Source organism: Pseudomonas sp. LBUM1660, assembly GCF_059695935.1.
Genome location: NZ_CP166795.1, coordinates 2,181,424 through 2,296,766, shown reverse-complemented (window position 1 = coordinate 2,296,766; position 115,343 = coordinate 2,181,424). Strand labels below are relative to the sequence as shown.

At 58.7% G+C, this 115,343-nt stretch carries 99 protein-coding genes and 1 other RNA gene (2 of these 100 only partly in view); 44 read left to right on the top strand and 56 right to left on the bottom strand.

Annotated features, from left to right (window positions below; all coding sequences use genetic code 11):
* Positions 1–213 carry the end of an undecaprenyl-phosphate glucose phosphotransferase gene (locus ACA068_RS10725; protein WP_497309649.1) on the top strand. It extends 1,182 nt beyond the left edge of the window, so only the last 213 of its 1,395 coding nucleotides appear in the window; its start codon lies off the left edge, out of view; the stop codon is at positions 211–213.
* A gap of 298 nt (positions 214–511) precedes the next feature.
* Here the strand turns inward: ACA068_RS10725 and ACA068_RS10720 are convergent, their stop codons facing one another.
* The 6 genes from ACA068_RS10720 to galE all read right to left on the bottom strand — a co-directional run bounded on the left by ACA068_RS10720 (position 512) and on the right by galE (position 6,631).
* Positions 512–2,602 (bottom strand): YjbH domain-containing protein, encoded by a 2,091-nt coding sequence (locus ACA068_RS10720; protein ID WP_497309648.1) that lies wholly within the window; start codon positions 2,600–2,602, stop codon positions 512–514.
* Positions 2,599–3,345 (bottom strand): capsule biosynthesis GfcC family protein, encoded by a 747-nt coding sequence (locus tag ACA068_RS10715; protein ID WP_497309646.1) that lies wholly within the window; start codon positions 3,343–3,345, stop codon positions 2,599–2,601. The genes ACA068_RS10720 and ACA068_RS10715 overlap by 4 nt, the downstream gene beginning before the upstream one ends.
* Positions 3,346–3,356: 11 nt before the next feature.
* Positions 3,357–4,022: a YjbF family lipoprotein gene (locus ACA068_RS10710; RefSeq protein WP_094471565.1), complete on the bottom strand. Its 666-nt coding sequence runs from the start codon at positions 4,020–4,022 to the stop codon at positions 3,357–3,359.
* Between the two features lie 14 nt (positions 4,023–4,036).
* The gene (locus ACA068_RS10705) at positions 4,037–5,146 is read right to left on the bottom strand and encodes a polysaccharide biosynthesis/export family protein (RefSeq protein ID WP_497309644.1); all 1,110 of its coding nucleotides are present in this window, start codon (positions 5,144–5,146) and stop codon (positions 4,037–4,039) included.
* An 86-nt stretch (positions 5,147–5,232) separates the two neighbouring features.
* Entirely contained in the window at positions 5,233–5,475 is a 243-nt protein-coding gene (locus ACA068_RS10700; protein WP_497309643.1) for a hypothetical protein, read from the bottom strand.
* Positions 5,476–5,614: 139 nt separating this feature from the next.
* Complete coding sequence (gene galE, locus ACA068_RS10695; RefSeq protein WP_497309642.1) at positions 5,615–6,631, bottom strand: UDP-glucose 4-epimerase GalE; 1,017 nt, start codon at positions 6,629–6,631, stop codon at positions 5,615–5,617.
* A 310-nt stretch (positions 6,632–6,941) separates the two neighbouring features.
* Here galE and galU point away from each other — a divergent pair, with 310 nt between their 5' ends.
* Entirely contained in the window at positions 6,942–7,775 is an 834-nt protein-coding gene (gene galU, locus ACA068_RS10690) for a UTP--glucose-1-phosphate uridylyltransferase GalU (RefSeq protein ID WP_497309641.1), read from the top strand.
* A gap of 27 nt (positions 7,776–7,802) precedes the next feature.
* On the top strand, positions 7,803–8,210 hold the full coding sequence (locus tag ACA068_RS10685) for a mannose-1-phosphate guanylyltransferase (RefSeq protein WP_497309639.1): 408 nt from the start codon (positions 7,803–7,805) through the stop codon (positions 8,208–8,210).
* Between the two features lie 4 nt (positions 8,211–8,214).
* Here ACA068_RS10685 and ACA068_RS10680 read toward each other — a convergent pair whose 3' ends face one another.
* From ACA068_RS10680 to ACA068_RS10645, 8 genes are all read right to left on the bottom strand, one after another.
* Complete coding sequence (locus ACA068_RS10680; RefSeq protein ID WP_497309637.1) at positions 8,215–9,366, bottom strand: SGNH/GDSL hydrolase family protein; 1,152 nt, start codon at positions 9,364–9,366, stop codon at positions 8,215–8,217.
* Positions 9,367–9,403: 37 nt separating this feature from the next.
* Complete coding sequence (locus ACA068_RS10675; protein ID WP_497309635.1) at positions 9,404–10,441, bottom strand: acyltransferase family protein; 1,038 nt, start codon at positions 10,439–10,441, stop codon at positions 9,404–9,406.
* A gap of 12 nt (positions 10,442–10,453) precedes the next feature.
* Complete coding sequence (locus ACA068_RS10670; protein ID WP_497310568.1) at positions 10,454–11,557, bottom strand: hypothetical protein; 1,104 nt, start codon at positions 11,555–11,557, stop codon at positions 10,454–10,456.
* A complete protein-coding gene (locus ACA068_RS10665; protein ID WP_497309633.1) occupies positions 11,557–12,777 on the bottom strand; it encodes an MATE family efflux transporter in 1,221 nt (406 codons plus the stop codon). The genes ACA068_RS10670 and ACA068_RS10665 overlap by 1 nt, the downstream gene beginning before the upstream one ends.
* Positions 12,774–13,886 (bottom strand): polysaccharide pyruvyl transferase family protein, encoded by a 1,113-nt coding sequence (locus ACA068_RS10660; protein WP_042932696.1) that lies wholly within the window; start codon positions 13,884–13,886, stop codon positions 12,774–12,776. The genes ACA068_RS10665 and ACA068_RS10660 overlap by 4 nt, the downstream gene beginning before the upstream one ends.
* 14 nt (positions 13,887–13,900) lie before the next feature.
* Positions 13,901–14,983 (bottom strand): glycosyltransferase, encoded by a 1,083-nt coding sequence (locus ACA068_RS10655; protein WP_497309631.1) that lies wholly within the window; start codon positions 14,981–14,983, stop codon positions 13,901–13,903.
* Positions 14,984–15,078: 95 nt separating this feature from the next.
* Positions 15,079–17,307 (bottom strand): polysaccharide biosynthesis tyrosine autokinase, encoded by a 2,229-nt coding sequence (locus tag ACA068_RS10650; protein ID WP_497310567.1) that lies wholly within the window; start codon positions 17,305–17,307, stop codon positions 15,079–15,081.
* A gap of 44 nt (positions 17,308–17,351) precedes the next feature.
* Entirely contained in the window at positions 17,352–17,792 is a 441-nt protein-coding gene (locus ACA068_RS10645) for a low molecular weight protein-tyrosine-phosphatase (RefSeq protein ID WP_042932693.1), read from the bottom strand.
* Positions 17,793–18,098: 306 nt separating this feature from the next.
* Here ACA068_RS10645 and ACA068_RS10640 point away from each other — a divergent pair, with 306 nt between their 5' ends.
* Entirely contained in the window at positions 18,099–19,064 is a 966-nt protein-coding gene (locus tag ACA068_RS10640) for a glycosyl hydrolase family 5 (RefSeq protein WP_497309629.1), read from the top strand.
* A 24-nt stretch (positions 19,065–19,088) separates the two neighbouring features.
* On the opposite strand, the gene ACA068_RS10635 is transcribed toward ACA068_RS10640, so the two are convergent.
* Positions 19,089–19,472: a hypothetical protein gene (locus tag ACA068_RS10635; protein WP_497309627.1), complete on the bottom strand. Its 384-nt coding sequence runs from the start codon at positions 19,470–19,472 to the stop codon at positions 19,089–19,091.
* Between the two features lie 340 nt (positions 19,473–19,812).
* On the opposite strand from ACA068_RS10635, the gene tal reads away from it, so the two are divergent.
* Positions 19,813–20,739, top strand: a complete 927-nt coding sequence (gene tal / locus ACA068_RS10630) for a transaldolase (protein WP_497309625.1) — start codon at positions 19,813–19,815, stop codon at positions 20,737–20,739.
* Between the two features lie 70 nt (positions 20,740–20,809).
* On the opposite strand, the gene rssC is transcribed toward tal, so the two are convergent.
* Together rssC and rssB are read right to left on the bottom strand one after the other, a co-directional pair.
* A complete protein-coding gene (gene rssC, locus ACA068_RS10625; RefSeq protein WP_007935262.1) occupies positions 20,810–21,292 on the bottom strand; it encodes an anti-sigma factor antagonist RssC in 483 nt (160 codons plus the stop codon).
* Entirely contained in the window at positions 21,292–22,473 is a 1,182-nt protein-coding gene (gene rssB / locus ACA068_RS10620) for a two-component system response regulator RssB (RefSeq protein ID WP_010456296.1), read from the bottom strand. The genes rssC and rssB overlap by 1 nt, the downstream gene beginning before the upstream one ends.
* A 276-nt stretch (positions 22,474–22,749) precedes the next feature.
* Between rssB and ACA068_RS10615 the strand changes: the two genes are divergently transcribed.
* On the top strand, positions 22,750–23,049 hold the full coding sequence (locus ACA068_RS10615; RefSeq protein WP_497309624.1) for a PilZ domain-containing protein: 300 nt from the start codon (positions 22,750–22,752) through the stop codon (positions 23,047–23,049).
* Between the two features lie 61 nt (positions 23,050–23,110).
* Here ACA068_RS10615 and ACA068_RS10610 read toward each other — a convergent pair whose 3' ends face one another.
* Entirely contained in the window at positions 23,111–23,800 is a 690-nt protein-coding gene (locus tag ACA068_RS10610; protein WP_497309622.1) for an MlaA family lipoprotein, read from the bottom strand.
* 200 nt (positions 23,801–24,000) lie between these two features.
* On the opposite strand from ACA068_RS10610, the gene pcrP reads away from it, so the two are divergent.
* Positions 24,001–24,621, top strand: a complete 621-nt coding sequence (gene pcrP / locus ACA068_RS10605; protein WP_497309620.1) for an HAD superfamily inactivated hydrolase PcrP — start codon at positions 24,001–24,003, stop codon at positions 24,619–24,621.
* A 109-nt stretch (positions 24,622–24,730) separates the two neighbouring features.
* A complete protein-coding gene (locus tag ACA068_RS10600; protein ID WP_497309618.1) occupies positions 24,731–24,994 on the top strand; it encodes a DUF4404 family protein in 264 nt (87 codons plus the stop codon).
* Between the two features lie 174 nt (positions 24,995–25,168).
* Here the strand turns inward: ACA068_RS10600 and queF are convergent, their stop codons facing one another.
* The gene (queF, locus tag ACA068_RS10595; protein ID WP_497309616.1) at positions 25,169–25,999 is read right to left on the bottom strand and encodes an NADPH-dependent 7-cyano-7-deazaguanine reductase QueF; all 831 of its coding nucleotides are present in this window, start codon (positions 25,997–25,999) and stop codon (positions 25,169–25,171) included.
* A 61-nt stretch (positions 26,000–26,060) separates the two neighbouring features.
* Positions 26,061–26,585, bottom strand: coding sequence for a copper-resistant cuproprotein CopI (gene copI / locus ACA068_RS10590; RefSeq protein ID WP_497309614.1), 525 nt, complete (start codon positions 26,583–26,585; stop codon positions 26,061–26,063).
* A 155-nt stretch (positions 26,586–26,740) separates the two neighbouring features.
* On the opposite strand from copI, the gene ACA068_RS10585 reads away from it, so the two are divergent.
* Both ACA068_RS10585 and ACA068_RS10580 read left to right on the top strand, forming a co-directional pair.
* On the top strand, positions 26,741–27,421 hold the full coding sequence (locus ACA068_RS10585) for a heavy metal response regulator transcription factor (RefSeq protein ID WP_497309613.1): 681 nt from the start codon (positions 26,741–26,743) through the stop codon (positions 27,419–27,421).
* On the top strand, positions 27,421–28,770 hold the full coding sequence (locus ACA068_RS10580) for a heavy metal sensor histidine kinase (protein WP_497309611.1): 1,350 nt from the start codon (positions 27,421–27,423) through the stop codon (positions 28,768–28,770). Before ACA068_RS10585 ends, ACA068_RS10580 begins: the two co-directional genes overlap by 1 nt.
* Positions 28,771–28,876: 106 nt before the next feature.
* On the opposite strand, the gene ACA068_RS10575 is transcribed toward ACA068_RS10580, so the two are convergent.
* From ACA068_RS10575 to ACA068_RS10565, 3 genes are all read right to left on the bottom strand, one after another.
* A complete protein-coding gene (locus ACA068_RS10575; RefSeq protein ID WP_497309609.1) occupies positions 28,877–30,121 on the bottom strand; it encodes a lipoprotein-releasing ABC transporter permease subunit in 1,245 nt (414 codons plus the stop codon).
* 65 nt (positions 30,122–30,186) lie between these two features.
* On the bottom strand, positions 30,187–30,870 hold the full coding sequence (gene lolD / locus ACA068_RS10570; RefSeq protein WP_167362278.1) for a lipoprotein-releasing ABC transporter ATP-binding protein LolD: 684 nt from the start codon (positions 30,868–30,870) through the stop codon (positions 30,187–30,189).
* Between the two features lie 7 nt (positions 30,871–30,877).
* Complete coding sequence (locus ACA068_RS10565; protein ID WP_497309607.1) at positions 30,878–32,128, bottom strand: lipoprotein-releasing ABC transporter permease subunit; 1,251 nt, start codon at positions 32,126–32,128, stop codon at positions 30,878–30,880.
* 94 nt (positions 32,129–32,222) lie between these two features.
* Between ACA068_RS10565 and ACA068_RS10560 the strand changes: the two genes are divergently transcribed.
* Both ACA068_RS10560 and ACA068_RS10555 read left to right on the top strand, forming a co-directional pair.
* Positions 32,223–32,801, top strand: a complete 579-nt coding sequence (locus tag ACA068_RS10560) for a PilZ domain-containing protein (RefSeq protein ID WP_497309605.1) — start codon at positions 32,223–32,225, stop codon at positions 32,799–32,801.
* Positions 32,802–32,815: 14 nt separating this feature from the next.
* Positions 32,816–33,538, top strand: a complete 723-nt coding sequence (locus tag ACA068_RS10555; protein ID WP_497309603.1) for a glycerophosphodiester phosphodiesterase — start codon at positions 32,816–32,818, stop codon at positions 33,536–33,538.
* Positions 33,539–33,580: 42 nt separating this feature from the next.
* Here the strand turns inward: ACA068_RS10555 and sthA are convergent, their stop codons facing one another.
* Together sthA and ACA068_RS10545 are read right to left on the bottom strand one after the other, a co-directional pair.
* Positions 33,581–34,975 carry a Si-specific NAD(P)(+) transhydrogenase gene (sthA, locus tag ACA068_RS10550; protein ID WP_497309601.1) on the bottom strand — a complete coding sequence of 465 codons (1,395 nt, stop codon included), beginning with the start codon at positions 34,973–34,975 and terminating at the stop codon, positions 33,581–33,583.
* A 207-nt stretch (positions 34,976–35,182) separates the two neighbouring features.
* On the bottom strand, positions 35,183–36,127 hold the full coding sequence (locus ACA068_RS10545; RefSeq protein ID WP_497310566.1) for an FAD:protein FMN transferase: 945 nt from the start codon (positions 36,125–36,127) through the stop codon (positions 35,183–35,185).
* Positions 36,128–36,575: 448 nt separating this feature from the next.
* Here ACA068_RS10545 and ACA068_RS10540 point away from each other — a divergent pair, with 448 nt between their 5' ends.
* Positions 36,576–37,874 (top strand): MFS transporter, encoded by a 1,299-nt coding sequence (locus tag ACA068_RS10540; RefSeq protein WP_497309599.1) that lies wholly within the window; start codon positions 36,576–36,578, stop codon positions 37,872–37,874.
* A gap of 182 nt (positions 37,875–38,056) precedes the next feature.
* Here the strand turns inward: ACA068_RS10540 and ACA068_RS10535 are convergent, their stop codons facing one another.
* Positions 38,057–39,520 (bottom strand): glyceraldehyde-3-phosphate dehydrogenase, encoded by a 1,464-nt coding sequence (locus tag ACA068_RS10535; RefSeq protein WP_219096444.1) that lies wholly within the window; start codon positions 39,518–39,520, stop codon positions 38,057–38,059.
* 363 nt (positions 39,521–39,883) lie between these two features.
* Here ACA068_RS10535 and mfd point away from each other — a divergent pair, with 363 nt between their 5' ends.
* Genes mfd through ACA068_RS10520 form a run of 3 tightly spaced genes read left to right on the top strand, consistent with a single transcriptional unit; the run spans position 39,884 to position 46,614 of the window.
* Positions 39,884–43,333, top strand: coding sequence for a transcription-repair coupling factor (gene mfd / locus ACA068_RS10530; RefSeq protein ID WP_497309597.1), 3,450 nt, complete (start codon positions 39,884–39,886; stop codon positions 43,331–43,333).
* Positions 43,334–43,343: 10 nt separating this feature from the next.
* A complete protein-coding gene (locus ACA068_RS10525; protein WP_497309595.1) occupies positions 43,344–43,910 on the top strand; it encodes a CsiV family protein in 567 nt (188 codons plus the stop codon).
* A gap of 10 nt (positions 43,911–43,920) precedes the next feature.
* The gene (locus ACA068_RS10520; RefSeq protein ID WP_497309594.1) at positions 43,921–46,614 is read left to right on the top strand and encodes a DEAD/DEAH box helicase; all 2,694 of its coding nucleotides are present in this window, start codon (positions 43,921–43,923) and stop codon (positions 46,612–46,614) included.
* 125 nt (positions 46,615–46,739) lie between these two features.
* Here ACA068_RS10520 and ACA068_RS10515 read toward each other — a convergent pair whose 3' ends face one another.
* Positions 46,740–49,796 (bottom strand): DEAD/DEAH box helicase, encoded by a 3,057-nt coding sequence (locus tag ACA068_RS10515; protein WP_497309592.1) that lies wholly within the window; start codon positions 49,794–49,796, stop codon positions 46,740–46,742.
* Between the two features lie 21 nt (positions 49,797–49,817).
* On the opposite strand from ACA068_RS10515, the gene ACA068_RS10510 reads away from it, so the two are divergent.
* Positions 49,818–50,006, top strand: a complete 189-nt coding sequence (locus tag ACA068_RS10510) for a hypothetical protein (protein WP_497309590.1) — start codon at positions 49,818–49,820, stop codon at positions 50,004–50,006.
* Positions 50,007–50,103: 97 nt separating this feature from the next.
* On the opposite strand, the gene ACA068_RS10505 is transcribed toward ACA068_RS10510, so the two are convergent.
* From ACA068_RS10505 to ACA068_RS10495, 3 genes are all read right to left on the bottom strand, one after another.
* Positions 50,104–50,841 carry an S-methyl-5'-thioinosine phosphorylase gene (locus ACA068_RS10505; protein WP_497309588.1) on the bottom strand — a complete coding sequence of 246 codons (738 nt, stop codon included), beginning with the start codon at positions 50,839–50,841 and terminating at the stop codon, positions 50,104–50,106.
* A 12-nt stretch (positions 50,842–50,853) separates the two neighbouring features.
* Positions 50,854–51,852, bottom strand: coding sequence for a beta-N-acetylhexosaminidase (gene nagZ, locus ACA068_RS10500; RefSeq protein ID WP_497310565.1), 999 nt, complete (start codon positions 51,850–51,852; stop codon positions 50,854–50,856).
* Between the two features lie 170 nt (positions 51,853–52,022).
* Entirely contained in the window at positions 52,023–52,730 is a 708-nt protein-coding gene (locus ACA068_RS10495; RefSeq protein WP_131059947.1) for a TetR/AcrR family transcriptional regulator, read from the bottom strand.
* Positions 52,731–52,959: 229 nt separating this feature from the next.
* Here ACA068_RS10495 and lexA point away from each other — a divergent pair, with 229 nt between their 5' ends.
* Positions 52,960–53,568, top strand: coding sequence for a transcriptional repressor LexA (gene lexA, locus ACA068_RS10490; protein ID WP_046026989.1), 609 nt, complete (start codon positions 52,960–52,962; stop codon positions 53,566–53,568).
* A gap of 10 nt (positions 53,569–53,578) precedes the next feature.
* Positions 53,579–54,052 (top strand): SOS-induced cell division inhibitor SulA, encoded by a 474-nt coding sequence (gene sulA / locus ACA068_RS10485; protein ID WP_083376186.1) that lies wholly within the window; start codon positions 53,579–53,581, stop codon positions 54,050–54,052.
* Positions 54,053–54,147: 95 nt separating this feature from the next.
* Here sulA and ACA068_RS10480 read toward each other — a convergent pair whose 3' ends face one another.
* The 7 genes from ACA068_RS10480 to ACA068_RS10450 form a co-directional block, all read right to left on the bottom strand.
* On the bottom strand, positions 54,148–54,381 hold the full coding sequence (locus ACA068_RS10480) for a hypothetical protein (protein ID WP_010456352.1): 234 nt from the start codon (positions 54,379–54,381) through the stop codon (positions 54,148–54,150).
* Between the two features lie 106 nt (positions 54,382–54,487).
* Positions 54,488–55,012 carry a DUF6586 family protein gene (locus ACA068_RS10475; protein WP_497309586.1) on the bottom strand — a complete coding sequence of 175 codons (525 nt, stop codon included), beginning with the start codon at positions 55,010–55,012 and terminating at the stop codon, positions 54,488–54,490.
* Between the two features lie 140 nt (positions 55,013–55,152).
* Positions 55,153–57,780 (bottom strand): type I DNA topoisomerase, encoded by a 2,628-nt coding sequence (gene topA / locus ACA068_RS10470; protein ID WP_497309584.1) that lies wholly within the window; start codon positions 57,778–57,780, stop codon positions 55,153–55,155.
* 114 nt (positions 57,781–57,894) lie between these two features.
* On the bottom strand, positions 57,895–58,131 hold the full coding sequence (locus tag ACA068_RS10465; protein WP_046047845.1) for a DUF1653 domain-containing protein: 237 nt from the start codon (positions 58,129–58,131) through the stop codon (positions 57,895–57,897).
* A 100-nt stretch (positions 58,132–58,231) separates the two neighbouring features.
* Positions 58,232–59,407 carry an acetyl-CoA C-acyltransferase FadA gene (gene fadA, locus ACA068_RS10460; protein ID WP_010456360.1) on the bottom strand — a complete coding sequence of 392 codons (1,176 nt, stop codon included), beginning with the start codon at positions 59,405–59,407 and terminating at the stop codon, positions 58,232–58,234.
* 32 nt (positions 59,408–59,439) lie between these two features.
* Positions 59,440–61,587, bottom strand: coding sequence for a fatty acid oxidation complex subunit alpha FadB (fadB, locus tag ACA068_RS10455; protein ID WP_461980602.1), 2,148 nt, complete (start codon positions 61,585–61,587; stop codon positions 59,440–59,442).
* A gap of 540 nt (positions 61,588–62,127) precedes the next feature.
* Positions 62,128–62,565: a hypothetical protein gene (locus ACA068_RS10450; RefSeq protein WP_010456364.1), complete on the bottom strand. Its 438-nt coding sequence runs from the start codon at positions 62,563–62,565 to the stop codon at positions 62,128–62,130.
* A 104-nt stretch (positions 62,566–62,669) separates the two neighbouring features.
* Between ACA068_RS10450 and ACA068_RS10445 the strand changes: the two genes are divergently transcribed.
* Positions 62,670–63,107, top strand: coding sequence for a universal stress protein (locus ACA068_RS10445; protein ID WP_094471516.1), 438 nt, complete (start codon positions 62,670–62,672; stop codon positions 63,105–63,107).
* A gap of 190 nt (positions 63,108–63,297) precedes the next feature.
* Here the strand turns inward: ACA068_RS10445 and ACA068_RS10440 are convergent, their stop codons facing one another.
* Positions 63,298–65,217, bottom strand: coding sequence for an ATP-binding cassette domain-containing protein (locus ACA068_RS10440; RefSeq protein WP_497309582.1), 1,920 nt, complete (start codon positions 65,215–65,217; stop codon positions 63,298–63,300).
* 213 nt (positions 65,218–65,430) lie between these two features.
* Here ACA068_RS10440 and ACA068_RS10435 point away from each other — a divergent pair, with 213 nt between their 5' ends.
* A complete protein-coding gene (locus ACA068_RS10435) occupies positions 65,431–67,359 on the top strand; it encodes a transglycosylase SLT domain-containing protein (RefSeq protein WP_497309581.1) in 1,929 nt (642 codons plus the stop codon).
* A 73-nt stretch (positions 67,360–67,432) separates the two neighbouring features.
* Here the strand turns inward: ACA068_RS10435 and ACA068_RS10430 are convergent, their stop codons facing one another.
* Together ACA068_RS10430 and ACA068_RS10425 are read right to left on the bottom strand one after the other, a co-directional pair.
* Positions 67,433–68,458 carry a Fic family protein gene (locus tag ACA068_RS10430; RefSeq protein WP_497309580.1) on the bottom strand — a complete coding sequence of 342 codons (1,026 nt, stop codon included), beginning with the start codon at positions 68,456–68,458 and terminating at the stop codon, positions 67,433–67,435.
* 68 nt (positions 68,459–68,526) lie between these two features.
* Positions 68,527–70,293 (bottom strand): ABC transporter transmembrane domain-containing protein, encoded by a 1,767-nt coding sequence (locus ACA068_RS10425; protein WP_497309578.1) that lies wholly within the window; start codon positions 70,291–70,293, stop codon positions 68,527–68,529.
* Positions 70,294–70,550: 257 nt separating this feature from the next.
* Between ACA068_RS10425 and ACA068_RS10420 the strand changes: the two genes are divergently transcribed.
* A complete protein-coding gene (locus tag ACA068_RS10420) occupies positions 70,551–70,730 on the top strand; it encodes a PA1571 family protein (RefSeq protein WP_497309576.1) in 180 nt (59 codons plus the stop codon).
* A gap of 184 nt (positions 70,731–70,914) precedes the next feature.
* On the opposite strand, the gene pdxB is transcribed toward ACA068_RS10420, so the two are convergent.
* Positions 70,915–72,057: a 4-phosphoerythronate dehydrogenase PdxB gene (gene pdxB / locus ACA068_RS10415; RefSeq protein ID WP_497309574.1), complete on the bottom strand. Its 1,143-nt coding sequence runs from the start codon at positions 72,055–72,057 to the stop codon at positions 70,915–70,917.
* A 337-nt stretch (positions 72,058–72,394) separates the two neighbouring features.
* Here pdxB and ACA068_RS10410 point away from each other — a divergent pair, with 337 nt between their 5' ends.
* Complete coding sequence (locus ACA068_RS10410) at positions 72,395–73,804, top strand: MATE family efflux transporter (RefSeq protein WP_497309572.1); 1,410 nt, start codon at positions 72,395–72,397, stop codon at positions 73,802–73,804.
* Here the strand turns inward: ACA068_RS10410 and tusA are convergent.
* Together tusA and rlmM are read right to left on the bottom strand one after the other, a co-directional pair.
* Positions 73,801–74,052, bottom strand: a complete 252-nt coding sequence (tusA, locus tag ACA068_RS10405) for a sulfurtransferase TusA (RefSeq protein ID WP_054054315.1) — start codon at positions 74,050–74,052, stop codon at positions 73,801–73,803. The genes ACA068_RS10410 and tusA overlap by 4 nt on opposite strands.
* 165 nt (positions 74,053–74,217) lie before the next feature.
* Complete coding sequence (gene rlmM / locus ACA068_RS10400) at positions 74,218–75,291, bottom strand: 23S rRNA (cytidine(2498)-2'-O)-methyltransferase RlmM (protein WP_497309570.1); 1,074 nt, start codon at positions 75,289–75,291, stop codon at positions 74,218–74,220.
* A gap of 222 nt (positions 75,292–75,513) precedes the next feature.
* Here rlmM and acnA point away from each other — a divergent pair, with 222 nt between their 5' ends.
* The 3 genes from acnA (at position 75,514) to ACA068_RS10385 (ending at position 80,964) form a co-directional block, all read left to right on the top strand.
* On the top strand, positions 75,514–78,255 hold the full coding sequence (gene acnA, locus ACA068_RS10395) for an aconitate hydratase AcnA (protein ID WP_497309568.1): 2,742 nt from the start codon (positions 75,514–75,516) through the stop codon (positions 78,253–78,255).
* A 249-nt stretch (positions 78,256–78,504) separates the two neighbouring features.
* Positions 78,505–79,296 (top strand): CPBP family intramembrane glutamic endopeptidase, encoded by a 792-nt coding sequence (locus ACA068_RS10390; RefSeq protein WP_497309566.1) that lies wholly within the window; start codon positions 78,505–78,507, stop codon positions 79,294–79,296.
* Between the two features lie 102 nt (positions 79,297–79,398).
* Positions 79,399–80,964: a methyl-accepting chemotaxis protein gene (locus tag ACA068_RS10385; protein WP_497309564.1), complete on the top strand. Its 1,566-nt coding sequence runs from the start codon at positions 79,399–79,401 to the stop codon at positions 80,962–80,964.
* A gap of 186 nt (positions 80,965–81,150) precedes the next feature.
* On the opposite strand, the gene ACA068_RS10380 is transcribed toward ACA068_RS10385, so the two are convergent.
* The gene (locus tag ACA068_RS10380; RefSeq protein ID WP_497309562.1) at positions 81,151–81,828 is read right to left on the bottom strand and encodes an alpha/beta family hydrolase; all 678 of its coding nucleotides are present in this window, start codon (positions 81,826–81,828) and stop codon (positions 81,151–81,153) included.
* Between the two features lie 111 nt (positions 81,829–81,939).
* Here ACA068_RS10380 and ccoN (ACA068_RS10375) point away from each other — a divergent pair, with 111 nt between their 5' ends.
* From ccoN (ACA068_RS10375) to ccoP (ACA068_RS10340), 8 genes are all read left to right on the top strand, one after another.
* The gene (ccoN, locus tag ACA068_RS10375) at positions 81,940–83,364 is read left to right on the top strand and encodes a cytochrome-c oxidase, cbb3-type subunit I (RefSeq protein ID WP_497309561.1); all 1,425 of its coding nucleotides are present in this window, start codon (positions 81,940–81,942) and stop codon (positions 83,362–83,364) included.
* 10 nt (positions 83,365–83,374) lie between these two features.
* The gene (gene ccoO / locus ACA068_RS10370; RefSeq protein ID WP_497309559.1) at positions 83,375–83,983 is read left to right on the top strand and encodes a cytochrome-c oxidase, cbb3-type subunit II; all 609 of its coding nucleotides are present in this window, start codon (positions 83,375–83,377) and stop codon (positions 83,981–83,983) included.
* 21 nt (positions 83,984–84,004) lie between these two features.
* Positions 84,005–84,202 carry a cbb3-type cytochrome oxidase subunit 3 gene (locus ACA068_RS10365; protein ID WP_497310564.1) on the top strand — a complete coding sequence of 66 codons (198 nt, stop codon included), beginning with the start codon at positions 84,005–84,007 and terminating at the stop codon, positions 84,200–84,202.
* Positions 84,199–85,152, top strand: coding sequence for a cytochrome-c oxidase, cbb3-type subunit III (ccoP, locus tag ACA068_RS10360; protein WP_497309557.1), 954 nt, complete (start codon positions 84,199–84,201; stop codon positions 85,150–85,152). The genes ACA068_RS10365 and ccoP (ACA068_RS10360) overlap by 4 nt, the downstream gene beginning before the upstream one ends.
* 482 nt (positions 85,153–85,634) lie before the next feature.
* A complete protein-coding gene (ccoN, locus tag ACA068_RS10355; RefSeq protein WP_010456410.1) occupies positions 85,635–87,077 on the top strand; it encodes a cytochrome-c oxidase, cbb3-type subunit I in 1,443 nt (480 codons plus the stop codon).
* Entirely contained in the window at positions 87,077–87,685 is a 609-nt protein-coding gene (ccoO, locus tag ACA068_RS10350; protein ID WP_018925301.1) for a cytochrome-c oxidase, cbb3-type subunit II, read from the top strand. Before ccoN (ACA068_RS10355) ends, ccoO (ACA068_RS10350) begins: the two co-directional genes overlap by 1 nt.
* 5 nt (positions 87,686–87,690) lie before the next feature.
* Positions 87,691–87,876, top strand: coding sequence for a CcoQ/FixQ family Cbb3-type cytochrome c oxidase assembly chaperone (locus ACA068_RS10345; protein ID WP_003175465.1), 186 nt, complete (start codon positions 87,691–87,693; stop codon positions 87,874–87,876).
* A complete protein-coding gene (gene ccoP, locus ACA068_RS10340) occupies positions 87,873–88,856 on the top strand; it encodes a cytochrome-c oxidase, cbb3-type subunit III (RefSeq protein ID WP_497309555.1) in 984 nt (327 codons plus the stop codon). The genes ACA068_RS10345 and ccoP (ACA068_RS10340) overlap by 4 nt, the downstream gene beginning before the upstream one ends.
* Before the next feature lie 55 nt (positions 88,857–88,911).
* Here ccoP (ACA068_RS10340) and ACA068_RS10335 read toward each other — a convergent pair whose 3' ends face one another.
* Complete coding sequence (locus tag ACA068_RS10335; protein WP_497309553.1) at positions 88,912–89,913, bottom strand: metallophosphoesterase family protein; 1,002 nt, start codon at positions 89,911–89,913, stop codon at positions 88,912–88,914.
* A 529-nt stretch (positions 89,914–90,442) separates the two neighbouring features.
* Between ACA068_RS10335 and ccoG the strand changes: the two genes are divergently transcribed.
* From ccoG to ACA068_RS10295, 8 genes are all read left to right on the top strand, one after another.
* Positions 90,443–91,858 (top strand): cytochrome c oxidase accessory protein CcoG, encoded by a 1,416-nt coding sequence (gene ccoG / locus ACA068_RS10330; RefSeq protein WP_497309551.1) that lies wholly within the window; start codon positions 90,443–90,445, stop codon positions 91,856–91,858.
* Positions 91,859–91,869: 11 nt separating this feature from the next.
* Entirely contained in the window at positions 91,870–92,409 is a 540-nt protein-coding gene (locus ACA068_RS10325) for a FixH family protein (protein ID WP_497309549.1), read from the top strand.
* Positions 92,410–92,583: 174 nt separating this feature from the next.
* Positions 92,584–95,034, top strand: a complete 2,451-nt coding sequence (locus ACA068_RS10320; protein WP_497309547.1) for a heavy metal translocating P-type ATPase — start codon at positions 92,584–92,586, stop codon at positions 95,032–95,034.
* A 22-nt stretch (positions 95,035–95,056) separates the two neighbouring features.
* Positions 95,057–95,275: a cbb3-type cytochrome oxidase assembly protein CcoS gene (ccoS, locus tag ACA068_RS10315; RefSeq protein ID WP_007905420.1), complete on the top strand. Its 219-nt coding sequence runs from the start codon at positions 95,057–95,059 to the stop codon at positions 95,273–95,275.
* Positions 95,268–95,951 (top strand): sulfite exporter TauE/SafE family protein, encoded by a 684-nt coding sequence (locus tag ACA068_RS10310; protein ID WP_497309545.1) that lies wholly within the window; start codon positions 95,268–95,270, stop codon positions 95,949–95,951. Before ccoS ends, ACA068_RS10310 begins: the two co-directional genes overlap by 8 nt.
* A 194-nt stretch (positions 95,952–96,145) precedes the next feature.
* Complete coding sequence (gene hemN / locus ACA068_RS10305; RefSeq protein ID WP_497310563.1) at positions 96,146–97,528, top strand: oxygen-independent coproporphyrinogen III oxidase; 1,383 nt, start codon at positions 96,146–96,148, stop codon at positions 97,526–97,528.
* A gap of 129 nt (positions 97,529–97,657) precedes the next feature.
* Positions 97,658–98,392, top strand: coding sequence for a fumarate/nitrate reduction transcriptional regulator Fnr (fnr, locus tag ACA068_RS10300; protein ID WP_403100636.1), 735 nt, complete (start codon positions 97,658–97,660; stop codon positions 98,390–98,392).
* A gap of 79 nt (positions 98,393–98,471) precedes the next feature.
* Positions 98,472–99,020, top strand: a complete 549-nt coding sequence (locus tag ACA068_RS10295; protein WP_497309543.1) for an adenine phosphoribosyltransferase — start codon at positions 98,472–98,474, stop codon at positions 99,018–99,020.
* A gap of 136 nt (positions 99,021–99,156) precedes the next feature.
* On the opposite strand, the gene ACA068_RS10290 is transcribed toward ACA068_RS10295, so the two are convergent.
* From ACA068_RS10290 to dnaX, 5 genes are all read right to left on the bottom strand, one after another.
* The gene (locus ACA068_RS10290) at positions 99,157–100,305 is read right to left on the bottom strand and encodes an acyl-CoA dehydrogenase family protein (RefSeq protein WP_497309541.1); all 1,149 of its coding nucleotides are present in this window, start codon (positions 100,303–100,305) and stop codon (positions 99,157–99,159) included.
* 184 nt (positions 100,306–100,489) lie between these two features.
* A complete protein-coding gene (gene recR / locus ACA068_RS10285; protein WP_497309540.1) occupies positions 100,490–101,092 on the bottom strand; it encodes a recombination mediator RecR in 603 nt (200 codons plus the stop codon).
* 65 nt (positions 101,093–101,157) lie between these two features.
* Positions 101,158–102,192, bottom strand: coding sequence for an NADPH-dependent curcumin/dihydrocurcumin reductase (gene curA / locus ACA068_RS10280; protein WP_497309538.1), 1,035 nt, complete (start codon positions 102,190–102,192; stop codon positions 101,158–101,160).
* 278 nt (positions 102,193–102,470) lie between these two features.
* On the bottom strand, positions 102,471–102,809 hold the full coding sequence (locus ACA068_RS10275; protein WP_109628912.1) for a YbaB/EbfC family nucleoid-associated protein: 339 nt from the start codon (positions 102,807–102,809) through the stop codon (positions 102,471–102,473).
* Positions 102,810–102,875: 66 nt separating this feature from the next.
* Positions 102,876–104,957 carry a DNA polymerase III subunit gamma/tau gene (gene dnaX, locus ACA068_RS10270; RefSeq protein WP_497309536.1) on the bottom strand — a complete coding sequence of 694 codons (2,082 nt, stop codon included), beginning with the start codon at positions 104,955–104,957 and terminating at the stop codon, positions 102,876–102,878.
* A gap of 144 nt (positions 104,958–105,101) precedes the next feature.
* Between dnaX and ACA068_RS10265 the strand changes: the two genes are divergently transcribed.
* On the top strand, positions 105,102–105,854 hold the full coding sequence (locus tag ACA068_RS10265) for a substrate-binding periplasmic protein (protein WP_497309534.1): 753 nt from the start codon (positions 105,102–105,104) through the stop codon (positions 105,852–105,854).
* A gap of 118 nt (positions 105,855–105,972) precedes the next feature.
* Here ACA068_RS10265 and ACA068_RS10260 read toward each other — a convergent pair whose 3' ends face one another.
* Complete coding sequence (locus ACA068_RS10260; protein ID WP_497309533.1) at positions 105,973–107,673, bottom strand: putative bifunctional diguanylate cyclase/phosphodiesterase; 1,701 nt, start codon at positions 107,671–107,673, stop codon at positions 105,973–105,975.
* 303 nt (positions 107,674–107,976) lie between these two features.
* On the opposite strand from ACA068_RS10260, the gene ACA068_RS10255 reads away from it, so the two are divergent.
* Entirely contained in the window at positions 107,977–108,291 is a 315-nt protein-coding gene (locus ACA068_RS10255) for a helix-turn-helix domain-containing protein (RefSeq protein ID WP_094471480.1), read from the top strand.
* Positions 108,292–108,475: 184 nt separating this feature from the next.
* Here the strand turns inward: ACA068_RS10255 and ffs are convergent.
* From ffs to smc, 5 genes are all read right to left on the bottom strand, one after another.
* Positions 108,476–108,572, bottom strand: an RNA gene (gene ffs, locus ACA068_RS10250) — signal recognition particle sRNA small type.
* Between the two features lie 192 nt (positions 108,573–108,764).
* Positions 108,765–109,931, bottom strand: a complete 1,167-nt coding sequence (locus tag ACA068_RS10245) for a zinc-binding metallopeptidase family protein (protein WP_497309531.1) — start codon at positions 109,929–109,931, stop codon at positions 108,765–108,767.
* Between the two features lie 174 nt (positions 109,932–110,105).
* Entirely contained in the window at positions 110,106–112,463 is a 2,358-nt protein-coding gene (ligA, locus tag ACA068_RS10240) for an NAD-dependent DNA ligase LigA (RefSeq protein WP_497309529.1), read from the bottom strand.
* A 128-nt stretch (positions 112,464–112,591) separates the two neighbouring features.
* On the bottom strand, positions 112,592–113,446 hold the full coding sequence (gene zipA / locus ACA068_RS10235; protein ID WP_017337515.1) for a cell division protein ZipA: 855 nt from the start codon (positions 113,444–113,446) through the stop codon (positions 112,592–112,594).
* 258 nt (positions 113,447–113,704) lie between these two features.
* Positions 113,705–115,343: the 3' portion of a chromosome segregation protein SMC gene (gene smc / locus ACA068_RS10230; protein WP_497309526.1), read on the bottom strand. It continues 1,850 nt past the right edge of the window; 1,639 of the gene's 3,489 nt are visible here — the last part of the coding sequence; the start codon falls outside the window, past its right edge; the stop codon is at positions 113,705–113,707.

Below are 115,343 nucleotides of genomic sequence, written 5' to 3'. Positions count from 1 at the left end.
AAGATTCTCGCCTACATGGCTCGCCACCGAATCAAACCGGGGATTACCGGGCTGGCTCAAATCAACGGTTGCCGTGGCGAGACCGACACCATCGACAAGATGCAAAAGCGTGTGGAGATCGATCTCAAGTACATCAATAACTGGTCGTTGTGGCTGGACCTGAAGATTCTGGTAAAGACTCCCTTCACGTTGCTGTCAAAAGACATCTATTGATCGTTTGAATGCCAGGCACCGCAAAATGACAAGGGGACGCAAGTCCCCTTTTTCATGGGCGTCTATTGGGCGCTGAGTCGCACTCACGGCCCTGCCACACCAGGCCCCCTGATACGCGGCAACACCTGTTCAAGCCGGGAGCTGAGTCAGCCCCCGGCTTATTGTTGCAAGTGTGTCGGTTTAACGCAGAGAACCCTGCGCAAGATGGCGCTGCTCACTAAAAGACCTTCCAGGTAGTCCCCTTCCGGTCGACCGCGATTCGATCTACAGCGCTATTCGCCCTGCAGATCGCGCGCCTTCACTCAGTGATCTTGTCGAAGTTACGGTAGAACAAGTCGCTGTCACGGCTATCGGTCATCGAGTGCAGCCAGTAACTGCGATTGAGCCGTGCACCGCCGTCCCGGGTCAGCGGCGACCAGACGATATTGGCCCGACGCATGGTCGACATGCTCATCAACTCGTCGAAAGGAATGGAGATGTAGATGCCCTTGTCGAAACTGCCTTCACCGTATTCCGCTTTTGTCGCGGTGGTGAGCGTGGCCCAGGCACCGAATCGCACACCATTGCGGAACTCCCGCGACAGGTCGACTGTGGCGCCCCAATCCCGCGCCAGGTAACGCCCGACACTGACGGCTGCCTGGGTATCGAAAGGCAAGTCGGTATAACCGGTAATGTGGCCGGTCACGGTCGAGTAATCGCGCAGGCCAAAGCCCTGGTTGAACTCGCGCTGACGCACGTAGTTCAGGTCTGCACCCACCGACCAACGCTGGCCTGCCGGACGGAACAGCACCTCACCGCCCACACCGGCAAACATCGACTCCAGATAGCCGCCGTAGACCATGCCATACAGGTCTTTATCCAGTTGCTCGGCGTGGCTGAGCTGGAACGTGGGCATGGTGACGTCAGAGGTCGTCAGGTACTTGCGCAGGTCCGTCCGCACCCGGGGCAAGCCACTCGGTGCATCGTAGGTAAAGTTGTCGTAGTTGTTCACCAGATTGGCGCTGAGCAGGCCGCTCCACCAGGTGTTGCGCGTGAAGCGATACTCGGCGTCCGCATCGGCGCTCAACTGATAGAGCAAACCATCAGGGCCACCGACGTTCTGTTTGTAGCCAAGTCCGAAGCCATAGTTGAAGGGATCGCGTGTCGCCGTATAGAGCGTAGTCTCGGTGTGCGGCATCGCACCGTTGACCTCAGTGGTGCGGTGCAAGGTTTGCAGCGGCTCCTCGTTGTTGACCACTTCGCGAAAGGTCTCGCGAGGCACGCTGGTTTCTTCCAGCGGCATGTCGTAACGCTTGTTCACCAGGGTGAACCAGTCGATATCATCGCTGACGCTGTTGTCCAGAATCCGGCTGGCGCGGCCGACGGCTTTTGCCGAATGGAAATAATTCGTCTGCTCGCCGTACACAAACAACTCGGGGCCGCGCTGAGTAATGCGCTCGACTTTATAGCCCGCATTTTTCTGCAAGCGTTGCGATACGTTGGCCCAGTTGACCTGATCCGGTGAAGTGGCGGGTGCCTGCGTCGGCAGACGCTCCGCTGGCGGATCGTAAGTCTTGGCTGGTGCCTTGCGGTTGACGAAGTTGGTGTGCAGGGTGATGCCGAACATCGCGGTATTGCCGCGCTCCCAGCCAGCGCTGAGATCCACCGAATCGGTCAGCTTGAACACTGCACCGATGTTGATAGGCGAGTCTTGCTTGATGGCGTTGTCTTTCGGCTCGTTTTTATAGTCGTTGCCTTCGTACTCGAGCTTCAGGCTGAGCGGGTCCCACGGTGTCTGGTAGGTCACGCCGCCAAACAATGAAGGTCGTCCACGGAAATAAGCATTGGTATTGACGTCACCGGTGCCCTCGCCGTCCGGCCGGGTCTTGAAGCGATCCGCCGCCCAACCCAACGGGTTGTCGAAATCGCCTCGATTACCGATGTATCCCCAGGCAATACCCGCGCTGAAATCAAAGTCGTCATAGCGTTTGTTGGCGACCAGGAATTCGCTGGAGAACAGACCGGTACCCCCGACATCGCGAAAACCCAGGGCCAGTTCAGGCGCCCAGTGGCTTTCTTGCCACAGGCGGACCTTGAGGTCCACGGCCTTGTCTTTATAACTCTGGTCGCCGCTCAACGACTCCGGGCCATACCGGCGGTTGGTGATCGCGGTATAGCGAAACGAGCCTTCCAGCCATTCAAATGGCTGCAATGAAACGCTGTAACGGGTGTAGGGATCGGTTCGACTGGCATTCACACTCAACTCGCCAGCCGGCGCCATTCGGGCCGTCGGCGTTTGCATCAAGCCCACGCCGCCGAAATCATTTTGAGTCAATCGCGGCTCTGCGTGAGCCAAACCACACGGCAACAACAACAACAACAACAACACTGCAGCAAAACGTAAATTCAAGGAACCACCTCAGCCAGTTGCGTGGCAATAAATTCGGCCAACTGCTGATTCAGTTCAGGTATAGGCGGATTAAGATCATCGGTTTTGACAGGCACCAGGATTTTGCTGCCCGCGGCTGGCACCTGCCCGCTTTCGCGATTCCACGGCGCAATGCCGACCCGGCGCGTAACGCCATCGGGCTGAACGATCCAGAGGTAATCGGCTTCGGCATCGGCCAGCGGTGAACACCCTTGCAGGTAATCCCGCGCCTCTTGCAGCGGGCGATAGGCGAGCCGGCACGGTTCGGCGACAGCGCCCAGCACTTCAACCACATCGGAACGCATCGGGTAGATCAGGCTGTCGCCGTCATCGAGGCGGAAGTTGCGAGCGAACCCGACCTCTACCGCGATCGGATCAAGGACCACCACCTGGCGTCCTGTAACCGGCATGCGGCTGACTTGCTCGTACAACTGCAACGCCAATGCCGCCCGGCTGGGGCGATCGAAGAGCAATGCGGTGCGTTGCAGCACCTTCAGATCGAACAAGACCCCAGCCTTGAGCCGAGTCTGCTCCTCAAGCAATGGTTGTCGCAGCCAGGCGGCCGCCAGCCAGTAACCTTCAGGATTGGGTTGCGCCAAACGCATCACGTCCAGCACGCGCCCCCCGGGTTGCAACTCGACCGCCCCCGGACTGCGCACATCGCCGCTGACGTTAACTGCCGCATTCACGCCACCGGAGATCAACAACAGGCACGTCCATAACATCTTGGGAAACTTCAACGGACAGCCCTGCGCTCAGAGGTCAACTGCACGATCTTCACCCTGAGTTGCCCTGTCAGTTGCTGTTCACTCTGGAGGATGAAACCGTTATCCGGATCGACCCAATAATGATTAGTCGCGCGCAGGCCAATAGCCGGTGCTTCTATCTGCTCATCGACACGCAGCACGGCGTATTCCTTGTCCAGGATCCTGAGGGTTTCCATGGGTTTGCGGGTGAAGCGGCTGCTCACGGCAACACCCACTTCGTAACCTCGATAGAGATCGATCCAGCGCTGGCTGGTGTATCCGTCGGGCAGTCGGTGAAGGCCTTGCTTGAACGGCGATTGCGCTTCGATACGGGTCCCGTCCAGGTCACCCTCGAAGCCCAGTCCGACAGTGCGAACCGCCAGGCCGTCGCGCAGCAACAGCACCTGCTTGCCGGACGCGACCCAGTACTGCAAGTCGCCTCGCTCACGCACCATCGCCAACACCCCTTCGCCGGAAGGGGTCGTCAACTTGAGTTGCGGATACTGAACCTCGGCCACTTGCGCCGGGGTCAATTCCAGATCGTCTGGCCCGGTGACCACGGCTTTGAAGTTCGCCAAGGTGGCCTTCATCAGCGGATTACATCCACACAACAGCAAGGCCGCCATCAAGCAGACGCTAACTTTCAACGTTCTCACAGTGGGACCAGACCTTATCTGCTGTTAGCTTCGCTTAAGTTGTTTTGTGCCGCCGCGCCCATACCGAGAATCGAGGCCGATGGCACCAATTGACTGATGAAGCGGTTCCAGCGGGTGACGTTGGCAGGGCCCACGTAAACAATGTCCTGGGGACGAACATCGAAGTGAGTGGCAAGCGCCATGGCCGAAGGCGATTCGGCTTGCAGTTGATAGATTTTGGCGGGTTCTACATCGAGGTTTTCCACGCCCCGGATGACGTACACGGCGTTGCCGTTTGAAGTGGTCTGGTTCAACCCGCCTACAGAGCCAATGACGTCGGAAAGATTCATGGTGCGGGTCTTGAACGTCAATGCACGCGGCTGATTAACCTCGCCCATCACGTAGATCTTCTTGCTGTCGTTGTACGGCAAATACAACTGATCGCCGCCTCTGAGATAGACCTTCTGCAACTCGGCATGCTGTTGATTGAGCGCGTCGAGATTCAAGGGATAAACCCGCCCGTTTCGCGTCAACAGCAACCCGGACAAGTCCGCATTCAGCGGATCGACACCGGCCGAACCCAAGGCTTCAACCACGTTGAGCGGGTTGGTGGAAATCGCTTGAGGGCCTGCTCTCAATACGGCGCCCGACACCACCACTTTCTGACTGGCAAAGCGCAACACGGCGACGTCCACTTGCGGGTCCGAGATGAAGGTCGACAACTTCTCGGCAATATCGGATCGCAGTTGCTGGATAGTCTTTCCGGCGGCTTGGACTTCTTTGATGTAGGGGTAATAAAGCGTGCCATCGGACCGAACAAGACGGCCGTTTGCATCGATTTGCTGTTGCGCGCCAGAAGGTGCGGTCAGCTCGGGGTGATCCCATACCGTGATGTACAAGACATCGTTGTTACCAATGCGGTATTCGTCGGGCGTGGTCAACAATTCCGGGGGCAATGACTCATGTACCTGAGTGGCCCTGTCCATGGCGATGAGCTTGGGGGTGATCGGAATAAGCTCAACCCGACTGTTTTCGCTGGCGCCTTCGCGAGTGATATCGCTGGTGCTCATATGTTGACCCGGCGAAAACATACAACCTTGCAAAGCAATACTTGCCAGCATTAAAAAAGGAACACTACGAATCATAATGGCACTACGCTATTCAAGGGCAAACCCAAAACAAGATCGCCCAGTGTTAGCCGGGCAATCTTGTGTGACACCTGCGGTATTTCTCAGTTCGTGCCGGTGGTCCCGGTAGTGCCAGTAGTCCCGGTACTTCCGGTTGTTCCACCATTGGAACTTCCACCGCTGCTGGAGGCAGCCACTGCACCTGAGACCAGCGCGGTGCTGGCCAATGCAGCTTGTGCCGCCGTTACATCACCCAGTACTTTTGTATCCAGTGAAAGAGGTGCTTCTACTGCGAAAGCCCCGCTGCTCATCATCGACAACACGGCAATTACCATCATCTTTTTCATATCAAACTCCTTCCTGCGTGTTCTTTATATCTACGGACTTGCGGGACGGGTTTCCAGTCAATTTTCCCGACCATAATTAACATCGCGTCCTGATATAACAGTTCAGCAGAAAACCCAGGGGCTGGAGCTCCCACAAGCCTTAGTCGAGGTAACCCTTGGGATGATTCGATTGCCAACGCCAGGTGTCCGTCATCATCTCCTGCAAATTCCGCGTGGCCTTCCAGCCGAGCTCATTCGCCGCTTTGGAAGGATCGGCCCAACACTCGGCGATGTCGCCCGAGCGTCGTGGCATTACCCGATAAGGCACTGGCCGCCCCGAGGCCTGTTCAAATGCCCGCAGTACCTCCAGAACGCTGTAACCGTCGCCCGTGCCCAAGTTCCAGATATTGATTCCGGTGCGCGTCGCGATCGACTGCAACGCCTTTAAGTGCCCGTCCGCCAGATCCACCACGTGGATGTAGTCGCGCACACCGGTGCCATCGACGGTGGGGTAATCGTCACCAAATATCGACAGTTCCTGCAGACTGCCGACGGCCACCTGGCTGATGTAAGGCACCAGGTTATTGGGAATCCCGCTGGGGTCTTCGCCCATGTGACCACTGGCGTGAGCACCAATCGGGTTGAAATAACGCAGCAGCGCGATGCTCCAGCGCGGCTCTGCCGCACACAGATCCTGCAGCACGTTTTCGATGAACAGCTTGGATTGCCCGTAAGGATTGGTCGGCGTGCCTGTAGGAAAATCTTCACGAATCGGCATCTGCTCGGGCGCGCCGTACACCGTGGCCGATGAACTGAACACCAGGCGGAATACGCCGGCCGCGGACATCGCCTGACACAGCGTAATGCTCCCGCAAACATTGGCCTCGTAATACTCAAGCGGCTTGCGCACGCTCTCGCCTACGGCCTTGAGCCCGGCAAAATGCAGGACAGCATCGATGGAATGTTGCTGAAAAATCCGGTCCAGCAATGCCCGGTCGCATACGTCCCCGCGAATCATTGACGCAGATTTTCCGCAGATGGCTTCAATGGCATGCAGGGACGCGTCAGAGCTATTGCAAAGGTTGTCCAGTACAACCACGTCGAAGCCCGCCTCAAGCAGCGCAAGTGTGGTGTGAGAACCGATATAACCGGTTCCACCCGTTACCAGAATCTTCATAGAGCGGTCCATAGTGGGGTATTGAAGTGCTCAATTACAGGTAATGTTAAATGCGCACATCACCCATTGACGCCAACACTTATTAGCACTTCAGAACAACCAACACTATTGACGGACACCGACTAAAATTAACTAAAAGCCATCAGCCCCGACAACTAATAACATTTACCCTGTTCTTCACTCGCTAATAATTGCCAATAAATCCCCACTCAGGTATTAAAGTACAACTTCCGCAATACATCAAAACTCACAGCCACGCTCGACACTGTTTTCCGTGCGGCTGCGAACAATGACTTTCCAGGATATATCTATGATTCGTAAATGCTTGTTCCCCGCCGCCGGTTATGGCACGCGCTTCTTGCCTGCTACTAAAGCCATGCCGAAGGAAATGCTGCCGATCGTCAACAAGCCTTTAATCCAGTACGCCGTTGAAGAAGCTCGGGACGCCGGTCTGCAGCACATGGCAATTGTGACCGGCCGGGGCAAACGTGCGCTGGAAGACCATTTCGATATCAGCTATGAACTGGAACACCAGATTCGCGGCACCGAGAAGGAAAAGTTTCTGGCCAGCACCCGGGAGCTGATTGAAACCTGCACGTTCGCCTACACCCGTCAGGTCGAAATGAAAGGCCTGGGGCACGCGATTCTCAGCGGTCGTCCCTTGATCGGCGACGAACCGTTTGCCGTGGTGCTGGCGGATGACTTGTGCCTGAACCTGCAAGGTGACGGCGTACTGGCGCAGATGATCAAGCTCTACAAAAAATTCCGTTGCTCGATCGTGGCCATTCAAGAAGTGCCCCGTGATCAGACTCACAAATACGGCGTGATCGCCGGCGAGTTGATTTCCGAAGGCATCTACCGGGTCAACAGCATGGTCGAGAAGCCGGCGCCCGAGGACGCCCCGTCCAACCTGGCGATCATTGGCCGCTACATTCTGACCCCCGACATCTTTGATTTGATCGCCGACACCCAACCGGGCAAGGGCGGCGAAATCCAGATCACCGACGCGCTGATGAAGCAGGCGCAAAATGGCTGCGTGCTGGCCTACAAGTTCGAAGGCATGCGCTTTGATTGCGGCGGTGCAGAAGGCTATATCGACGCCACCAACTTTTGCTATGAGCAGCTTTATCTCAACGGTCTTTGACCCACCCATTCACCCAGGCAGGCCACTATGACCACTGCAAAACGCTCGGTAGACATCGAACAGAAAGCGAGCAACGTCGGGGTGATGGCCTGGCTGTCAAAAACCCCGTCGTTATCCTCCACCTCGGTGGCCTGGTTTGGCGCAACCTTGTTGGTTGAGCGCATCGGGGTGTTCCCCTCTTCGGGCGATATCCATCGCCCGGTCAGGGACCCGTTTGCACTCTTGAACCATCTGAAAAATCTATACGCCCACCAGGCCCTGGATATCGATGAACGCGACGGGCTTAAAGTGATTTTCAATGATTGGCGATTCCGGGTTCGCGTGCGCTACAGCGACCCGGCAATCGTCATCAAAATTGAAACGCGATGTGATCCTGATTTGATGCCTGTGAAAACCGCAGAGCTGCTGAGCCATCTGGAACGCTTTGAACGGTGAATGATTATTTCAAAGCGGAACCACACTGACCCGGCGACTCACTGACACCTGCGACAATCAGGCGATACACGTAATCGGCAATCAGCCGACCGCCCGAACCCGGGATGGGATGGATGTTGTCCGGGCCGATCATGGGGGTCGGCCCGCCACTGGCGTAGCGTTTGAAGTCGGGACCGAACGTGCATTGCAAACTCGAATACACAATGTTTTCCGAACGCGCCCAAGGCTCAAGTACCTGGGCGTACTCCGACATCGGATAAGCACTGGAGCGCGTTGTGTCCTGACGCAGGATGACGTTAATGCTCGCCGCCGGATGAACTTCGCGAATCATCCGCACCAACCCTTTCATGTTCTCCAGATAGTCCTTGGGCTTAACGCCAAATCCCTGATCATTACCGCCTAGCATGATCAGGTAAACGTCCGCCGGTATCTTTGAAACGACGGCCTTCCATTGGGTTTGCCATGGGGGATCGCTTTTATAAAAGTCACCTGAGGCGGCGCCAGAAGCGGCGAGTTTGGAGACCCTGACGCCGCCCTGATTATTGGCCAGCCACAGACCAAACAACGTCGGCGCACCTTTCACGACTTCGAGCCTTAACGACCATTCATCATTGGCGGGGACGCTAAGTTGCATTTCCTGAACCCCTGATCCGGCCATCGTCAAAGGATGCCAGGTGTCTGAAGGTGTCCACCGATAGCGCATCTCACTTGATTTGCCATTGCCCAGGTAAAGCAATTTGGCATGGGCGATAGACGTATCGATGGCAGTCGTTTCGTTGGAGTCCAGCTCAACATAAGCACCGACCTGGCCGGTAACAGTGCGGCTGTCCGGACTTGCCTGGCCAAGACTGGAAACGTCCCAATCCCCACCGAAGTACTTCTCGCTGCTGCGGGTGTATTTGAAATTCGTACCACCGAGCGCGGCACCGTGATTGAACCCGACATAACCAGGCCCGGCGAAACCAAAATCTTTCGCCAGGTGCTGAGTGAGGGCATTGAGATAAAAGTCCTGCCCCGCGCTGTAACTGTCGCCAATCACCGAGATGGCCAGCACCTCCACCGCTTTACCCTTGGCCGTTGCGGCAAGCCGCTCGCGTGAACTTCTCACTTCGACAACGGGAGCAGGAACGGGGCGCACATCATCGACATCTACCATTGACTCATCCCTCTATCAGGAAGTCGGCTGAATGCGCTCAGGATTGAGGCACCTTCAACCCGACCTCTGGGGCCTTTTTGCGGGTAACACGCTCGCCCAAAAACAGAACGGAAGTCAGGGTGAAACGGCTGAAAACGTTCGACAACAGCACGGGCCCCAACAATCCACACAGCACGCCGCCTGCGACCAGAACGCTGTCGTCCGTGACGCCCAAACGCCCCAAGGCGAACCGCGAACTGGCGGCAAACAGCACGTGAAAAAGGAAAATGGCGTAAGAATATCCACCCAGCCAGATCAAGGCTTTCGAGCGCATGTCAGTCGACAGTAGCGCGACACAGGACATACAGCCAACGAGCAAACCGACAACGCTTCTACGATCGACAATAAGTTCGCGATCCACGGCGGCGACATACAGCAGCACAACCGATATAAAGATGAACACCACCGGACCGATCACTTTCAGCGATTGCTTCAAGGCACTGACCTTTTCGTGACAAATCATCCCCGTCACAAAAAACGGCAGCAAATAGACCGCGCCATTGATGCCAAACGCATCAACCGGAAAGACCGGCAACAAGAACACCAGCGCCGAAAACAAGAACAGCAGATACAACCGCGTCGCCGTCTGCAACAGACCGCGCCACTGCAGAAAACCGACAAACACAAAGATGATGAAGACGGCCTGCAAAAACCAGAAATGGTTAACCGGTATGTAGAACGACAACAAGGCGTCGAGCAACCCGACCTCCTTGTTAACCCCAGGCCCTACAACCTGCAGCACCGAAAACGGAATACCGACAAAAAACAACGGCACGATCAACCTTCTCACCTTGCCAACGCAGTAAGCGGAGAAGTCATTGCCTCTGATTTTGTATATCGAATAGATGTAGCCCGATATGAAGGTGAACAGCGGCATCCTGACGTACACCATCGAATCCGCCAACACCCGAAAAGGTGACCCCAGATCTATTTTCAGTCCGCCGCCCAGCGGCCCTATCACGTGATAGAGCACCAGCAGCAGGCATGCCAGGCCTCTGAGCGTTTCTATTTCCAACGATTTTTTCTTGCTTTGCATAAACCACAAACCTCAGCTCAAGACGCTTGATTCAACCGACTCAGGTTTTTTTGAGCGCAACTGCAATCCCAGGCCCAGAAACAGCACCGGCACCACCATGGAGAAATGTCGGGCAAACGAGCCGAAGTCAGGCTCGAACAACCCCTGCACCAATAAAAAGGACAGTGGGATCGCAATCAGCTCTTTGACTTTCGGCTCGATGGTTGAGCCTTTGTAATGACTCGACGTGATCATTTTGAACATCAATAACGAGGTCATCATCATCAGGACGACGAATATGATCTGCCCCAGGCCGGAGAGCAGGATCAACTCCACCGGGAAAGACAGCCTGAAAAAGATGCTCATCGAGTCCACGGCCTGCGACACGAAGTCACCGCCGTTAATCCACGAAACGATCAATGACTTCGAGCCTTCTTCACCCAAAGTCCGCTGTTCATTGTTACTGGCGCGAATGGACGAAACCGAATAGCCGACCAGCAACTGAATGGCCGTCGCGATCACCAGGTAGAACATAAACAACATCACGAAAAAGCTGAAACGCGACACATGCTTCTTCATCACGCACACGCCGACCCAGACCAGCGAAAACAATATCCAGTAGGGTCGGATCAGCACGCCATAAAACAGCGCAGAGAGGAAAAAGCCCGCGCGGTAGCGTTTCGAAAAGGAGAAAAACAGAATGGCGATCACCGCCACCGAGACAATGATCTCCTTGGTCAGGTTATCGAGGAAAAACGACCTGACCACCCCCCAAAGGCACAAGGTCAGGAAGAGCGTTATCGGTATTCTTTTGAAGATGAAGATCGGGATGGAGGTCAGAAACAGGTTGCACAACATCCCGTAGGCCCACGCATTGGTCAGGTTGATACCGGTGGGACGCAGCAGGTAGGCGGAGCACTCGTAAGAGGACCGGTCTGGTGAAAACGGATTCCAGAAATTGCAATTATCTGAACGAACGTATGACGTCCACAGGGTCATGGCATCCGGGCCAGGATCGCGGTGCATCAGCAGCGGCATCGCAATAGACAGAAAAAGACCACACAGCAGAATCAGGAATGAAATGGGCGAATCGAGTTTTCTTCCGCGAAACTCTATGGACGGTAGAGAGATGGCCATTACAAGGCCCCCTTCGACCGGGCAAATCTGGTCAGCAACGCAATGACGGCCAACTGCACCGTGATCGAAAAGACATTGCCCCACGCCGCGCCGTAAATTGAATAGTGCTTGATGAGCACATAACTGACGGGCAGTGAAATCGCCAGGCAGATCGCCGCACTGGCTAATGAGACCCGACTGTTCTTTGAGGCAATAAGACCTCCCCACACGATGTCGCCGACGGCGCGCAGGGCAAAAGAGAAAATCAGGATCGCTAAAATCCGGTTATCCGGGCGCGGGACTGCCGCGTCCACGTAATCGAGCAGGATGTTGAAGAAGGCATAAATCAGCACAGCTACCGCGCAGGAAACAATCAAGGAGCGCAGCACCCATTGATTAACGAACAATTGCCGAACCGTCAGCGCCTGCTGGTTATTTTTATAACGCTTGGCGAGCACGGGAATGCCCACCACTGCAACAACGGCGTAGGACAATGCTTGCAACGTGTTGGCGGCAGACCAGGAGTAAACGTATTTGCCGAGGCTGGCATACGGTTCAATGTCCAGAATCAGAAAACGTTCAGCGTACTGACTTAATGCGATCAGGCCGCCGCCCAGATAAAAGGGCAACCCTGCTCTCCAGACGGAAACCGTGGTAACGGCACTGACGTCCCGGCCCTTATGAACGTTAACCACAATGAAGTAACCGGCCACGATGACCAACAGGTTGGTGGCCACCCATAACCAAAGCACACTGGCGATGGTGGACACTACGCCCGCCATCAGTCCGCCCACGGCAAGGAGCGCCCAGAGGCCGGTCTTGATGAAAAACAACAACGCGCCCCAGTTGGCCTTTTGTGCGGAAAAGACAAACGAGTTTATTTCGAAGGACAGATGCTCGGTGAGCAGCAACAGCGTGACGCACGCGATCAACGCGGCACTCGCCTCAACATCGCTGAACAGTGAGTAAAGCGCGACCGTGACCACCGATAACAACAAACCAACGGCCAGGTACAGAATCAGTACCTTATCAACGACAAGCTTCGTACTGCCCTCCACGCTGATCAGCCGGTTGATTTCAGAACTGAACCCGACGCTGTAAAACTTCGAGGCGATCAACGAAGCGGCCACCACCACCCCGTAGAAACCCAATGCCTCGTAACCCAGGTAATGCGTGATGGCCAACACCAGCAAGAACTTTGCGCCTAATGCACCTCCGCGTAGCAACAGCCGAAATATCATCGAACAATCCCTTTGATAATCGTGTCCATCAGCTCCGTTTTGGCTTCGATTTCTTTGCAGGTGTCCGTCAGTTTTTTACCGAATCTGGACAACGCGTTCGGGGCGTAAACAGTGTCAATGATCGTGTCGACATTTATGTCCCCGCCGTTGATTACCCAATCTTCCACGCCCATATCCTGATAGGCGCCAAAACCTTTGCGTTCATAGCTGATATGAAACGCAGGTACGCCGGCGAGTAAAGACTCGATGGCTCCGTGCAGCCTTACGGAGATGACCAGGTCGGGCTGATACTTGGACAGGGTCGCCTTCAAAGGCAAGAGGTCCTCGGTAATGCCAAGTTCCCGATAGAACGCCCCGTCATCGTTGCCACGGACGGCGCTTTGAACAGCACATACCACTTTGCTTTTCGCCCTTAGTCTCTTCAAAAGAAGCTTCAAGTTGGCAACGTAGGCGATCTTTTTCTCTTTGCTCCATTCCGGCGGCTTGCGTAAAACCACGCAGACCACGGCCGGCGATGACGCGCAGCGGGTGAACTTGGGTTGCACCAGAATCTTTTTCGCCAACGCCTGGACCGCCAGGTCTGGCGCTCGATAAACATTTTCATTGGATTGGAAAATAGCCGACGACCTGTTGTCGCGGACAAACACCGCATCGGCACTGGCATAGTGTTTTACGATCGCGCTGCTCTCACCGTGGAACGGGCCGATACTTTGCGGCAGGTAAACCGACGGCACCTTGCTCAAGATCGCCGTTTCGAGCTGTTTGGCATGGCCCAGTTTCAGCTTGATGTGTTCAAAGGCGCTCTTTGACCGCATGTACCCACCGCCCACCCCGACGATCAGATCGCTGGTGCTCAAGAGGTCAGCGAGCGGTGCGTAAGACTGTTTAAGGAAAACCGCTTCCTTCACGCGTCCCAGTCCTTTAGCCGCCATGACCGGCGCGTCATACCGCTTATAGGGAAGGTAACTGAATGATTGGGGGTCTGATGCAACGACATTGATTAACGTGTCGGCACCGAAGTTTCGCAGCACCAAGGCAATTGCCAAATCCACCAGGAGGCCATCACCGGAATTGGATGCACTGTAGCCATGCAAAATAGTAACGTTCATATCTTGATATCTACTTAATAAGTTTGAGCGGAATACACGTCATAGGTTTGCTGGATCATCAGCGTTGCGCTGAACCGTTCGCGCACCCGCTTGCGGCTTGCGGTGCCGAGTTCCAGCAACTTTTGTTTCTTGATGTTCACTAAGATGTTGCCGAGCGCCTGGTGATCGCCCGTCGAAAATATGTAGCCCGTGACGTCGTGCGTAACCAGTTCAGGGAGCGAAGTGCAGTCACTGGCAATAACGGGCACGCCCATGGCCATGCCCTCAAGGGGAACCATGGCAAAACCTTCCCAGCGACTGGGGACAATCAGGGCATCGGCGGTTTTATAGAGAGCATTGACTTCGGCCGGGGTCACCCAAGGCAGGTATTCAACGGCGTCAATGACAGGGCACTCTACCGGCTCCTCATTCACCGCACTCCCGACCACCGTCAGTTTCAAGTCGGTGCGCTCGACTTCCGTGAATGCCTTGAGCAGGACATCAAAGCCCTTCTGGTAGTCCAGTCGACCCACAAATAAAAGTTGAATATCCGTGCACTGACTGGACAGGCTCTCATCGTTTTTATAATGAATGCCGTTGTAGATCAGTTTCATACGGTGGCGGTCGATACCGAACGAGGCCGCTTTATCCAGTTCATACTGGCTGACACAGATAATGACATCCGTGACTTTTTGCAAAAGCCGCTCAATCAGTGAATACACTTTCTGCTTGGCGGGAGAGCTTTCCATCAAGAACGAAAACGCGTGCGGGCAGTAGATGATTTTCGGTGACCGCCAAGGGCGCAAGATTAAACACACACATCGGCCAATGACCCCGGAAAACGTGCTGTGCAAGTGCACGACATCCGGTTTTTCCTTGAAGATCACTCGGACGAGTTGCCAGGCAAACCGCAGCAGGGAGACGACATCTCTCTTGTTTCGGGAGAAGGTCCTGATGTCTTTTTCATCAATGCCATGCAGTTCTTTTCTCTGATCGAACGGAATCAAATACACCAATTCATACTGCTGGGCGTCGCCCTTGGGAGGGGTTGATATCGTCCGGATGACCGTCGCAACGCCACCTTTAATCGTTTCCGCCACATGTAGTATTTTTTTCACAATCCACCCAACTCCATTATCGTAGTCACAAGGCAACAGGGACCGGAGAATGGTTAGTCCACCCTCAGTCCATTACCTGGCAAATAGAACTCGCATTACGACTTGTCAGAGGCGTACTCGTAGTTGTAATAGCCATAACTGCCATTACCGTAATAACTGGACGCTCGTTTCTCGACACCGTTGAAAATCGCGCCTTTCAATTCGATGCCGTTTTGAGCAAACCGACGAATCGTCAATTCGATCTCTTTGGCTGGATTGACGCCGAAGCGCGTCACGATCAGATTAATGGCGGCTTCACGGCCAACGATGGCCGCATCTGTCACGGCCAGAAGAGGTGGCGTGTCGATGATTACCACGTCGTAGAGTTCGCTCAGTTCAGTGAGGAGTTCTCTGAAGTTGGCATGCATCAACAGCTCGGACGGGTTGGGCGGTACTTGTCCACGACTGATGAAATGCAGGTTATCGACTTCGAGTTTATTGATCGCTTGCTCGATACTGCAGCGCTTGGTCAACAGATCGGACAAGCCATTGCTGATCGGTGTCGCCAAGGTCTTGTGCAGATGACCTTTGCGCATATCGGCATCGATCAGCACGACCCTCTGCCCACTTTGAGCGATGACCGCGGCCAGATTAGAAGAGACAAACGTCTTGCCTACCTGAGGGCTCGGACCGGAGATCATGATCCGGTTGTTGGTCGCATCCAGCCCTGCAAAATGCAGGCAGGTTCGCAGGCTACGTATCGATTCGATGGACAAGTCGGTGGGGTTACGCAGGGCCAATAGAAAAGACTGGCTGTTGGCGCTGTCGCCCAGTCGGACTTTTTTAGTGTCCTCTTCTTGTTGCAGGGTGCTGTAAGGAATGGAGGCATAAACCGGCAGACCCAGTTGCTCGATGGCTTCCGGCCCTTCGAGTCCTCTGCTCAGCGATTTACGCACTAACACCAGCGCTACACCGACAAAGCCACCCAGCAAAGTCGCAATCAGTACGATCAGGGCTTTACGCGGTTTGACCGGGGTGGTGATGTCGACGTCCGCCGTATCAATCAACCGTGCATTGCCGACCGCCCCTGCCCTGACGATGTCGAGTTCTTGGGATTTGTTCAGCAACTGGGTATAGATTTGTGTCGCCACTTCCACATCACGGGTCAGGTTCAACAGCTCCTGCTGTGTAGCCGGAAGCCCCTGGACTTTCTTTTCCAACCCCTGTCGCTGTTTGTTCAAATCCCCCATCTGCGCCATCAATGCGCGGTAGGCCGGGTGCTCCCGGGTGAACTTTCGATCCAAGTCCGCTTGCTGGAGTTTCAGATCCGAGATGCGCGTATCCAGCACCACCATCTGTTCCAGCACAGACTTGGTTTCGAGGGAGATGTTGACTGTGTTTCCGCGGGTCTGATAGCTGTTCAGTGCGTTGCTGGCTTTGACCAGATCGTCTTTGACTTGCGGTAATTGTGCCTGAAGAAACTCCAGACTCTGGGCAGCCTCGGCAGAAGTACGTTGCACATTCTGCTGCACATAAAGCCTTGAGATCTTGTTGAGAATCTTCACCGCCAGGGTGTAGTCGGTGCTGGCCAGAGCCAGACTGATGATGCCCGATTCTTTACCTTGCTCGGAGACATCGAGGGCGTCCTGGTAATTCTGAATGGTGACAATGCGTGGATTGCGCACGACTTCAAATTTAGTGCCCGGGTTCGCGGCCATGCTCGCGATAAGGACCTCGACACCCTCCTGCGCGATGGCTTCGCCTGTGGCGCCATCGGCCAACAAACCGCCGTTGTCATCGTAGAGTTTGAATCGATTCTGCTCTTCGGCAACCAGCATCAATTTCTTGCCCAATAATTCAGCCGGCAGATCAAGCTGTTCGATATCAAGGCGCTCGCCGCCCCATGCATAACTGTTCATGCCAAAGCGCGGTGGCGAGACACTTTCAGTGGGGCTGCTTTTATAGCGCCGAGCAAGAAAGCCGCCGACGACGGGAAAGGTGTTGGGCGTAATCACAATATCAAGATGCAGATCATCGACCGTTTTACCGATAACCGCGCGAGACTTGATAATGCCGATCTCGGTCGCCGCCGGTGATTGTCCACCGAGCATGCTGCTGATATCCGAGAATCCCAGCATGTCGTTCTTTTTCGGCTCGACCTGGACCAGGGCATTTGCCAGATACACGGGCGGCGATAAAATCGAATACGCGGCACCGGTCACCATGAACGCCCCGGTGATGGCACCTATTAACCATTTATGGTCAATCAATGTGCCTAATAAACCGAGCAGATCAATCTCGTCTCTGTCTTTATCCCGGGTGCTGATTACTGACGGTAACTGCATAAGGTCTATTCTTTTACCATTATTACTAATCTGAAAATCATCCATTAACGTCCGAGGCGCTGCGCCCATGAGCAAACGGCATCTTCAATCAATGCATGGGCATGGACAAACGCAGCTTTTCCTTGACGATACGGGTCCTTTATTTCGCGTTCACTCTGCCACTTCCCCAGAAGAAACACTTTGCCCCTGGCGTGTGATGCAATCTTTAGTACGCCCTGTACATGCTCTTTTTCCATGACCAGAATGAGGTCTGATTCATTGACAATGGCGGGCGTAATCTGCCGCGCTTTAAACCCTTGGTCTTCGTGCCCCTGTTCTTCAAGAACCCGAAGTGCGTCGGGTTCCATAGACTCACCCACCCGCGCGTTCAATCCCGCGGAGGTCACTGAGATACCCGAAGGTTGCAGCGCATGGCGTAGCAACAGTTCAGCGGTAGGACTTCGGCAAATATTGCCGACGCAGACCACAAGAATCTTTCTGAACAAGGCTACTCTTCCCGTGTAGTGTCGATTCAGCCCACGTGTAGCGAGGATATAAGTGAGCCAACAAGACCGTCCCGCACTCTGAGAGGGATCCATCATGAAAATACTTTCGCATTAAATACCACGACACACAAAAAACGCCCAACCAGAAAACCGGACCATAAATAACACCTGCGCCAGGGAAGTTATTTATCCGACCAATATTAACAATGGGCGTCTGTGATGGAAGATTGATGGTATCGCTGTATTAATTGACTAATGATATTTTCCCCTGCCCCCTACCTGGGACGACTATAGGAATTGCCCGTTATGCCCTCCACGTGTTTTCGACTGATTGCCACTTCAACGCTATTTATACTTGGCGCCGTCGTTCCTGTTTACGCCAGTCAGGCTTTTTCAGCGCTGGCTCAGGACAGCAAGACAATAGGCGTTCAGGTGAAGATCCAGAATTTCTCGACCGCTGACGCCCATCAGATCAAAGCCTCAGGGTTCGGCTTCGTGCGCCTTGGCGTATGGACAAACAGCCTGGGTAACCCGGCGTATCAACACCAGATCAATGAAGCCTTCGCTGCTGCCAAATCCGCCGACCTGCCAGTATTGATGACCGTTCGCTCCACTAAAGCGCTAACCCACAAAACGCAAAGCAGTGGCAGAGATCTCGCCGCTGCGGGAGATTCATTCGCCAACTCGGTCATCGGTCTGGAAAACGCCTTCAGTACGCAGCTTGTCGCCATTGAAATCTGGAATGAACCGGACTTGCCAAAATACTGGCCTACCCAGGATTTTGAAGTAACGTTTGTGCCGTTCATGAGCGCAGTGTGCAACGCGTTACAAAAGCGGGATCACTCAACCCCCCTGATCGGGTTTGGATTCGCGAAGGCCCCCACCAAAGACTCCAGGGCGACCGTCGCACTGACTGAAATCTTGAAGGAACACCCACAATGCCTCAGCGCTGTTTCTTATCACCCGTATGGCATGTCGGGCACCGAGATCAGCCGTGCTCAAGCGTTTATCCTTGATAACTTCCAAGTGCCGGGGGTGATTACCGAATGGGGAGTGCCATCGCTCAGTTCCATCGGAGGCACTGCGGGACAAGCATCGCGCATTACAAGATTCATCTCGGATGTCAAAAAACTGAATATACCGCTGACTTCCCTATACGAATGGAAAAACAGCGACTCTGGCAGTAATGATCGTGAGCGAAGTTTTGGATTAAAGTCGTCCGATGGAACATCAAAACCTGCGGAAGCCGCCGTCAAAATGCTATTGAAGTAACCTGTCGAATGACCGCGCACACCGTTAACAGGGGCTTTTATTAATCCATGCTGCATAACTCGCGGCGTCCATTGCCAGTGACTCCTCCACAAGCACCTCGAACAATACGGCTTGCGCTTCAAACCGCAGGTCATGTTTGGACTTCTGTGAGTCGTTCATTTGTTCCATCAACACGCGAGTGACTTGACTGGGCATGCTGTGTTTCACTCGATTTAGCCAGCCGGGAACTTTCTTTGCGGCTTTCACTCTTCCCATTTCAACCAGACCCGTCATATTGTCCGGATGGTTCTTCTTTGATGCGGCCATCAGCTCTTCAAATACTTCGGTCAATTTCTTCAAGACATAACCGAGAATAAAGTCATCGAAGGCCTCCACAATTGCAGACACCCGCTCCCCTTGTGAAGTCATTTCCCCATCCAATACCTACATTTATCCACGCCACATTACACGCCATCCGAGTGGCACTAATTGACATCTTATAACGGGTGAACTTGACCATTTTTAACACCGGTTGGCGCCCGAATGCAGGTATGCCAGCTCAGGCGCCAGAGTTGCCACAGAGCCGTCAACGGTCAGTTGCTTTGAACCTGCGCGCGGTTTTGGCATCGTATTTACCGAGACCCGCGCCCCACCTTTCAAACATCCGTTCTCCGGTTGTTGCCAACGGGGCCACCGATACGTACATGCGCCCTTGAGTGGCTGTCAGCGCTCGGGTAATGTCATTAGACCCATAGGACAGAGCACGCCCATGACTTCCAAGCTGGAACAACTCAAACAAATGACCACCGTAGTTGCCGACACCGGCGACTTCGAAGCTATCGCTCGCGTAAAACCCGTCGACGCTACCACTAACCCTTCCCTGCTGCTGAAAGCGGCGGCCATTCCCGGGTATGCCGAGTTGCTGAACGCCTGCGTTCACGACTGCAAGGGCGATGTGGGCCTGGCCAGCGACCGCTTTGGCGTGGCGGTAGGCCAGGAAATCCTGAAGGTTGTACCGGGCCGCATTTCCACTGAAGTGGATGCGCGCCTGTCGTTCGACACTGACGCCGTATTGAAGCGTGCGCACCGTCTGATCGACCTGTACGACAAGGCTGGCATTGGCCGTGACCGTGTGCTGATCAAGATCGCTTCCACCTGGGAAGGCATCCGTGCCGCCGAGACGCTGGAAAAGGAAGGCATCCAGACCAACCTGACGCTGCTGTTCTCCTTTGCTCAGGCGGCGGCGTGCGCTGACGCCGGAGTGTTCCTGATTTCGCCGTTCGTGGGCCGCATTTACGACTGGTACAAGAAGGCCAATGGAAACGACTACACCGGTGCGGATGATCCGGGCGTGCAGTCGGTGACGCGTATCTACAACTACTACAAGGCCAATGACTACAAGACCGTGGTCATGGGTGCGAGCTTCCGCAACCTGAATCAGATTGAGCAGTTGGCCGGGTGTGATCGCCTGACCATCAGCCCAGACCTGCTGGAACAGCTGGCGGCGGACACTGGCAAGCTGGAGCGCAAGCTGGCCCCGGGGCATGCGGGAGAGGCGCGTTTGAGCCTGAATGAAGCGCAGTTCCGCTGGTTGTCCAACGAGGATGCGATGGCGACCGAGAAACTGGCTGAGGGGATTCGTCAATTCGCTCGCGACCAGGAAAAACTCGAAGCACTGCTGCAAGCCAAGCTGTGATCTAGTTCAGCTCAATGCAAAAAGGGCGAACCCTTACAGGTTCGCCCTTTTTTGTGCGTCGCTTATGGAATCAGTGACGCTCGAGGGCGTTCACCAGATCATGAAAGGCTTCACGGTTGGAGTCGTTCAGGCCCATGAGGATTTTGTGTGCTTCGAGCACTTTGATCCGCACGACTTCCTCGGACTGATCCTGGTCTGGCAGGTCGGTCAGGCATTCAGGGCACGGGATCGGGCGGTCAACGATGTTGAACACTTGCTCGAAGCCCATGGACTGCAGCAGACGGGTGATGTCTTCGTGGGTGGTGACGACGGTCGGCAGCAGGCCGACCTTTTGCCGCGACAGGATCGACAGTTTGGCAAGCAAACCAAGGGTGGTGCTGTCGATGCTGCGGGTTTCGGTCAGATCGATCACGATCGCGTTGAAATTCAACGCGGTGAAGATCCGCTCAATAGTCGCATCCAACGCCGAACATAGGGTCAGGCGAACTTCACCGACGAACTTCAGGACGAAGGTGCCGTCCTGTTCGGCGAACTGGATTCTACCGGTACTCATTAAAGATTCCTGCTCAACACCAACAGGGCGATATCATCCGGCATCTCCCCTAGCGTGGCCAATCCAAAAACCTGCCGCAGACCATCCAGGCTGCCGCCCGCTGCTTTGACCCGTTGGGGCAAAGCCGCTTCTTTTTCTTTGAGTGTAGGTTCTGGCAAAAGGTCCAGAATGCCATCGGACATCAGCGTCAGGCTGAATGTTGGCGGCAGCTCCAGCACGTGGTCTTCATAGGTGGCTTCATTGAAGAGGCCCACCGGCAGACCACGCCCTTCCAGATAACGAACACTGTCTGGCGTGTACAACACAGGCAACGGCAAATGACCACCGATGCTATAGGTCAACAAACCTGTCTCCTCGTCGATGACACCACCGACCATTGTGACGTGTTTACCCAGCTTACAACTGATCAGGCCTCGGTTGATATGACCAAGGACCTCTGAAGGCTTGAATTCCGGCAATGTGCCGCTGCGCTTGGATTCGAACAGCAAGCGCGTGGTCATGAACTTTAGCAGCACGGTGACGAAGGCTGAAGAGGCGCCATGACCGGAAACGTCCGCCAGGTAAAAAGCTACCCGACGCTCATCGACCCGAAAGTAGTCAACGAAATCACCCGACAGGTACAGCGACGGGATGATCTGGTGGGCGAACTGGAACTCGTCGATGGTCCAGGGGCTGACCGGCAGCATGTTCATCTGCACCTGGCGACCGGCGTTCTGGTCTTCCTGGAGCAGGTTCAGGCTGGCGGCGAGCTCGCGGTTGGCCTTTTCCAGCTTCTCGCGGTAGCGCTGGTTTTCCAGCAGCAGGCGCGCACGATCCAGGGCACGGCGCACAGAGTGCTCGAGCACAGCCAGATCTTCGAGAGGCTTGATCAGGTAATCCGCCGCACCCAGGCGCAAGGCCTCGACCGCGTCGTTCATCACGCCGGCACCCGAAACCACGATCACCGGGGTTTGCGGCGACAGCTCGGTGACCTGGCGAATGAGTTCGAGTCCGCCCATCTGCGGCATGCGCAGATCGCAGATGACCAAGTCGGGCTTGTCTTGCTCGAATACCTGAAGACCCTGCTGGCCATTACTGGCCTGCAGGACACTGAAACCACTGTCTTCCAAGTAGGCCGCGAGGCTCGCGCGCACTACTTCGTCATCATCGATTATCAGCAACGTGGCACTGGTTTTTGGCATGTGGGCAAACGGCGCCAGAATTAGGTTGGCGTAGCAGGCAGGGGGTTTAGCCCGGCTCACACTACTGGATTCGCTTTCTAGCCTCTCTACTGCACTGTTATCGAGCGTTTGCCCTACACACAGGTACACCAGAGGTGCCCTTCTAAGGCGCAGACGGTACTCCCATCCGCGGGGCGTTTCAAGCTCACGCCGATGGTCGCTTGACGTCTTTACTTGTCAAATCACCGGGAGTTATAAGAACAGGCAAAACCGTAACCCAATGGAAGGATGAAGCCCATGAGTCAAACCGATCGGGACTACAGCGAAAAGCGCGATTTCATCCGCATGCGGGTCGATGCCGATGTGTCGCTGATTCACGAAGGCGATGAGGTGCCAGCCGTCTGCATAGACCTTTCCAGCAGTGGCATGCAGGTTGAGGCACCCAACCTGTTCAAGGTCGGTGACCGGCTCAGCGTGCGCATCGATTCCGATCACGTAGCGCTTAAAGGGCTTGAAGCCGACACCGAAGTTGTATGGGTGAAAGAACAGGACGATGGCAGTCAGAAACTCGGGCTTACAATCTTGAAGATGAAATAAGCTCGGATCCAATCGAAAGAAGGCGGCCGATTGGCCGCCTTCTTCATTTTACGGGTCGAGATCAAAAATCGTCTTCGACCTGGCCGTCTTTGACTTTGAACTCGCGGTTCTGCAAATACGCATTGCGGATGAAGGTGTATTTGTCGCCGCTGATCAACTTCTCGCTCGACAGCAGACTTGCGCGGGTGTCGACAATGTTCAGGCCGAAGATCGAGTTACGCACGGGCACGTCGTTGATATAGCGGTACGGGCCGGTGTAGCCGTCGACGTACCTGGATGGAGCATCGCGCAACGTGCTTGGGCCCAACAGCGGCAACATCACATACGGGCCGCTGCCCACGCCCCAGTAACCGAGCGTCTGGCCAAAGTCTTCGTCGCTACGATTCAGGCCCATTTTAGTGCCGACGTCGAAGAAGCCCAGCAGGCCGAAGGTGGTGTTGAAGATCAGACGCGCAGTGTCGACGCCAGCCGCGGCCGGTTTAGCCTGCAAGACGTTGTTGGCAAGGTTGGTGACATCACCGACGTTGCGAAACATGTTGTGAATGCCGTCTTCCAGAAACTGCGGCGTCACGAACTCGTAGCCTTGAGCGATTGGCTTGAGTGCATAAGTGTCGACGAAGTCGTTGAACTGAAAGATTGGACGGTTGACGCTTTCCCAAGGGTCTTCTTCCGTGGCAGCCTGGGCTGCGAACGGAACCACCAAAACGCTGGCACACACACAAAGCTGAGCTAGACGATTGCTCCAGCGCATAGAAAACTCCTTGGATTGTACTGGCATGGGCGCTTGGCCCAGGCGATAAGCTGGCTAGTATAAGACGGAAAAGCCGGTTTAGGGCAGCCTCGCGCGTGATGACCTACGGATGATTCGTCCTGACTGAGAGCACTTCACATCAGTGTCATGCAACTGTCACCGGCAGCACCTAGCCTTGCCGTTATTTCAGGGACGTTGATATGCCGCACGCCGAAGCCTTGCCCCTTGCCGCACCCAGCCTGACCGCCGTACTGTTCGGGCTCAGTGGTTGCCTGGTGGATTTCGGCGCCCGGATGCGCCAGCACGACACTCACACGGCCGAGCACGCCGAGGTCACGCCCGGCGCGCTGGACAGTCTGAACAGCTTGCAGCTCCAGCAGATTCCTTGCGCCTGGCTCGACGAGTTGCCCCCCGCCCTCACCCACTCCCTGGCCAGCGCGTTGCCTTCGTGGATCAAGCCTTCGCAACACCCAGCAACAATCAATCCATGGCCGGCGCCGAACGCTTGCTGGCAAGCCTTGATGGCATTGAATGTCGAACAACTCGATGGTTGCGTGCTGGTCAGCGGCGAACCGCGATTGCTGCAATCGGGACTGAATGCCGGGCTGTGGACGATCGGTCTGGCGTCCTGCGGTTCGCTCTGCGGTTTGGCACCCGGTGAATGGCAGGCCTTGAGTCAAAAGGAGCGCGAACACCTGCGTGGTAAAGCGACCGTGCAATTGTTCAGCCTGGGTGTGCATTCGGTGATCGATCACCTCGGTGAGCTCGACACCTGCCTGGCGGACATCAGCCTGCGTCGGCTCAAGGGCGAAAAGCCCTGATCGAGATCATGCAGGCAAGACAGGAGTGGATTAATCTAAAGGGAAGCCATAGACCTTTGGCACGCTGCTGCGGTCTATGCCAGTGCCTATCGATAAAAGGAAGAACGCCATGCCTGCCCGCGAACTGCAACAACAACTCAATACTCTGCGCGAGCAATTGGAACAGAATCCGCCGCTGACGGAGGCCGAGCGCGAAGACCTGCACGCGCTGATGCAACAGATCGAACTCGAGCTTGAGCTGGAAACCAAAACCAAAGACTCCAACCTCGCCGACAATGTGAACCTGGCCGTCGAGCGCTTCGAAATCGAACACCCTACCCTCGCCGGCACCTTGCGCAACATCGTGCAAGCCTTGGCCAACATGGGGATCTGAACCCGCCAGATGCAAAAAGCCCTGCTATCGCTAGCGGGGCTTTTTTCATTTTTACAATTCGCAATGCAATCCCCTTGTGGGAGCGGGCTTGCTCGCGAAAGCGGTGTGTCAGTCGACATAAATAGCGCCTGACACTACGCTTTCGCGAGCAAGCCCGCTCCCACAGGGGGTACTTTATTGCCGGACCAGACGATGGTTCGGCAGTTGCATTTCTTCAGTACTGCGATACGGGTTGATGTCCAACCCACCGCGTCGCACATACCGCGCGTAGACCGTCAACTTCTCCGGTTTCAGCAACCGCTGCAAGTCGAGGAAAATCCGTTCCACGCACTGCTCATGGAAGTCCGAGTGCTGACGAAAGCTCACGATGTATTCCAGCAAACTCGCGTGATCCAGCGCCGCGCCACGGTATTCCACTGCCACGCTGCCCCAGTCCGGCTGACTGGTGACCGGGCAGTTGGATTTGAGCAAATGGCTGTGCACGCTCTCTTCGACAATGCGCGAATCATCGCAACGCAACAATTCCGGGCGCGGATGCTCGTAGTTACTGACGCTGATGTCCAGATCATCGATGCACACACCCGGCAACGCCACGACGCCTTCGGCTTCGACCTCCTTGAGGCTGCGAATCCGCACGCCAACCGGCTTGCCGGCAGCGGCCGACAGGTCTTTGACCAGCGTCGCTTCAAGGGTCGGGGTATCGGCAAATGGCGTCTGATTCAACGAGTTCAGGTACAGCTTGAACGACTTCGATTCGATGATGTTCGGCGAATCCGCCGGGATGCTGAATTCGCCAATCGCCACCACCGGCTTGCCGGACGGCAACAGCCACGACAGCTCGAAGCAGTTCCAGAAGTCCACACCCTTGTAAGGCAGGGTTTGCGCCGTCAGGCCCAACTCCGCCCATTTCGCGGTGCGCGGGATCGGGAACAGCAAGGACGGCGTATAAGTGGCGATGTATTCGCTGGACTTGCCCAGCGGCGAGAGTTCGGCTGCGGGATGCATGGCGGAAACCTGACTGAATAATCAGCGGATTCTACCAGCCTTTGCACCCGCCTTTGAGTGCTTACTGACTGACAGTCAGTTTGCCGACCATGCCCGCCTGGTAATGGCCGGGAATGTTGCAGGCAAATTCCAGGCGGGTGGCCTTGCTGAAGGTCCAGGTCAGCTCGGCCGTTTTTCCCGGTTCGACGAGGACGCTGTTCGGGTCGTCGTGCTTCATCATCCCGTGGTCCATGCCAGCCATCGAACCGTGGTCCATTTCCTTCATGCCTGTAGGCGTCAGCATGCCGCTCTGCTGCATCTTCATCATTTCCTGCTGATGCCTGGCGTGCATCGCCGCGTCGCCGAGGTTGAATTCGTGCAACAACTGGCCTTTATTCACCAGCACAAAACGAACCGTCTCACCGGCTTTGATATCGATCGCCTTGGCCGTGAACGACATGTCACCCATCACCACCTCGACACTGCGAGTAGCCTTGGCCGCCGGGGCTGGCTGACCGAAATCGTAGGTATGCGCCGGCGCTGCCCACACCGGCAAGCTCAGAGCCAGCAAACACGCGGCCAGCCCCAGAGATTTGCGCAAAAACATAGTCGTACTCCAACAAGATAAGGTTCAGCCTGTGGAAAACTCTAAACTGTCACCACTGCCCGCAACCTGACATGCAGATTACAACTTTGTCAGGTTGACCTGTATTAACGCTGCCCACGGTATAAAGCGTTCGTTCCACTTGCCTCGAGTTGCCCATGAAACTGCTGATCGTCGAAGACCAACCGAAAACCGGCCACTACTTGCGCCAGGGCCTGACCGAGGCCGGTTTCAACACCGAGCTGACAGCCGACGGCAGCACCGGGCAACAACTGGCTTTGAGTGGTGACTACGCGTTGTTGATCCTTGATGTGATGCTACCCGGTCGCGATGGCTGGCAAATCCTGCAGGCGGTGCGTGGCGCCGGCCTCGATACGCCAGTCCTTTTTCTGACGGCGCGAGATGCGGTGGAGGACAGAGTCCACGGCCTCGAACTCGGTGCCGACGATTACCTGGTCAAGCCGTTCGCCTTCTCCGAATTGCTGGCTCGGGTCCGCAGCCTGTTGCGACGCGGCAACGCTTCGCCTCAGGAAACCAGCCTGCAACTGACCGACCTGCGCCTGGACTTGATCCGCCGCCGGGTGGAGCGCGGCGGTCGACGCATCGACCTGACCGCCAAGGAGTTCGCCCTGCTGGAAATGCTCCTGCGGCGCCAGGGTGAGGTGCTGCCCAAATCACTAATCGCCTCCCAGGTCTGGGACATGAATTTCGACAGCGACACCAATGTTATCGAGGTCGCGATCCGCCGTTTGCGCCTGAAGATCGACGATGAGTTTCCCAACAAGCTGATTCATACCGTGCGCGGCATGGGTTATGTCCTTGAAGAGCGCCCTGCCTGATGCGTCGACTCTCGCTGAGCAGTCGTCTGGCGCTGCTGTTTGCGGCCTGTACCGCCGTGGTTTCACTCTTTGCCGGGGTATTGTTCAGTCGCGCCAGCGAGGCGCATTTCATCGAGCTCGATCAGCAATTGCTGGACGGTAAATTGATGAGTTTGCGCCGCGTACTGCATGACGTTCAGTCGAGTGAGAGCGAAATCAAACTGGCTGACGAGCTGAGCCGGGAGGCGGACCTGTCGCTGCGAATCACCGGCAGCGATGGCCAGCGCTGGTATGACAGCTCGGCGCGCCTTCCGGTAAAGCTCCCGCAAAAAACGGGCTTATCCAAGCTGAACGACAACGGCACCGATTATCGCGTGCTGAATGCGCCGTTGTTTGTCGACCGGCCTGACTCACCGCAACTGACCTTGCTGCTGGACATCACCCATCACCAGCACTTTCTGCAACGCATGCAGCACCTGATCTGGCTGACCGTCGGCTTGTCCGCCCTGGCCACCGCGTTGCTCGGTGCGTGGGCGGCACGCAGTGGTTTACGCCCGTTGCGGCGCATGAGTGCGATCGCCAGCGGCGTTTCGGCGCAATCGCTCAATGCCCGGCTGCCCGAAGAGAATATGCCGTCGGAACTCACGGAATTGGCCGACAGCTTCAACGCCATGCTCGGACGCCTGGACGACTCTTTTCAACGGCTCTCGGCGTTTTCCGCTGACATCGCCCACGAACTGCGCACGCCGTTGTCGAACCTGCTGACCCACACCCAGGTCACCCTCACCCGCCCTCGGCCTATCGAAGATTACCGTGAAGCGCTGCACAGCAACCTCGAAGAGCTGCAATGGATGGCGCAGTTGGTCAACGACATGCTTTACCTGGCCAAGGCCGACCATGGGCTGCTGACGCCCAAGCGGGAGTCGCTGGAACTGGCCGCAGAAGTGGATGTGTTAATGGAGTTTTTTGCGCCGCTGGCGGAAGACGCCCGGGTGACATTAAGTAGTGAGGGCAGCGCGCGGATGGAGGGTGACCGCAGCATGTTGCGGCGGGCGCTCTCCAACTTGCTGGATAACGCGCTGCGGTTTACGCCCGCTGATGGCGAGGTGCGGGTGCGGATTGTTGATCAGGTCAAAGGCTTGAGTTTGACGGTCGAGAACAGTGGGGACGGCATTGACGGGCCGTTGCTGCCGCGTGTGTTTGATCGCTTCTACCGGGCTGATGCAGCGCGACAGGAAGGCAGCAGTGAACATGCGGGGTTGGGGTTGGCGATTACTCAGTCGATCATCCGCGCCCATGGCGGGCAGATTCGTTGCGAATCGAATGATGGGTGGACGCGGTTTGTGATTGAGTTGCCGAGGGGGGATTGAGGCCAGCAGGTCTGGCCCCTTCGCGAGCAAGCCCGCTCCCACATTGGATCTAAGTCAGCTCGGTCAAGTGTGGGAGCGGGCTTGCTCGCGAAGGCGGCATCAGGGCTTACGAATACCGCAACGCGTGAGCCGGCTCGATCTTCGCCGCACGCCAGGCCGGGTAGACCGTCGCCAGGAAGCTCAAGATGAACCCGGCGGAGCAGATCAGCAACACATCCCCTCCCTGCAATTCCGATGGCAAGTTACTGACGAAATACACATCCGAACTGAAGATGTGCTGGCCACTGACCCGCTCCATCCAACCCACCAGCTCACTGACGTTCAACGCCGCAATCACGCCGAGCACGCCACCGATCAAGGTACCGACAACGCCGATCACCGTGCCCTGCACCATGAAGATCGCCATGATCTGTCGCGGTGTGGCGCCGATGGTGCGCAGAATCGCAATGTCCGCGCCCTTGTCGTTCACCACCATGATCAACGTAGCGATGATGTTGAACGCCGCCACGGCGACGATCATCAGCAACAGCAGGCCGATCATGGTTTTTTCCATCTTCATCGCACTGAACAGACTGCCCTGGGTGTGGGTCCAGTCGTCGGCCCGGTAGGCGGTGCCAAGACCCGAAGCCACATCGCTCGACACCTTCGGCGCCGCGTACAAATCCTTCACGGCCAGGCGCACGCTCTGCACCTGGTTCGGAGCCCAGTGCTGCATCTGCGCGGCATCGGCGACGTGGATCAGCGCCATAGAGCCATCCAGCTCGGCGCCGACCTTGAACACACCCACCACATTCAGCCGCTGCATGCGCGGGGTAATGCCGCCGGGTGCACTGCTGACTTCCGGCACGATCAGGGTGATCTTGTCACCGACATTCAAGCGGAAACGCCGCGCGGTGATCTCGCCGATCACCACGCCGAACTCGCCCGGCTTCAACGCATCGAGACGGCCCTGAACAATGTGCTGGGCAACGATCGACACCTTGCCTTCCTGCACCGGATCGACACCGCTGACCTGAATCGGCTGCATCGTACCTTTATAGGAAAGCATGCCTTCCATCTCGGTGAACGGCACGGCGGCGGTGACTTCCGGGTTTTTCATCGCCGCGGCGGCCACGGGCTGCCAATCGTCGATCGGGTTCACGCCGACGATGGTAGCGTGCGGCACCATGCCGAGGATCCGCGAGCTCATTTCGCGCTGGAAGCCGTTCATCACCGACAGCACCACGATCATCGCCAGCACGCCGAGGGCGAGGCCGATCATCGAGGTCATCGAGATGAAGGAAACAAAGCGATTGCGGCGCTTGGCGCGGGTATAGCGCGTGCCGATAAAGATCGATAACGGTCTGAACATTCGCTGGGGCACCGTATAAAAATAAAAGACCCGACGTACTGTTCAGCACGCCGGGTTTCGGCCAATCAGATGGGCGTCAGGCAACCTTCCTGCAAATGCAGGACGCGATCCATCTGGCGAGCCAGGTTCATGTCGTGAGTCACCACCAGGAACGCCGTGCGCATCGAAGTGCTGAGTTCGAGCATCAAATCCTGAATGCCCTGGGCGGTGTGGGAGTCGAGGTTGCCGGTCGGCTCGTCGAGCATCACCAGGCCTGGCTTGTTCACCAGGGCGCGGGCGATGGCCACACGCTGACGTTCGCCGCCGGACAGCTCCGAAGGCTTGTGCTCCAGACGATGGCCCAGACCTACCCGCTCCAACAATGCCGTCGCACGCTGACGCGCTTCCGGGATCGCGGTCTTGCCGATCAGCAGCGGCATGCAGACGTTTTCCAGCGCGGTGAACTCAGGCAGCAAATGGTGGAACTGGTAGACGAAACCCAGTGACCGGTTGCGTAAAAGGCCGCGTTTTTTCTCGCTCAACGCCGACAGCTCCTCGCCGTCGAGCCAGACGCTACCCTTGGTTGGCGTATCGAGACCACCCAACAGGTTGAGCAAGGTACTTTTGCCCGAACCCGAGGTGCCGACAATCGCTACGCGCTCACCCGGGTGCAGCTCCAGCTGCAGACCGGCCAGGACTTCTACCGACTCCGGGCCTTCCTCGTAGGATTTGCCCAGGTTGCGGCAGCTCAAGATTGCTTTATCACTCATACCCAACTCACTCATAACGTAGCGCCTCCGCAGGCTGGGTGCGCGCGGCACGCCAGGCTGGATACAGGGTGGCGAGGAAACTCAGGATCAACGCCGCAGAGCAGACCATCAACACGTCCTGGCTCTGCACTTGCGACGGCAGGTAATCGATGAAGTACACGTCGGCGTTCAGGAACTTGTGGCCGATCAACCCTTCGAGGGCCGAGATCGCCGCGCTGACGTTCAACGCAGCGAAGATCCCGAACACAGCGCCGATCAGCGTACCGATCACACCGATGACCGTGCCCTGGACCATGAAGATGGCCATGATCTGCCCCGGCGTGGAGCCCAGGGTGCGCAGAATCGCGATATCGCCCTTCTTGTCATTCACCACCATCACCAGCGTGGAAATGATATTGAACGCCGCGACGGCGACAATCAGCAGCAACAGCAGGCCGATCATGGCTTTTTCCATGCGGATTGCCTGATACAGGTTGCCGTGGGTGCGCGTCCAGTCACGGGCATAGAAATGGTCTTCGCCGAGCTGCTGGGCGATATTCCACGCCGTGCGGGGGGCCTGGAACAGGTCGTCGAACTTCAGGCGGATGCCCTGGACCTGATCCGGCTTCCAGCGATGCAGCTTCGCCAGGTCCTGCAGGTTGGTGACGCCCAGATACCCGTCGATCTCACCGGCGCCGACATGGAAGATGCCGACCACGGTAAAGCGCTTCATGCGCGGGAACATCCCGGCCGGGGTCACCGTGACTTCCGGCGCCACGAACGTCAGCTTGTCGCCGATGGCCGCGCCGAGTTTGGCGGCTGCCTTGTCACCGATGACAATGCCGAAGCTGCCGGGGGTCAGGTCGTCGAGTTTGCCCTGCTGCATGAAGTTATCAATGATCGAGACCTGGCGTTCCAGCGCAGGGTCGATGGCATTGAGCAGGACTTTGGAGACCTTGCCGTTGTTGGTCAGCAAGCCCTGCATCTGGGTAAACGGCGCAACAGCCGTCACCTGAGGGTTCTGCTTGACCTTTGTGGCCAGGCTTTGCCAGTCGCTGATCGGCTCACCGGACTCAATGGTCGCGTGGGGCACCATGCCCAGCACGCGGGTGCGCATCTCATGATCGAAGCCGTTCATGACCGACAGCACGACGATCATCACGACCACGCCGAGGGCGAGTCCGATCATTGAGGTCAGGGAAATGAACGACACAAAATGATTGCGACGCTTTGCACGGGTATAACGCGTGCCAATAAATACGAAGAGAGGTCTGAACATGTCGGGGCTTGTTCGGAGGGAAAAGGAACGTCCTTGTGGCGGGGGTCGATAACCAGCTTTACACTCAGACCACCGCCGCTACCATGGGTTCGCCATGTCGACATTAGATGAAGAAGATCGCCGCGAATACTACCGTATCGAGGACACGATCGCACTGGAAATTCGGCCCCTGTCCGCTCCCGAAGCCGCAGGCCAGGAAGTGTTGCAGGATGCTTCCCCTCTGTTCAACTTGCTCAGCGAACTGCACCTGAGCGAATTCGAGTCGCAACACCTGCTGCGCCAGATCAGTGAGCGTGACCGCAACCTCGCAGCGTTCCTGAAATCCCAGAACAAACGCATCGATCTACTGAGCCAGGTGATCGCAATCACCGTGCTCGGGCAGATCGGCGAGCCGCAGCCGGTGATCATTTCCGAAGGCGGCATCGACTTCCAGCACCCGACGCCCATCGCCGTGGGCGCGCACCTGTCGGTCAAACTGGTGCTGATGCCGCAAGCCCTCGGCCTGTTGCTGCGGGCTCGCGTCACCCATTGCGATCGCAAGGCCGGCGCCTATGACGTCGGCACCGAGTTCGAATACCCGACCGACGCCCAACGTCAATTGCTGGCCCGCTACATTTTGCAGAAGCAGGCCCAGGAACGACGTCTGGCCCGCGAAAACGAATCAGGCATCTAATTTAAGGAAGAACCGTGACCCTCATCTACGGCCATCGCGGCGCCAAGGGCGAAGCACCTGAAAACACGCTGACCAGTTTCCAGCAATGCCTCAAGCATGGCGTACGCCGCTGCGAACTGGACTTGCACCTGTCCATGGATAACGAGTTGATGGTCATCCATGACCCGACGCTCAAGCGCACCACCGACCGGCGCGGCAAGGTCGTCGAGCATACGGCGGCCGAGCTGGTGACCTACGACGCACGCAAGGGCGGCCCGGGTTCGATCAAGCCCTGCCCGATCCCCACGCTGGAAGAGTTGTTCGAGAAATGCGATTTCGAGCATTGGCAGCTGGAAGTCAAAAGCGCTTCTCGCACCCGTGCCGCGACGACCGTGCTGGCGATTCGCGAAATGGCTCAGCGTTTCGGCCTGCTCGACAAGGTCACGATCACGTCAAGTTCACGTGAAGTGCTGAAAGCCGCACTGGACCTGGTGCCGGACGTATCTCGTGGTCTGGTGGCTGAATATGCGTGGCTCGACCCGTTGAAGGTCGCCCAGAGTTATGGCTGTGAGATTCTGGCGCTGAACTGGACCCTGTGTACGCCGGAACGCCTGCAGAAGGCGCAGCGTCAGGGGTTGCATGTGTCGGTATGGACAGTCAACGAGCCCGCGCTGATGCGCAGACTCGCCGACTTCGGCGTTGACAGCCTGATTACAGACTTTCCCGGTTTGGCCAGCGCCACCCTCGAGAATTGCTGAAATCGGTCTCCCCGGCCGGCTCAGGCCACCGGCCGGAGCCACTCAAAAAAGCCGGTTGAGGCCATCGTAAGCCGCTACCCGATAGGCTTCGGCCATGGTCGGGTAGTTGAACGTCGTGTTGACGAAGTACTTCAGGGTGTTCAGTTCGCCCGGCTGGCTCATGATCGCCTGACCGATGTGAACGATCTCCGACGCCTGATAACCGAAGCAGTGAACGCCCAGCACTTCCAGGGTCTCGCGGTGGAACAGGATTTTCAGCATGCCCTGGGGCTCGCCGGCAATCTGTGCACGCGCCATGCTCTTGAAGAACGCCTTACCCACTTCATAGGGCACCTTGGCCTGGGTCAGCTCCTGCTCGTTCTTGCCGATCGAGCTGATCTCCGGGATGGTGTAGATGCCGGTCGGTACGTCGTTGACGAAGCGCCAGCTGTTGTTATCGACGATGCTGCCAGCAGCCGAACGACCCTGGTCGTGGGCGGCACTGGCCAGGCTCGGCCAACCGATCACGTCGCCAGCACCGTAAATGTTCGGCACGCAGGTGCGATAGGCTTCGTCGACTTCGATCTGGCCACGGCTGTTGACCTTCACGCCGATATTTTCCAGACCCAACTGATCGGTGTTGCCGGTACGACCGTTGCACCAGAGCAAGGCATCGGCCTTGATCTTCTTGCCGGACTTGAGGTGCAGGATCACACCGTTGTCCACGCCTTCGACGCGGTCGTAGTCTTCGTTGTGGCGAACCGTGATGTTGTTGTTGCTGAAGTGGTAGCTCAGGGCCTGGGAAATTTCCGAGTCCAGGAAGCTCAGCAACTGACCGCGGTTGTCCACCAGCTCAACCAGTACACCCAGGCCACTGAAGATCGACGCGTATTCGCAACCGATCACGCCAGCGCCGTAAACAATGAGTTTGCGCGGGGTGTGGCCGAGGCTGAGGATGGTGTCGCTATCGTAGATGCGCGGGTGATGGAAATCGATGTCCGCCGGGCGATAGGGACGCGAGCCGGTGGCGATGATGATGTGCTTGGCCACCAGTTTTTCGACCACGCCGTTGGCGCAGACCACTTCTATGGTTTGCTCGTCGGCGAAGCTGCCGGTGCCGAAGAACACGTCGACGCGGTTACGGGCGTAGTAGCCGGTGCGCGAGGCGACTTGTTTGGAAATGACTTTTTCAGCGCATTTCAGCACGTCCGGGAACGAGAACCAGCGTGGCTCACCAATGGCCCGGAACATCGGGTTGGTGTTGAACTGCATGATCTGCCGGACCGAGTGACGCAGTGCCTTGGACGGGATGGTACCCAAGTGGGTGCAGTTGCCGCCGACCTGGCGACGGCTATCGACCATCGCCACCTTGCGCCCTGCTTTGGCGGCGTTCATTGCCGCGCCTTCTCCCGCTGGGCCGGAACCCAATACCACCACGTCGTAGTTGTAGACAGCCATGCGTACTCCTCAGAACAGGCCGCGGCGCCCTCGGCACCTGCGGCTAAATCACGCCGATCTGTGGCGTGAAGGAACAATTTGGGGCCAATGCAGAACCCGGACACAGTCTATAGAAGCGTCAACGCCGGGCACATTAACCCTTGGTCGCGTCGTAGGCTAGTTTTGCCTGCACTACAACGCCAGTCTTCAATGCGCGAACCGTCGCAATCATTCGGTTTTGCCGCCGCTGAGGCGTTCAAAAGCCTGATTGGTTCGTGTGACGAAACCTGTATCGGCACGGATCACGAAAAATGCGCCGATATCGTGTTTTTCTGCGTAGTCCCAACCGCGCTCCGGGCCGAGAATCAGCAACAGCGTCGATAGGCCATCGGCCATTAACGCTGAAGGATTAATCACCGTGACTGACGCCAGTGTGTGTAAGACCGGCGCACCGGTGCGGGCATCGAAGGTGTGCGAATAGCGCCGACCGTCCTGCTCGAAATAGTTGCGATAGTCGCCGGAAGTGGACAGTCCGTAGCCGTCGACCGCGATGATTTTTTGCGCCACTTGCTGATCGTCCCGGGGCTCTTCCAGCGCGATCTTCCAGGCTGAGCCATCGAGTTTTTTGCCCGCGGCCTTGAGCTCGCCGGTGACTTCGGCCAGGTAGTTGCGGATGCCCATCGCTTCGAGTTTTTCGGCAATGGTATCGACGGCGTAACCAGCGGCGATGCTGTTGAAGTCGACTTCGACGGCGGCGTCCTTGCACAGCTGATCGCGGTCGATGCGCAGGTGTTGGTAGCCGACCCTTTGCCTGACTTCGGCGAGCGCCTGGGCCGCGGGGACTTTTTCCTCACGGGCCTGCGGGCCGAACCCCCAGAGGTTGAGCAGCGGTTCAACCGTCAGGTCGTAGGCGCCTTCGCTTTGTTCGGAAAGCTGCTCAGCGACGCGGACCAGTTTGAGGATCGACGCGGGCATTTTCTGACAGCGATGGGCGGGCAGATCGTTGAAAACCTCGATGTCCGAGTCGCTGCGGTAGGTGGACATTTGCTGATCGATGTCGGCGAGGATCTTTTCGGCCTGCACCTGGACTTCTTTTGGAGCAGGAAGACCGGGGTGGTGCACGTATTTGATTGAATAAGTGCTGCCCATGGTCGGGCCGCCGAAGGTTTCCATGGAGTCGCCGTTGCCGCAGCCCGACAACACGCCTATCAGAACCAAGAGAACGCCCCGCCGCCCTTTCAACAATTCCCACACTCCCCAGAGCAACCCCTGACACACCGCCAAGGCCAGCCATTATGCGATAGAAATTGTGGGAGCGAGCCTGCTCGCGAAGAGGGCGTGTCAGATGACATCGTTGTTGTCTGGCACGCCCTCTTCGCGAGCAGGCTCGCTCCCACATTTTGATCTGCGTTGTCCGTGGACTGTAATTCTCTCCAGTCCGCAATCCACACCGCGTAATGGCTACATCGTTTAAGCAGCAAGCTAACTAGTTGTTGCCTAACGATCTTCATACACATATCGTTACAAAACTGTTCGCCGAGGGAGACTGCCTTCATGGCGGCGGCGAGGACGCGTCTAATCCAGGGATTTCCGACAAGATAGCCACAGAGAGTACGAACAAATGTCCTCCAATACGGGCAAAGGCAAAGCGATTTTTCGCGTTGTCAGCGGTAACTTTCTCGAAATGTTCGACTTTATGGTCTACGGCTTTTACGCCACGGCCATCGCCAAAACCTTCTTTCCTGCCGACAGCGCTTTCGCCTCCCTGATGTTGTCGCTGGCCACTTTCGGTGCTGGCTTTCTGATGCGCCCGCTGGGCGCGATTTTCCTCGGTGCCTACATCGACCGTCATGGCCGCCGCAAAGGCTTGATTATCACTCTGGCGATGATGGCTGCCGGTACGGTGCTGATTGCCTGCGTGCCGGGTTACGCCACCCTCGGCGTGGCCGCGCCGCTGCTCGTGTTGTTCGGCCGCCTGCTGCAAGGCTTCTCGGCCGGCGTGGAACTGGGCGGCGTATCGGTGTACCTGGCAGAGATTTCCACACCGGGTCGCAAGGGCTTCTTTGTCAGTTGGCAATCCGCCAGTCAGCAAGCCGCGGTGGTGTTCGCCGGTCTGCTGGGAGTCGGTTTGAACCACTGGCTCAGCCCCGAAGAAATGGGTGACTGGGGATGGCGCGTTCCATTCCTGATCGGCTGCATGATTGTGCCGGTGATCTTCGTGATTCGTCGTTCGCTGGAAGAAACCCCGGAATTCCAGGCGCGTAAACACCGCCCTACCCTGCGGGACGTCGTCCGCTCGATCAGACAGAACTTTGGCATCGTCATCGCCGGCATGGCGCTGGTGGTAATGACCACCGTGTCGTTCTACCTGATCACCGCCTACACCCCGACCTTCGGCAAAGCCGAACTGCACCTGTCGGATCTGGATGCATTGCTGGTGACGGTCTGTATCGGTCTGTCGAATTTTTTCTGGCTGCCGGTCATGGGTTCCGTGTCCGACAAGATCGGGCGCAAACCCCTACTCCTGGCGGCGACCATTCTGGCGATCCTCACGGCCTATCCCGCCCTGTCATGGCTGGTGGCGAACCCGAGCTTCAGTCATTTGCTGATCGTCGAATTGTGGCTATCGTTCCTGTACGGCTCGTACAACGGCGCCATGGTGGTGGCGCTGACCGAGATCATGCCGGTGGAAGTTCGTACCACTGGTTTCTCCTTGGCCTACAGCCTGGCGACTGCAACGTTCGGCGGGTTTACACCCGCGGCGTGTACGTACCTGATCCATGTGCTGGACAACAAGGCTGCGCCGGGGATCTGGCTCAGTGGCGCGGCGGTGCTGGGGTTGATTGCGACGCTGGTGTTGTTCAAAGGCAATCGGCATGAACTGCGGACTGCGCAGGCAGCGGTGGCTGGCGGCGCCTGATCTATAGCCTTCGCGGGCAAGCCTCGCTCCTACAGGTCGTGTGCGATTTCAGAGTTGACGCATAACCTGGAGCGAGGCTTGCCCGCGAAGAGGCCTGCACATTCAACACACTTGCCACTGACAAACTGCACAAACAAAAACGCCCCGACCAAAGTCGGGGCGTTTTCATGTGCAGCTAAGGCTTAGCGCGGGAAGGCTGGCGGGTTTACACCGGCCATGTCTTCCATCACGCGAACCACCTGGCAGCTGTAACCGAACTCGTTGTCGTACCAAACGTACAGAACAACGCGGTTGTCTTGGGTGATGGTTGCTTCAGCGTCCACAACGCCTGCGTGGCGCGAGCCAACGAAGTCGGTGGACACCACTTCCTGCGAGTTGACGTAGTCGATTTGCTTGTGCAGATCGGAGTGCAACGCCATGTAGCGCAGGTAATCGTTCATCTCTTCACGGGTGGCGGCTTTCTCAAGGTTCAGGTTGAGAATGGCCATCGACACGTTTGGCGTCGGAACGCGGATCGCGTTACCGGTCAGCTTGCCGGCCAGCTCAGGCAGGGCCTTGGCAGCAGCGGTGGCCGCACCGGTCTCGGTGATCACCATGTTCAACGCGGCGCTACGGCCACGGCGATCGCCTTTGTGGAAGTTGTCGATCAGGTTCTGGTCGTTGGTGTACGAGTGAACCGTTTCAACGTGACCGTTGATGATGCCGAACTTGTCGTTGACGGCTTTGAGCACCGGCACGATGGCGTTGGTAGTGCAGGAAGCAGCCGATACGATCTTGTCATCAGCGGTGATTTCACCGTGGTTGATGCCGTGAACGATGTTCTTCAGCTTGCCTTTACCCGGCGCGGTCAGAACAACGCGATCGATACCCGGGCAAGCCAGGTGTTGGCCCAGGCCCTCGGCATCACGCCATACACCGGTGTTGTCCACCAGCAGCGCGTCTTTGATGCCGTACTGGGTGTAATCCACTTCAGTCGGGTTTTTCGCGTAGATAACCTGGATCAGGTTGCCGTTGGCGGTGATGGTGTTGTTGGCTTCATCTATGGTGATGGTGCCGTCGAACGGGCCATGAACCGAGTCGCGACGCAGCAGGCTTGCACGCTTGACCAGATCGTTCTCGGCGCCCTTGCGGACAACGATGGCGCGCAGACGCAGACCGTCGCCACCACCGGTTTTCTCGATCAGGATGCGCGCCAGCAGACGGCCGATACGACCGAAGCCGTACAGAACAACGTCGGTGCCTTTGCGGGCGGAAACGTTTTGCTGACCAACGACGTCAGCCAGTTCTTCACGGACGAACTGCTCGGCAGTACGGCCATTGCCTTCGGCTTTGAACTTGACGGCAAGCTTGCCGAGGTCAACCGAAGCAGCGCCGAGCTTGAGCTCGCTCATTGCCTTGAGCAGCGGGAATGTTTCGTGGACGGACAATTCGCTGTCATCGGACTGACGATGACGAGCAAAGCGGTGAGCTTTGAGAATCGCAATGACTGAACGATTGATCAGGCTGCGGCCATAGATCGAGCTCACCACGTTGTTATTGCGGTAGAGCTGACCGATAAGCGGAATCATCGCTTCTGCGAGTGCTTCACGGTCGATCCATTCACCAAGACACTGGTCGGGCTTCTGAGTCACGGGAACCTTCCACATGTAGGGGCAGAAAAAAGGGGCTACATTATGCCGCCGAGTGACTCCCGTAGCAATGCGCGCCTGTCGTGCGATCCGTAACAAAATCAGGTTCAAAAAAATCACGCAGCGACGGAGCCCAGTAAAACCGCGGCTTACAGCGCAGTCAATTTTTTGGAGATACCGCTGTCTTATCCGTAACCCTCCGTAACACTCGGTCGTTTTGCCACTACATAATCATCAATTTCCGGTGAAAAACCGGCGAATTTTGTCTTTACCACTACATTTCGCCAAACCTGCGTAATAGACACAGTCTGCAACTGACAGGCGGCACCTGGGGCCGCTACAATTACCGACTTTGTCGCAACGCTTGGAGCTCAACCTTCCGTGCCCGTTCTGCGTCTACCGCTTCTCCCTGCCGCGGCAGGTAAACAGCACTGGGGCAACCTGCCCGGTGCCGCCCTGAGCCTGGCCATCGCCGAGGCTGCCAGCGCTGCCAAGCGCTTTACCCTGCTGCTGACCGCCGACAGCCAAAGTGCCGAACGGCTGGAACAGGAGCTGAGTTTCTTCGCCCCGGATTTGCCCGTGCTGCATTTCCCGGACTGGGAAACCCTGCCTTACGATCTGTTTTCGCCACACCAGGACATCATTTCCCAGCGCATCGCGGCCCTATACAGGTTGCCGGAGCTGAGTCATGGCGTATTGGTCGTGCCGATCACCACCGCGTTGCATCGCCTCGCGCCGACCAAGTTCCTGCTCGGCAGCAGCCTGGTGCTGGACGTCGGCCAGAAGCTTGACGTCGAGCAAATGCGCACCCGGCTTGAAGCCAGCGGCTATCGCTACGTCGACACGGTGTACGAACACGGCGAATTCACCGTCCGCGGCTCGCTGATCGATCTGTTTCCGATGGGCAGCAAACTGCCCTTCCGTATCGACTTGTTCGACGACGAAATCGAGACACTGCGTACCTTCGATCCAGAAAACCAGCGCTCCATCGATAAAGTCGACACCGTTCGCCTGCTGCCCGCGCGGGAATTCCCGCTGCAGAAAGACGCGGTAACCCGCTTCAAGGCACGCTTTCGTGAGCGTTTCGATGTCGACTTCCGTCGCTGCCCGATCTTCCAGGATTTGAGCAGCGGGATTACACCGGCCGGTATCGAGTACTACCTGCCGCTGTTCTTCGACGAAACCTCGACGCTGTTCGATTACCTGCCCCAGGACACGCAAGTGTTTTCCCTGCCGGGCATCGAACAGGCGGCGGAAAACTTCTGGAACGACGTGCGCAATCGCTACGAAGAACGCCGCGTCGATCCCTCTCGTCCTTTATTGCCACCAGCCGAGCTGTTCCTGCCGGTGGAAGACTGCTTTGCGCGCCTGAAGAACTGGCCGCGTGTGGTAGCCAGTCAACAGGACGTGGAAACCGGCGTTGGCCGCGAGCGCTTCCCGGCGCGTGAACTGCCGAACCTGGCCATCGAAGCCAAGGCCACTCAGCCGTTGGCGGCTCTGGCCGGTTTCCTCGACGAGTTCCCCGGGCGCGTGCTGTTTACCGCCGAGTCCGCGGGCCGTCGTGAAGTGTTGCTGGAATTGCTCGAACGCCTAAAGCTGCGACCGAAAACCGTCGACAGCTGGCCGGACTTTGTCGCGAGCAAGGAGCGTCTGGCGATCACCATCGCGCCGCTCGACGAAGGCCTGGTGCTAGACGATCCGGCCCTGGCGCTGGTGGCCGAAAGCCCGTTGTTCGGTCAGCGCGTGATGCAACGTCGCCGCCGCGAAAAACGCGCCGATGCCAACAACGATGCGGTCATCAAGAACCTTACCGAGCTGCGCGAAGGTGCGCCGGTGGTGCATATCGATCACGGCGTCGGTCGCTACCTCGGGCTCGCAACACTGGAAATCGACGATCAGGCCGCCGAATTCCTCACGCTGCAATACGCCGAAGGCGCCAAGCTTTACGTGCCGGTCGCCAACCTGCACCTGATCGCCCGCTACACCGGCAGCGATGACGCCCTGGCCCCGCTGCACCGTCTGGGCTCCGAAACCTGGCAGAAAGCCAAGCGCAAAGCCGCCGAACAGGTGCGCGATGTGGCGGCAGAATTGCTCGACATCTATGCCCGTCGCGCCGCTCGCGAAGGTTATGCCTTCGAAGACCCGAAAGCCGATTACGCAACCTTCAGCGCCGGTTTCCCATTCGAAGAAACCCCGGATCAGCAAACCACCATCGACGCAGTCCGCGCCGACATGCTCGCACCGAAGCCGATGGACCGCCTGGTCTGCGGCGATGTGGGTTTCGGCAAGACCGAAGTGGCGATGCGCGCGGCATTCATCGCGGTGCATGGCGGTCGTCAGGTCGCGATTCTGGTGCCGACCACCCTCCTCGCCCAGCAGCATTACAACAGCTTCCGCGACCGCTTCGCCGACTGGCCGGTGAGCGTGGAAGTGATGAGCCGCTTCAAGTCGACCAAGGAAGTGAACGCCGCGGTCGCGGACCTCGCCGAAGGCAAGATCGACATCGTCATCGGCACGCACAAGCTGCTGCAAGATGACGTGAAGATCAAAAACCTCGGGCTGGTGATCATCGACGAAGAGCACCGTTTTGGTGTCCGTCAGAAAGAACAGCTCAAGGCCCTGCGCAGTGAAGTCGACATTCTCACCCTGACCGCCACGCCGATTCCGCGCACGTTGAACATGGCGGTGTCGGGCATGCGCGACCTGTCGATTATCGCCACGCCGCCAGCCCGCCGCCTGTCGGTGCGGACCTTCGTCATGGAGCAGAACAAGAGCACGGTCAAAGAGGCCCTGCTGCGTGAGTTGCTGCGCGGCGGTCAGGTCTACTACCTGCACAACGACGTGAAGACCATAGAGAAATGCGCCGCCGACCTCGCCGAACTGGTACCGGAAGCACGGATCGGCATCGGCCACGGGCAGATGCGCGAGCGCGATCTCGAACAGGTGATGAGCGACTTCTACCACAAGCGCTTCAACGTGCTGATCGCCTCGACCATCATCGAGACCGGCATCGACGTGCCGAGCGCCAACACCATCATCATCGAGCGTGCCGACAAATTCGGCCTGGCGCAGCTGCACCAGTTGCGTGGCCGGGTCGGTCGCAGTCACCACCAGGCTTACGCGTACCTGCTGACCCCGCCGCGCCAGCAGATCACCCCGGACGCGGAAAAGCGCCTGGAAGCGATCGCCAACACCCAGGACCTCGGCGCGGGCTTCGTGCTCGCGACCAACGACCTGGAAATCCGTGGCGCCGGCGAACTGCTGGGCGACGGTCAGAGCGGGCAGATTCAGGCGGTCGGTTTCACCCTGTACATGGAAATGCTCGAACGCGCGGTGAAGTCGATCCGCAAGGGCGAACAACCGAACCTCGATCAGCCGTTGGGTGGAGGTCCGGAGGTAAATCTACGAGTACCGGCGTTGATTCCAGAAGCCTACTTGCCGGACGTTCACGCCCGACTGATTCTCTACAAGCGCATTGCCTCGGCCACCGATGAGGAAGGCCTCAAGGACCTGCAAGTGGAGATGATTGACCGTTTCGGCCTGTTGCCGGAGCCGACCAAGAACCTGATGCGCATCACAGCGCTGAAGCTGCAAGCCGAACTGCTGGGCATCAAGAAAGTCGACGGCGGCCCTCAGGGCGGCCGGATCGAGTTCGCAGCGCAGACGCCGGTCGACCCGCTGACCCTGATCAAACTGATCCAGGGCCAACCCAAACGCTACAAATTCGAAGGTGCCACGATGTTTAAATTCATGGTCCCGATGGAAAGCCCGCAAGAGCGCTTTAATACTGTAGAGGCGCTGCTTGAGTGCCTCATTCCGAAAACTGCTTGAAGGACGCCGCATGCGCCTGTTTCGTTTACTGACCTTGCTGACCACCCTGGTCGCCCCTTCGGTGTTTGCCGATGACCTGTATCAGGTTGAAATGATCCTGATGCGGCAAAACGCCGTGCCTGCCATTGTCAGCAAAGCCGCACCGGAAAACTGGGCTGCCGGCGCCCAGCGCATCAGTCCCGACAGCTTCCGCACGCCGAGCCTGAATTCCGAAGTGGAAAAGCTCACCGCCAGCAATGAGTACTCGGTGTTGCTGCACAAGGCGTGGCGCCAACCTCTCGGTGAAGAAGCCACCAAAGTCGCGATCAGCGAAGGCACCGAACAATTTGGCCAGTTCCCGATCGAGGGCACGTTGAGCCTGAAACTCGGGCGTTTCACCGACGTCGACGCGGATTTCTGGGTCAACCAGATCGACGCCAACGGCATGGTCACTGCCAGCGAACGCCTGAAGCAGGAAAGCCACACCAAGAACGGCCAGCTGAACTTCCTCGACAATGGCCACCTGGCCCTACTGATCAAGATCACCTCGCTCACCGCCCCTGCGCCTCGGCCAGCCCCCGATGAAATTCCGGACTGATTGAGTCCTTATGTCAGCGACCCTGAGCAAACCCCTGGCACCTTCCTGGGTCAGCCGATTCAAGGAGCAGAGCCTGGAGCGTGGCCGTCGCTACGCGCTGGAGAACCGCGTCAGGATTGTCGAGGCTGGCGACGCCACGATCATTGCCGCCTGCGAGGGCTCGGGCGGTAACGTGTACCGTCAGACCATACACCTTCGTGAATCAGCCAAAGCGACCTTGCTGATGGTCGACGCCACGTGCACTTGCCCGGTTCACGTCAACTGCAAACATTGCGCGGCAGTACTGCTGAAAGTCCAGGACACCCTGGCCTATCCCGCCGCCGCACAAGACGCCGATCTGCTGGAAAAACTTCAGGCAGTGCTGGAAAACCGCAGCCCGAAAGCGCCTCCGCAAGTGTTGGTGGACAACGTGCAACCGATACCGCGCCTGTGGCTGGCGAGCATCGAGTTCAGCGCCTTCGAACCACGCAACGGCAAGATGCAGCGCTACATCCAGCATCGGGCGGCGCTGTCGTTCAGCTATCTGGATGAATACGTTTCCGGGCAGAAGAACGCCGATGTACTGATTCGCCAGGAAACCCAGACGCTGCGGATAAAACGCCACCCGGAAGTCGAACAGGCCTACCGGGAGCAGCTGCGAATCCTCGGCTTCAAGATCGCCACCCGACAAAGCAAGGCCTTGCCGGAAAGCGCTGGCGAACTCTATGAAATGGTCAACGACAGCGCCTGGTTGACCTTCACCCTCAATGAATTGCCGAAACTGCGCACTCAAGGTTGGGAGCTGCAGATCGACGAAGATTTCGGCTTCGACCTGACCGCCGTGGACGATTGGTACGCCACCGTCGAGCAGGCACCGGAGCGCGACTGGTTTGATCTGGAGCTGGGGATCATCGTCAACGGCGAGCGCTTGAGCTTGCTGCCGATCCTGCTGAACCTGATGCGCTCCCACACCGAAATCCTCAATCCGGAACGCCTCGCCCGACGTCGTGACGACGAACTGATTCTGGTGAACATTCCCAACCGCCCGAATTCCGAGTACGGCCCCTTGCAGGTCGCCCTGCCCTTCGGCCGGTTGAAACCGGTGCTGGCGACACTTGGCGAGTTCTACCTGCAAGAACCCGGCGAAACCACGCTGCGCCTGAGCAAGGCCGACGCCACGCGCCTGAACCCGCTGGAAGGCATGCCGCTGCTTTGGGAAGGTGGCGAGCAGATCCGCACGTTTGCCCAGCGCCTGCGGGACATCAAGGACTACACCGCAACCGCACCGGAAGGCTTGAACGCGACCTTGCGTCCGTATCAGCTGGAGGGCTTGAGCTGGATGCAGTCGCTGCGGCAACTGGAAGTCGGCGGAATTCTCGCGGACGACATGGGCCTGGGTAAAACCCTACAGACCCTGGCGCATATTCTTAGTGAGAAGAACGCCGGACGCCTCGACCGGCCATGCATGGTGGTGATGCCCACCAGCCTGATCCCGAACTGGCTAGACGAAGCGGCCCACTTCACGCCGCAACTCAAAGTGCTGGCGCTGTATGGCGCCACTCGCAAAAAGCATTTCAACCATCTGACCGATTACGATCTGATCCTGACCACCTATGCGTTGCTGCCCAAGGACGTCGAACGCCTGGCCACGCAGCCATTGCATGTGCTGGTGCTGGATGAAGCGCAGTACATCAAGAACCCCAACAGCAAGGCCGCTCAGGCTGCGCGCGAACTGAATGCGCGCCAGCGCTTGTGCCTGAGTGGTACACCGCTGGAAAACCACCTCGGCGAGCTGTGGTCGCTGTTCCACTTCCTCTTGCCTGGCTGGCTCGGCGACGTGAAAAGCTTCAACCGCGATTACCGCGTACCGATTGAAAAACGCGCCAGTGAAGTCAGGCTTCAGCACCTCAATGGTCGGATCAAACCGTTCCTGCTGCGCAGGACCAAGGAACAGGTCGCGACTGAGTTGCCGCCGAAGACCGAGATCATCCATTGGGTCGAGCTCAACGAAGCCCAGCGCGATGTGTATGAAACCATGCGCCTGGCGATGGACAAGAAAGTCCGCGATGAAATCACTCGCAAAGGCGTGGCGCGCAGCCAGATCATCATTCTTGAAGCCCTGCTGAAGCTGCGCCAGGTGTGCTGCGACTTACGCCTGGTCAACGATGCCGTGCCGCCGACTCGCGGCAGCACCTCGGGCAAGCTCGACAGCCTGATGGAAATGCTGGATGAGTTGTTTGAGGAAGGTCGGCGGATTTTGCTGTTTTCGCAGTTCACGTCGATGTTGGCGTTGATCGAGGTCGAACTGAAAAAACGCGGTGTTGAATACGCGTTGCTGACGGGACAGACCCGTGACCGACGGGCGCCGGTGAAAGACTTTCAGAGCGGCAAGCGCCAGATCTTTCTGATCAGTTTGAAGGCGGGTGGCGTCGGCTTGAATCTGACGGAAGCAGATACAGTGATCCACTACGACCCGTGGTGGAACCCTGCGACGGAAAACCAGGCGACTGACCGGGCGTATCGCATCGGCCAGGAGAAGCCGGTGTTCGTCTACAAGATGATTGCCCGCGGAACGGTGGAAGAGAAGATTCAACACCTGCAAAAAGAAAAATCCGACCTGGCAGCCGGCGTGCTGGATGGACGCAAGACTGGCGACTGGAAGTTACAGAGCGACGATATTGAAGCGTTGTTTGCGCCGTTGCCGGATAAGCTCGAAAAGCGCTGAAATCTGCGGCGCCTGGTAGATCGCCATCGCGGGCAAGCGACGCTCCCACAGGTTCAGCGATCATCCTGTGGGAGCGTGGCTTGCACTCGATAGGTTCAACTCGTTTTCATTTAAGAGATCGGAAATCAGGACTTGAGATTTGGCAACGGCGCAAACAGCGCCTCAATGTCACTCTGCTCAAGCTTCCAGCCACCCGTCGTTCCACCTTCAAGCACCGCCCCGGCCAGTGCGGCCTTCTCCAACTGCAATGCCTGAATTTTTTCTTCTACAGTGCCACGGGCTATCAGCTTGTAGACAAACACAGGTTTGTTTTGCCCGATCCTGTAGGCCCGATCAGTCGCCTGGTTTTCGACCGCAGGGTTCCACCAGGGATCAAAATGGATGACTGTATCCGCAGCTGTCAGGTTCAGACCTGTGCCGCCAGCCTTCAAACTAATCAGAAACAGCGGCACTTTACCGCTCTGAAAATCCTTGACCGGTGTGCGCCGATCCGTCGTCTCACCCGTCAACAACGAGTAGCCCTGACCACGTTGCTGCAACTCTTCCTCAATCAAGGCGAGCATCGAGGTGAACTGTGAAAACAGCAAAACCTTGCGGCCTTCATTGAGCAACTCTTCCAGCATCTCCATCAGGCTGACCAGTTTCCCGCTGCCAGAGCGAATAGCCTTGGCGGTGAGCGGCGTTTTGATCAACCGCAGATCGCAGCACACCTGACGCAGCTTGAGCAATGCATCGAGGATGATGATTTGACTGCGCCCGACACCACTGCGGGAAATTTCGTCACGAACCTTCTTGTCCATTGCTACGCGCACGGTTTCATACACATCCCGCTGCCCATCGCTGAGATCAACCCAATGCACAATCTCGGTTTTCGGCGGTAATTCGGTTGCCACCTGATCTTTCTTGCGACGTAGCAAAAAGGGCCTTATCCGGGCGGTCAGATGCTGCATCCGTTCGTTATTGCCGTGCTTCTCGATTGGCGTGCGGTAGTCGCGATTGAAGGTTTTGCTGTCGCCAAGCCAGCCAGGCAGCAAAAAGTGAAATTGCGACCACAACTCGCCGAGATGATTTTCCAGCGGGGTGCCGGACAGACACAATCGCTGGCGGGCCTGTAGGTCTCGGGCTGCTTGAGCCGCTTTGCTGACCGGATTCTTGATGTTCTGCGCCTCATCGAGAATCAGCACACTCCAGACCTGAGGCTGCAAAACCTCCAGATCGCGCGGCAACAGCGCGTAGGTGGTCAGTATCAAGTCGTATTCGGCAAGACTGGCAAAGTCTTTTTGCCGCGCCGCACCATGCAGTGCCAATACCTTCAACTGCGGGGTAAAGCGCTGCGATTCGTCGAGCCAGTTGGGGATCAGGCTGGTGGGCATCACAGCCAGTGCCGGACGATCAAGCCGCCCGGCCTGTTTTTCTGTCAGCAGATGAGCCAGGGTTTGCAGGGTTTTCCCCAGGCCCATGTCGTCGCCGAGAATACCGCCGACCTCCAGTTCTCGAAGGGTTTGCATCCAGTTCAGCCCTTCCAGCTGATAAGGTCGTAGCGTCGCGTTCAGGCCCTCGGGCGCCGGGACATGAGCATGGATCGACTCCCGTAAACGCTTTGCAAAACTGCGCAGTCGTTCACCGCCCTGCCAGACCAGCGGAATGCCTTCCAGCGCACTCAGCCGAGCCGCATCTGGAGCACTCAAACGCAACGAGTCGCCCAGATGTTTACCCAGGTACAACTCGCCAAGGGTCGCCATCAGCGGTTTTATCCGGCCAAAGGGGAGTGCGACTTTGCCACGGGGTTTGCCACCGAAACGCCCATCGCCAAGTTCAATCAGTAGCTGTTCGTCATCATTGCGCTGGGCCAAGCTCGCAGGTTCCATCAACTGTGGCTGGCTACGTAGCAAATGCAGCAGGATGGGCAACAGGCTATGACGCTCGCCGTTGACGACGATGCCCAACTGCAAATCGAACCACTGGCGCCCCGACTCCTCCTCGACTTCCGCATACCACTGTTCGACGGGGTGCAAGTTGAAGTGAAAGTTATCGCTGATATCGATCAGCCAATTTTTCTCCCGCAGCGCCGGGATGCCATCTTGCACAAAGGCAAGCCAGGCCGCGTCATCCGGCAGGGCGAACATTTCTCCCGGACGATCCAGGTTGCTTTTGCGAGTGGCCTTTTTAAAACCGTGTTTTTGCAGGGCTTGGCGCAAGGCTTTTTCGGCGACTGGGTTGCGCTGGATGCGCTGGGTTTCGGTACCCGAAAGGATCAGCACCTCCGGGTTTCGGTCCGACGTCGGATGGCCGTTGTAGGTAAACGCCAATGCAGCCCGGTGCTCTGGCTCGTACTGCCAGCGGATGTAACGCTTGCCGCTGGCGAGCGCCAGGTGAGCCTGAGGAAAAATGCCTTCGACCACCCGTTCCGTCAGGGCGTGCGGAGGCGGTGCTGCCCGGGTCGCAGCGGTCATCCGGTGGCTGAACTGCATCGCCTGACGTGCAGGAATATCGGGAGCCAATGACAAGTGACTGGCCAGCTTTTCATCCAGCTCGTTGAACAGCGGTCCGACTTGCAGCCGCTCGCGATCCAGATAATACAAGGGTTCCAGGGCCAGGATCGTTTCCACTGGCGCTTCGTCGCTGCCCCATTGAGGACGAAAACTGCCATTGGATTGTTCGGCCCAGGAAAATTGACCTGTTCTCCGCATGCCCGGGGCCAGGGGTTGCGGTTGTTCGAGATCGAGGAAAAGGCGCGAGGTTCGCAACAGCATTTCGATAAGTTCGGCGCCACTGCTGCCTTCCAAGGGGTAGCCGGCGTAATAGGCGTGGTGGGAGTGAACGGCGACCAACAATCTGGCGATCCGTAGATCCAGTTCAGTCAGGTAACCAGGTTGCCGAATCAGCGTATCCGACAGCGAGTAGACCGGCTTGATGTCTTGCAGGCGGCCGTCCTTGAGCTGACGGGCCTTGAAAATTTCCAGCGTCCATTTCCCGACAGAGGGTGTTGCCCTGAGTTTGTAAAACAGGCGCGTGCCTGCTCCCTGCGCCGACTCGTCAGGGGGACTGCTTGCAGAAGGAATACCGTCGATCCAGCGCTCCAGTTCACGATTCAAGTGAACCTGGACGGCACTTTCAGGCGCGTTAACGGGATGTTCTTGCAGGTGATAGATGACTGCGGCGCAGTGCTTGCAATTGAACATGACAGGACAGGAACAAACGCATTGGAGCTGCGCTTGCCCACGCCGATCTTCAGTGAGCTCAATGACCTGCTCGTATGCCTGCGTCTGGGAGCCGATGCACGTAGCGATAACCATAAGGTCATCGATTTGATGGATCGTTATCCGATCCTCATCCGCGTACCTGCGAGCTTTTTCCAGAGCACGATGGCTGAACACCTCTGCCCAGGGTAGCGCATGAAGTTGCTCAGTTATTGTGGTCATGAAATCAACACCGCTTGAGACTCATTGAATCGTAAAGCAGCCAGGTACCTCATCCGACCGCTGATACTCAACCCGCCAACACCCGCGCCAGCGTCGACTTGACCTTGCCCATCCCGTCCTGCAACGCCCGCTCGATCTCGGCCATGGTGATCACCGCCGTGGACTTGCCCGCGGCCGGGTTCACCACCAGCGCCAGACACGCATAATCCAGTTCAAGCTCACGCGCCAATGCGGCTTCCGGCATGCCGGTCATGCCGACGATGTCGCAGCCGTCGCGTTCCAGTTTCGCGATTTCAGCGACGGTCTCCAGACGTGGACCCTGAGTGCAGGCATAGACGCCTTGACTGCTGTAATCGACGCCTTCGGCCGCCAACGCCCCAATCAATTGTTGACGCAACGGTTCGCTGTAGGGAAAGCTGAAGTCGATGTGGGTGACGTGCTCCAGGTCATCGGCGAAATAGGTGTGTTCGCGACCGCTGGTGTAATCGATCAACTGATGCGGCACGCAGAAATGCCCGGTGCCCATCGCGGCATGAATCCCGCCGACGGCGTTGACCGCAAGGATCGCTTCGGCGCCGGCCTGTTTCAGCGCCCAAAGGTTGGCGCGGTAGTTCACCTGATGCGGCGGAAAACGGTGCGGGTGACCGTGGCGGGCAAGGAACAGCACTTCCTTGCCGGCGTATTCACCGATCTGCACTTCGGCTGAAGGCGCGCCATAAGGGGTATCCACCGCCAGTGACTGACGAATGTTCAGGCCTTCGAGCTGAGTCAGGCCGGTGCCACCGATAATCGCGTAAACCGTCATAACGAAAAGTCCTTATTCAATCAGTTGAGCTTCTTTAAGCGCGCCGATGGCGGTCAGCCAGCGCGGGTTCTGACGGTATTCGGTATTGGCATACGCCTGGCAACGCATCCGCGCAATGCGTTCGGACGGTTTGACCTTCAAGCGCTGGGCAGCGCTCAAGGCCAGCTCCGCTGCAGCCCGGTCGTTGCACACCAGGCCCATGTCGCAGCCGGCGGTCAACGCGGCTTCGATACGGCTGGCGGCATCGCCCACCACGTGGGCGCCGGCCATGGACAGGTCGTCGCTGAAGATCACACCATCGAATTGCAGCTCGCCGCGCAGAATGTCCTGCAACCAGCGGCGGGAGAAACCGGCGGGCTGGGAATCGACTTGCGGGTAAATAACGTGGGCAGGCATCACGGCGGCCAGTTGCTTGCTCAATGTGGCAAACGGCACCAGGTCGTTGGCGCGGATTTCATCGAGGCTGCGTTCGTCGTTCGGGATGGCAACGTGGGAATCCGCCTCGGCCCAGCCGTGACCGGGGAAATGCTTGCCGGTGGCGGCCATGCCAGCGTTGTTCATGCCGCGGATAAATGCACCCGCCAGCAGTGCGGCGCGCTCCGGGTCACCTTCAAACGAACGGGTGCCGACGACGGCGCTGCGCTGGTAATCCAGGTCCAGCACTGGGGCGAAACTCAGGTCGAGGCCGACGGCCAGCACTTCGGTGGCCATGATCCAGCCGCACTGCTCGGCCAGGTATTCGGCGTTCGGATTGTCGGCGATGGCGCGCATCGCCGGCAGTCGCACGAAGCCCTGGCGCAGACGCTGAACGCGACCGCCTTCCTGATCCACCGCCAGCAGCAAGTCGGGACGAATGGCGCGGATCGCAGCGCTCAATTCGCGCACCTGGCGCGGGTTTTCGATGTTACGAGCGAAAATGATCAGGCCACCCACTTCGGGCTGACGCAACAATTGGCGATCTTCGGCCGTCAGCCAGGTACCGGCGACGTCCACCATCAACGAGCCTTGCAGGCCAGCAGTCATAGAGATTCCTTGATAACGAAAAACCCGGCTCGCACGCGTTCGCCGCCTTGGGCTGTGCCCGGCAGGTCGGCGATATCAATGGGGAGCGGGTTCAGAACGAGAGTCGGCATGGGCGGCTAGCTTAGCGGATGTCAGTCGCCGCGCCCACCCATGCGCGGTTAAACCTTGGCGGCAGCCGGGGCTGACTTGCTGCGCGGACGCAGTTGCGCGGTGGCCATGGCCGCGTCGGTGACACCGGTTTCGGCACGCATGCCCGCGGCCAGGAACGGCACCATCAGACGCATCACTTGCTCAATGGAGGTGTTGACGCCGAAATCGGTCTCGGCAATGGCCCGCAACGCCTTGATCCCAGACATACTGAATGCCGCGGCGCCGAGCATGAAGTGCACGCGCCAGAACAGTTCGATCGGCGGAATACGCGGCGCGGCTTCGTTGACCAGCATCATGTAGCGGCGGAACACCTTGCCGTACATGTCTTCCAGATAACGACGCAGATGGCCCTGGCTCTGACTGAACGCCAGCCCCAGCAAGCGCATGAAGATAGACAGATCGTTGCCGCTGCGCGGCTGCACGACGAGGGCTTGCTCAACAAGGATTTCGAGCAGCTCTTCAAGTGTCGGCTTGTTTTCAGGCTTGGACTGACGCCGCTCCAACTCTTTATCAAGGCTCAGGCAAAAAGGCCCGAGAAAGCGCGAGAAGACGGCTTGGATCAGCGCCTTCTTCGAACCGAAGTGATAATTCACCGCCGCCAGATTGACACCGGCCTTGCTGGTAATCAGGCGTAACGAGGTTTCGGCGAAACCTTTTTCCGCGAACAACTGCTCTGCAGCATCAAGAATGCGTTCAACGGTTTCCGACTGGGCCATGGCTACTCCGCCTGACAAACACTTGTTTGAAACATACGTTTCAGCCTGTGCGTTGTCAAGCCTGCCGGTTCGTTTTGGGAATGGTCGGTCAGCTATTTAACCATACAAAGGTACGGCTTTAATCAGGAGGCTGATTGACCGTCCAGCAGTCCGCGAAAAAAGGGGCATTGCCAAGACCGTTTCACTGTATATAATCCCAGTCACTGTATAAAAAGACAGAGCGATCAATATGCTAAAGCTGACGCCACGCCAAGCAGAGATTCTGGCCTTCATCAAACGCTGCCTCGAAGACAACGGCTACCCACCGACCCGTGCGGAAATCGCTCAAGAATTGGGTTTCAAGTCGCCTAACGCGGCGGAAGAACACCTCAAGGCGCTGGCCCGCAAGGGTGCGATCGAGATGACCCCGGGCGCTTCCCGCGGCATTCGCATCCCAGGCTTCGAAGCCAAGGCCGATGACTCCACGCTGCCGATTATTGGCCGAGTAGCTGCCGGTGCGCCGATCCTGGCCCAGCAGCACATCGAGGAGTCCTGCAACATCAATCCCGCCTTCTTCCATCCGCGCGCTGATTATCTACTGCGCGTTCATGGCATGAGCATGAAGGATGTCGGCATTTTCGACGGCGACCTGTTGGCCGTCCACACCACTCGGGAAGCGCGCAATGGCCAGATCGTCGTGGCGCGGATCGGTGATGAAGTGACCGTCAAGCGCTTCAAGCGCGATGGAAGCAAGGTCTGGTTGATTGCCGAAAACCCTGAATTCGCCCCTATCGAAGTCAACCTGAAAGATCAGGAACTGGTGATCGAAGGCTTGAGCGTCGGCGTTATTCGCCGCTAAAGGAGGCTTTATGCAGTTCCCACACACATCACAGCAAGCCCAACTGCCGTTGTTCGAGGCATTCATGGTGCAGCCGTTAGCGCCGATCCTGAAAGACGTCGTCGAGTCGCCCTGGAGCGCCGAACCCGAAGTCTTCAGCGAGCTTTCACTGCGTGGTGCGGCCGGGAATTGCCTGAACCTATTGGCACCGATTCTCCGGGAACTGAGCCAGGATCAAGACGCGCGGTGGCTGACACTGATCGCCCCGCCCGCCAGCCTGACTCAGACGTGGTTGCGGGACGCTGGCCTTAACCGCGAACGCATCCTGCTGCTACAACCTCGCGGCACTCAGAGCGCTCAGCAGTTGACCTGCGAAGCCTTGCGCTTGGGCCGCAGCCATACGGTTGTCAGTTGGCTCAACCCTTTGAACGCAAACTCACGGCAACAGTTGATCAGCGCAGCCCGTACCGGGGATGCGCAGAGTCTGAATATTCGCTTGGGTTAACGTGTCAACAATGCGCGCAATGCATAGCGCGGGGCTTCTCAAAGGATAGAGAAGCCGGTTCGTAGCCGTATCAGCAAAAAGCGACGAATGTGGGATCAGTGAAGAACCCGCGAACTTTCATCCGTATTGAATTCGCCTTCAACCAGGCGTCCTGCCATCTGGACACCGACGCTCAACATCGCCTTGGCGACTTCCACGTGCTGGCCCTGCAGGAAAGCCTTGGCATCCTCGGAGAAATCCAAAGTAACCAGAGAACCCTCGTCCTCGGCCCTGCGCAGCTCGATCCGGCCGTCTGGTAACTCGACAATTTCTAGAAAGGACGTTGGCATAAAGGTCTGTTCTCCACGAAAGGCGGGGATTATATAGGCATCGGCCAGGCTTCGCTCGGTAACTTGACCAGCAGCGCTTTTAACCGCACCGCCGGCTCTCAGTCGATCAGCACTCGTTCAAGCCTTCGCGAAACCGGATCGCCAGCCCTTTCAGGTTCTGACGCCAGCTCTCCAGCTCTTCGCGACTCAACTCCTCAGGCGCGTCTTCTTCATCCAGGTTAACGGCCAGGATGAGCGGCTGAGTCACGTCGCCCTTGGGCTTATGAGGAGCGCGAGGCGGTTGAAACATCGCCGTATGAGCCGCCAACAACTTGGCCAGCCAGGTTTCCGGATTTTGGGCCAGCTCGACCAGCTCAGCCATCTCGGGAATGGCGATGGATTCCAGCACTTCGCGAGTCAACAGCATCTCTGCCCGAGGAGCATTGGCCTGAGGCAAGCGGTAGAAGCCGGCGATTTCATGGCACAGCCCCAACAACGCACCGTACAGGTGAAACAACGCCGACTCGCGCCCAGCTTGAATCAACGCAAGGGAATTCATCGCCCGCCCCTCTTCGGCTCTGGCGAGCGCTTCCAGCGACAGGCCGGCGAAATAAATCTTCTGGTTGGTACGGGTATAGAGTTCGTGGGCCATGACGGCAGCCTCCACAACGAAATAATTGCTTAACGCAGGTCAGACAGTGTCGTGGATCAGCCGATCCGACCGCAAGTACAAAACAAAAGGCCGCATGAAAACCCGAGGGTTGTCATGCGGCCTTTTATGTACAGCCTCTTTTACGCCTTGGCTGCCGGACGCTTGTCTTCAACCGTCCACTTGCCGCCGTCGTAGTACGCCTTCCAGCCAGTCGGCTTACCGTCGACTTCAGTCTGCACGTACTGCTCTTTGGTCTTGCGGCTGTAACGGATTACAGCAGGCAGGCCGTCCGGATCTTTCTTCGGTGCTTCGCAGAGGAAGTGGTACTTCGGATCGATCTCATCCTTGTGCGGCACAATTTCGATGACCAGCGGAGCACGCGTTTCGCGGTTTTTCGGGAATTGGCTGGCCGCCAGGAACAGGCCGGAAGCACCGTCGCGCAGGATATAAGTGTCGTTGACCTTTTCGCATTTCAGCTCAGGCATCTTCACCGGATCCATCTTCGGCGGCGCCGCATCACCGCTTTTCAGCAGCTTGCGGGTGTTTTTGCACGTCGCATTGGTGCAACCGAAGAACTTGCCGAAACGGCCGGTCTTGAGCTGCATCTCGCTGCCGCACTTGTCGCATTCCAGGCTCGGACCTTCGTAGCCCTTGATGCGATAGGTGCCCTCTTCGATTTCATAACCAGCGCAATCCGGGTTGTTACCGCAGATGTGCAGCTTGCGCTTCTCATCCAGCAGGTAAGCGTCCATCGCCGTGCTGCAGATTGGGCAACGGTGCTTGCCGCGCAATACCAGGGATTCAGATTCACCCTCGTCGTCGGCCGCGATTTCATCGCCCGGTACCAAGTTGACGGTGGCCTTGCAGCGTTCTTTCGGCGGCAGGCTGTAACCCGAGCAACCCAGGAACACGCCGGTCGATGCCGTACGAATCTGCATCGGACGACCGCACAACACGCACGGAATGTCAGTCATCACCGGCTGATTGGCGCGCATGCCGCCTTCGGCGCTTTCGGCTACTTCCAGTTTCTTCTTGAAGTCGCCGTAGAACTCGTCGAGCACGTTTTTCCAGTCGCGTTCGCCTTGGGCCACGTCATCGAGGTTCTCTTCCATGCCGGCCGTGAAGCCGTAGTCCATCAGATTGGAGAAGCTCTCGGCCAGGCGCTCGGTCACGATGTCGCCCATCTTTTCCGAGTAGAAACGACGGTTGTGCAGCGCGACGTAGCCACGGTCCTGGATGGTCGAAATAATCGCCGCGTAGGTCGAAGGACGACCGATGCCTCGTTTTTCCATTTCCTTGACCAGGCTCGCTTCCGAGTAACGCGCCGGTGGCTTGGTGAAGTGCTGGGTCGGATCAAGCTTGATCAGCTTCATCGCGTCGCCCTGGGCCATGTCCGGCAGCACGTCGTCATCGCCCGGCTTGGCGATTTGCGGCATGACGCGGGTGTAACCGTCGAACTTCAGGATGCGACCCTTGGCACGCAGCTCGAAGTCGCCGGCACCGACGGTGACCGTGGTCGACAGGTATTGGGCTGGCAGCATCTGGCAAGCGAGGAACTGGCGCCAGATCAGCTCGTAAAGGCGCTCTGCATCACGCTCCATGCCCGACAACTTGCTTGGCTCGGTGTTGGCATCGGACGGACGAATCGCTTCGTGAGCCTCTTGTGCGCCTTCCTTGCTGCTGTAGACGTTCGGGTTTTCCGGCAGGTACTTCTTGCCGAACTCGCCTTCAATATAGGTGCGCGCCATCGTCACGGCATCGACCGAGAGGTTGGTGGAGTCGGTACGCATATACGTGATGTAGCCGGCTTCGTACAAACGCTGGGCCATCATCATGGTTTTCTTCACGCCGAAGCCCAGGCGGTTACTCGCGGCCTGTTGCAGGGTGGACGTGATGAACGGTGCCGACGGCTTGCTGCTGGTCGGTTTGTCTTCGCGCTTGACGATGCTGTAGCTGGAAGCCTTGAGCTTATCCAGCGCAGCCATGGCTTGGGCTTCGTTAAGCGGCTTGAAAGCCTCGCCTTTCTCGCGGGCCACGTCAAAGCGCACAGTCGCGCCCTTGGCGGTGCCGAGGTCGGCGTGAACTTCCCAGTATTCTTCCGGGTTGAACGCACGGATTTCACGTTCGCGTTCGACCACCAGCTTCACGGCAACTGATTGCACGCGACCGGCGGACAGGCCACGGGCGACCTTGGCCCACAGCAGCGGCGAAACCATGTAACCCACCACACGGTCGAGGAAACGACGCGCTTGTTGTGCGTTGACACGATCAATGTCCAGCTCGCCCGGTTTGGAGAAGGCTTCCTGGATCGCTTTCTTGGTGATTTCGTTGAACACCACGCGCTTGTAGCGGCTGTCGTCACCACCGATGGCTTCGCGCAGGTGCCAGGCAATGGCTTCCCCCTCGCGATCCAAGTCGGTTGCGAGATAGATGGTGTCAGCATCTTTGGCGAGCCGGCGCAGCTCTTCGATGACCTTTTCCTTGCCCGGGAGGATCTCGTACTTGGCTTTCCAGCCATGATCGGGATCGACACCCATGCGCGAGACCAGCTGCTTGCGCGCTTTCTCTTTCGGCGTGAGCACCGGACCTTCACCCGCGGCGGCCTTGCCGCGCTTGGCGGCAGGCTCTTTGCTGGCGCTAGCCGAACCGCTGGTGGGCAGGTCTCGGATATGGCCGATACTCGACTTCACCACGTATTGGTTACCCAGATACTTGTTGATGGTCTTGGCCTTAGCCGGGGATTCCACAATGACCAGCGATTTGCCCATGGATCAGAAAATTCCTGAATTCTAGAAGTGAAAGGCGGTTGGCGCCTGACGCGGCACCGCTATATATAGTGGCTACAAGGTGAGGTCAAGCGCAGGGTCTTGCGCGCACTCAGCTTATGGCTTCGAAAAAAGGCTCGGTTCAGCTTGCACCAAAGCAAAGCGCGGTACCTGTTCGCCGTCAACCTCGACCGACTCCAGGAACATGCTCAAGGGACGCACCCAAAAGCCGTAATCGCCATACAGGGCTTGGTAGAAGACCACTTCTTCTTCGGTTTCCGAATGCCGCGCGATGCTGAATACGCGGTACTGCGGACCTTTGTAATGCTGGTAGAGCCCAGGTTGTATCGGCATGGTTTGGCCCTCACTCAAATCTTTTAAAAATAAAAACAAAAAATAAATTCAGAAAAACAAAAACCGGGGCACTTGGCCCCGGCTTCCGTCAACGAAACGCTTAAACGCGTTCGAAGACGGTGGAGATGCCTTGGCCGAGACCAATGCACATGGTGGCTACCCCGAAGGTGCCGCCATTCTGCTTCATCACGTTCAGCAGAGTGCCGGAGATACGGGCACCGGAGCAACCGAACGGGTGACCCAGGGCGATCGCGCCGCCGTGCAGGTTAACCTTCTCGTTCATCTTGTCGAGCACTTTCAGATCTTTCAGCACTGGCAGGGCCTGTGCAGCGAAAGCTTCGTTGAGCTCGAAGAAGTCGATATCGTTAATGCCAAGGCCCGCACGTTTCAGTGCTTTCTGAGTGGCCGGTACTGGACCATAGCCCATGATTGCCGGGTCCACACCTGCCACCGCCATCGAGCGGATAACCGCCAGCGGCTGGATGCCCAGGTCCTGTGCACGCTGTGCCGACATCACGATCATGCACGAAGCACCATCGGTGATCTGCGACGAGGTACCGGCTGTCACGGTGCCGCCCTTCGGATTAAACGCTGGCTTCAGAGCTGCCAGGCTTTCCAGGGTAGTTTCCGGACGAATGGTTTCGTCGTAGTCGAACAGTTTCAGGAAACCGTTCTCGTCGTAGCCCTGCATCGGGATGATTTCGTCTTTGAACTTGCCTTCCAGGGTCGCCTTGTGAGCGAGCTGGTGGGAGCGCACGCCGAAAGCGTCCTGTTGTTCGCGAGTGATGCCGTGCATTTTGCCCAGCATTTCAGCGGTCAGGCCCATCATGCCCGAGGCTTTCGCCGCGTACAGGGACATGTGCGGGTTCGGATCGACACCGTGCATCATGCTCACGTGACCCATGTGCTCGACGCCGCCGACGACGAATACGTCACCGTTGCCCGTCATGATCGCTTGTGCGGCAGTGTGCAGCGCGCTCATCGACGAACCACACAGGCGGCTGACGGTCTGGCCGGCAGCGGTGTGCGGGATCTGCGTCATCAGGGACGCCATGCGCGCGATGTTCCAGCCCTGCTCCAGGGTCTGGTTTACGCAGCCCCAGATCACGTCTTCGACTTCGTTCGGATCAACCTTGACGTTGCGCTCCAGCAATTTGCTGATCAGGTGCGCCGACATGTCTTCGGCGCGGGTGTTGCGGTGCATGCCGCCCTTGGAGCGGCCCATCGGAGTACGACCGAAGTCGACAATCACGACGTCTCTTGGATTCAAGCTCATAAAATTTCACTCTCGCTCAAGTGTTGGGACGCTTAACCGAAGAACCGTTGGCCGGTTTTGGCCATTTCACGCAGTTTTGCGGTCGGGTGGTACAGCGCGCCCAAATCAGCGTACTGGTCAGCCAGGGCAACGAACTCGGCAACACCGATCGAATCGATGTAGCGCAGCGCACCGCCACGGAATGGAGGGAAACCAATACCGTAGACCAGACCCATGTCGGCTTCGGCGGCGGTTTCGACAATGCCGTCTTCCAGGCAACGCACGGTTTCCAGGCACAGCGGGATCATCATCCAGTTGATGATGTCTTCGTCAGTGACTTCGCGCTGCTCGTAAACGATCGGCTTGAGCACTTCCAGCACCGACGGATCGGCCACTTTCTTTTGCTTGCCTTTCTTGTCGGTCTCGTAAGCGTAGAAACCCTTGCCATTCTTCTGGCCCAGGCGCTTGGCTTCGTAGAGCACGTCGATGGCCGAACGACGGTCGTCTTTCATGCGGTCCGGGAAACCCTCAGCCATCACGTCACGACCGTGGTGGCCGGTGTCGATGCCGACCACGTCCATCAGGTACGCCGGGCCCATTGGCCAGCCGAATTTTTCCATGATCTTGTCGATACGGACGAAGTCCACACCGGCGCTGACCAGCTTGGCGAAACCGCCGAAGTACGGGAACAGGACGCGGTTGACCAGGAAGCCCGGGCAGTCATTGACGACGATCGGGTTCTTGCCCATTTTCTTGGCGTAGGCAACGGTGGTGGCAACGGCCAGTTCGCTGGACTTCTCACCACGAATCACTTCGACCAGCGGCATCATGTGCACCGGGTTGAAGAAGTGCATGCCGACGAAGTTTTCCGGACGCTTGAGGGCCTTGGCCAGCAAGGTAATGGAAATGGTCGAGGTGTTGGACGCGAGGATGGTGTCCTCTTTGACCTTGTCTTCGACTTCGGCCAGAACGGCTTGCTTGACCTTCGGGTTCTCGACGACGGCTTCGACGACCAGGTCAACGTGACCGAAATCACCGTAGGACAGGGTCGGACGAATGCCATTGAGCACTTCAGCCATTTTCGCTGGGGTCATGCGACCTTTATCAACGCGGCCGACCAGCAGCTTGGCGGCTTCAGCCAGGCCCTGCTCGATGCCGTGCTCGTTGATGTCCTTCATCAGGATCGGCGTACCTTTTGAGGCCGACTGATAAGCGATGCCGCCACCCATGATGCCGGCGCCCAATACAGCAGCCTGCTTCACGTCCTTGGCGATTTCGTCGTAGGCCTTGGCCTTTTTCTTCAGCTCCTGATCGTTCAGGAACAGACCGATCAAGCTCTGCGCGGCAGAGGTCTTGGCCAGTTTGACGAAACCGGCGGCTTCGATTTCCAGCGCCTTGTCACGACCGAAGTTCGCGGCTTTCTGGATGGTCTTGATCGCTTCGACCGGTGCCGGATAGTTCGGACCGGCTTGACCGGCCACGAAACCCTTGGCGGTTTCGAAGGCCATCATTTGTTCGATGGCGTTCAGTTTCAGCTTTTCCAGCTTCGGCTGACGCTTGGCCTTGTAGTCAAACTCGCCGGAGATGGCGCGCTTGATCAGCTCCAGGGCCGCTTCCTGCAGTTTCTCAGGGGCAACCACTGCATCGACGGCGCCTACTTTCAGCGCGTCTTCAGGACGGTTTTCCTTACCGGCGGCAATCCACTCGATGGCGTTGTCGGCACCGATCAGGCGCGGCAGACGCACGGTACCGCCGAAGCCCGGGTAGATGCCCAGTTTGACTTCCGGCAGACCGATCTTGGCCTTGGTGGACATGACGCGGTAGTCCGCCGCCAGGCACATTTCCAGACCGCCACCCAGAGCGATGCCGTTGATCGCGGCGACAGTCGGGACGTTGAGGTCCTCGAAATCGCTGAAAATCTTGTTGGCTTCCAAGTTGCCAGCAACAAGCTCTGCATCAGGCAGCTTGAAGTTCTCGACAAATTCGGTGATGTCGGCGCCGACGATGAAGACGTCCTTGCCACTGCTGACGATCACACCCTTGATCGAAGCATCTGCCTTGATAGTGTCTACGGCCTGACGAAGTTCGTTCAGGGTTAGACGGTTGAACTTGTTGACGGACTCACCCTTGAGGTCGAATTTCAATTCGACGATGCCACTTTCAAGAGCCTTAACCGTGATGGCTTTACCTTCGTAAATCATCAACTGATCTCCACGATATGGAAGCTGAACAGTACACGTCGGACGCAGGCGAATGGCTTGGCAGGGACGCTTATCGTCGATGCTACGCCAATCCACCCGGCACACCCGCCAACGCGATAGTCGGGATTCTGTAGGAGCGGTCTGAAATACAAACGCTCAATTCATACGCCCGTTTGATTTGGGTACGTCACCTTCACGGAATTTCCGGCAATTGTCAATCGCCCAAAATACGGGTTGAAACGCGACTTTCCGGTCATTTCCGTACTGCGAAGATCTTCAACACGCCTAAGCATGTGGAGTCATTCATAGGATCAATAGTTAGAAAAGTCGCCCTAATTCACTGCAGCCTTTGTTTAACAGGCTACGCTGGCGGGACATTCGGAAAAAAAATTGAACACTTTTGGCGAACACCAAGCGTAAGATCTGCGCCACAAAGAATTACCGGCCTGCCTGGCCAACCCCAGCCCGATGATGATGTCGGGCTTTTTATTGCCTGTCTGTCGGAGGTTTCGCGCCATTGCAGCGCGAAATGTCCGTGAATCATGCCAGCGCTTTCAGCACCGCATCGATGTCTTGCAAAACCGTCGCTTCGCCCTTCTCGCCCCAGTACAGAGTGATCATCTGCTTGTCCGCTTCAACCTTGTAGACGTTGGCTGGCAATTTTTCGAAATGATTGAGCAGCGCTCGATCTTCGCAAATCTCCTGCCACTGGTTCACCCACACACCCGGCGACTTTTGCCAGTAACTCCAGCACGCTGGTTGATTGCCACGACGTGGCCGATGGTACTGGGCGCAAGGGCTCGGCGGCTCCTGGCTCAGCCAGTGCGGCCACTCCTGGGGCGCAAGCTGCATGGCCAAGCCGATTCGCCGCGCTTCCATGCGCAAGGCCATACGTCCGCTCTGTCCACGGGACGGCCGCAACCACGCCAGCGGACTCAGTACCACCAGCAGGATTGACACCACTATCCAGACCGTCATATCTGTACTCCCGATTCTTGATGGGCGCTTTGAGTCACTTTGGAACCATTGCGCTTGAAACCAGCCATACTTACCAATATTGCAATCCTCAGGAGGAGCACCTCATGCCCTACCACCATATTCTGGTCGCTGTAGATCTAACCGAAGAGTGCGACCCTGTAATCCACCGTGCTCGCGAGCTTTCAGTGAGCAATGGCGCGAAATTATCCTTGGTCCACATCGTCGAACCGATGGCCATGGCCTTTGGCGGCGACGTCCCCATGGACCTGTCACAACTGCAACAGCAGCAGTTTGATCAGGCCAAGGAACGTCTGGACCGACTGATCCTGAAATATCCTGAACTCACCAAAGAATACAGCCACCTGACCTACGGCCAGCCACGCCAGGAAATTCATCACCTGGCCAAGGAACAAACCTGCGACCTTATCGTGGTGGGCAGCCATGGCCGACACGGCCTGGCATTGCTGCTGGGCTCGACGGCCAATGACGTGCTGCACGGTGCGCCATGCGATGTGCTCGCGGTGCGCCTGATCAAAAGCTGACAACCCGTACCCTGTGGGAGCGAGCCTGCTCGCGATGAGGCCCTGTCAGTCAACATTGATATCGACTGACAGGGCCTCATCGCGAGCAGGCTCGCTCCCACAGGGGATCTATAGCAACTTGTAGATCGCATTCCATACGAAAAGCCCGGCGCTCATCACTGAGCGCCGGGCTTTTTTGTTACGGGATCAATCAGGCATCCAGCTCGGCCCAACGCTCGACCATCACGTCGAGTTCAGCCTGCAACTGCTCAAGCTGAGCAATCACGGCAGCGGTCTCGGCTGCAGGACGTTGGTAGAAACCGGCATCGGCCATCTGCGCCTCGACGGCAGCGATCTGCTGTTCCATGGCTTCGATCTGGGCCGGCAACATCTCGAGCTCACGCTGCAATTTGTAGCTGAGCTTCTTCTTCGCCACCGGCGCTTCGACTGCCGCAGCAACCGGCGCCGCATCCGCCGTCACGACCGCAGAGGTCAGGTCGGCCTTGCCGGATTTGCTCTCGGTCACGCCCAGCAGACGCGGCGAGCCGCCCTGACGCAGCCAGTCCTGGTAACCACCGACGTATTCGCGCACCTTGCCTTCACCTTCGAAGACCAGGGTGCTGGTGACCACGTTGTCGAGGAATGCCCGGTCGTGACTGACCATCAGCACGGTGCCGTTGAAGGTCAGCAAGACCTCTTCCAGCAGCTCGAGGGTTTCCACATCGAGGTCGTTGGTCGGTTCATCGAGGACCAGCAGGTTCGCCGGCTTGCTGAACAGTTTGGCCAGTAACAGACGAGCACGCTCACCACCCGACAGCGCCTTGACCGGCGTGCGGGCACGCTGCGGGCTGAACAGGAAGTCGCCGAGGTAGCTCAGCACGTGGCGGCTCTGACCATCGATATCGATGAAGTCGCGACCTTCGGCCACGTTGTCGATCACGGTCTTTTCCAGGTCCAACTGATGGCGCAACTGGTCGAAGTAGGCAACGTCAATGCGCGTCCCCTCTTCCACTGTGCCGCTGGTAGGCTGCAGACCGCTAAGCATCAGCTTCAGCAGCGTGGTCTTGCCGGTACCGTTGGCGCCGAGCAGACCGATACGGTCGCCGCGCGTCAGGACCATCGAGAAATCCTTGATCAGGAACGGGCCACCCGGGTGAGCGAAGCTCACGTTCTCGAGGACCATCACCTGCTTGCCGGATTTGTCAGCGGTGTCCAGCTGAATGTTGGCCTTGCCGGTACGCTCGCGACGTTCGCTGCGCTCGACGCGCAAGGCTTTCAATGCGCGTACGCGGCCTTCGTTACGGGTACGACGGGCCTTGATGCCCTGACGGATCCAGACTTCTTCCTGGGCCAGCTTCTTGTCGAACAGCGCGTTGGCAGTTTCTTCAGCGGCCAGGGAGGCTTCTTTGTGCACCAGGAAACTGGCGTAGTCGCCGTTCCAGTCGATCAGGCCGCCGCGATCCAGTTCCAGAATGCGCGTCGCGAGGTTTTGCAGGAATGAACGGTCGTGCGTGATGAACAGCACGGCGCCCTGGAAATCCTTCAGCGCTTCTTCGAGCCAGGCGATTGCACCGATGTCCAGGTGGTTGGTCGGTTCGTCGAGCAGCAGCAGGTCCGGTTCGGAAACCAGGGCCTGGGCCAGCAGGACGCGACGGCGCCAGCCGCCGGACAATTCGGCGAGGGTCTTGTCGGCGGGCAACTGCAGACGGCTCAAGGTGCTGTCGACCAGTTGCTGCAAACGCCAGCCATCGCGGGCTTCGAGGTCGTGCTGGACGTGCATCAGCTTGTCCAGGTCGGCGTCGGTGACGATGTTCTGGCTCAGGTGGTGATACTGCGCGAGCAGCTCTCCGACACCGTCCAGGCCTTCAGCCACGACGTCAAACACGGTCCGCTCGTCGGCTACCGGCAATTCTTGCGGCAATTCGCCAATCTTGAGGCCGGGCGCGCGCCAAACGGAGCCTTCGTCGGGCTTCTGGTCGCCCTTGACGAGCTTCATCATGCTGGACTTGCCAGTGCCGTTGCGGCCGATGATGCACACCCGCTCACCACGGGCGATCTGCCAGGACACCTTGTCCAACAACGGCATAGCGCCGAAAGCAAGGGACACATCGCTGAATTTGAGCAGGGTCATGAGCTTCTCCAAAAACCGGGCGCGCATTCTACCTGACTTGAGGCTTCAGAAGGCCGGCAATTTCAATGTCGAAGCACTCTGCATGACAATTGTTGCGAACTTGTGCCGAGAGGCCGGCAAAGCTTTCGCCTGCTGCTGGCAAAAGGCTAAGCTACAGATAATTCAGTGCAGGTTAAGTCTGCACTTGTCGTGATTTCTATGCCCGGACGTCTCATGCGCAGTCGCCTCTTCAGTTTTTTATCTTGCTTGCTTCTTTCTGCCGCTGCCGTTCAAACCGCCCAGGCGGTGGACCTGTCCACCCAGCGCCAATATTACGATGAGGCCAAGCGTGCCTTGGCCAAGGGCGACACCGGCCCTTACTTTCGCTACAGCCAGGCCCTCAGCGATTATCCACTGGAGCCTTATCTGGCCTACGACGAGCTGACCGCGCGGCTGAAAACCGCCAGCAATGCCGAAATCGAAAAATTCCTCTCCGAACACGGTGACCTGCCTCAGGCCAACTGGATGAAATTGCGCTGGCTGCGCTGGCTGGCCGAACGCGGCGACTGGGCGACCTTCGTCAAATACTACGACCCCAAGCTCAATTTCACCGAACTGGACTGCCTGAACGCGCAGTACCAAATCAGTCATAACCAGAAAGCCGAAGGCTACGCCAACGCGAACAAACTCTGGCTGACCGGCAAATCCCAGCCCGCCGCCTGCGACGCGCTGTTCGGGCAATGGGCCGCCGAAGGTCAACTGACCGAACAAAAACGCTGGGAGCGCGCCAAGCTCGCCGCCCAGGCGCGCAACTATCCACTGGCCAACAGCCTGGTCAACGGTATGGCCACCCTCGCCCCGCGCGGTCGATTGCTGGTGGATGTGGCGCAGAAACCTGAACTGCTGAACCAGCCGTCGCGCTTCACCCCAGCCGACGAACCGATGTCCGACGTGGTCAGCCTCGGCCTGCGCCGCCTGGCCCGCCAGGACCCGGACAAGGCCATGGACCTGCTCGACGGCTATGCCAGCAGCATGCACTTCTCCCGCGATGAAAAAGTGGCGATTGCCCGCGAAATCGGCTTGACCCTCGCCAAACGTTTCGACCCTCGCGCGCTGGAGGTGATGACCAAGTACGACCCGGAACTGCGCGACAACACCGTGTCCGAATGGCGTCTGCGCCTGCTGTTGCGTCTGGCCCGCTGGGACGATGCCTATCAGTTGACCCGTCGCTTGCCGCAGGATCTGGCGATCACCAACCGCTGGCGCTACTGGCAAGCCCGCAGCCTGGAACTGGCGCAGCCGCAGAACCCGGAAGTGCAGACGCTGTACAAGAACCTCGCCCGCGAGCGCGATTTCTACGGTTTCCTCGCCGCCGATCGTTCGCAGTCCCCTTATTCGTTGATGAACAAACCGTTGGTGATGAGCCAGGCACTGATGAACAAAGTGCGCAACACACCGGGCATTCGTCGCGCCCTTGAATTCCACGCCCGCGGGCAGATCGTCGACGGTCGTCGCGAGTGGTACCACGTCAGCCGTCACTTCAGCCGTGACGAAATGGTCGCCCAGGCGAAACTGGCCTACGATCTGAAATGGTATTTCCCGGCAATCCGCACCATCAGCCAGGCGCAGTACTGGGACGATCTGGACATCCGCTTCCCGATGGCTCACCGCGAGACCCTGGTGCGTGAAGCCAAGGTTCGCGGTTTGAACTCGAGCTGGGTGTTCGCCATTACCCGCCAGGAAAGCGCCTTCATGGCCGACGCCCGTTCCGGCGTCGGCGCCAGCGGCCTGATGCAGCTGATGCCCGGCACCGCCAAGGAAACCGCGCGCAAGTTCAGCATCCCCCTGGCTTCGCCGCAGCAAGTGTTCGACCCGGACAAGAACATCCAGCTCGGCGCCGCTTACCTGAGCCAGGTCCACAGCCAGTTCAACGGCAACCGCGTCCTTGCCTCCGCCGCCTACAATGCCGGCCCCGGCCGCGTACGCCAGTGGCTGCGCGGTGCGGACCACCTGAGCTTCGACGTGTGGGTGGAAAGCATCCCGTTCGACGAAACCCGTCAGTACGTTCAGAACGTGTTGTCGTACTCGGTGATCTACGGACAGAAACTCAACTCGCCACAACCGCTGGTGGATTGGCATGAGCGGTACTTTGACGATCAGTGATCGTGATTTGACGCGCAAAAAAAAATGCCCGCATTGAAAAATGCGGGCATTTTTTATGATATTCAAACGCTGATCAGTACCGCACCGCCGTCCGTTCGCCAAGCTCGGTCAGGCGATACCTTTGAACTGGACTGCGAGGGGAATCGGGATCAGTCATTTCAATGAAGCCGACAGCTAATGCCGGCTTGAGATAGTTAGCCCTAAAGGTTGCCTTGTGAGCCAGCCCGACCTCAGCCATCAGATCGTTAACCCTGAGTGGAGCGCTTCCACGCAGGGCAATGAGCAGTTTCGCTACTTGGTCGGTTACTTGGTCGGTTACTTGGTCGGTCGCCGGTTCGCTTTGGGCAGCCTCACCAAGCGCAACGCTCAACGCCTGCAACATGAACTCGACAAAAAGCGTTGATTCAGCCATCTGATCGGCTGTCGACAACGCAGCGTAATAGGCGTCTTGCTGCTCTCGAATCACCGCTTCGACTGGCAGATAAGCCAACACCGGCCGCCACTGACTGAGTATCAAGGTTTGCCAGAGTCGCCCCATCCGCCCATTTCCGTCGGCGAAGGGATGAATAAACTCGAACTCGTAGTGGAAGACGCAGCTGACGATCAATGGGTGCCAATCCGTATGGCTGAGCCACGCCAGCAAATCGTCCATCAAATGCGCAACACGACTCGGCCGCGGTGCCATGTGGACTAATTTTTCGCCACGATAAATACCGACACCGGCTTGGCGAAACCGCCCACAGTCGTCAATCAATCCGCCCATCAGCAACTCATGCGCCCGCAGCAGGTCGGCCCGGTTGCTCGACCGCCATTCAGGCATGGCTTCATAAGCCGCAAAAGCGTTACGCACTTCCTGGATTTCTCGCGGCAGACCAAGAACCCGTCGCCCTGCCAGAACGGCAGTCACCTGCTCGATGCTGAGCGTGTTGTTCTCGATCGCCAAGGAAGCCTGAATCGTGCGAATTCGATTGCTACGACGTAGTTGAGGCGTCTGCAAGCGTTCGTCCACAGCCGTCAGCTGACCGATTTGTTCGCTGATCCCGGCGATCAACGCCAGCATTCTGGTGGTCAGGGTCAACGGTGGTTGATAACGGCTCATATCCTCATCCAGGCTCGCAACTGAGGCCGACATAATGCCCGAACCCGATCACATTCAGCAGCTCTCATTCATGCCGCTTCGTGCCCATCACTAAACTGCAACGCCGCCAGCCGCGCATACAGCGCATTGCTCGCAATCAATTCCTGATGCGTCCCTATTGCCACCAACTTCCCCTGATCCATCACCGCGATCCGGTCGGCATTTTTTACCGTGGCCAAGCGGTGGGCGATGACCAGGGTGGTGCGGTTTTTCATCAGGCTCGGCAGGGCTTGCTGGATCAGGTGTTCGCTTTGGGCGTCGAGGGCGCTGGTGGCTTCGTCCAGCAACAGGATCGGCGCGTCCACCAACAGCGCCCGTGCGATGGCCAGGCGTTGGCGCTGGCCGCCGGACAACCCGAGGCCGCCGTCGCCCAGGTGGGTCTGGTAGCCATTGGGCATTTGCTCGATGAAGTCGTGAGCGTAGGCGATTTTCGCCGCTTCCTGGACCTGGGCCAGGGTTGCCGTCGGGTTGCCGTAGCGGATGTTCTCTTCGATGCTGCCGAAGAACAGTGCCGGGTTTTGCGAGACCAACGCGAAGCAGCGACGCAGGTCGAGCGGATCGAGTTGGGTCAGCGACACGCCATCCAGCAGGATCTGTCCCGAGGCGGGATCGTAAAAACGCAGCAGCAGGTCATACACGGTGGATTTACCGGCACCGGACGGGCCGACCAGAGCGAGGGTTTCGCCCGCATTGATGGTCAGATTCAAGCCATCGACGGCATAGCTTTCCTGTCGCGACGGGTAGGAAAAGCGCACATCGCGCAATACCAGATTGCCTTCTACCCGATCAGGCAAGGTGACCAACCCTGAGGCTGGCGGCTGGATGATGTTTTCCGAGCGCAGCAATTCGGCAATCCGCTCGGCCGCACCCGCCGCTCGCTGCAACTCCCCGATCACTTCGCTCAATGTGCCGAAGGCGCTGCCGACGATCAGACTGTAGAAGACGAAGGCCGCCAGTTCACCTGCCGAGATCCGTCCGGCGATCACGTCCATCCCGCCGACCCACAGCATCACGCCCACCGCGCCCAGCACCAGCACGATCACCAGCGTAATCAGCCAGGCCCGTTGGAAAATACGTTTGCGCGCCGTGGTGAACGCCTCCTCCACGGTCACGGCGAAGCGTTGCTCGTCCTGGACTTGATGGTTATAGGCCTGCACGGTTTTTATCTGGCCGAGGGTTTCGGAGACGTAGCTGCCGATGTCGGCAATCCGGTCCTGACTCAGGCGCGACAAGCTGCGTACCCGACGGCCGAAAATCAGGATCGGCGCGATCACCAGCGGCAACGCCACGACCACGATGCTGGTGAGTTTGGGGTTGGTGATAAACAGCAAGACGATCCCGCCGATCACCATCAGCAAATTGCGCAGGAACAACGACAGCGAAGAACCGATCACTGATTGCAGCAACGTGGTGTCGGCGGTCAGCCGTGATTGGATCTCGGAGCTGCGATTGTCCTCATAGAACCCCGGATGCAGATAAACCAGGTGGTTGAACACTTGCTTGCGGATGTCCGCGACCACACGCTCGCCGATCCACGACACCAGATAAAAGCGCGCAAAGGTGCCTATCGCCAGCCCGACTACCAGCACCATGAACAGGCCGATGGTCTGGTTGAGCAAATGCGCCGATTGGGTCATGAATCCCTGATCCACCAGCAAGCGAATGCCCTGCCCCATCGACAAGGTGATGCCGGCGGTGATGATCAGCGCGAGCAAGGCGCCAAGGGCCGGCCAGCGATAAGGGGCAAGAAAACGGCTGGTCAGGCGAATCGCGCGGCGGTGACGGGCAGAGAGCATCGGGTTATCCAGTACGCAATTGATGGGGCCAGCCTATACCGCTTAAGTGGGGTGGAACTCTGTAAATCACAATGAGTCAGGTTAATTATGACCACAACGACTATCGCCTAGACGCTATTGGTCTAAAGTCCGGGTGGCAACACTGCGCTATTTCTGGTGGACTGATGTTGCCGCCCTGGAAAGATCGCAGGGAGTTGTCACAGCCCGGTCACCTGGCGGTTTTAAAGTAGGTACACAACCTGATGAGGAGACAGGCCATGTCCTTGCAAAACAGCAGCGAAGACAAGATTCAAGTGATCCGCACACAGCCAGACCAGTCTCTGGGTTGCTCAATTATTGATAAGGATGGGCGCGAAGTACCGATCACTGAAGACATGATCCAGCAAGCCTGCAGCGAACTGGATAAGCGATTGGTCAAGCCTGCCGAACAAAAGTGATATAGCCACCGTCTTCTTGACCCGGCCCTGATGGCCGGGTTTTTTGTGGGTGCTTATCCGGGAATTGCGGTGCAGCCATTCGCGGGCAAGCCACGCTCCCACAGGTTTTGAGTCGTCCACCTATTTAGCGAACACCCAAACCCTGTAGGAGCGTGGCTTGCCCGCGAAAGGGCCAGCTCCATCTCTAGACAGCCGTTGCACCCAGCGCCGCCACAATCTTCAGCAACTCAGGCGAATCCCCCTCGACCCGCACCTGCAACCCATCAATCTCCCGGCGCGATGGATAGTTTTTGCGCAACGCATCAAACGCCGCACGCTGCTCGCTCACGCTGCCTACAAGACTGCGACGGAAATCTGCATCGTCCCGGCGCGGGTCGTACACGCCGCGGCACAGCATCGCCAGCGCCCAGGCGGGATCGCTCTCAGCGTGCAGGGTCACGTGCGACAACCACGGCGCTGGCAGCAGATGGCTCAAGCTGACCTGGGCCGGTTGCCCGATGAATTCGCAATACGCCTGATAGATCTGCGCCGTCCCCCGTTGTTTGCCATCAAGGCTGTAGCCGGCGATGTGCGGCGTTGCCAGCACGCAGAGTTCAGCCAGCGCGACATCGACTTCAGGTTCGCCTTCCCAAACGTCGAGCACCGCTTGCAGGTCTTCGCGTTGCAACAACACCTGGCGCAGGGCGGCGTTGTCGATCACTGGGCCACGACTGGCGTTGATCAGCCAGGTGCCAGGCTTGAGTTGATTCAGACAATTTTTATCGAACAGATGCCAGGTCGACTGTGCGCCGTGTTTCTTCAAAGGGGTGTGCAGACTGATGACGTCGCACTGCTCGATGATCTGTTCAAGGCTGACGTAATCGCCACCTTCTGCGGCTTGCCTTGGCGGATCGCAGACCAGCACGTTCCAGCCCAGACCTTGCAGAACCTTGACCAATCGGCCGCCCACTTCACCGGCACCGACGATGCCATAGGTGCGCTGAGTCAGGTCAGCGCCTTCGATTTCGGCCAGGGTCAGCAAACTGCCGAGCACGTAGTCGACCACGCCCCGGGCATTGCAGCCGGGCGCGCTGGACCAGGTGATGCCGGCCCGCTGAAAGTAATCCAGATCCAGGTGATCCGTGCCGATGGTGCAGGTGCCGACAAATCGCACCTTGCTGCCTTCGAGCAACGCGCGATTGACGTTGGTCACTGAGCGCACCAGCAGCACATCGGCCTGTTCGACGGTGGCGCGGTCGATGGAGCGTCCCGGTACCCGGCGGATTTCGCCGAATCCTTCAAAGAAGGCATCGAGCAGCGGGATATTTTCGTCGGCAACAATCAGCATGGCAGGCTCCTTTGGCGGGTTGGCAGTGTAGGCGGAGATGACTGTAGTGGGCCAGCGGGCATTAAGGTCACTCCATACCCTGTGGCGAGGGAGCTTGCTCCCGCTGGACTGCGCAGCAGTCCCAAAACCTTTGCACGCGGTGTGCCTGTTGAAACCAGGTCGCTTGAATGGGGGGGCCGCTGCGCGACCCAGCGGGAGCAAGCTCCCTCGCCACAATAATGCTCGGCATGAAAGCGGGTCGATGATTACAAATAGCTAACACAGCACTTTTCCTGACCACTGCGTCAAGGCGTAGAATGCGCCGCCTCGTGCATCAAAATCTTTGGACGTTTCGCTCTTGAATTCTGTGACTGACCGCCCCGCCGCTACTTCCCTCACCCGCCCGGCCCGGGTGCGCCTGGAGCTGAAAAACCTGCTCGGCCTGGCGCTGCCGATCATGATCGCGCAACTGGCGACCACCGCTATGGGCTTCGTCGATGCCGTGATGGCGGGACGGGTTGGCCCGCGTGATCTGGCGGCCGTGGCGCTCGGCAACTCGATCTGGGTTCCGGTGTTTCTGCTGATGACCGGCACCTTGCTGGCCACCACCCCGAAAGTCGCCCAGCGCTTCGGTGCCGGCACCCACAGCGAAATCGGCCCGATCGTGCGTCAGGCGTTATGGCTGGCCTTCGTGGTGGGTTTGATGGCGACCGGCATGCTGTTGAGCGCCGAACCGATCCTGCACATGATGAAGGTCGATCCCGAGCTGATCGGCCCCTGCATGCAGTACCTGCACGGTATCGCCAGCGGCTTGCCCGCCGTCGCCTTCTACCATGTGTTGCGTTGTTTCAGTGACGGCCTGGGGCGTACACGCCCGGCGATGGTCCTCGGTCTGTGTGGGCTGGCGCTGAATATTCCGCTGAACTACATCTTCATCTATGGCCACTTCGGTGTGCCGGCCATGGGCGGTGTCGGGTGCGGCTGGGCCACAGCGATTGTGATGTGGGTGATGGCATTGGGCATGGCCGGCTGGGAGCGCTGGGCGCCGGCGTATCGGTCGAGTGAGTTGTTCAGCCGTTTCGACTGGCCGCAATGGTCGGTGATCAAACGCCTGCTCGGTATCGGCCTGCCGATCGGTATCGCGGTGTTCGCCGAGTCGAGCATCTTCGCGGTAATCGCCCTGCTGATCGGCAGCCTCGGCGCCACCGTGGTGGCCGGACATCAGATCGCCCTGAACTTCAGCTCGCTGGTGTTCATGATCCCTTATTCCCTTGGCATGGCCGTGACCGTGCGGGTCGGCCAGGCACTCGGACGCGAGGAGCCGCGCGAAGCCCGCTTCGCCGCCGGTGTCGGCATGGGCACGGCGCTGGCTTATGCCTGTATTTCGGCGAGCGTGATGCTGTTGTTGCGCGAACACATTGCAACGATCTACACGGCTGATCCGACGGTGATTCGAGTGGCGGCGATGTTGATTGTGTATTCGGCGCTGTTCCAGTTTTCCGACGCGATTCAAGTCACCGCCGCCGGCGCCCTGCGCGGTTATCAGGACACGCGGGTGACGATGATCCTGACCCTGTTCGCCTATTGGGGCATCGGTTTGCCGGTGGGTTACGCCTTGGGCCTGACCGACTGGTTCGGCACGCCGAGCGGCCCGAGCGGGCTGTGGCAGGGTTTGATCGTGGGTCTGAGCTGCGCGGCGCTGATGCTGTCGATCCGCCTGACGCGCAGTGCACGCAAGCGGATCCGCATCAGTCATTCAGCGGGCTAAGCGAGTTTTTTGCGGATCCAGTAGAGGTAGGTGCCTGCCTCTTCGTGCTGCGCGACCAGTTCGTGGTCGAGAAACACGCAGAACTTGGGAATGTCGCGACGGGTCGAGGGATCGGTCGCGATCACCTTGAGCAGGCCGCCGGGTGCCAAGTCACGGATGTGCTGGTGCAGCATCATGACTGGTTCCGGGCAGTTGAGGCCGGTGGCGTCGAGGGTGCCGTCTACCGGTGTATCAAGCATTTCACTCATGATTCACTCCTGAAACTGGCCGGCATTGTCGCGCATTGCCGGGTGTTCGGTCATCTATGTCGTACACCGCACCCCCTGTGAGCGAGGCTTGCCCGCGCAGGGGCCCTTGAGGACGCCAAAAGCTTCGCGGGCAAGCCTCGCTCCTACAAGGGGGTGCGGTGTGTATCAGCGGGATTTCGGTTTTTTCACATCAATGCGGCGCAGGTGACAAGTCACTTCTTCGCGGTCGTGATACAGCTGCTTGCAGCCGATCTCGACCCGAATGCCGCGCTCCTTGAAGCCATCGGCAATGCGCTCCAGCAAACGCTTCACTTCTGCGTAACGCTGTTTCATCGGCAGCTTGAGGTTGACCACCGCTTCGCGGCAATGCCCCTCGCCAATCCATTCTTCAAGCATCGCGGCGTTGCGCGCCGGTTTCTCGACAATGTCGCAGACCATCCAGTCCACCGGCTGCTTGGGCTTGAAGGTGAAACCGTCGGCCATCAAGTGCTGCACCAGACCGGTGTCCATCAAGCTTTCGGCCATCGGGCCGTTGTCGATCGCGGTCACCAGCATGCCGCGGTTGACCAGTTGCCAGGTCCAGCCGCCGGGGGCGGCACCGAGGTCGACGCCGGTCATGTCGCTGTGCAGGCGCTCATCCCATTGATCGCGGGGGATAAAATGGTGCCACGCCTCTTCCAGCTTCAACGTCGAACGGCTCGGCGCTTCACGGGGAAACTTCAGGCGCGGAATGCCCATCGGCCACATCGCCGAGTTGCTGGACTCGGCCAGCCCCATGAACACTTCGCGGCCGCTTTTGAAGGTCAGCAGCAGGCGCGGCTTGTGTGCATCTTCGACCAACTTGCCGGCCGCCATCAGCGCCTTGCGCAGGTGCCCTTCGAATTTCTTGCAGAAGTTCGACAGTTCCTTGCCATCGTTGGTGTCGACCATTTCCAGCCACAGGCTGCCGCACAGCGGGAAGTCCGCCATGTGCGCGAGGATCACGCTGATGCGGTCGGTTTCCGGCAGATCGATGAAGATCCCGCGCGCCCATTGGCGCGGGAAGATCAGCTCGGCAAACCGCTGGCCGCGCATCAGGCGCTCGGCGCCATCTTCTTCGGTGCAGATGAATTCAGCGCAGGCGCTGGCGGTCTTGGCCTTGGCATAACCGGCCACGTTCAGCCGTGCGGCGTGTTCGGAAATCTCGGAACAGACTTCGCTTTCGAAGCCCGGCCGGCAATGCATAAAGAGGGTGTTCATTCTTACTCCTGGGCAGTTGGCGAAGAATTCAGCCACTGCGCGATGCCCAGGCTTGCGTTGAAGCAAAGCCTGTCACGAAAACCGGCGCATGATAGCCGAGTTCGGAACCTCGGACTTGTCGATAGAGTCCAGTTATTAGCCAGCTACTTAAAACAGGGCTAGTTTTAATGCTCTGTCCGTCCCCTCAGTCCGTAGCCGTGCGGACTCAAAGGAGTGATCGCAATGCCGTCCCTCGATAGCCTGAACACCCTTAAAACCCTGCAAGTCGACGACAAGACCTATCACTATTTCAGCTTGCCGGACGCCGCCAAAAGTCTGGGCGACCTGGACAAGCTGCCAATGTCGTTGAAAGTGCTGCTGGAAAACCTGTTGCGCTGGGAAGATGAAAAAACCGTCACCGGCGCCGACCTCCGGGCGATTGCCGCCTGGCTCAAGGAGCGTCGCTCCGACCGCGAAATTCAATACCGCCCCGCGCGGGTATTGATGCAGGACTTTACCGGCGTGCCTGCCGTGGTTGACCTGGCCGCCATGCGCGCCGCCATGGCCAAGGCCGGGGGTGACCCGCAGCGAATCAACCCGCTCTCCCCCGTGGATCTGGTGATCGACCACTCTGTGATGGTCGACAAATTCGGCAGTTCCAGCGCCTTCGAACAGAATGTCGACATCGAAATGCAGCGCAACGGTGAACGTTACGCGTTCCTGCGCTGGGGCCAGAGCGCCTTCGACAACTTCAGCGTGGTGCCTCCGGGCACGGGCATTTGCCACCAGGTCAACCTGGAATACCTCGGCCGCACGGTCTGGACCAAGGACGAGGACGGCCGCACTTACGCCTTCCCCGACACGCTGGTCGGCACCGACTCCCACACCACCATGATTAATGGCCTCGGCGTGCTCGGTTGGGGCGTCGGCGGGATCGAAGCGGAAGCGGCGATGCTCGGCCAGCCCGTGTCGATGCTGATTCCGGAAGTGATCGGTTTCAAACTCACCGGCAAGCTCAAGGAAGGCATCACCGCCACCGACCTGGTGCTGACCGTCACGCAGATGCTGCGCAAGAAAGGCGTGGTCGGTAAATTCGTCGAATTCTATGGCGATGGCCTCGCCGACCTGCCGCTGGCCGACCGCGCGACCATCGCCAACATGGCCCCTGAATACGGCGCCACCTGCGGCTTCTTCCCGGTCGACGACATCACGCTCGAGTACCTGCGCCTGTCCGGTCGCCCACTGGCAACCGTGAAACTGGTCGAGGCCTACAGCAAAGCCCAGGGCCTGTGGCGCTTGCCGGGCCAGGAACCGGTGTTCACCGACACCCTGGCGCTGGACATGGCCAGCGTCGAAGCCAGCCTGGCCGGGCCGAAACGCCCACAAGACCGGGTTTCGCTGCCAAATGTCGCGCAAGCGTTCAGTGACTTCATCGACCTGCAATTCAAACCCACCAGCAAGGAAGTCGGTCGCCTGGAAAGTGAAGGCGGCGGTGGCGTCGCGGTGGGCAATGCCGATCTGGCGGGCGAAGCCGACTACGAATACGACGGTCAGACCTATCGATTGAAAAACGGCGCAGTGGTGATCGCCGCGATCACCTCTTGCACCAACACCTCCAACCCGAGCGTGATGATGGCCGCCGGTCTGGTGGCGAAGAAAGCCGTGGAGAAAGGCCTCAAGCGCAAACCGTGGGTCAAGAGCTCGCTGGCCCCCGGCTCGAAAGTGGTCACCGACTACTACAAGGCCGCCGGCCTGACCCAATACCTGGATGAGTTGGGTTTTGCACTGGTCGGTTATGGCTGTACGACGTGCATCGGCAACTCCGGCCCCTTGTCGGAACCGATCGAAAAAGCCATTCAGGCCGCCGACCTGACCGTCGCCTCAGTGCTGTCGGGTAACCGCAACTTTGAAGGTCGGGTGCATCCGCTGGTGAAAACCAATTGGCTGGCGTCCCCGCCGCTGGTCGTTGCTTATGCGTTGGCCGGTACGGTGAGGACCGACATCAGCAGCGAGCCGCTGGGCAACGACAAAGACGGCAATCCGGTGTACCTGCGGGACATTTGGCCGAGCACCAAAGAAATTGCTGACGCGGTGAGTCAGGTCAACACCGCGATGTTCCACAAGGAATACGCCGAAGTGTTTGCCGGTGACGAGCAATGGCAAGCCATCGAGGTGCCACAAGCGGCGACGTATGTCTGGCAGGACGACTCGACTTACATCCAGCATCCGCCGTTCTTCGATGACATCGGCGGACCGCCGCCGGTGGTCAGGGACGTCACAGGGGCCAGGGTCCTCGCGCTGCTGGGTGACTCGGTGACCACCGACCACATCTCCCCCGCCGGCAACATCAAGGCCGACAGCCCGGCCGGCCACTACTTAAGCGAGAAAGGCGTGGAGCCGCGGGACTTCAACTCCTACGGTTCCCGTCGCGGCAATCACGAAGTGATGATGCGCGGCACCTTCGCCAACATCCGCATTCGCAACGAGATGCTCGGTGGTGAAGAAGGTGGCAACACGATCTACATCCCGACCGGGGAAAGGATGCCGATCTACGACGCGGCCATGCGCTATCAAGCGTCGGGCACGCCGCTGGTGGTGATCGCAGGGCAAGAATACGGAACCGGCTCGAGCCGCGACTGGGCGGCCAAGGGCACCAATCTGCTGGGCGTGAAAGCGGTCATCGCCGAAAGCTTTGAGCGGATTCACCGCTCAAACCTGGTGGGCATGGGCGTGCTGCCGTTGCAGTTCAAGCTGGATCAGAACCGCAAGAGCCTGAACCTGACCGGCAAGGAGACGCTGGATATTCTTGGTTTGACCGGCGTCGAGCTGACACCTCGGATGAACCTGACGCTGATCATCACCCGTGAAGACGGCAGTCGCGAGAAGGTCGAGGTGCTGTGCCGGATCGATACGCTCAATGAAGTGGAATACTTCAAATCGGGAGGGATCTTGCATTACGTGTTGCGGCAGTTGATTGCGTCGTGATCCACCGCTGACACAGACACCGCCTTCGGGCGGTGTTTTTATTTGGGTTGCGAGCGTCCCTATAATCCTGCGCCAAAAGTGCAGACAGCACTGATCTAAATGTGGGAGCGGGCTTGCTCGTGAAAGCGGTTTAGCTGTCGACGATGATGGTGAATGTTATGACCTCTTCGCGAGCAAGTCGGATCGCCGCACCGCCGCTCCCACAGTGGATCGACTCAAACCGAAAAATTTCGGACACAAGGACTTCAAATGATTGCCCTGCCATGGACTTACCTGGCCCTTCTCTCCCTCGGTTACACCCTCGCTCTGACCTTCGGCCACCTCGGTTGGCTGGCCGGCATCTCCGTCGCGTTGCTGCTCGTCGCCGGTTTCGCGGTCCGCCAGCAAAAACTGCCCATCGCTCGCTACCTCGGTCACGGCGTGTTCATCATCCTCGCCCTGGCGCTGGCGATGCACTGGCTGCCCGGTTTCTACAACGGTCGCGGCATCGACCCGCAACGCTTTACCGACGATGCCGTGCCGTTTTCCATGTACCTGAATCAAGACAAGCCCCTGATCGGCTTTTGGCTGTTACTGGCGTGCCCGTGGATCGTCGGCCGGCGTTCGCTGCGGCTTTCGATCTATGCCACCGCCCTCGCCCTGCCCCTGAGCGCCGTCCTCGCCTTGGGTGGTGCACTCTTGCTGGGCATGATCAGTTGGGCGCCGAAGTGGCCGGATCAAGCCGGGGTGTGGGTGCTGAACAATCTGCTGCTGGTGACGCTGGTGGAGGAAGCGCTGTTTCGCGGTTACGTCCAGGGTGGGCTGAGCCGGCACTTCAAACACCTGCCCTATGGTGAAAACCTGGCATTGCTGCTCGCCTCGCTGTTGTTCGGCCTGGTGCACGCGGGCGCGGGTTGGCAATGGGTGCTACTGGCGAGTCTGGCAGGTGTCGGCTATGGTCTGGCCTACCGTTTTGGCGGATTGGGGGCGGCCATCGCCACCCATTTCGGCTTGAACCTGCTGCATTTCGCACTGTTCACCTACCCGATGCTCGCCGGCTGATGCAATGGCCATTTTGCGACGCGCCACTGATTATTGAAAAATATTTCAATAAAATCCTGACACCGCCGACAACCTCTCAAAGCCTTGCGGATTGAAAAAGCCATGCGTAACAACCAGCCCACCACACAGCGCGAACGGACCTTCCCGGCTCAGCAACGGTTGATTTCCACCACCGATGCCAAGGGCGTGATCACCTACTGCAACGACGCCTTCGTCGAAATCAGCGGGTTTTCCCGCGAAGAACTGATCCGTGCGCCGCATAACCTGGTCCGTCACCCCGACGTCCCGGCGGCGGTGTTCGCGCACATGTGGGGCACACTGAAACAAGGCTTGCCATGGATGGGCATTGTCAAGAATCGCTGCAAGACCGGTGACCACTACTGGGTTAACGCCTATGTCACACCGGTGTTCGAAGGCAATCAGGTGATCGGTTACGAGTCGGTGCGGGTCAAACCCACTGCCGAACAGATCCGCCGTGCCGAAGCGCTCTACCAGCGCATCAATCTGGGCAAGTCGGCGATTCCTTCAACAGACAAATGGCTGCCGGTGCTTCAGGACTGGCTGCCGTTCATTCTGGTCAGTCAGCTGAGCTTCATGATCGGCGCCACGCTCACGTCCCAATGGGGCTTTGCGCTCGCCGCCGGACTCTCGGTGCCGTTGGGTCTGATGGGGTTGAGCTGGCAACAGCGTGGCCTCAAGCGCTTGCTGCGGCTGGCCGAGCAGACCACCTCCGACCCGCTGATTGCGCAGATGTACACCGACAGTCGTGGCGCCCAGGCACGTCTGGAGATGTCGATTCTCAGCCAGGAAGCGCGTCTGAAAACCTGCCTGACTCGCCTGCAGGACACCGCCGAGCACCTGACCGAGCAAGCCAAGCAGTCCGACGCCCTGGCTCACAGCAGCTCCAGTGGCCTGGAACGTCAACGCGTCGAAACCGAGCAAGTGGCCACCGCCGTCAATCAGATGGCTGCCACCACGCAGGAAGTCGCCAGCCACGTGCAGCGCACCGCCGACGCCACTCAGGAAGCCAATCGCCTGACCGGTCGCGGTCGCGACATCGCCGGGGAAACCCGCGAAGCCATCCAGCGCTTGTCGGTGGTGGTCGGTGAAACCGGCCTGACCGTGACCCAACTGGCCAAGGACAGCGACGAAATCGGTGGTGTGGTCGATGTGATCAAAGGCATCGCCGACCAGACCAACCTGCTGGCCCTGAACGCCGCCATCGAAGCGGCGCGTGCCGGTGAAATGGGTCGCGGTTTTGCGGTGGTGGCTGACGAAGTACGTCAACTGGCGCAACGCACCAGCGAATCCACCGGGCAGATTCACGCGCTGATCGCCAAGCTGCAGCAAACCGCCAGCACCGCGGTGCAAACCATGGAAGCCGGGCATCGCCAGGCTGAAGAAGGCGTGGCGCGGGTACTGGAAGCAGATCAGGCACTGGTGGGGATCAGCGAAGCGGTGGCCAACATCACCGACATGACCACCCAGATTGCGGCGGCGACCGAAGAGCAAAGTGCTGTTGCCGAAGAAATCAGCCGCAACATCAGCAACATCTCGCAGCTGGCTGACCAGACTTCGGAACAGGCTCAACACTCGGCGTTGTTGAGTGAAGAGCTGACGAAGACGGCGAATACCCAGTATTCGTTGGTGGAGCGGTTTAACCGCTGATTGATGCACGAATGTAAAAACCCGGATAGCGGAAGCTTCCGGGTTTTTTATTGCCATTTTCAAAGTAAAGGTGGCTGGCAGACCGCTATCGCGAGCAGGCTCGCTCCTACAGTGGATTGTGGTGATGCACAAATCCCTGTGGGAGCGAGCCTGCTCGCGATGAGGCCCATACCGCCACCGCATACATCACTGAAGAAATGCAGCAACCTTCTGCGCCGCAGCCGCCAAATGCTGCTGATGCGTAAACCCCGAAGCCTTCAACGGCTTCAAATCATGGTCCCCCGCGACCAGCCAAAACACCTCAATACTCGGTGCCAACGTGTAAGCCTCAACGGCCTCACGATTCCCCAGCGCATCCCGCTCACCCTGCACAATTAACGTCGGCGTCTTCAGCGCCGCCAGATGATCAACCCGAGGCTTCTCCGGTTTACCCACCGCATAAAACGGATAACCGAGGCACACCAGCGCATCCGCCTCCAGCTCATCCGCCAAAAGACTGGCCATCCGCCCGCCCATGGACTTGCCGCCAATGGCCAGACGCCCCGTGACATGGCGTCGCACCTCGGCATAGACCTCACGCCAGCACTCGAGCAGTTTCGGTGCCGGATTCGGTGGACGCTTGCCCCCATCAACACGCCGCTGCGCCATGTATGGAAACTCGAAGCGCAACACGTTGACGCCTTGAGCCGCAAGGCGCGCAGCCATGTCGTTCATCCAGCCGCTGTCCATCGGCGCACCGGCACCGTGGGCGAGGATCAACGTGGTCGATGCAGGTCCTGAGGCGGCATTCCACAACCATCCATGATCCTGCATACACCGCGCCCATTGATCCCCGTCAATACTGGCCTTGTGCTCTTTGTCCATGCTTGCCTCGCTTTTAGTCTGCCTATAACTCCAGGCGAAGGAAGCGTCTGCCTTGCGCGGCTTACTCGCAAAGACGGGCCTTCACTTCGGCTGAACCGTGGATGGGGAACCATGAACACTTCTATCAGTACCGCCTACAACTACAAGGTGGTCCGCCAATTCGCCATTATGACGGTGGTGTGGGGCATCGTCGGCATGGGGCTCGGGGTTTTTCTCGCAGCCCAATTGGTCTGGCCTGAACTCAACTTCGATTTGCCGTGGACCAGTTTCGGCCGCTTGCGCCCATTACACACCAACGCGGTGATCTTCGCGTTCGGCGGTTGCGCCCTGTTCGCCAGTTCGTTCTATTCGGTGCAGCGCACCTGCCAGACCCAATTGTTTGCGCCGAAAATCGCCGCGTTCTGCTTCTGGGGCTGGCAACTGGTGATCCTGCTGGCGGCCATCAGCCTGCCGCTGGGTTACACCAGCTCCAAGGAATACGCCGAGCTGGAATGGCCGATCGACATCCTGATCACCATCGTCTGGGTCGCCTACGCCATCGTGTTCTTCGGCACGCTGGCCAAGCGCAAGACCAAACACATCTACGTCGGCAACTGGTTCTTCGGTGCGTTCATCATCACCGTGGCGATTCTGCATATCGTCAACAACGTTGAGCTGCCGGTGAGTTTCACCAAGTCCTACTCGGTCTACGCCGGTGCCACCGATGCCATGGTCCAGTGGTGGTACGGCCACAACGCCGTGGGCTTTTTCCTCACCGCCGGTTTCCTCGGGATGATGTACTACTTCGTGCCGAAACAGGCCGAGCGTCCGGTGTATTCCTATCGCTTGTCGATCGTGCACTTCTGGGCGCTGATCACCCTGTACATCTGGGCCGGTCCGCACCACTTGCACTACACAGCGCTGCCGGACTGGGCACAGTCTCTGGGCATGGTGATGTCGCTGATCCTGCTGGCACCCAGCTGGGGCGGGATGATCAACGGGATGATGACGCTCTCGGGCGCCTGGCATAAATTGCGCAGCGACCCGATCCTGCGCTTCCTCGTGGTATCCCTGGCGTTCTACGGCATGTCGACCTTTGAAGGGCCGATGATGGCCATCAAGACGGTCAATGCGCTGTCGCACTACACCGACTGGACCATCGGCCACGTTCACGCCGGCGCTCTCGGCTGGGTGGCGATGATCTCGATCGGCGCGCTGTACCACATGATCCCGAAAATCTTTGGTCGTGCGCAGATGCACAGCATCGGCCTGATCAACGCGCACTTCTGGCTCGCGACCATCGGCACCGTCCTGTACATCGCTTCGATGTGGGTCAACGGCATCGCCCAGGGCCTCATGTGGCGCGCAGTCAACGAAGACGGCACGCTGACCTACTCCTTCGTCGAAACCCTGGTGGCCAGCCACCCAGGCTTCGTCGTGCGACTGGTGGGCGGTGCGATCTTCCTCAGCGGCATGTTCCTGATGGCTTACAACACCTGGCGCACCGTGCGGGCCTCGCAGCCTGCCGAAGTCGCCGCTGCCGCGCAGATGGCCTGAGGAGTCCGCCATGAAACACGAAACAATCGAGAAAAACGTCGGCCTGCTGATGCTGCTGATGGTCCTGGCCGTGAGCATCGGCGGTCTGACCCAGATCGTCCCGCTGTTCTTCCAGGACGTGACCAATAAACCGGTGGAAGGCATGAAGCCCTACACCGCCCTGCAACTGGAAGGTCGCGACATCTACATTCGCGAAGGCTGTGTCGGTTGCCACTCGCAGATGATCCGACCGTTTCGCGCCGAGACTGAACGCTACGGGCACTACTCGGTGGCCGGGGAAAGCGTGTGGGATCACCCGTTCCTCTGGGGCTCCAAACGCACCGGGCCGGACCTGGCAAGGGTCGGCGCACGTTACTCGGATGACTGGCACCGTGCGCACTTGTACAACCCGCGCAACGTGGTGCCGGAGTCGAAAATGCCTGCCTACCCTTGGTTGGTCACGCAAGCGGTCGACAGCGGCCACACCGAAACCAAGATCCGCACCATGCGCACCCTCGGCGTGCCGTACAGCGATGACGACATCAGCGGCGCCGTCGCCAGCCTCAAGGGCAAGACCGAAATGGACGCACTCGTTTCTTACCTGCAAGTGCTCGGCACTGCCATCAAGAGCAAGAGGTGAGCCATGACCATACCCTTCGAAATAGTGACCGTGATGAGCAGTGGAATGATCCGCGGTCTCGGTACGGTCGTGGTGTTCGTGGCCTTCGTCGGCCTGACGCTGTGGGTGTTCAACAGCAAGCGCAACCCGGAATTCGCCGAAGCGCGCCTGTTGCCGTTTGCCGATGAGCCACAACCCGATAGCACCCAAGAACCTGTCACAAGGAGTACCCGGCCATGACCACCTTCTGGAGTACGTGGATCTGCGTACTGACCATCGGCAGCCTGATCGGCCTGACCTGGCTGCTGATCGGCACCCGCAAGGGCGAAACCAAGGGCAGCGTCGACCAGACCATGGGCCACAGCTTCGACGGCATCGAGGAGTACGACAATCCGCTGCCGCAGTGGTGGTTCATGCTGTTCGCCGGCACGCTGGTGTTTGCCGTGGGCTATCTGGTGCTTTACCCGGGCTTGGGCAACTGGAAAGGCATCCTGCCGGGTTACGAGGACGGCTGGACCGGCGTCCACGAATGGGAAAAGGAGATGAACAAGGCAGACGCGCGATTCGGGCCGATCTTCGCCAAATTCGCGGCCATGCCCGTTGAAGAAGTGGCCAAGGACCCGCAAGCACTGAAAATGGGCGGTCGCCTGTTCGCGTCCAACTGCTCGGTGTGCCACGGCTCGGATGCCAAGGGCGCTTTCGGCTTCCCGAACCTGGCCGACAGCACCTGGCGCTGGGGTGGTGATGCCGAGATGATCAAGACCACGATCATGGGCGGTCGCATGGCGGCAATGCCGGCCTGGGGTGAAATCCTCGGTGACACCGGCGTGAAGAACGTGGCCGCGTATGTGCGACATGAACTGGCGGGCCTGCCATTGCCGGCTGGCGACACCGCCGATCTGCAAGCCGGACAGCAAGCGTTCAGCACCACGTGCGTAGCCTGTCATGGTGCAAACGGCCAGGGCACTGAAGCCATGGGCGCGCCGAACCTGACGCAACCGGCCGGATTCATCTACGGTACAAGCCTGGCGCAACTTCAGCAGACCATCCGCCATGGCCGTCAGGGCCATATGCCGGCGCAGAACGAATTGCTCGGCAACGACAAGGTGCAACTGCTGGCCGCTTACGTGTACAGCCTGTCCCACGGTCTGAATACCGAGCGTTTGCAAGCCGAAGGCAAACGCGAATAAATCTCGACCGCTCTACTGCCGCATTCTCCCGGATGCGGCAGTTCCCTGCCTCTTTGCGACCAAGTGTCGCACCCCTCCGTTGGTCCTCCTTTCGGTTCACCTGATTCGGGTCTAAGCTTGATCGATGCGAACTGGCATGAGCCGGTTCCAGGTCGACTCAACCCGATGTGTTCGACGAATCTGCTCGATGACAGGCCGCAAAGGCTGGTAGATACCGGCTGTCGTGCCAATTGCCATCGGTCACCCGATCGTTGTGTTTGAACACACCCCGTAACATCTGACCTGACCCCCTCATCTTTTTCGTTCACTGCGACATTTTGTCCGAGGCCGATTTTGTCCTTACGCGGCGCATGGAAAGGCCGCAGAATCAGCTTTTGAAAGCATTGACCCAGGTCATGGCGCGTTGCAATGACCCCCCGCTTTCTACATACTTGCGGCCGATTTTTACTCCTAATAAAACACCCAAACCGTGGAACCTTAGAATGAGCACAGCAATCAGTCCGACTGCTTATAACTATAAGGTAGTCCGCCAGTTCGCCATCATGACGGTGGTCTGGGGGATCCTTGGCATGGGGCTTGGTGTCTTCATCGCCTCACAGCTTGTATGGCCGGAATTGAACTTCGGTCTGCCGTGGACGACTTTTGGACGCTTACGCCCGTTGCACACCAACCTGGTGATTTTTGCCTTCGGTGGTTGTGCTCTGTTTGCCACTTCTTATTACGTCGTGCAGCGAACCTGCCAAACGCGACTGATTTCCGACAGCCTCGCGGCCTTCACCTTCTGGGGTTGGCAAGCGGTCATTGTCGGCGCGATTATTACCTTGCCGCTGGGTTACACCACCACCAAGGAATACGCGGAACTGGAATGGCCCCTGGCTATTCTGCTGGCCATCGTCTGGGTGTCCTACGGACTGGTGTTCTTCGGCACCATCACCAAGCGAAACACCAAGCATATCTATGTGGGTAACTGGTTCTACGGTGCCTTCATCGTCGTGACGGCGATGCTGCACATCGTCAACCACGCGTCCCTGCCGGTCAGCTTCTTCAAGTCCTACTCGGCCTACGCCGGCGCGACTGATGCGATGATCCAGTGGTGGTACGGCCACAACGCGGTCGGTTTCTTCCTGACCACCGGCTTCCTGGGGATGATGTACTACTTCGTTCCGAAGCAGGCCGAACGTCCGATCTATTCCTATCGCCTGTCGATCGTGCACTTCTGGGCGCTGATCACCCTGTACATCTGGGCCGGTCCGCACCACCTGCACTACACCGCGCTGCCGGACTGGGCTCAGTCCCTGGGCATGGCGATGTCGATCATCCTGCTGGCTCCGAGCTGGGGCGGCATGATCAACGGCATGATGACCCTGTCGGGCGCCTGGCATAAGCTGCGCACCGACCCGATCCTGCGCTTCCTGGTTGTGTCGCTGGCCTTCTACGGCATGTCGACCTTTGAAGGCCCGATGATGGCCATCAAGACCGTGAACTCGCTGTCGCACTACACCGACTGGACCATCGGCCACGTACACGCCGGTGCCTTGGGCTGGGTAGCGATGATCTCGATCGGCGCGATCTACCACATGATCCCGAAACTGTTCGGTCGCGCGCAGATGCACAGCATCGGCCTGATCAACACGCATTTCTGGCTCGCAACCATCGGTACCGTTCTGTACATCGCTTCGATGTGGGTCAACGGCATCACCCAAGGTCTGATGTGGCGTGCAATCAACGACGACGGCACCCTCACCTACTCGTTCGTCGAAGCGCTGCAAGCCAGCCATCCTGGTTTCATCGTTCGCGCCCTGGGCGGTGCGTTCTTCGCCAGCGGCATGCTGTTCATGGCCTACAACGTATGGCGTACCGTACGTGCCTCGAACCCGGCTGAAGCCAAAGCTGCTGAACAGATTGCTGTAGTTGGAGCTCACTGATGAAGCATGAAGCAGTCGAGAAGAACATTGGCCTGCTGGCCTTCTTCATGGTTATCGCCGTCAGCATCGGCGGCCTGACCCAGATCGTTCCGCTGTTTTTCCAGGATGTAACCAACAAGCCGGTCGAAGGCATGAAGCCTCGCACCGCCCTTGAACTGGAAGGCCGCGACATTTACATCGCCAACGGTTGTGTCGGCTGCCACTCGCAGATGATCCGCCCGTTCCGTGCTGAAACCGAACGTTACGGCCACTACTCGGTTGCCGGTGAAAGCGTCTGGGACCACCCGTTCCTGTGGGGTTCCAAGCGTACCGGTCCGGACCTGGCCCGTGTCGGCGGTCGTTACTCCGATGACTGGCAGCGTGCGCATTTGTACAACCCGCGCAACGTGGTGCCCGAGTCGAAAATGCCGGCCTACCCGTTCCTCGTGGAAAACAAGCTCGACGGCAAAGACACCGCCAAGAAAATGGAAGTCTTGCGCACGCTCGGCGTCCCTTACACCGACGAAGACATCGCCGGCGCCAAGGATGCTGTGAAGGGCAAAACCGAAATGGACGCGCTGGTGGCCTATCTGCAAGGCCTGGGCACCATCATCAAAAGCAAACGGTGAATTGGATGGATATCGGGATGATTCGTGGCCTGGGCACCGTTGTTGTGATGGTGGCCTTCATCGGTCTGGCGTTGTGGGTATTCAGCCCCAAGCGCAAGTCGGAGTTTGAAGACGCGACCTTGCTGCCTTTCGCGGATGATCCCGAAGCCATCAAGCACGTCGAGCAAGCTTCTAGGAGTAACAAAGAATGACTACGTTCTGGAGTCTGTACGTCACAGTCCTCAGTCTCGGCACCATCTTCGCCCTGACCTGGCTGCTGCTGTCCACCCGCAAGGGCCAGCGCGCCGAGCAGACAGAGGAAACGGTTGGCCACTCCTTCGACGGGATCGAGGAGTACGACAACCCACTGCCGAAATGGTGGTTCATGCTGTTCGTGGGCACCATCATCTTCGCCTTGGGCTATCTGGTGCTGTACCCGGGCCTGGGCAACTGGAAAGGCCTGTTGCCGGGTTACAACTACCTGGATAACGAGAAGCAGACCGCGTTCGCCAACGGTCAGACCGGCTGGACCGGCGTTCACGAGTGGGAAAAGGAAATGGCCAAGTCGGACGCCAAGTTCGGTCCGATCTTCGCCAAGTTCGCTTCGATGCCGATTGAAGAAGTGGCCAAGGACCCGCAAGCCCTGAAGATGGGTGGCCGCCTGTTCGCCTCCAACTGCTCGGTCTGCCATGGTTCCGACGCCAAGGGCGCCTATGGCTTCCCGAACCTGACCGACGCCGACTGGCGCTGGGGCGGTGAAGCGGAAACCATCAAGACCACCATCATGGGCGGCCGTCATGCGGTCATGCCAGCATGGGCTGAAGTCATTGGCGAACAAGGCGTTGCCGACGTTGCCGGCTACGTGCTGACCAACCTCGATGGCCGCAAGCTGCCGGAAGGCACCAAGGCCGATCCGGTTGCTGGCCAGAAGCTGTTTGCCGCCAATTGCGCGGTGTGCCACGGTCCGGAAGGCAAAGGTACGCCAGCCATGGGCGCGCCGAACCTGACTCACCCGGCAGCGTTCATCTACGGTTCGAGCTTCGCTCAACTGCAGCAGACCATCCGTTACGGCCGTCAAGGCCAGATGCCTGCGCAAGAACAGCTGCAAGGCAACGACAAGGTTCACCTGCTGGCCGCTTACGTCTACAGCCTTTCTCATGGTGAGAAAGCGCCTGCGGAAGATGCTCAGTAAGGCATACGCTTGACGCAACAAAGAAGGCCCCGCCAGTGATCTGGCGGGGCCTTTTTCATGGGCGACTGGCCCAGATCGACTTCACCGGCACCGTATCCAGCAGCTTTCGGCTCTGCCATTGATTGTTCTTCACCAGGTTGATCTGCAACTGCTTGCGATCCTCCGAGAAACTGGCAACCAGGTAGGTTTGCTGAGAAGTAGCGCCGCTCAAGTACATCGGCACGCCATTCACGTCATAGGCATCGCCACCTTGATCATGGAGATGGCCGGCGAAAATAGCAGTGACCTCATACTTCCTGATCATCTGGTAAAAGCGCCGCGCCTGCTCACTGTCACCCATCATTTCCATTGGCTTGTGCATGTTGATAATGATGGCGTAACCCTGAGTCCGAGCGACTCTCAAATCGTTTTCAAGCCAATCCAGGGTACTGGTGATGTCGAACGTCGTCGGGTTTAACGCATGAGAAATCCTGGTGGCATAGGTCGGCTCATTATTGAGCTGCACCATATGGACGTCACCCATGTTTTTGGAATAGGCGAGACTGCCGGAATACAGCCGACTCAGGAAATTACCGGTAACTTTCAAATCAAAATTATCAACCTTATTCTCATGATGCTCTTTAAACTCCACGATACTACCGGCCGCACAGTTATTACTGAAACAATCATCCACGTTATTCTCATAATCGTGGTTACCCAGGCCATACAAGAAATCGCCATTGAAGTATTTTTTCAACATCGAATTCATGTAAGAGCGCTGCCAGCCGTGACCGAAAGCGGTGATGTCGCCATTGATCATCAGTGGCACATGGGATTGCGCATGGTTTTTCCGGAAGTCGACAATACTCGCAAACTGGGTCTCCACCAGCCATTTCGAGCGTTTATCGAAATCCGCCTGGGACTCGGGCTCTCTGCGATCGAGTTTGTCCGTCCACGGATATTGCGTATCCGACGCGAAGATCATATGACGTGGAGCACCTTCTATTGAATAGGCCAAAGGCGCCATAGACAGCAGGCAAACGCCCAGCACAAACCGCTTAACTTTCTTAGAAATCATAGAATTCCGTTTCCATTAATATTAGATAAAGTGCGCAACCAGCAAGCCGCGCCCAACTAACTTATTGGAAACAGACGAAAACCTCAAACAACCAACTAACCTCAATTAAATAAATATATTTCCGCCACACACCGACGAACAACCACCCCACCAAGTTAAACTTTGTTAGTTATGAGTTTTGCTGGATTAAAACTGCAATGCGTCAAACTATGAAGTTACTGCTGCTATGGCGTGTATTCCAGCGGCAGACCTCCCGGACGGATGAGGTGCGCAGCTCGCCTTCACCTCGTCGGCCACGCTACGGCCAGGAATCGCCGCACCTCTGATTCTGCATCACGAAAAAACGTCCATAATCCACAAGTCAATTGATTCAAGTCACTACACCATCAATTGAATTTGCCCAACGCGACCAAAGGTCGCACCCTTGAACTAGAGCGACAGGCGTATCATTGCGCCACTGCAACACCTCTTTTTGACCGCGGTCGGCATGTACTGACCGAGGCATTTTCCACTGCCGTGGGATGCAATGATGAGCAATCAGATTCCGGTACACGACGTCACACCGCCTGCCAAAGACGCGAACAACAGCGTCGATCTTTATGCCTCTCGAGAAAAAATCTACACCCGCGCCTTCACCGGCCTGTTCCGCAACCTGCGGATGATGGGCGGTGCCGGGTTGTTTCTGCTGTATTTCGGTACGGTCTGGCTGAACTGGGGCGGTCATCAAGCCGTCTGGTGGAACCTGCCGGAGCGCAAATTCTTCATCTTTGGCGCGACCTTCTGGCCCCAGGACTTCATCCTGCTCTCCGGGATCTTGATCGTCAGCGCCTTCGGCCTGTTCTTCATTACCGTGTACGCCGGTCGGGTGTGGTGCGGTTATACCTGCCCGCAGAGTGTCTGGACGTGGATATTCATGTGGTGCGAAAAGGTCACCGAAGGCGACCGTAACCAGCGCATCAAGCTCGACAAGGCGCCGATGAGCGCCAACAAATTCCTGCGCAAACTCAGCAAGCACTCGATGTGGCTGTTGATCGGCTTCGTCACCGGCATGACCTTCGTCGGTTACTTCTCGCCGATCCGCGAGCTGACCATCGACTTCTTTACCGGCGAAGCGGATGGCTGGTCGTATTTCTGGGTCGGCTTCTTCACCCTCGCCACCTACGGCAACGCCGGCTGGCTGCGTGAGCAGGTGTGCATTTACATGTGCCCGTATGCGCGTTTCCAGAGCGTGATGTTCGACAAGGACACGCTGATCGTTTCCTACGATCCGCGCCGTGGTGAGAGCCGTGGCCCGCGCAAGAAAGGTATCGATTACAAGGCCCAGGGCCTGGGCGATTGCATCGATTGCACCATGTGCGTCCAGGTCTGCCCGACCGGCATCGACATTCGCGACGGTCTGCAGATCGAATGCATCGGCTGTGCGGCGTGCATCGATGCCTGCGACAGCATCATGGACAAGATGGACTACCCGCGCGGGCTGATCAGCTACACCACCGAGCACAACCTGTCCGGGCAAAAAACCCATAAACTGCGCCCGCGCCTGATCGGCTATGCCCTGGTGTTGCTGGCCATGATGGGATTGCTGGCGGGCGCGTTCTTCATGCGTTCACTGGTCGGTTTCGACGTCAGCAAGGACCGCGTGCTGTACCGCGAGAACGCCGAAGGCCGGATCGAGAACGTTTACAGCCTGAAGATCATGAACAAGGACCAGCGCGACCATACCTACGTACTGGAAGCCTCCGGTCTGCCGGACCTCAAGCTGCAAGGCAAGCGCGAGATCAAAGTCGCCGCCGGGGAGATTTTCAGCCAGCCAGTGGAACTGTCCATGGCACCGGAAAAACTGCCGTCGAGCACCAACGAGGTGAAATTCATCCTCAAGGATGCCGACGACGACAGCGTCCACGTTGAAGCCAAGAGCCGATTCATCGGCCCACAAATTCGTTGAGAGAAGTGATCATGCCCGCAGCAAACGCAGCAAGCCCTTGGTACAAGCATCTTTGGCCATGGATCATCATCGCCATCCTGGCCTGTTCCGTGACCCTGACCTTGTCCATGGTGACGATCGCGGTGAACAACCCGGATAACCTCGTCAACGACAACTACTACGAAGCCGGCAAAGGCATCAACCGCTCCCTCGACCGTGAGCTGCTGGCCCAGACCCTGTTGCTGCGGGCCAGCGTTCACCTGGATGACGTGACCGGCGAAGTCGACCTGCGCCTGAGTGGCAACAGCCAACCGAAAACCCTTGAGCTGAACCTGATCTCGCCGACCCAGCCGGAGAAGGATCGCAAGATCACCCTCGCCCGCAGCGAATCCGAACAGGGCCGCTACATCGGTCAGTTGAGCGACAAGATTGAAGGCCGTCGCTTTGTCGAATTGCTGGGTACTCAGGACGACCACATCTGGCGCATGTTCGAAGAAGAGCTGGTCAGCCATGATAAAGACCTGCTGCTCGGGGATGAGCCGCTGCAAGGCGCCGAAGATCTGAAGAAGTAAGTTCCAGTGAACACGGTCAACTGTGGCGAGGGAGCTTGCTCCCGCTGGGTGCGAAGCGCCCCCTGAAACCAGCAAACCGATTCTTTCAGTCATAGCGCGTTCGCAGGTTTACGACTGCTGCGCAGCCGAGCGGGAGCAAGCTCCCTCGCCACAATGGTTTCCATGGCAGCACAGATGACCACGCCAACCCCCTGCTACCACTGCGCCCTGCCCGTCCCGGCCGGCAGCCGCTTCACAGCTGCGGTCCTCGGTGAAACCCGCGAGTTCTGCTGCCCGGGTTGCCAGGCCGTGGCTGAGGCGATCGTGGCCGGTGGGCTGGAAAGCTATTACCAGCACCGCAGCGAGTCATCGGCCAACCCCGAAGCCTTGCCGGTGCAGTTGGTGGACGAGTTGGCGCTCTACGACCGCGCCGACGTGCAAAAGCCTTTCGTGCGCCACGAGGGCGAACTCGCCGAAACCACCCTGTTGATGGAAGGCATCAGCTGCGCCGCCTGCGGCTGGCTGATCGAGAAACACCTGCGCGCCTTGCCGGCGGTGGCCGAGGCGCGACTGAACCTGTCCAACCATCGCCTGCACGTGCGTTGGGCCGACGCGCAATTGCCGTTGAGCCGGGTACTGAGCGAGTTGCGCCACATCGGCTACGCCGCGCACCCCTATCAAGCCGACCGCGCCAGCGAACAACTGGCCAGCGAAAACCGTCTGGCCTTGCGCCAGCTCGGCGTGGCCGGGTTGCTGTGGTTCCAGGCGATGATGGCGACCATGGCCACTTGGCCGGAATTCAACATCGACTTGAGCCCCGAGTTGCACACCATCCTGCGCTGGGTCGCGCTGTTCCTCACCACGCCAATCGTGTTCTACAGCTGCGCGCCATTCTTCAAGGGCGCCATGCGCGACTTGCGCACCCGCCACCTGACCATGGACGTTTCAGTGTCGCTGGCGATTGGCAGCGCTTACGTCGCCGGGATCTGGACCTCGATCACCGGCGTCGGCGAGCTGTATTTCGATGCGGTGGGCATGTTCGCGTTGTTCCTGCTGGCCGGGCGTTATCTGGAACGTCGCGCCCGGGAACGAACCGCCGCCGCCACCGCACAGCTCGTCAACCTGTTACCCGCCTCGTGCCTGCGTCTGAGTGCCGACGGCCAGAGCGAACGGATCCTGCTCAGCGAACTGCGCGTCGGCGATCAGGTGCTGGTGCATCCGGGTGCGATCCTGCCGGCCGACGGCAAGATCCTCGACGGCCAGTCGAGCATCGACGAATCGCTGCTGACCGGCGAATACCTGCCGCAACCGCGCACGCTGGGCGATGCAGTGACCGCTGGTACGCTGAACGTTGAAGGCGCGTTGACCGTGGAAGTCCTGGCGTTGGGCCAGGACACGCGACTGTCGGCCATCGTCCGCCTGCTGGATCGTGCCCAGGCCGAAAAGCCGCGACTGGCGGAAATCGCCGACCGCGCTGCGCAATGGTTCCTGTTGCTGTCATTGATCGCGGCAGCGGCAATCGGCCTGTTGTGGTGGGAACTGGATTCGTCGCGAGCCTTCTGGATTGTCCTGGCGATGCTCGTTGCGACGTGCCCGTGCGCCTTGTCGCTGGCCACGCCGACCGCCCTCACCGCCGCCACCGGCACATTGCACAAGCTTGGTCTTTTGTTGACCCGCGGCCATGTGCTGGAGGGTCTGAACCAGATCGACACGGTGATTTTCGACAAGACCGGCACATTGACCGAAGGTCGCCTGGCGCTGCGTTCGATCCGTCCTCTCCGCGCACTCGACAGCGATCAATGCCTGAGTCTCGCCGCCGCCCTGGAAAACCGCTCCGAACACCCAATTGCCCGCGCATTTGGCCGGGCGCCATTGGCGGCCGAAGAAGTCCTCAGCACGCCAGGGCTTGGCCTCGAAGGCGTGGTCGGCACGCAACGCCTGCGCATTGGCCAGCCGGTTTTTGTCTGCGAACTCAGTGGCGCTGCCGTACCGGTCATGCCCGATGAAGCGGGCCAATGGCTGCTGCTCGGCGACGTCCAAGGGCCGCTGGCGTGGTTTGTCCTCGATGACCGTTTGCGCGCCGATGCACCGGCGCTTTTGGAAGCCTGTAAGGCACGTGGCTGGCGCACCTTGCTGCTGTCGGGCGATACCTCACCGATGGTCGCCAGCGTGGCGGCCGAACTGGGCATCGACGAAGCCCGAGGCGGTTTGCGCCCCGATGACAAATTGCAGGTCCTGCAACAGCTGCACAAGGAAGGTCGCAAGGTGTTGATGCTCGGTGACGGCGTCAATGACGTGCCGGTGCTGGCCGCTGCCGATATCAGCGTGGCGATGGGTTCGGCCACCGATCTGGCGAAAACCAGCGCCGATGCGGTGTTGCTGTCGAACCGTCTCGATGCGCTGGTGCAGGCCTTCAGCCTCGCACGGCGCACCCGTCGGGTAATCATCGAGAACCTGCTGTGGGCCGGGCTGTACAATGGCCTCATGTTGCCGTTCGCCGCCCTCGGCTGGATCACGCCGGTATGGGCCGCGGTCGGCATGTCCATCAGTTCGTTGACCGTGGTACTGAACGCCCTGCGCCTGACTCGCCTGCCGAGTGCGCCCGGCGCCCGCCCCACGCCAGAAACCCGTCCGCTGCCGGCCTGAGCCGCGCGGGCATGGAGTCCAGATGCCAGCTCTCTACGTGATGATCCCGGCCGCGCTGCTGATCGTGGCCATCGCTATCTATATCTTCTTCTGGGCGGTCGACAGCGGTCAGTACGACGACCTCGACGGCCCGGCCCACAGCATTCTGTTCGACGACCAGGACCCGAACCACAAAGCCGCGGTCGACGAAGCCAGCGGCCATCCGGCCAAACCGGACGACAAGGCGCCTCCGCATGCTTGAGTTGGCGCCACTGCTGGTGTCTGCGGTGATTCTCGGCCTGCTCGGCGGTGGGCATTGCCTGGGCATGTGCGGCGGCTTGATGGGTGCGCTGACCCTGGCGATTCCCAAAGAGCAGCGCAGCCGCCGTTTTCGCCTGTTGTTGGCGTACAACCTGGGGCGAATTCTCAGCTATGCAACAGCCGGCCTTCTGATTGGCCTGGCGGGTTGGGCCGTGGCCAACAGCCCGGCCGCCATGTTCATGCGTGTGATCGCCGGATTGTTGCTGATCGCCATGGGCCTGTACCTCGCCGGCTGGTGGAGCGGCCTGACCCGTATCGAGAGCCTCGGCCGCGGCCTGTGGCGGCATATCCAGCCAATTGCCAACAAACTGCTGCCAGTGTCGAGCCTGCCCCGCGCGTTGCTGCTGGGCGCGCTATGGGGCTGGTTGCCGTGCGGGCTGGTTTACAGCACGTTGCTGTGGGCGGCGAGCCAGGGCAATGCGCTGGACAGTGCATTGCTGATGCTCGCGTTCGGACTCGGCACCTGGCCGGTGCTGCTCGCCACCGGACTGGCGGCGGAGCGGGTCACGGCGTTGTTGCGCAAGCGCAGTGTGCGGATGACCGGTGGGTTGCTGGTGATGTTGTTCGGCATCTGGACCTTGCCCGGGCCGCATCAGCATTGGCTGATGGGTCATTAGATCGGCGGTGCGCCCTTCGCGGGCAAGCCTCGCTCCTACAAAGGGATGCCAACTCCTGTAGGAGCGAGGCTTGCCCGCGAAGAGGCCCTCATCAACAACACAAATCCTGACCGTTGATGCAAATCAAGATGCCCCGGCGTCGCACCCCATAGACTTGCGAACACTGCCAGCCTATCCGGGGGAATGCCCGCATGATGCTCGACGCCATTCGTTGGGACACCGATCTGATCCGCCGTTATGACTTGGCGGGTCCGCGCTATACCTCTTACCCGACCGCGGTGCAATTCGACGGACAGGTCGGCACGTTCGACCTGTTCCACGCCCTGCGCGACAGCCGTAAGGCCCTGCGCCCATTGTCGCTGTACGTGCACGTGCCGTTCTGCGCGAACATTTGCTACTACTGTGCCTGCAACAAAGTCATCACCAAGGACCGTGGCCGCGCCCTGCCCTACCTGCAACGCCTTGAGCAGGAAATCCAGCTGATCGCCTGCCACCTCGACCCGGCGCAAAAAGTCGAGCAACTGCACTTTGGCGGCGGCACCCCGACCTTTCTCAGCCACGACGAACTGCGCCAGTTGATGGCTCAGTTGCGCAAGCACTTCAACCTGCTGGACGACGATTCCGGCGACTACGGTATCGAGATCGACCCTCGCGAAGCCGACTGGTCAACCATGGGTCTGCTCCGTGAACTGGGTTTCAACCGGGTCAGCATTGGCCTGCAAGACCTCGACCCGACGGTGCAACGGGCGGTCAATCGCCTGCAAAGTCTTGAAGAAACCCGCGCCGTGATCGACGCCGCCCGGACCCTGCAATTTCGCTCGATCAACATCGACCTGATCTACGGCTTGCCGAAACAGACCCCGGAAAACTTCGCCCGCACGGTCGACGAAGTCATTGCGCTGCAACCGGATCGACTCTCGGTGTTCAACTACGCGCACCTGCCGGAACGCTTCATGCCGCAGCGGCGGATCAACAGCAACGAGCTGCCGACGCCGGCGCAGAAGCTGGAAATGCTCCAGCGTACCATCGAACAACTGACCGCTGCCGGTTACCGCTACATCGGCATGGACCACTTCGCCCTGCCCGACGATGAGCTGGCGATTGCCCAGGAAGAGTCGACCCTGCAACGAAACTTTCAGGGCTACACCACTCACGGTCATTGCGATTTGATTGGGCTGGGGGTGTCGGCCATCAGTCAGATCGGCGACCTCTACTGCCAGAACAACAGCGATCTGAATCAGTATCAGAACACGCTGGCCTCCGCCCAACTGGCCACTAGCCGTGGCCTGCTGTGCAACGCCGATGACCGCGTGCGGCGGGCGGTGATTCAGCAGTTGATCTGCACGTTCAGCCTGGAGTTCGCGGACATCGAACAGGCCTTCAACATCGATTTTCGCGGTTACTTCGGTGAACTGTGGCCGCAGCTATTGACCATGGCCGAGGACGGTTTGATCAGCCTCGATAACGAGCGGATCAGCGTACTGCCCGCCGGTCGCTTGCTGGTGCGCTCGGTGTGCATGGTGTTCGATGCCTATTTGCAACAGCACAATCACCAGCGGTTTTCGCGTGTGATCTAGTCATCCACTCACTTACTGGTTGGCGAAATGCTGGCTTTACGACCCTGCGGCAAAATCGCCGCGTGCCTGAATGTCCTCCCGTGAGTTACCCTTACGGCTTATGTGTGTTTTCCCACAAGGATTGAAGAAATGTCCGAGCCAGTAAAACTGCGCGCTCAAAGCCAGGTCCATTGCAAGGATTGCAGCCTGGCCCCCCTCTGCTTGCCACTTTCTTTGAATCTGGAAGACATGGAAGCGCTGGACGAAATCGTCAAACGGGGTCGCCCACTGAAAAAAGGCGAGTTCCTGTTCCGCCAGGGCGACACCTTCGATTCCGTTTATGCAGTACGCTCCGGCGCCCTCAAGACCTTCAACCTGAGCGATGGCGGTGAAGAACAGCTCACCGGCTTCCACTTGCCGAGCGAACTGGTCGGCCTGTCGGGCATGGACACTGAAAAGCACCCGGTCTCGGCGCAAGCCCTGGAAACCACGTCAGTGTGCGAAATCCCCTTCGAACGCCTCGACGAACTGGCCCTGCAACTGCCGCAACTGCGCCGTCAGTTGATGCGGGTGATGAGCCGCGAGATTCGTGACGACCAGCAAATGATGTTGCTGCTGTCGAAAAAAACCGCCGACGAGCGCATCGCCACGTTTCTGGTCAACCTCTCGGCACGCTTCCGCGCCCGGGGCTTCTCGGCCAACCAGTTCCGCCTGAGCATGTCGCGCAACGAAATCGGCAATTACCTGGGCTTGGCGGTGGAAACCGTGTCCCGGGTGTTCACGCGCTTCCAGCAAAACGAACTGATCGCCGCCGAGGGCAAGGAAATCCACATCCTCGACCCGATTCAGCTGTGCGCCCTGGCCGGTGGCTCGCTCGAAGGCTGATGGCAATAATTGCGGCCGAGCGAAACGGTTCAGCCGCCGTTATACTGCGACGTTTGCAGCCTGCCAGGACACCTCGACGATGCTCATCGAATCCTTCGACATCAAATCCCTGATCCGCCCCGTGATCGACTTCCCCAAGCCGGGCGTGATCTTTCGTGACATCACGCCTCTGTTCCAGTCGCCCAAGGCCCTGCGTCTGGTGATGGACAGCTTCGCCCACCGTTATGTCGAGGCGGACTTCACGCACATCGGCGCGATGGATGCGCGTGGTTTCCTGATCGGCTCGGTGCTGGCCTATCAGCTGAACAAGCCGCTGGTGCTGTTCCGCAAGCAAGGAAAACTGCCGGCCGACGTGTTGGCCGAGGGTTATGCAACCGAATACGGCGAAGCCTTTCTCGAAGTGCACGCCGACAGTTTGTGCGAAGGCGACTCGGTGGTGATGTTTGATGATTTGATCGCCACTGGCGGTACGCTGATTGCGGCGGCGAACCTGATTCGGCGCATGGGCGCGCGGGTTCATGAAGCGGCGGCGATTATTGATCTGCCGGAGCTGGGTGGGTCGCAGCGGCTGGAAGAGATGGGGATTCCTACGTTCTGCCTGACGCAGTTTTCGTTGAGCGAGAAGTAAGGCGGCGTTCGCACGGACGACTTCGCGGGCAAGCCTCGCTCCTACAAGATCAGAGTCGTGTCGGAAATTCGGCTTCGACCGAAAACCGTAGGAGCGAGGCTTGCCCGCGAAGGCGCAAGCCGACACATCGCAAAATTCAAAGCCCCATCTGCTTACTGATGATCTCGTTCATCACTTCGCGCGTCCCGCCGCCAATCGACAGAATCCGGTTATCCCGATACAACCGCTCCACCAGGCTCTCGCGCATGTAACCGAGGCCACCGAGGATCTGCACCGCATCCGTGGTAATCCGGTCAGCCGTGTCGGTCGCGAAGTTCTTGGCCATGGAAATCTCCTTGATCACGCTCTGCCCCGCCGCCATCTTCGCCGCCTGACGGTAAGTGAACTCCCGTGACACCTCCAGGGCCGTGGCCATTTCCGCGAGGCGGTGCTTGAGCACCTGGAACTTGCCAATGGGTTTGCCAAAGGCTTCGCGCTGACGCGCCCACTTCAGGCTTTCCTCCAACGCCAGCTGCGCCGTCATGTTGGCCATCAGCGCCAAGGCCAGGCGCTCGCTCTGGAAGTTGCCCATGATGCAGGCGAACCCCATGTTCTCGGCGCCAATCAGATTTCCCACAGGCACCCGGCAATCATCGAAGAACAATTCGGCAGTGTCCGACGCCCACCAGCCCATTTTCTTCAACTGACGGCCGACGGTGAAACCGGGTGTGCCTTTTTCGAACAGCAGCAGACTGATGCCACCGAAACCCGGCTCGCCGGTGCGTACCGCCACGGTATAGAAATCCGCGCGCACGCCACTGGTGATAAAAGTTTTGCTGCCGCTGACCCGGTAAAAGTCGCCGTCACGCACAGCGCGGGTTTGCAGGTTGGCCACATCGGAGCCGCCGCTGGGTTCGGTGACAGCCAGCGCGCTGATCTTCTCGCCGGCCAGCACTTGCGGCACGACACGATCACGGATTTCGGGCCGGGCCCACTTGAGAATCGGTGGCAGCCCGATGTCCAGAGAACCGAGGCCGGCCACCAGGCCACCAGAGCCACAGCGCATCAACTCTTCGCTGGCGGCGACCTTGGCGAACAGATCGCCTTCGTGACTGCCGCCCAGGGATTCGGGATAGCCGATCCCCAGGATTCCCGCCGCACCGGCCTTGAGATAGAGCTCGCGGGGAAAGCTTTCAGCTTCTTCCCACTGATCAATGTCTGGAAGGATCTCACGCTCGACGAAACGTCTGACGCTGTCGCGGACCAATTGGTGGCTGGGATCGAAGTATTCCTGAAAGGCAGGCATCGGCGAACTCCACTGAAGGTTCAGCGAAGTTAACCGAGCGCTTGCTTTGTTTTCAACAGGATTGTTGTGAATCAGATGGACCGAGTTGCGCCCTTCGCGGGCAAGCCTCGCTCCTACAGGGTCAACGGTCCTTCTGTAGGAGCGAGGCTTGCCCGCGAAGGCGTCAGATCAAACACCAAAAGACTCAAAGAGCGATCGGCTTACGCCCCGCAAACGAATGCGCCAACGTCCCGCCGTCGACCAGTTCCAGCTCGCCACCCAACGGCACACCGTGGGCGATACGCGAGGCAATCAGACCTTTATTGCTCAACAACTGCGCAATGTAATGCGCCGTCGCCTCACCTTCCACGGTCGGATTGGTGGCCAGGATGACTTCGGTAAAGGTGCCGGCCCCTTCAATCCGCGCCAACAGCTGTGGAATGCCAATGGCCTCAGGTCCCAGGCCGTCGAGCGGCGAAAGATGGCCCTTGAGCACAAAGTAGCGACCCCGGAACCCGGTCTGCTCCACGGCGTAGACGTCCATCGGACCTTCCACCACGCAGAGCAAGGTGTCGTCACGGCGCGTATCGGCACATTGCGGGCAGAGGTCATCTTCGGTCAGCGTGCGACATAACCGGCAATGGCCCACCCCTTCCATGGCCTGGCTCAATGCCGACGCCAGTCGCGAACCACCGCTGCGATCACGCTCAAGCAGTTGCAGCGCCATGCGCTGGGCGGTTTTCTGACCGACACCCGGCAAAATTCGCAGGGCATCGATCAGTTGGCGAATCAAAGGGCTGAAGCTCATGGGGGAACGTCCGACAAATCAACGAGACGCGGTTTATACCCGCGCCTCTGTATAGCGTCAATTACTCAGTCCCGGGCGACCCGCACCACCAGTTTGCCGAAGTTGCGTCCTTCGAGCAGACCGATGAAGGCCTCAGGCGCATTCTCGAGGCCATCGACCACGTCTTCGCGGAACTTGACCTTGCCGTCACGCACCCACGGCGCCATGGCACTGACGAACTCCGGCTGACGATCACCGTAGTCGTCGAACACGATAAAGCCCTGGATTCTTACGCGCTTGGTCAGCAATGTGCGTTGCAATTGCGGCAGGCGATCCGGGCCGGTCGGCGCTTCGTGGGCGTTGTAGGAAGCGATGAGGCCGCACAATGGAATCCGCGCCTTGGCATTGAGCAGCGGCACCACCGCGTCGAACACCTTGCCGCCGACGTTCTCGTAGTAAATATCGATACCCTCGGGGCACGCCTGGGCCAGTTCATCGGCGAAATTCGGGCTCTTGTGGTCGACGCAAGCGTCGAACCCCAATTCTTCCACCACGTAACGGCATTTTTCCGCACCGCCCGCCACGCCCACCACGCGCAGGCCTTTGATCTTCGCCACCTGGCCGACCACCGAACCCACCGCGCCCGAGGCGGCCGCGACCACCAGGGTTTCGCCGGCCTTGGGCTGACCGATGTCCATCAGGCCCATGTACGCGGTCATGCCCGGCATGCCCAGCACACCCAGGGCCATGGACGGGGACGGCAAACCGCTCGGCACCGGAATGATGTTGCGACCGTCGCTGATGCTGTGGCTCTGCCAGCCGGTGGCGCCCACCACCAGATCGCCTTCATGGAATTTCGGATTCAGCGAGCGCTCGACGCGGCTGACAGCGCCACCGGTCATCACCTCGCCGATTTCCACCGGTGCGGCGTAGGACGGCCCGTCACTCATGCGGCCGCGCATGTAGGGGTCCAGCGAGAGGTATTGAGTCTTGAGCAGGACCTGGCCGTCGGCAAGTTCCGGCAGTGCTTCCCGTTCCAGGCGGAAATTCTCCGGTGTCGGCGCGCCTACGGGGCGGGACGCCAGGACGATACGTTGGTTGAGGGTCAATGCGTCTGGCATGTGAGCGTCTCCTGTGATCGATGAATTCGGCGGTATAGGGGAGCAGACCTTTGTGATGGTGTGGCGTTCTATGTTTCTGCCTTTCATTGTGGCGAGGGAGCTTGCTCCCGCTGGACTGCGCAGCGCTCCCCTTCTTTTCAGCTAAAGAGCGGGGCCGCTTCGCGCCCCAGCGGGAGCAAGCTCCCTCGCCACAGGGATTAACCTCGCCTGGCAGAAACAAAAATGCCAGGCGCGATGCCTGGCATTTTTTTGTAGCTCATCCGACGCGCTTTGGCGAATCAGAACGGCAGTTTCATACCCGGTGGCAATTGCATGCCAGCGGTCATGTTGCCCATTTTGTCCTGGCTGTTGGCTTCGATCTTGCGCACGGCGTCGTTGACGGCGGCGGCGAACACGGCTTCCAGCATCTCTTTGTCGTCTTCGCTCAGGCCTTCAACCAGGCTCGGGTCGATGGTCACGCGCTTGACGTCGTGACGACCGGTCATCACCACGGTGACCATATCGCCGCCGGCTTTACCGGTGACTTCAGCGTTGGCCAGTTCTTCCTGCATCTTGGCCATTTTTTCTTGCATCTGCTGTGCCTGCTTCATCAGGCCGGCCATGCCACCTTTCATCATGGGAATCACCTCAAAGTACTTGGATTTAAACAGCGCCCGGCCCTTGTGGCCAAACGCCTTCAGTTATTAGCCCTGACTGACCAGGGCTTCGACAGGTTCAATAGTATCGTTGCGGACCACCGCACCGAACTGCTGCATCATTTGCTGGATGAACGGATCACCATGGATCGACTCTTCCGCCTCGCGCTGACGGTTCGCACGACGACGGGAAGCGGCCTGGGCCGGGGTTTCCTGCTCCGGCTTGATCAGCTCCATGCTCAGGGTCAGCGTGCGCCCGTGAAACTGGTTCAACGCATCGTTGAGACGCCGTTGCTGGGTCGCGTTGAACAAGGCGCTGTGGGCCGGATCCAGGTGCATCAGCCAGTGGTCGCCATCGACGGCGATAAGGGTGCAGTTGGCGGCGATGCTGCCGGTCATGCCGGAGATCGGCAGTTTCGGGAACAAGTCCAGCCATTGCAGGGCCAGACCGGTGGCGGGCATGGCGGCCGGCTCAGGCTCGGGTTCCGGCGCTGGCTCGGCAGCGTGTTCACTGGCCAGTTCATCGAGGTAGCTGTAGGCAGAATCGATGTCCGGCTCGATGTAGTCTTCGTCCAGCGGCGGCTCGTCATCCAGGTCCACACCCGGTGTCGCGGCATCGACGTCGGCCACCGACGGTTCCGGGATTGGCGCAGCGGCCCACTCCGGTGCGTCCGGCACCACGCTGTCAGGCGTCGGCAACGGCATGGGCGGCAGATCAGGTTGTTCGCTGGTGGTTTCCAGGACCGGCTCGACGGCGGGTTGCTGGACGGGTTCAGGCTCGACCGGGTCATTCCACGGCAAGTCGACCGCCGCCTCGACCGCGACCGGCTCAACCACAGGCTCGGCCACCACAACGGGGGCAACCGGTTCAGGCGCTGGAGCAGGAACCGCCGCAGCGACGGGTTCAGGCGCGGGTGCAACGGGTGCAACTGCCGCAGCGACTATCGGCGCCGCAACCGGCGCGGCAGCCACTGAATTTGCGGAATCAACTGTGGCCTGGCTGATCCCCACTGGCTTTAGCGGTTGCCTCGGGGCGTCGGCCGTGTCCGCCGGTCGGAACGCGAGCATTCGCAGCAAGACCATTTCGAAGCCACCACGCGGGTCCGGCGCCAGCGGCAAGTCGCGGCGGCCGATCAGGCCCATCTGGTAATAGAACTGCACGTCTTCGGCCGGCAAGGCCTGAGCCAGCGCCAGCACCCGATCGCGGTCGCCATGACCGTTGTCGACGCCTTCAGGCAACGCCTGGGCTATGGCGACACGGTGCAGCACGTTGAGAATTTCCGAGAGCACGCCGTTCCAGTCCGGGCCTTGTTCCGCCAGATGGCGGACACCTTCGAGCAAGGCCTTGGCGTCGCCTTCGATCAGCGCATGCAGAACGTCGTAGACCTGACCATGATCGAGCGTGCCCAGCATGGCCCGCACGTCGGCAGCCATGACCTTGCCTTCACCGAAGGCGATGGCCTGGTCGGTCAGGCTCATGGCGTCACGCATCGAGCCGTCGGCGGCGCGACCCAGCAGCCACAGTGCGTCGTCTTCGAACGGCACGTTCTCGACGCCCAGCACATGGGTCAAATGCTCGACCACACGCTCCGGGGTCATGTTCTTGAGGGAGAACTGCAGGCACCGCGACAGAATGGTTGCAGGAAGCTTCTGCGGGTCGGTCGTCGCCAGGATGAACTTGACGTAGGGCGGCGGCTCTTCAAGGGTTTTCAACAGCGCATTGAAGGAATGGCTGGAGAGCATGTGCACTTCGTCGATCAGGTAGACCTTGAAGCGGCCACGGCTCGGCGCGTATTGCACGTTATCGAGCAGCTCGCGGGTGTCCTCGACCTTGGTCCGGCTCGCGGCGTCGATCTCGATCAGGTCGACAAAGCGGCCCTCATCGATTTCGCGGCATACCGAGCACTCGCCGCAGGGCGTCGAAGTGATACCTGTTTCACAGTTCAGGCATTTGGCGATGATCCGCGCGATGGTGGTCTTGCCGACCCCGCGCGTACCGGTGAACAGGTACGCGTGGTGCAGCCGCTGGCTGTCCAAGGCATTGATCAGAGCCTTGAGCACATGGGCCTGGCCGACCATTTCGCGGAACGAGCGCGGACGCCATTTACGTGCAAGAACCTGATAACTCATCGAAAACCGTCGCAACGAAGGAACAGAAGCGGCTAATGCTAGCGGAGCAAGGCCAAAATTGCATCCGGTGCGCTCGTCTAATCTGGCTAAGATGCACTTTGGGGGGCTTTTATCGGCTCAGGTTTATGACGTACCGGAGCGTTTATGCGTTTTGCCTTGGGGGCACTGCTGTGGATAAGTCTGAGCGTCGCCGCCGCCGAAGCGCCGCTGCGTTTTGTAGTGCCCGACAGTTGGGCGATGCCGATGGTGCAACTGGAACGCGGGCGTGTAACCCAAGGGATCCTGTATGACGTGATGCTCAGCCTCGCGACCCAGGTTGGCGTGCCGGTCGAATTTCAAGTGCTGCCCCGAGCACGGGTGCAAAACGCCATGGAGCACGGCGAGGTCGATGTCCGCTGCTATGCCGCGCAATCCTGGCAGCCGAATCAGTCCGGCGACTACATCTGGAGCATTCCCCTCTGGTTTCAGCGCGACCTGCTGATCAGCCGGCAAGATTCGCAGCCCTCGGTGGTGCCTGCCAACTTGCCGCGACAAGCCATCGGCACCGTGCTCGGCTATTCCTACCCAACGTTGCAACCGCTGTTCGATGCCGACCGACTGCTGCGCGAAGACGCGCGCAACCAGGAACAGGTGCTGGAAAAACTCCACGCCGGGCGCTATCGCTACGCCGTGAGCAATCAATGGACACTGGACTGGTTCAATCAGCGCCTGTTACCCGACAAGCAACTCAAAGGCGTGGCGGTGCTGCAGGAGCAGAGCGTCGGCTGCTACGTGCGCAACGATCCCAAGGTGCCGGTGCAACGCATTCTGCGCACGTTGGTGCGGATGAAAATGTCGGGGGAGATTGATGACATTATCCGGCTCTATATTGGTGGAGAACCCAGAGCCAATCCATAACCTGTGGGAGTGAGCCTGCTCACGATAGCGGTATGTCAGTCACCATCAATGTTGAATGTCAGACCGCCATCGCGAGCAGGCTCACTCCCACAGGGGAACCGGTGTGGATTTCCGGACTTCAGCCAACCTGATCCAGCGCTTGCCATTGCGGCGGCGCGACAAACCCCGCGACCCAACCCGGCACGTCGGCGGGTGGCATCGGCCGGGCAATGAAATAGCCTTGAGCCACTTCACACCCCAATCGCAACAGCAACTCACCGTGCTCGATACTCTGCACCCCTTCAGCAATCACCTGCCGGCCAAACGCCCGGGCCAGGCCGATCACCGCCGTGGTCAGCGCCAGGTCGTCGTGATCATCCAGAATGTCGCGCGCAAATGATTTATCGATCTTGATGGTCTGGGTGCGCAAATGCTTGAGGTCGCTCAGCGATGAATGACCGGTGCCGAAGTCACCCAGTGAAAACTGCACCCCCAGCGCCTGACAGGCCCGCAAACAGGCGCTGACGTGCTGGATATTTTCGATCGCCACCGACTCGACGATTTCCAGGTCGAGCATCTGAGGCGCAACGTCGGCATGCCGGTCGAGCACCTGCCTGAGCCGGTCGACGAAATCCGCGCGTTGAAAATGCCGGGCCGCGACATTAATGCTGATCGGCCAGCCCTTCCCTGCCTGCTGCCAGCGGCGCAATTGCGTCAGCACCTGATCCATCACCCATTCACCGATGTCGACGATCAGGTCCGTCTCTTCCACAAACGGCAGAAACTCCCGGGCCAGCACCATGCCGTTTTGCGGATGTTCCCAGCGCAACAGCGCCTCGAAACCGACCACCACACCAAGGCGCATGTTGACCTTGGGCTGGAAATGCAAACACAGCTCATCGGCGGCCAGCGCCTGGCGCACGCGCTCGACCGTCTGGTGAGTGGCCTTGACCTCCTGATCCCTGGACACGTCGAACAGATGGAATCGGTTGCGCCCGCGCTGCTTGGCCACATACATCGCCTGATCGGCGTGACGCAACAGGGTTTCAGCATCTTCATGGTCGAGGGGAAACAGCGTGACGCCGATGCTGGCGAACACATTGATGCCCTTGCCGTGCAACGTATACGGCGCCGAAATCGCCCCCAGCACCCGGTTCAGCGCCGCACGCAATTCCGGCAGATCCCGCACGTAACGCAACACCAGCACGAACTCGTCGCCGGCCAACCGCGCCACGACATCTTCGCCACGCACGATGTGGCGCAAGCGCTTGGCCACTTCCACCAGCAATTGATCGCCACTGGCGTGGCCGTATCCATCGTTGACCGCCTTGAACCCGTCAAGGTCGAGCATGCAGACGGCGAGCGGGATGTTTTCCTGCCGGGAGAACTCCAGCGCCTGGTCCAGCAGATCCGAGAGGAACGCACGATTGGGCAGCCCGGTCAGCACGTCGTGCCCGACCCGCCATTGCAGGGAATGCAACAACTGGCGTTTTTCGCTGATGTCGAAACGAATCGACAGGTATCGATCGACCCGCCCGGTGGCGTCATTGAGCACCGGCACCATGGTGCTTTCGACCCAGTACAGACTGCCGTCCTTGGCGCGATTGCAGATATCGCCTTTCCAGACGTTGCCCAGCGCGATGGTGCGCCACATGCCGGCGAAGAAGTCAGCGGTGTGCACGCCGGAGTTGAGGAGACGGTGGTTCTGCCCCAGCAACTCGTCGCGGCTATAACCGGACACGGCGCAGAACTGATCATTGACGTGGGTGATCCGGCCGCTCAGGTCAGTCTCGGAAAAAATGGCGGCGGCATCCACGGCCCTGCGGTATTTCTCATCCATGAATCAGGCTCGCTGTCGCTAGCGGTGGGACTGCGCAAACACGTTTTCACTCCATGACCCGCATTTGATGACCGCGCAGAACCGAAGATCGGCTAGTCTCAAAAACCTCGTGCAAGGCTGGCAAAGGAGCGCAATGCTGGCGGTTTCGCATCGCCCATTTTCGGGAAACAGGTCACCAATCACCCCTTATTGGCGGCGATTCTACGAAACGCATCACATTTTGCAAAGCAAGGTGATGGATCATGCAGTTGCCTAATGCAAAAATCTATCGTTAAGTTCTTGATTCTAAATGGGAATTGAGCGATGCAAATTTCAAGTTTGGGTCCAGCCATCCGACGCTACCGCAAGGTCGCGGGGCTTACTCAGGCTGAACTCGGCGAAAAAACCGGTTTTGACCCCAAAACCATCAGCCGCTTTGAAACCGGAACCTATACCCCCAGCGTCGAAGCCTTGTTCCTGCTTGCCGACGTGCTGGACGTAAAGCTGAAAGCCTTTTTCGCAGATCTCGGCGATGAAGATGAACAGCGGGCGTATCTGTTCGGTGTCATCCACAAAGCCACCCCGAAGGATCTGGGAAAGCTGATCGCAGCGGTTGACCAGGCCTTGTCCAAGCCTTAGTGGCGGAAATGAAAAAAGGAAGCCGACGTGTCTGATACGACACATCGGCCTCCTTTTTTACGTTCATTCTGCAAATCGGAAACGAAAAAATACCGCCTGGAGCCAGCGCCATGGCAGCACACACAAAATAAGTATTTTCAGACAGAAAACGCGATAGAGAACTCGCGGTGCGTTATGGAGGCAACCCCACCAGCCACACCCCGGCACACAATGTTCCCGCTGTGGCTGCTCCCTTCCAGGTCTGACCAGGTTCACGGGTAATCGTTGCGGGGGGACCGATGGGGTCACCATAACGACGCTCACCTGACGGCGAGCCGCGCCATTGTACCTATCTGAGACGAAGTTACAACCGTTCGAGGGGATTAAAAAATATGTGCTGGTTCAAGGACATGCAAAATCTGCAGAACACCGCAGTCACGTAGCAGCTGTCGAGCCTGCGAGGCTCGACAGCTGCTACGGATGAACGGAGTCGGCTAGAGGTCTTGCAGCACTTCATCCGCCCTGCCGCCCTCTTGCTGGATCACCAGGTGGATAAAATGCAGTTTGGCGATGACCGCTGGTGGCAGCACGAACGGATAGAAATCCGGCTGCCCCATGCTGCGCGACAGCTCGTTGAGCATGCCGGCCAGTTCGATCCACGCGTTGACGAACGACAGGAACGCCGCACCGCCGGGATGCTGCGGATCGTAGAGCGTGTCGAGCGGGAATGGCTGGTAGTCGAAATCCATCTCGCGAGCGCTCATGCCAAACCCCAGCGCCGTGTCCACCGCGTCCATCATGTGCAGGTAATGCGCCCAGGTTTCCGCCCAGTCTTCCCACGGATGCATGGTGGCGTAGGCGCTGACACACTGTTGCTGCCAGTCGAGCGGTGCGCCTTGCTGGTAATGGCGCTCGAGGGCGTCGGCGTAGCTGACACGCTCGTCACCGAACAGCCCGCGAAATGGTTCCAGCCAGTGACTGTTGGCGATCAGTCGATCCCAGTAGTAATGACCGACCTCATGCCGAAAATGCCCGAGCAGCGTGCGATAAGGCTCGTGCATTTGCACCCGGACCTTTTCGCGGTGGGCGTCGTCGGCTTCCTTGATATCGAGGGTGATCAGGCCGTTGGCATGCCCCGTGGTCGGCGGCTTGCCTTCAAGGTCGACACCAATGAAATCGAAGGCCAGGCCGGTCTGTTCGTCGACGCTTTTGGGAATCACCTGCAACCCCAGGCTGATCAACTGCGCGACCAAGCGACGCTTGGCGGTTTCGACCTGGCGCCAGCGTTCGTGGTTTTCGGCAATCGACAGGTCAGGGATGGTGCGATTCAGGCTACAGGCGATGCACAGCGCATCGTGGTCATTGGCCGGCAGCAGCCAATTACACGCGGCCGGGGAATCGAGGTTGGCGCAGCGCCGGAACAGACCGGCCTCAGGGTCGACGTCGAGGGACCAGGTGTCGACCTGAACACCCGGTTGCAGCGAGGACAAGCGGCTCTGCTCCGGCTGATAGCCCAACGCTGCCGAACAGGCCAGGCACTGGCTGTTGCGAAAGAACAGCGACTGCCCGCAGCGGCACTGCCAGACCTTGCTGTTGCGCGAACTTTCACCGATGAAGGGCGCAGCAATGCGTGAGCTGAGCTGTTCGAAGAAGCGGTACATGACGATCTCTCCCTGGGGCTTGCCAAGACTAGATCATTGCTGCGCGAAGATCGTTCCGTTTCCTGTGGCGAGGGAGCTTGCTCCCGCTGGACTGCGAAGCGGTCCCCCTAACCTAAGTCTTGGCGACTGCTGCACAGTCGAACGGGAGCAAGCCCCCTCGCCACAGGTCCAGCGTCAGACAGAGATGCCGTGTTTTTTCAGAAAATCGACAAACGCCTCTTCATCGAGCACCTTCAGTCCCAACTCATTAGCCTTGGTCAACTTCGAACCGGCACCCGGCCCAGCCACCACGCAATGGGTCTTGGCCGACACCGACCCCGCCACCTTGGCGCCGAGGCTTTCGAGTTTGTCCTTGGCGATGTCGCGACTCATCAATTCCAGCGAACCGGTCAGCACCCAGGTCTGGCCCGCCAGCGGCAGGCCTTCGACGACTTTTTTCTCGCTCTGCCAGTGCATGCCGAAATCGCGCAGCTGCTGTTCAGCCGCCTCAGCAACCTGGCGATTTTCTGCAACCGCAAAAAACTCTCGAACTGAATTGGCCTGCTTCTCCGGCAGTGCCTGGCGCATGTCCAGCCAGTCAGCACCGAACACCCCTTCCAGCGAACCAAACTTGTCCGCCAGCTTCTGCGCCCCGCCCGGCCCGACCGAAGGAATGTGCAGCTTGTCGAGGAAACCACCCAACGTCGTGCTGGCAGCAAACTCAGCACCCAACTCGCCCTGATCCTGAATCTGCAGACCGTGCTTGAGCAGCTGCGAAATGACCTGCTGGTTATGCGCATCTTCGAAGAAGCTGTGAATCTCGTGAGCCACTTCCAGACCAACATCCGGCAAGTACGTGAGCACTTGCGGCAACGCCTGCTGAACCCGCTCCAACGAGCCGAGAGAGCGCGCCAGGACCTTGGCCGTCTCTTCGCCGACATCAGGAATCCCGAGGGCATAGATGAACCGTGCCAGGCTCGGTGTCTTGCTGTCCTTGATCGCGGCGAGCAGTTTGTTGCTCGACAGCTCGGCAAAGCCCTCCAGATCGACAATGTCATCGAACTTCAAGGCATACAGATCGGCTGGAGAACTCACCAAACCTTCATCCACCAATTGTTCAACGCTCTTGTCGCCCAGGCCTTCAATGTCCATGGCACGACGGGAGACGAAGTGAATGATCGCCTGCTTGAGTTGCGCACCGCAGGCCAGACGACCGACGCAGCGGTAGACCGCGCCTTCGCTGACGGTCTCGCGACCCTTGCTGCGCTTGACCAATTGCGTGCGCTCGACATGTGAGCCGCAGACCGGGCACTGCTGCGGAATCTGCACTGGACGCGCGTCGTCCGGGCGACGCTCCATGACCACTTGCACCACTTGCGGAATCACATCGCCCGCGCGGCGAATGATCACGGTATCGCCGATCATCAGGCCCAGGCGCGCCACTTCGTCCATGTTGTGCAACGTCGCATTGGCCACGGTGACCCCGGCGACCTTTACCGGTTTCAAGCGTGCCACAGGCGTCACGGCGCCGGTGCGGCCGACCTGGAATTCCACGTCGAGCAGTTCGGTGAGTTCCTCCATGGCCGGGAATTTGTGGGCAATCGCCCAGCGCGGCTCGCGAGCGCGGAAACCCAGTTCACGCTGGGAGGCGATGCTGTTGACCTTGAACACCACGCCATCGATTTCATAGGCCAGCCCGTTGCGGCGCTCACCGATGTCGCGGTAGTAATCCAGGCATTCATCAATGCCGTGCGCCAGTTTCAGCTCGCGACTGATCGGCATGCCCCACGCCTGGAGCTGTTTGAGATTGCCAATGTGCGTGTCGGCAATGTCCGCCGAAATCTGGCCGATACCATAGCAGCAGAACTCCAGCGGACGGTTGGCGGTGATTTTCGAATCCAGCTGGCGCAAGCTGCCGGCCGCCGCGTTGCGCGGGTTGGCGAAGGTTTTGCCGCCGACCTCCAGCTGCGTGGCGTTCAGGCGCTCGAAACCGGCCTTGGACATGAACACTTCGCCGCGCACTTCCAGAGTCGCCGGCCAGCCTGTTCCCTGCAGTTTCAGCGGGATGTTGCGCACAGTGCGCACGTTGACGCTGATGTCTTCGCCGGTGGCGCCGTCGCCGCGTGTCGCGCCGCGCACCAATACACCGTCCTGATAAAGCAGGCTGACCGCCAGACCATCGAGCTTCGGTTCGCAGCTGTATTCCACCGCCGCGCCGGCACCAAACAAATCACCGGCCGGCAGGTCCAGGCCTTCCGTCACCCGGCGATCGAACTCGCGCATGTCGTTTTCTTCGAAGGCGTTGCCGAGGCTGAGCATCGGCACTTCGTGGCGCACCTGAGTGAACGCCGACAGCGCAGCGCTACCGACGCGCTGGGTTGGCGAGTCGCTGGTGATCAAGTCAGGATGAGCCGCTTCGAGGGCCTTGAGCTCGTGAAACAACCGATCGTATTCGACGTCCGGGATGCTCGGTTCGTCCAGCACGTGATAACGGTAGTTGTGCTGATCCAGCTCAGCGCGCAGCTCTAGAATGCGGGTTTTGGCGGCGGTCATGGGTGTTCTCTCATAAAGCAAAAGAGCAGCCGAGGCTGCTCAATCTGTAGATTTTTTTTGTAGGAGCCAGGCTTGCCGGCGAAGGCGTACTTGAAATCGCCTTCGCCGGCAAGCCTGGCTCCTACAGATCAACGCTTCTGGGTCAGGGCGCGGCGTTCGAACTCGACGATGCGCTGACGGTAATGCTCAATCGTCTGGGCAGTCAGCACGCTGCGCTGGTCGTCTTTCAGTTCGCCGTTCAGCTCCTGGGACAGTTTGCGCGCCGCGGCCACCATCACGTCGAAGGCTTGCTTCGGATGACGCGGGCCTGGCAGGCCGAGGAAGAAACTCACCGCCGGGGTGCTGAAGTGGTCGATGTCGTCCAGATCGAAGATGCCCGGCTTGACCGCATTGGCCATGGAGAACAGGACTTCACCGTTGCCGGCCATGCTTTCGTGACGGTGGAAAATATCCATCTCACCGAAACGCAGACCGCTTTCCAGAATGTTCTGCAACAGTGCCGGGCCTTTGAACCCGGCAGCGTCACGGCAGATCACGCTGATCACCAGCACTTCTTCAGCTTGCGGTTGTTCCTTGTCGCTGACCGACGGCGAAGCCTTGGTGTCATCCGGGAAATCGTCGTCACGGCTGCTGAAGCTCGGGCCGCCATCCAGATCCAGGCTGAGGTTCATGTCGCCTTGGGAAGGTTCGCCATGACCACGTTTGCCGCGCTTGGAACCCGACTCACGCGGCTCACGAGCAGGCATGCTCACCGACGGCAGATCGTGCTCGTCCAGTTGCGGTTCTTTATGCGTGTCCAGCACGCGGGGCGGGCCCAACAGCTCGGCGCTGGTGTCCTCGTCCGGCAGGTTGGACAAACTTCGGTCAAGACGGAATTTCAGTTTTCCCTTGCCGCCGCGCATGCGACGCCAGCCATCGAAAAGAATACCGGCAATGACAATAATGCCGATGACGATCAGCCACTCGCGCAGACCGATTTCCATGTAATCCCGTGCCTCTATAAAAAATGCTGAAAAATAAGGGGTTTACAACTCGCAAACCGCTTTAAAACGTGGCGCCAACTCTATGTTCTGACAGGCGTTTTGCCCACGTATACGAAAAATTGACATTAAACTAGCACGACCAAAGGTAACTTTACACCGTCTGTCACAATGGCTTGCGCGAATATGTCGATTGGCCAGCAAGTCGAGGCAAGTAAAAAAATCCTACAGATCAAAAATACTTGCCCTACACGCACCGACTCAGGCCTCCACCATCGCCATCGCCTCCTCGACATCCACTGCCACCAGACGCGAACAACCCGGTTCGTGCATCGTCACTCCCATCAGTTGCTCGGCCATTTCCATGGCGATCTTATTGTGGGTGATATAGATGAACTGCACCGTCTGCGACATCTCTTTGACCAGCCGTGCGTAGCGTCCAACGTTAGCGTCATCCAAGGGTGCATCAACTTCATCAAGCATGCAGAACGGCGCCGGATTCAACTTGAAGATGGCAAACACCAGGGCCAATGCGGTCAGGGCTTTTTCGCCACCGGAGAGCAAATGGATGGTGCTGTTCTTCTTTCCTGGCGGCTGCGCCATGATCGTTACCCCTGTATCGAGTAGATCTTCGCCCGTCAGTTCCAAATACGCGCGTCCTCCACCGAAAACTTTTGGGAAAAGCGCCTGTAAACCGCCATTGATCTGATCAAAGGTATCCTTGAAGCGGTTTCGGGTTTCCTTGTCGATCTTGCGAATCACGTTCTCAAGGGTGTCCAGCGCTTCCACCAGATCATCGTTCTGCGCATCCAGATAACGTTTACGCTCGGATTGTTGCTGGTATTCGTCGATGGCCGCCAGGTTGATTGCACCGAGGCGCTGAATCCGCGCCGCGATCCGTTCGAGTTCTTCTTCGGCATCCTTCTCGCTGGCCTCGGCGGTCAGCGTGGCGAGCACGCCGTGCAAGTCGTAGCCGTCTTCCAGCAACTGATCTTCCAGCGTCTTGCGGCGCACGGTCAGGGCTTGCCATTCCATGCGCTGGGTTTCCATCTGGCCACGAATCAACTGCGATTGCTGCTCGGCCTGGTTGCGACGTTTTTCTGCATCACGCAATTCACGGTCAGCATCTTCCAAGGCGATCTGCGCCGTCTTCAGTTCTTCGTCGACCGTCATGCGCTTGTCGAGCAACTCTTCAAGTTTCAGGCGTAGCTCTTCCAGCGGCGCTTCGCCCTCCTCCAGGTTGAGACTCAGCTGTTCGCGTTTCTCAGTCAGGCGCTCGGACTGCATCTCTAGCCGTTCCAGCGCCTGACGCGTCGAGTCGTGTTGCGCCTTGAGCGAACCCAGACGCACCGCCAGTTGATGGGCGTGATCCTTGTGTTGCCGGGCTTCCTGACGCACCCGATCAAGTCGCTCGCGCAGGCTGTCGCGCTGGGCCAGCAGTAACTCTCGTTGCTCGGTGTCCAGCGCCATGGCATCGAGGGCTTCCTGCAATTGCAGGCGCGCTTCGCCGATGTTTTCGTGCTCCAGCGCACGCTGTTCGGCCAACTCGGTGAGTTCTTCATCGAGGCGGGTTCGGCGCAATGTCAGCTGTTCGACCTTGGCTTTGCCGGCGGACAACTGGGCTTTCAATTCGCCTTGCTGACGCGCTTCGTCTTGCAGCAAACGACGCAAATGTTCGCGACCGTTTTCCTGCTGACGCTGCTGCGCCCTGAGCGTCTGAAGTTGGGTTTCCAGGGATTCGACCGTGGCTTCGCGCTCTTCACGCTCGATGCTCAGCCGCTGGATTTCCTGCCCCCGGGCGAGCACGCCGCTTTCCGCTTCACTGGCCCGACGAACACGTAGAAAGTGTCGACCGACCCAATAACCGTCGCGACTGATCAGACTCTGGCCCGCAGTCAAT

Coding starts and splice junctions, on each gene's coding strand:
- ACA068_RS10715 (WP_497309646.1), bottom strand. CDS start 3,345: ATGTTATGGACGTGCCTGTTGTTGATCTCCGGTGGCGTGAATGCGGCA.
- ACA068_RS10705 (WP_497309644.1), bottom strand. CDS start 5,146: ATGATTCGTAGTGTTCCTTTTTTAATGCTGGCAAGTATTGCTTTGCAA.
- ACA068_RS10700 (WP_497309643.1), bottom strand. CDS start 5,475: ATGAAAAAGATGATGGTAATTGCCGTGTTGTCGATGATGAGCAGCGGG.
- galE (WP_497309642.1), bottom strand. CDS start 6,631: ATGAAGATTCTGGTAACGGGTGGAACCGGTTATATCGGTTCTCACACC.
- galU (WP_497309641.1), top strand. CDS start 6,942: ATGATTCGTAAATGCTTGTTCCCCGCCGCCGGTTATGGCACGCGCTTC.
- ACA068_RS10685 (WP_497309639.1), top strand. CDS start 7,803: ATGACCACTGCAAAACGCTCGGTAGACATCGAACAGAAAGCGAGCAAC.
- ACA068_RS10680 (WP_497309637.1), bottom strand. CDS start 9,366: ATGGTAGATGTCGATGATGTGCGCCCCGTTCCTGCTCCCGTTGTCGAA.
- ACA068_RS10675 (WP_497309635.1), bottom strand. CDS start 10,441: ATGCAAAGCAAGAAAAAATCGTTGGAAATAGAAACGCTCAGAGGCCTG.
- ACA068_RS10670 (WP_497310568.1), bottom strand. CDS start 11,557: ATGGCCATCTCTCTACCGTCCATAGAGTTTCGCGGAAGAAAACTCGAT.
- ACA068_RS10665 (WP_497309633.1), bottom strand. CDS start 12,777: ATGATATTTCGGCTGTTGCTACGCGGAGGTGCATTAGGCGCAAAGTTC.
- ACA068_RS10660 (WP_042932696.1), bottom strand. CDS start 13,886: ATGAACGTTACTATTTTGCATGGCTACAGTGCATCCAATTCCGGTGAT.
- ACA068_RS10650 (WP_497310567.1), bottom strand. CDS start 17,307: ATGCAGTTACCGTCAGTAATCAGCACCCGGGATAAAGACAGAGACGAG.
- ACA068_RS10640 (WP_497309629.1), top strand. CDS start 18,099: ATGCCCTCCACGTGTTTTCGACTGATTGCCACTTCAACGCTATTTATA.
- ACA068_RS10635 (WP_497309627.1), bottom strand. CDS start 19,472: ATGACTTCACAAGGGGAGCGGGTGTCTGCAATTGTGGAGGCCTTCGAT.
- tal (WP_497309625.1), top strand. CDS start 19,813: ATGACTTCCAAGCTGGAACAACTCAAACAAATGACCACCGTAGTTGCC.
- rssC (WP_007935262.1), bottom strand. CDS start 21,292: ATGAGTACCGGTAGAATCCAGTTCGCCGAACAGGACGGCACCTTCGTC.
- rssB (WP_010456296.1), bottom strand. CDS start 22,473: ATGCCAAAAACCAGTGCCACGTTGCTGATAATCGATGATGACGAAGTA.
- ACA068_RS10615 (WP_497309624.1), top strand. CDS start 22,750: ATGAGTCAAACCGATCGGGACTACAGCGAAAAGCGCGATTTCATCCGC.
- ACA068_RS10610 (WP_497309622.1), bottom strand. CDS start 23,800: ATGCGCTGGAGCAATCGTCTAGCTCAGCTTTGTGTGTGTGCCAGCGTT.
- pcrP (WP_497309620.1), top strand. CDS start 24,001: ATGCCGCACGCCGAAGCCTTGCCCCTTGCCGCACCCAGCCTGACCGCC.
- ACA068_RS10600 (WP_497309618.1), top strand. CDS start 24,731: ATGCCTGCCCGCGAACTGCAACAACAACTCAATACTCTGCGCGAGCAA.
- queF (WP_497309616.1), bottom strand. CDS start 25,999: ATGCATCCCGCAGCCGAACTCTCGCCGCTGGGCAAGTCCAGCGAATAC.
- copI (WP_497309614.1), bottom strand. CDS start 26,585: ATGTTTTTGCGCAAATCTCTGGGGCTGGCCGCGTGTTTGCTGGCTCTG.
- ACA068_RS10585 (WP_497309613.1), top strand. CDS start 26,741: ATGAAACTGCTGATCGTCGAAGACCAACCGAAAACCGGCCACTACTTG.
- ACA068_RS10580 (WP_497309611.1), top strand. CDS start 27,421: ATGCGTCGACTCTCGCTGAGCAGTCGTCTGGCGCTGCTGTTTGCGGCC.
- ACA068_RS10575 (WP_497309609.1), bottom strand. CDS start 30,121: ATGTTCAGACCGTTATCGATCTTTATCGGCACGCGCTATACCCGCGCC.
- lolD (WP_167362278.1), bottom strand. CDS start 30,870: ATGAGTGATAAAGCAATCTTGAGCTGCCGCAACCTGGGCAAATCCTAC.
- ACA068_RS10565 (WP_497309607.1), bottom strand. CDS start 32,128: ATGTTCAGACCTCTCTTCGTATTTATTGGCACGCGTTATACCCGTGCA.
- ACA068_RS10560 (WP_497309605.1), top strand. CDS start 32,223: ATGTCGACATTAGATGAAGAAGATCGCCGCGAATACTACCGTATCGAG.
- sthA (WP_497309601.1), bottom strand. CDS start 34,975: ATGGCTGTCTACAACTACGACGTGGTGGTATTGGGTTCCGGCCCAGCG.
- ACA068_RS10545 (WP_497310566.1), bottom strand. CDS start 36,127: ATGGAAACCTTCGGCGGCCCGACCATGGGCAGCACTTATTCAATCAAA.
- ACA068_RS10540 (WP_497309599.1), top strand. CDS start 36,576: ATGTCCTCCAATACGGGCAAAGGCAAAGCGATTTTTCGCGTTGTCAGC.
- ACA068_RS10535 (WP_219096444.1), bottom strand. CDS start 39,520: ATGTGGAAGGTTCCCGTGACTCAGAAGCCCGACCAGTGTCTTGGTGAA.
- ACA068_RS10525 (WP_497309595.1), top strand. CDS start 43,344: ATGCGCCTGTTTCGTTTACTGACCTTGCTGACCACCCTGGTCGCCCCT.
- ACA068_RS10520 (WP_497309594.1), top strand. CDS start 43,921: ATGTCAGCGACCCTGAGCAAACCCCTGGCACCTTCCTGGGTCAGCCGA.
- ACA068_RS10515 (WP_497309592.1), bottom strand. CDS start 49,796: ATGTTCAATTGCAAGCACTGCGCCGCAGTCATCTATCACCTGCAAGAA.
- ACA068_RS10505 (WP_497309588.1), bottom strand. CDS start 50,841: ATGACGGTTTACGCGATTATCGGTGGCACCGGCCTGACTCAGCTCGAA.
- ACA068_RS10495 (WP_131059947.1), bottom strand. CDS start 52,730: ATGGCCCAGTCGGAAACCGTTGAACGCATTCTTGATGCTGCAGAGCAG.
- lexA (WP_046026989.1), top strand. CDS start 52,960: ATGCTAAAGCTGACGCCACGCCAAGCAGAGATTCTGGCCTTCATCAAA.
- sulA (WP_083376186.1), top strand. CDS start 53,579: ATGCAGTTCCCACACACATCACAGCAAGCCCAACTGCCGTTGTTCGAG.
- ACA068_RS10480 (WP_010456352.1), bottom strand. CDS start 54,381: ATGCCAACGTCCTTTCTAGAAATTGTCGAGTTACCAGACGGCCGGATC.
- ACA068_RS10475 (WP_497309586.1), bottom strand. CDS start 55,012: ATGGCCCACGAACTCTATACCCGTACCAACCAGAAGATTTATTTCGCC.
- topA (WP_497309584.1), bottom strand. CDS start 57,780: ATGGGCAAATCGCTGGTCATTGTGGAATCCCCGGCTAAGGCCAAGACC.
- ACA068_RS10465 (WP_046047845.1), bottom strand. CDS start 58,131: ATGCCGATACAACCTGGGCTCTACCAGCATTACAAAGGTCCGCAGTAC.
- fadA (WP_010456360.1), bottom strand. CDS start 59,407: ATGAGCTTGAATCCAAGAGACGTCGTGATTGTCGACTTCGGTCGTACT.
- fadB (WP_461980602.1), bottom strand. CDS start 61,587: ATGATTTACGAAGGTAAAGCCATCACGGTTAAGGCTCTTGAAAGTGGC.
- ACA068_RS10450 (WP_010456364.1), bottom strand. CDS start 62,565: ATGACGGTCTGGATAGTGGTGTCAATCCTGCTGGTGGTACTGAGTCCG.
- ACA068_RS10445 (WP_094471516.1), top strand. CDS start 62,670: ATGCCCTACCACCATATTCTGGTCGCTGTAGATCTAACCGAAGAGTGC.
- ACA068_RS10440 (WP_497309582.1), bottom strand. CDS start 65,217: ATGACCCTGCTCAAATTCAGCGATGTGTCCCTTGCTTTCGGCGCTATG.
- ACA068_RS10435 (WP_497309581.1), top strand. CDS start 65,431: ATGCGCAGTCGCCTCTTCAGTTTTTTATCTTGCTTGCTTCTTTCTGCC.
- ACA068_RS10430 (WP_497309580.1), bottom strand. CDS start 68,458: ATGAGCCGTTATCAACCACCGTTGACCCTGACCACCAGAATGCTGGCG.
- ACA068_RS10425 (WP_497309578.1), bottom strand. CDS start 70,293: ATGCTCTCTGCCCGTCACCGCCGCGCGATTCGCCTGACCAGCCGTTTT.
- ACA068_RS10420 (WP_497309576.1), top strand. CDS start 70,551: ATGTCCTTGCAAAACAGCAGCGAAGACAAGATTCAAGTGATCCGCACA.
- pdxB (WP_497309574.1), bottom strand. CDS start 72,057: ATGCTGATTGTTGCCGACGAAAATATCCCGCTGCTCGATGCCTTCTTT.
- tusA (WP_054054315.1), bottom strand. CDS start 74,052: ATGAGTGAAATGCTTGATACACCGGTAGACGGCACCCTCGACGCCACC.
- rlmM (WP_497309570.1), bottom strand. CDS start 75,291: ATGAACACCCTCTTTATGCATTGCCGGCCGGGCTTCGAAAGCGAAGTC.
- acnA (WP_497309568.1), top strand. CDS start 75,514: ATGCCGTCCCTCGATAGCCTGAACACCCTTAAAACCCTGCAAGTCGAC.
- ACA068_RS10390 (WP_497309566.1), top strand. CDS start 78,505: ATGATTGCCCTGCCATGGACTTACCTGGCCCTTCTCTCCCTCGGTTAC.
- ACA068_RS10385 (WP_497309564.1), top strand. CDS start 79,399: ATGCGTAACAACCAGCCCACCACACAGCGCGAACGGACCTTCCCGGCT.
- ACA068_RS10380 (WP_497309562.1), bottom strand. CDS start 81,828: ATGGACAAAGAGCACAAGGCCAGTATTGACGGGGATCAATGGGCGCGG.
- ccoN (WP_497309561.1), top strand. CDS start 81,940: ATGAACACTTCTATCAGTACCGCCTACAACTACAAGGTGGTCCGCCAA.
- ccoO (WP_497309559.1), top strand. CDS start 83,375: ATGAAACACGAAACAATCGAGAAAAACGTCGGCCTGCTGATGCTGCTG.
- ccoP (WP_497309557.1), top strand. CDS start 84,199: ATGACCACCTTCTGGAGTACGTGGATCTGCGTACTGACCATCGGCAGC.
- ccoN (WP_010456410.1), top strand. CDS start 85,635: ATGAGCACAGCAATCAGTCCGACTGCTTATAACTATAAGGTAGTCCGC.
- ccoO (WP_018925301.1), top strand. CDS start 87,077: ATGAAGCATGAAGCAGTCGAGAAGAACATTGGCCTGCTGGCCTTCTTC.
- ACA068_RS10345 (WP_003175465.1), top strand. CDS start 87,691: ATGGATATCGGGATGATTCGTGGCCTGGGCACCGTTGTTGTGATGGTG.
- ccoP (WP_497309555.1), top strand. CDS start 87,873: ATGACTACGTTCTGGAGTCTGTACGTCACAGTCCTCAGTCTCGGCACC.
- ACA068_RS10335 (WP_497309553.1), bottom strand. CDS start 89,913: ATGATTTCTAAGAAAGTTAAGCGGTTTGTGCTGGGCGTTTGCCTGCTG.
- ccoG (WP_497309551.1), top strand. CDS start 90,443: ATGAGCAATCAGATTCCGGTACACGACGTCACACCGCCTGCCAAAGAC.
- ACA068_RS10325 (WP_497309549.1), top strand. CDS start 91,870: ATGCCCGCAGCAAACGCAGCAAGCCCTTGGTACAAGCATCTTTGGCCA.
- ACA068_RS10320 (WP_497309547.1), top strand. CDS start 92,584: ATGACCACGCCAACCCCCTGCTACCACTGCGCCCTGCCCGTCCCGGCC.
- ccoS (WP_007905420.1), top strand. CDS start 95,057: ATGCCAGCTCTCTACGTGATGATCCCGGCCGCGCTGCTGATCGTGGCC.
- ACA068_RS10310 (WP_497309545.1), top strand. CDS start 95,268: ATGCTTGAGTTGGCGCCACTGCTGGTGTCTGCGGTGATTCTCGGCCTG.
- hemN (WP_497310563.1), top strand. CDS start 96,146: ATGCTCGACGCCATTCGTTGGGACACCGATCTGATCCGCCGTTATGAC.
- fnr (WP_403100636.1), top strand. CDS start 97,658: ATGTCCGAGCCAGTAAAACTGCGCGCTCAAAGCCAGGTCCATTGCAAG.
- ACA068_RS10295 (WP_497309543.1), top strand. CDS start 98,472: ATGCTCATCGAATCCTTCGACATCAAATCCCTGATCCGCCCCGTGATC.
- ACA068_RS10290 (WP_497309541.1), bottom strand. CDS start 100,305: ATGCCTGCCTTTCAGGAATACTTCGATCCCAGCCACCAATTGGTCCGC.
- recR (WP_497309540.1), bottom strand. CDS start 101,092: ATGAGCTTCAGCCCTTTGATTCGCCAACTGATCGATGCCCTGCGAATT.
- curA (WP_497309538.1), bottom strand. CDS start 102,192: ATGCCAGACGCATTGACCCTCAACCAACGTATCGTCCTGGCGTCCCGC.
- ACA068_RS10275 (WP_109628912.1), bottom strand. CDS start 102,809: ATGATGAAAGGTGGCATGGCCGGCCTGATGAAGCAGGCACAGCAGATG.
- dnaX (WP_497309536.1), bottom strand. CDS start 104,957: ATGAGTTATCAGGTTCTTGCACGTAAATGGCGTCCGCGCTCGTTCCGC.
- ACA068_RS10265 (WP_497309534.1), top strand. CDS start 105,102: ATGCGTTTTGCCTTGGGGGCACTGCTGTGGATAAGTCTGAGCGTCGCC.
- ACA068_RS10260 (WP_497309533.1), bottom strand. CDS start 107,673: ATGGATGAGAAATACCGCAGGGCCGTGGATGCCGCCGCCATTTTTTCC.
- ACA068_RS10255 (WP_094471480.1), top strand. CDS start 107,977: ATGCAAATTTCAAGTTTGGGTCCAGCCATCCGACGCTACCGCAAGGTC.
- ACA068_RS10245 (WP_497309531.1), bottom strand. CDS start 109,931: ATGTACCGCTTCTTCGAACAGCTCAGCTCACGCATTGCTGCGCCCTTC.
- ligA (WP_497309529.1), bottom strand. CDS start 112,463: ATGACCGCCGCCAAAACCCGCATTCTAGAGCTGCGCGCTGAGCTGGAT.
- zipA (WP_017337515.1), bottom strand. CDS start 113,446: ATGGAAATCGGTCTGCGCGAGTGGCTGATCGTCATCGGCATTATTGTC.